The organism is Alloacidobacterium dinghuense (assembly GCF_014274465.1).
GTDB classification, from domain to species: Bacteria; Acidobacteriota; Terriglobia; order Terriglobales; family Acidobacteriaceae; genus Alloacidobacterium; species Alloacidobacterium dinghuense.
This window is the reverse complement of the sequence record NZ_CP060394.1, coordinates 3,053,920-3,169,262: the sequence shown is the minus strand read 5'-3', so window position 1 is coordinate 3,169,262 and position 115,343 is coordinate 3,053,920. Positions and strand designations below refer to the sequence as shown.

The window sequence follows — 115,343 nt, the reverse complement described above, 5'->3', positions numbered from 1 at the left end:
GCTCGGTCGCGCTGGCCAGCCCGATGATATCGCTAGAGTTGTCACTTTCCTCGCCTCCGAGGATGCGAAGTGGCTTACCGGCGAAGTTATCATTGCCAGCGGCGGCCTCCGCTAATCCCCTGGCACACGGTCCGCTGCTAAGTGCGATGCGGCAGCGGGCCTTCGCATCGACCCCAACAACATTCGAAGGAGAGAATCATGGGAAAGCTCGAAGGAAAAGTAGCCGTTATCACTGCGGCAACTTCTGGGATGGCGCTCGCAACGGCGAAACTCTTTGTTGAAGAGGGCGCGTACGTGTTTATCACGGGGCGTCGCAAGGATAAGCTGGATGAAGCCGTAAAGCTCATCGGAAGGAACGTGACCGGTGTGCAGGGCGATGCGGCGAATCTGGCCGATCTCGACCGGCTGTATGAGACTGTCAAACGCGAGAAGGGTAAAATCGATATTCTTTTCGCCAGTGCAGGTCAGGGCGAGCTCGCTAAGCTCGAAGAGGTCACGGAAGAGCACTTCGACAAGACCTTCGATTTGAACGTGCGCGGCACCCTTTTCACCGTACAGAAAGCGCTGCCGCTGTTCAACGACAACGGCTCGATTTTCATGAACGGATCGATCGCTAGCATCAAAGGGTTTCCGGCCTTCGGCGTCTACAGCGCCAGCAAGGCGGCTGTGCGCTCTTTCGCTCGTACCTGGCTGCTGGAACTAAAAGAACGTAGAATTCGGGTGAACATTCTCAGTCCTGGCACAATCGACACGCCGATCCTCGATCCTCTCGGCACCGAAGCCAAGGAGTTCTTCAAGTCACAGATACCACGCGGCGAGATGGGACGACCAGAAGAGATTGCGACTGTGGCCCTCTTTTTGGCCTCCAGCGATTCCAGTTTCGTCAACGGAGTCGAGCTCTTTGTAGATGGCGGCACCGCTCAGATCTAACCACGAAACTCCGTAGTCGCGGAGCGAATCGGAGGGACCCGTTCCCGGTAGGCTGTATAGGCTCTCGGGAATGAGTCCTTTGTGGCGGCTCTCACCTCGAGGCATCCCTTCGCCGCCGCTGCTCGCTCTCCTTCATCATTTCGTTCAAATCCGCAACCGGCCGTATCTCAATCGGTCCAAGTCCATACTTAAAGCCCGGGAGCTCTGAGACAAGCTGAATGGCGTGATTGAGGTCTCGCGCCTCAAGGATTTGAGTGCCGCCGAGTTGTTCTTTGGTTTCCGCATAGGGGCCGTCGGTCACCGCGACTTTGCCGTTCTTCCAGTACAGGGTGGACGCGGTCTCCGGAGGCTGAAGAGCTAGTTCGGCAACAAGATGTCCTTTGGCGCGCAGATGGTCATTGTGCTCAAAGCATTCGTCGAGCACTGCGTGTCGCTCGTCCTCGGTCGTCCCTTCGAATTTTCCTGGCTCGATGTATCCCAAACAGATGTATTTCGTTGTCCTTCTCCTTCGTCAGTCTCAGCGTGCGGTGTTCTGTCGCCGTCGCTGCTCACTTGCTTTCATGATTTCGCTCATGTCTCCCACTGGTCGTATCTCCCACAACGTTCCGTACTTCAGGGCCGGATGCTGCGACATGAGTTGTACAGCATGATTCATGTCCCGCGCCTCAAGCACGCCAAGGCCGCCGAGCTGCTCCTTGGTTTCCGCGTAGGGACCGTCGGTCGTCGCGACTTTGCCGTCCTTCCAAGACAGGGTCAAGGCGGTTTCCGCAGGCTGAAGAGCCGTTCCTCCGGTCGAATGCCCGTTGGCGCGAAGATGGTCGTCGTATTCAAAGCATGCATCGAACATGGCGTTTCGCTCGCTCTCAGGCATGCCATCGAATTTTTCTTTGTCGTAGTAGCCGAGACAGATGTATTTCATGGTTCTTCTCCTTCTTCATCTCTTCCGGGGTGGAAGCCAGCGTCACAGCGGTCGCAGATTTTTCTGTCACTGTTTCAAGTAACGAAGCGCAACAGATCCTGATTTTAAAAAAGTCGTTGACTCGACAAGTTTTAAGTGCAGTTTCTCCGGCAGGCTAACACCTTCCAACAACCGTCTTCCTTCTCCTACGATGTTTGGCCTAACGACAAACCGATATTCATCCACTAGACCAAGCTCGATCAGTTGTGAAGGAATATCCACGCCACCGACTAAAATATTTTTGCCTTGTTCCTGTTTCAATTTAAGTATTTCGTCGCGAAGGTTTCCGCGAACAATTCGCGTATTTCCATCTTCGGCGCTATTCAATGATCGCGAAAAAACAACTTTGCGGGTGGAGTCGAATGCCCGGGCAAATTCGATATCTGCTTTTGTCTCAGACGACTGGTTTTTGAGGACGTCAGGCCAATAGGGAACCATCAATTGATAGGTTTTACGCCCAAAGACCTGCAGGTCAACCTCTCGCAAGAGGTTAATAAAATATTCAAGCATCGCTTCATCAGCAACCTGCTTGGTGTGGTCAACGCAGCCATCCAGAGTGATATTGATCGCGAAAATTACATTTCTCATTTGATTGCCCTGACCTTCCCTTGAGCTTCCTCATTTTTTCGTCTCCTTTCGTCGAATGTTCCGAAAATCGCGGCGGTTCGGACTGTTACTTGCTTTCGCCGGGTCCTTGTTCCGGAGCCGGGAAGAAAAGAAGTTCGCGCACCTCGCCGGGTATATCGCAAGCGATGGCAGCCTTCTTCGCCCATGCAAGTGCCTCATCCAGATTGGCGGCTTCCAGTATCCAGAAACCGCCCATGTGCTCCTTGGTCTCGGTGTACGGTCCGTCGGTGACGAGCACCCTGCCGTCGGGCTGCTTCCGCACCGTCTTCGCGTTGGCGGCCGGGGAAATGCCGCAGGCGAACTTCCTGGCGCCGGCAGCAATCAATTCGCGGTTGAGCGCGTGGATCTCTTCCATCATCGCTTCGGTTACGGTGGACGGGTCGAAGTTGTCGGGGATGTAATTACAAACCAGATATTGTGGCATGACTTTTTCTCCTGTAACGTTCATTTCCGCTGGGTAGGGGACAGCAGCACCGCCTCGCGCTGGCGACGGTTCATCCTATAGTCGTCGCTCATAGAGAAAATCGACAGCAGCAACGAATTATTTTTTATCTAAAATTGCAACCCATCTCATAAATGCACTCAAGCCGGTTTTTTGGCACGTGATTCGCAGATAACTTCCGTATTGCCGGTGATACGCCAACTGGGTGAAATCAAGTGGCTCTTTGGCGAATGCATCAACAGGATCTCAGTCGATGACGATGTGATTACTCTCGTAAACAGTCGTCTGGCAAAGATCACTTGCCCAACAGGGCGGTGAGACACCGAGAAGGTTCCAGAGACAATCCGCATTCCTCCTGCCCCTGATGCCAGCGCCATAGCCCTTGCCGGCTCGCCCCTCCTGCGCAGAGTATCAATCAGCACAGGTGTCAGGGTTCAGAGATCAGGGAACAGAAATCAAGAATCGCAAAATTCACACTTGACATTGACCAGACAATACACAACCATAGGGTTGTGGATAATCTGGGTACAACATTTGCGGCTTTGTCTGATCCAACCCGCCGGGCAATGATCGAACGACTCTCCCATGGGCCAGCCTCTGTGCATGGATTGACGGAACCGTTTGCACTCTCGCAGCAGATGATTTCAAAACATATTGCCTACCTGGTGCGGGCGCGGATTGTGATCAAGACGAAGCGTGGACGAGAGAGTGTGTGCACGCTTAGGCCAGAGGCGATCAAGACAGTCAGCGACTGGGCGATTAGCTATCGACGATTCTGGGAAGAGAGTTTCGACAAACTGGAAGTAGTTGTAAATCAAATGAAGAAAGAGGAGGCCAGAGATGGCAGAAAACACGGTTAGCGAAATTGAGCGGATGGTCGTTACAAGAGTTTTTGATGCCCCACGCGAGTTGGTTTGGAAGGCGTGGACAGACCCGAAGTACATCATGCAGTGGTGGGGACCGAAGGGCTTTACTGTGCCGGTTTGTGAGATGGATTTTCGCGTTGGAGGAAAACTTCTCTGCCGCACGAAGACGCCGGATGGGCAGGAGTTCTGGAATGCGGTTGAATACCACGAGATTGTTCCGTACGAGAAGATCGTTTCCTTGATGTACTTTTCCGACTCGAAGGGGAACAAGGTTGACCCTGCACAATTAGGAATCGAGCATGAGGCTATCGACGGTGCGTACGACGTGACCACCTTTGAGGATCTCGGAAACGGCCAGACGAAACTCACCTTCATTGGAAATGAACCCATGGAGAGCGCGAAAAATAGCGGTCAAATGGACGGCTGGATCGAGATACTCGATAAGGTTGCCGCAGTCGTTGCGGGGCTGGTGCAGGCGAAATAAGAAGTTGATGCTTTGACGATCGTCATGCGCGAGATACAGCTGAGGCTAGCGGCGAAGGCTTGGTTAGAACAGGCTTCTCGCCGCTCGGCCGAATAGTCGCCTTTCCCGATAAGTGACCCTTGGCTCAACTGTTGACTTCAGGCCTTAGCGCTCATTGACAGAGTTGTAGTTGGTTTGTTTGTCGGCTATCCGGAAGTAACTCTGCCACGGCTTCGCCTACCAGAGGCATTTATGAGATGGGTTGAAGTTTTTATTTCAAATCCTCGAGCCGGCGGGCGAGAAAACGGCGCTCCGGTTCCTGCCGCGCCAGGGCGAGTGCCTTCTCATACGAAGCACGGGCCTCCGGAATCCGCCCTAATCTTCGGCACAGGTCCGCACGGGCAGAGTGCGCGAGGTGATAGTGAGAGAGGTGCTCGCGCGCCAGCAAGTCATCGATCAGACAAAGACCCTGCTCCGGACCTTCGCACATGGCAATGGCCACTGCTCGGTTCAGTTCAACAACCGGGGATGGCTGGATCCGAAGCAACCGGTCGTAGAGCAGCGTGATCTGACGCCAGTCCGTGGATGCCGGGGAGGAACTCTCGGCGTGAACGGCTGCTATGGCCGCCTGCAGAGTGTAGGCGCCGAAGCGCCGCGATTGAAGAGCGCTTTCGGTGAGCGAAATGCCTTGCGCGATCTGCTCCCTGTTCCACAATGACCGATTCTGATCGTCCAGCAGGATCAAGTCTCCGTCAGGCGAGGTGCGGGCGGCGCGGCGCGACTCCTGCAGCAGCATGAGCCCCACGAGGCCCATCACCTCAGGTTCCGGAAGCAGGTCGAGCAGGAGCCTGCCCAGACGGATCGCTTCGCGGCTGAGTGCGGCGCCTGTCGTTTCAGCCGAGTATCCCTCGTTGAAGATCAGATATACGACCAGGAGGACGGCTCCCAACCGGGCCGGCAATTCCGCGGAGACTGGCACTTGGTAAGGAATTGCCTTATCGCGGATAACAGCCTTCGCGCGCACAATGCGTTGGGCGAGCGTTGCCGGTGTAACGAGAAATGCCCGGGCAATCTCCTCCGTCGTCAGGCCACAGATTTCGCGCAGGGTGAGTGCAACCTGCCCTTCCGAAGGCAGAGCGGGATGGCAGCAGGTGAAGATCAGGCGGAGGCGATCGTCCTCAATCTCCTCTTCATCGCGGGGCGCTTCGTTGACGCGCTCGATGTAGGCAGCCAGATCTCTCTGTGCTCCGTCGAATCGCACGCGCCGGCGGATCCCATCGATGGCCTTGAAACGTGCCGTAGAAATGAGCCAGGGGCGCGGGTTGTCCGGTACGCCGGTGTGAGGCCACGTGTCCAAGGCAGCGGCGAAGGCCTCATGCATGGCCTCTTCGGCGAGATCCAGATCTCCGAGCAGCCGCACCAGCGTAGCAAGAATCCTGCCCGATTCGGATCGGTAAAGCGTCTCTATGGCTCTGCTGAGATCTTCGGGAACATTCGGCGGCATGCAGGTCAAACTAACAAACGAACGTACTCCATACAACTGCGCCCGGATCGCTGTTTATCCACAATTTCTATAAGAGGCCAATGCGTTGATTGAGGGCGGCCTTGAGCTGGAGCACCAGCATAGGTCCTGGAAAACGCACTTCGCCGATCGCGATACGGATTACGGTCGCTATGCCGAGATTTCGTTACTAATCTAGGTTCACATCCGTCGTCGACCGCTTACGGCGTTTCTCTGGGCTAACCGTTTTCAACCCGCGCCTTTATGTCCGAGTACGCCGTCTCGATGAGCCTGTCGAGCGCTGCCGTGTCTGTGGCCGTTCCCGGTTTCAACTTCACATGGCGCATGAACTTGCCGTTGCCTTGCAACAAGCGGGCTGGATCCGGCAGCGCTGCGCCGTGAAAGAACCCCACGTTTACGTGCGAAGTGAATACATTGACGTAGCCGAAGGGCGCATCGCCCAGACATGCAACCGGACAGCCGTCATGCAAGGTCTCCCGGACTTCGTCCCCGCATTTTCGCATCACCTCAAACCACTCGTGCGCGATGGCTCCCAGTTCGCCTCTATGCTCTTTCATCCATGCATCGATAGCGGGATCGCGTTCGACAGTACCGTTCAGTCGAAACAAGTCCGTTCTCATCATCACTCTATTATCGCTTCCGGATCCATGTTACGTGGCATCACTCGTCGCAAATGGCAATCCGATCACAATTCTCAGGAAGCTCAGCACGGCTCTCGTGTAGTACCCTCGATTTTCATTTAACTGTATGTTTCATATGCTTTCAGCGGCTGTTGCTTCCCGTGCTGCAATGAGCTGGGAATAGTTTGCGCTACTGGGATTTGAAGCGTTGTGTGGATGAAGTGCAGCAAGTCGTTGCGAAGGCGCTTGCCAGAGGCCCGTCGACTCTCCTTAAATCTCAGCCCGGGTGAGGGCCAGGTCCATCAGGGTTTGGTGCGTGCCCATGGCCTCCGGGCCATCGGCTCCTTTCGCCGGACGCTGTTGCGTGTATGTCGCGTCAGATCCCAAAACCCAAGCCTGCCGCTGATCTCGCAGCAAGATATCGAGGATATCCCAGAGGCGCTGTTTTGGTTCTGCGGCAAATACGGGCGTGACCACTTCAATCCGCTTCGAGAGATTGCGGAACATCCAGTCAGCCGATCCGATGAAATATTCGCCTTCCGCAGGATCCTCACTTCCATTGGCGAAATAGAAGATACGCGAATGTTCGAGGAAACGCCCGATAATAGAGCGGACGCGGATGTTCTCAGTGCGGCCGTGCACTCCGGGGCGAAGGCAGCAAAATCCTCGAATGATGAGGTCAATCGCGACTCCTGCCTGTGACGCATCACATAGCGCTTCAATCATCTCCGGGTCTTCCAATTGATTCATTTTGGCGATGATGCGCGCGTGACGACCCTCGCGCTTGTTTTGAATCTCGCGATGGATGAGTTCAAGCAATCGAGGCCGCATGGTCAGCGGAGCCACCAGCAATGCTGTGCAGTTCGGCTGGTCGGCATGGCCGGTGAGATAGTGAAATAGATGAACGGCATCATTTGTAATTCGTGGGTCGCAGGTAAACACGCCAACATCGGCGTAGAGTCGAGCGGTTTTCACGTGATAATTGCCGGTACCGATGTGGACATAGCACCGCAGACCGCTCGCTTCCTGACGGACAACCAGCGCGGTCTTGGCATGTGTCTTAAGACCGCTTACCCCGAATGTAACGTGCGCCCCGGCACGTTCAAGTTCGGTGGCCCAGTGCAAATTGCGCTCTTCGTCGAAACGCGCTTTGATTTCCATGACGCATGCAACCTGCTTGCCTTGCTCCGCCGCGCGAATCAGAGATTTGACAAAGGGCGTGTCATCGCCGATGCGATACGCCATCATCTTGATTGAAACGGTCTGCGGATCGTCAGCCGCAGCGCTGATGAAGTGTTCGACACTCGCATCGAAGCTGTCGTAGGGGTGATGGACAAGGATGTCTCCCGCATGAATGACCGCAAAGATCGACTCTGCTCCGTCTAAAAGCGATGTAGGTGATAGAGGCGTCCACTCGCGGTCGCGCAGTGCAGGCTTCGGCAGCCCCAGAAGTGCAAAGAGCGTAGTGTAATCCACTTCCTCCGGGAGATCGTAGAGGTCTTCTTGTTCAAGACCGAGCCGTTCGCGTAATCGATCCTTAATTTCTGGATCGGCTCCCGGGCCAAATTCAAGCCGGACAACGGGCTCGTAGCGTCGCTGGCGAATCTCTTCTTTCACATGAGCGCGGAAGTCGGCGGAGGAGCTGTCGTCAATGTCGACTTCGGCATCGCGCGTGAGGCGCATGACCGTAACGTCGCTGATTTCCATGCCGCTATAGAGCTTATGCAGATTGGCGCGAACCACTTCAGACAGAGGAACCATCAGCTTTTGACCGGAATCGAGGTCCGCTTCCAGTGACACCCACTGTTTGAGCACCGAAGGAATCTTTACCCGGGCAAACATCGATTCGCCTTTGACTACGTCGCGAAGGCGGAACACCAGCGAGGTAGACAGGTTGGAGATGAAGGGAAAAGGATGGACTGGATCGATGACAAGTGGTGTTAGTGCAGGGCAGAGCTGAGATTCAAAATACTCAGATGCTTCTTCCTGTTGCCGCGGTGTCAACTCGGACCAGTAATGCAGAAAGACTCCTTGCTCAGCCAGGCCAGGGATGATGATTTTCCGATAGCACTCTGCCTGACGCTCAAGCATGGGCAACAACTTCTCGCGAAGCTGGCGCAAAAGCGTGTGTGGCGCATCGCTGGCGCCTTGGCGAAGGACGGATTGGCGCTTCATAAAGAATTCATCGAGGTTCGAGGTGAAGATGGCCAAAAATTTGGCGCGCTCGAGCAGTGGAGTACGCTCGTCGAGAGCCTCGGCGAGGACCCGCTCATTGAAATCGAGCCAGCTCAGATCCCTGTCGATCCATATTTCCGATAGCGACGGAGAAAGACTGGCGTTGAGAGCGCCCCGGTCGCCAATCGAGGCCATGACAGTTGTTGCCATAATGTTCTCCTGAATGTCTTCGTTTCGCGCGAGCCCAGAGACGCTACAAATTCTATGGTTTGCATGGGAAAGAAGTGTGAACGTGAGGTTTCAATGAAGAATTCATTTTCAGGGCTCATCAGGGAGGATTTTTTCGGACGAGGTGACTGTCCAGGTCAGAAGTCGACGTGAGTCAGGGGAAACGGTCAGGATAATGCGAGAAGGCCTTTTCGGAGATCTTCCGGATCAGTGTCCTTGAGGAGCGATTCCAGCTCGCGATGCGTCTCCTCCCAGATTGGCATAGCCGCCGCGAGGACTGTCTTGCCCTCGGCGGTCAGGCTCAGCCGTCGGCTGCGCCGATCAACATGATCTGTCGTTACCTTGACGCGGCCACGCCGCTCGAGTGGCTTGAGCGCCGCGGTAAGGGTGGTGCGATCCAGGTTCGAAATAATAGACGGCAGAAAATGATGATTGCGAAGACTTTAGTAGTTCACGTTCTTACAAGGACCGGAACAGCGGGTGATGCCGGATTGGTGGCCGAGTTGAGCAGAAATTATTCCGAGAAAAAAAGTTTCACAGCGTGTCGATTCTGCGGCGCGACGTTCGACGTGTCAGTAGAGCATGGGATAAAACGGTAGGTCATCCTGAATGCTTACTTTGAACGAGAAGAAATTTCAAGGATCCACTCATGTCCTTCCTTCGTGATCTGAAAATCGCCGTCCGCTCTCTCTGGCGCGTTCGCACTCTGTGGTTCACCGTCGCTCTCACGCTGGCCCTGGGCATTGGCGCCAACGCCGCCATCTTCAGCGTGGTGCGCGCCGTGCTATTGCGCCCGCTCGCCAATCGCGACGAAGATCGCCTACTCTATCTCCGCCAGAGCGCGCCCGGTCTCGGCGTCCAGAACGCAACCTTCTCCATCCCCGAGATCGATGACCTCAGCAAGGACCTCAAGACAATCACCGAGCTCGGCACCTTCTCCACTGTCGATTTCACGATGATCGGCCTCGGCACGCCGCGCGAAATACCCGCAGGCGTCGTTGACGGTCACTATTTTGAAGTCATGGGCCTGCGCCCGGTGCTCGGCCGCCTGCTCACAACATCCGACGATGGCCCAAACGCCGCGGGTGCGATTGTCCTGACCTATCGTTTCTGGAAAGAATCCCTCCACGGCGATCCAAGCGTCCTCGGCAAGTCAGTGCATCTTGAAAGCTTCGGCGGACCGCGCAACGCGACCATCATCGGTGTACTCGAGCCCTCTGTCCCTTATCCCGTCGCTACTGAGATCATCGCCAACGTCGTCACCAGCCCGCACCATCTTTCCGCCACCATGGTCACAGGCCGCGAGCATCGCATGACCGAAGTCTTCGGCCGCCTCAAGCCTGGAGCGACATTAGAAGACGCTCGTGCTGAACTGCGCACGCGCTACGCCGCCATCCTGGCCGCGCACCCTGACGTATACAAGCCCGACAATCATTATCAGATCGACGTAAAGCGCATGCACGAACAGATCAACGCGCGTGCCAACACTATCCTCTGGGTGCTCTTCGCAGCCGCGGGATTGCTCTTCATTATTGCGTGCTCGAACGTCGCCAACCTCGTCCTTGCCCGCACTGTTCGCCGCGAATCCGAACTGGCCGTGCGCTCGGCTCTTGGAGCCAACACCGCATCGCTGCGTCGTTCGCTACTGGCAGAAAGTCTCGTCCTCTGCGGCAGCGGTGTGCTGGCGGCATTGCTTCTCGCCTGGCCGATGGTTGCCGTGTTGGGGCGCTATGCCGCGCGCTTCTCCGTGCGCGCCGACGGGCTCACACTCGACTTCAATCTAGTATGGTTCGGCATCGTGCTCGCGTTTGTTGCTGCTGTCTTCCTTGCGTATATTCCTCGTCTGCCCTCGACCGGCGCACAACTCGGTCCAAGCCTCACCAGCGGCGGATCACGCAGCAGCACCGGAAGCAGCAACCGTCGCCTCCGGATCTTCGCTGTCATGCAGATCACCGCCTCGTTCCTGCTGCTCACCGGAGCAGCCATGCTCATGCGTACGCTCTACACCCTCGAAAACACGCGTCCGCCATTTGACACCTCGCGCGTCCTCGCCGTGAACCTGCCTGTGCTCACCTATGGGAGATCGCCCGAGCAGATCCAGAACTTCTATCACGATGTCGTGCGTCAGGTCGGCGCGCTTCCCCGCGTTGCCCACGTTTCCACCGGCTTCAGTGTGCCTTGGCGCGATGATCAGGGGCTCGACATCAGCTTCGCATTCACGGCGCAAGGAGCCACGCGCAGAAACGGCGTTGACGACTGGCGCGCGAAATTCCGGTCGATCTCGCCAGGATATTTCGAGACGCTCGGCGTGCCTTTCCTCGCAGGTCGTGATTTCCGTGACACAGACAAGGCCGGCTCCGAGCGTGTAGTCATTGTGAGCCAGAGTCTTGCTAAAACGCTCTTCCCCAATGGAGACGCAATGAACCGCGAACTCCACTGGACTGACGGGGTGATGAAGTTCGTCGGCATCAGCTATGAGCAGCGCCGGATCGTCGGCGTCGTCCCCGACATCGACGACGAGAACATCATCCCGGCGCCCGCCATGACCGTCTACCAACCGACCGATCAGGAAGGCTGGCAGGGACGCCTCTTCGTGCGCAGCAAGAGCGATGATCCATACGCGCTCGCCCCATCCATCACACGCACCATTCACGCAATTTCAGCCGACCAGCCGATCGAGAAGGCCAGCACACTGAACGACATTCGCGCAGAGGTGATGACGCCTGACAAACTGAATGCGGTTGTCTTTGGCGGATTCGCAGCTGTGGCGCTTCTGATCTCCGTTGTAGGCGTTGCGGGTGTGCTGGCATTTTCAGTAAGCGGCCGTACACGCGAGTTTGGCATTCGCATGGCTCTCGGCGCTCAACCACGCAACATCCTGGCCGATGTTCTGCTGCAGGGCCTGACGATTGCCGGCATTGGTGTTGGAGCCGGCATTGTTTTTGGCATTATCTTCGCAAGTGGCGTCGCAAGATACGTGTCAGAGGTTCGCCAGCCAGGCATGCTTGCTTTCATTGTTTCGGCCTTCGCCATTTTGGTCTCTGCGGTCATTGCGTCGGCTGTGCCAGCGGCTCGCGCAGCCAAGGTGAATCCAGTGGAAGCGCTGCGTTCAGAGTAGTGTTCTCTTTGCAACGGGAACTCCTGTTAACTGCGGAAAGCTTGTTTGCAACTGGAACTGTCAGAACTTACAGGTTAGCGGTTTGCGGAGATACGCCCAAAATAATGCAAATCCCATTGTGCACCTGGAAGTGCTACTATCGGAGCGCGATGGATTGCAACTAACAGTCTTAACAATAGCGAGTTAGTTAGCTCTGTCGGATCAATAGTTAGATTTGCACCCGTAGGTTTTCGCGCTGGGAAAAACCAGTGCGCATCGGTATAGGCAGCTTGGGGAATCCGGTCCCCGAGAAACGAAGTCGATATGCCTGCTATCTCGATCGACAAAGCCTTTCGGGTAGCACCCCTGCTGCGCGTTGCAGTTTTGTCTTGTGTTCCGTTGGCTGTGGAGAGAAATCGCAGACCAGTACAGAGGCTCCGTCCGATGCGATCGCCCAATCGGCAGAAGCACGGGCTGCGCCTATTGCATATGAGCAGCAGATAAATACTTTCAACCGGCCTTCTCACCCCGTCTGGATGCGCAGCTATTCGGTGAAATAGCGCCACTGGATTCTCAGTGTCGTCGGAATCACCGAGCAGGTGATCAAGAACTACCTTCAGGCCATTCACAACCAAAACCCGGAACCAGCAACGGCGCGGTGCCTGTTGTTTATGTGTTTCAACCGCGGCTTTGCAGAGTTCCTTCGGAGGGAAAATGAAAACGGCCATTTCAGCAATCTTGACTGCATTTCTGAGCGTTTTGTTCGGCGCTCCGGCGCAGTCGCATAGCGTAACGCTTAACTGGAACCCGCAGTCTGGGGATGTAGGATTCAAAGCTTACCGCGCGACCGAAACTTGCCCAAACTATATTAGTGCAACCGACCCGAAATTCTCGTTACTCGCGTTACTTACGTCTCCGACCTACGTAGACACGAAGGTCGATGCGAGCGCAACCTATTGCTATTTCGTGACAGCAACGGCGCCGAATGAGCCGGATTCGCCACCATCGGGCGCGATCACTGTGCAGATTCCCGATAATAGCGGGAATCAAACTCCGCCGCCTTCGCCGCCCATCTTGAAAGTAGTCATGGCTTCCAGCGCCGGCCATATCGTGGCCCTGGCCTGGGTGCCGAATCCGGACGGATCGGATACGGGGACCTACGGAATTTACTTTTCGAGAACGACTTGCGCTCTAACAAAGTCATGGATTATGGCGACGAAAGAGCAGGTCCAGCTTTTTTACACGTTCGACAATGTCATAGACGGAAACCGCTGCTACAGGGTGACCGCAGTTGCGCATGGCAAAGAGTCTGCGCCCTCGAATGCGGTCGACGCGATCATCGGGTCAACAATGCCGGGGGTGGTAGTTTGGACAGGAGCACGATGAAACGCTGACGGCAGAGGGTCTTTGTCTTCCTTGGCAACACTGATTTTTGTTCCATCGGCAAGGGAACGAAATCGCGCCAGCATAGGGGCCGCCAAAGATTCTCAATCCCCGCAGACTTATGGGCCGGACGACCATGATGTGGTCTTCCCGAAGGTGATTTATGCTCCCGATCCCGAATCTTCGGACAAGGCCCGTCGGAAAAAATGAGCGGTATATGTGTCTTCTCGGTGTTGGTGGACGTGCAAGGGAATCCACACGACGTTCAACTGGTGAAGGCGGCTGCCGAGGAAGTGAGCGCTAAACAGCGCTCAGCAGTGCAGAGTCTGGATCAAAAAGGCCTGGAAGCCGTGCGCCAATACCGTTTCCAGCCAGCGACACTGCACGGGAAGGCCGTGCTCTATCGAGTGAAGACTGAGGTGCTTATCGAATCTACTAGTGGTGACGGGTCAGGAGCAGGGCGGTAAGCGTGATGAGGACTGCCAGCAGAATGGCAAGTCCGGCGCCCATGACACGGAGGAGGTTGCGGAGAGATTTCACGTTATCCACAAGCTCGGTGTGCTCGGTTGCGTTGCGCTCGACCGTTTGCCGCAGGAGCGTGACCTGATCTTTGATGCGCTGCATCTCAACCGTCTGATCCTGGATCTGGAGATGGAGTTCCCGGTGGCCGGTCTCGATTTCGACCAGTTCCTGGTGCAACTCTTCTTGAGCGGCGGATTGTGCTGGGGTGGTTCCACTGGCAAGATTCACCAATTGCGCAAGGATCTGCACTGCGCCGTGGTCCACCATGCGCAGACCGCCGTAGAGGATGGGCAGAAGCGGTTTCAGCTTCCCGAGATTTTTGAGTAATCCGGCTCGTGGTTTCTTCACTTCAGCCAGAGAGGTTTCCTGCGAGGCAGGAGCGGATTCGGCTGTAAGTGTCTTTTTCTGCGCGGCTTCGATGACGCGGTCTTGCGCGCCTTCAATGGGCTGCTTGGCTGTGGATGTTCCGTCGGGCATTGTCACCATGTTCTATCACATGGGATGCTGGCGCGGGGCGCGGCTGCTTATCGTCGGCTATTTCTTCAGGTTTTTCTGATAGTTATCGAGCGTGGAAAAGGTCTCGCTCTGCATTCTGTCGATGTAGACGCGGCCGTTCAGGTGATCGATCTCGTGCTGCAGGATGCGGGCGTACCAGCCGGTTGCTTCAATGGTCCGTGACTGGCCGTGCTCGTCGAGGCAGATAACGCGGATCCTCGATGCTCGCGGGACGACCGCCATGAATCCGGGAAGGCTGAGGCAGCCTTCATGGAAGGCGATGTTGGATGGAGTGAGCAGTTCGATCTGAGGGTTGATGATGACGTGGAAGGGAACCGGTTTGCGGTCGCGATCTTTCAGGTCGGACTGGCTTAAGTTCTTGTGATAGTCAGACTTGTCTTCGATTACGGCAAGTTGCAGGAGCTGGCCGATCTGCGGCGCTGCCAGGCCGACGCCGGGAGCGTCGTGCATCGTGTCGCGCATGTAGGCGATCAGGTCTTGAATCTGACTGCTACGGATTTCATCGGATTTGAGTGGGCGTGCCTGCTTGCGCAGAACAGGATCGCCCACACTGACGATTTTCAGGATCATCGAGGTTTATATCAGCTCCGTTTCCCAGAGATCGTGGAGGTGGACAACTCCCAGGATTTGGGATGCGCTGTTTACGACCACCAGGGAGGTGATTTTTTTCTCTTCCATGATGCTCAGGGCTCGCACCGCCAGCTCTTCCGAGCCGATGGTTTTCGGAGTTCGGTTCATGGCTTCGCCTGCGGTTTTTTCGAGGACGTGTGAGCCGTCGCGTTCGAGCAGACGGCGGAGATCACCGTCGCTGATAATGCCGGCGAGCTTGCCTGCGTCTTCGACCGTGGTCATGCCGAGGCCTTTGCGCGACATTTCATAGATAACCTCGCTCATGGGTGTGCTGAGGCTGACACGCGGAATTGCGTCTCCCGAATGCATTAAGTGATGAACGCGAGAGAGCTTTTTGCCCAGCTTGCCGCCGGGATGAAGATCGGCAAAGTCTTCGGCGCGGAAGCCCTTGCGCAGCGAAACGGCGATGGCTAGCGCATCACCCAGGGCGAGCATGGCGGTTGTGGATGCGGTGGGCGCGAGTCCCATGCCGCAAGCCTCTTGTGGGACGCTGCAATCGAGCGCTACATCGCTGGCGAGAGCGAGGGTCGATTTCAGATTGCAGCAGAAGGTGATGAGGGCGTCGCCGATGCGCTTGATGGTGGCAAGAAGGCGCAGGATTTCTTCGGTTTCGCCACTGGCGGAGAGGGCGACGACAACATCGCCGCGCGCCAGCATGCCGAGGTCGCCGTGCACGGCTTCCGCGGGGTGCAGGAAAAGCGCCGGGCTTCCGGTGGAGCTGAGCGTGGCGGCGATTTTCTGTGCGATGATGCCGCTCTTGCCCATGCCGGTGACAACGACGCGGCCGCGGGATTGTCCGCATTGGACGATGAGGTCTACAGCCCGCTCAAAATCCGCTGCCATGGTGCCTTCGAGGCGGGCGGCAAGCTGCTGCAAGGCTTCGGCTTCAATGCGGACGAGTTGTGCCGGGGTGTGTTGCGCCATGATGACCAAACATTTTGGATGGTATCAAAGGCGCCGGATGCTCGACAGGCGGGAAGTACGGGAGATAATGTCCGGTGCCACTGTCATCCCTTAAAATGGAAGAAGCAGAAGAAAGGCTTGAACTTTGAAACGCAATCATCTGGTTCTGATTCTGGTTGTTGCAGCGCTCGTGCTGATGGTCTGGTCGGGAGTGGCGAACTATCGTCGCCGCAAAGCCGAGGCGCAGAAGCTGCAGCAGATGCAGGCAATGCTGGTGCCGGTGGCATCGCCTTCATCCAGCGACGCGGCATCCATACCGGCGGAGGAAGAGAAATCGCCACTCGAAGGAAAGCCGGCTCCGGCATTTACGCTGGAAAATCTGCAGGGACAGAAGGTCTCGCTCGCCAGCTACAAAGGAAAGGCCGTCCTCGTGAATTTTATGGCTACGTGGTGCGCTCCATGCAAAGTGGAGACGCCGTGGCTGATCAAGCTGCGCGATCAGTATGCGTCGCAGGGCTTTGAGATTCTCGGCATTTCGACCGACGATCTGGACAAGGACGATAAGAAGCAGAATGCGCAGGACAAGGCAGACATTGCCAAGTTTGTAAGCAACATGCACATCGACTATCCGGTGTTGATCGACGGCGATTCCATTTCGCACCCCTACGGTGGAGTGGATGCGCTGCCGACTTCCTTCTTTGTGGACCGCAGCGGAAAGGTGGTTGCATCAACCATTGGCCTGCATGACCGCGACGAGCTTGAGGCGAATATCAAGAAGGCTCTGGCGGGTGGAGCGTAATTCAATGCGTCGGGTGCTCTCGATTTTATTAGCCGGAACCTTTTGCCTGGGGTTGCAGTTTGCCGTTTCGCAACAGCTTGCGTGGCAGAGCGATGGGCAGTCGAAAGGGAACCAGAAGCAATTTGTGCAGTTTCTATATCCTGAGCAGGTCACGGTGGAGGCAGGTAAGGCCAGCGTGGTGGAATTGCATTTTCGGGTGAACGATGGACTCCACATCAATTCGCATACGCCCCGTGAAAAAAGCCTGATTCCTACACAGCTCATGGTCGGAGAGCCTACTGGCGTAAACGTCGCGAGTGTGGATTTCCCGACAGGCACGGAGTATTCGCCGGCGTTCAGTCCGAATGACAAGCTGAGTGTGTATAGCGGGGAGTTCGTTCTGCGCGCGCATGTCACGGCGGAGCGCGGCGAGCATCTGGTGCAGGCTGGGCTGCGGTATCAGGCTTGCGATGCGAATTCCTGCTATCCGCCGAAGACAGTTCCGGTGGCTGTCAGTCTGATTGCGAAGTAGCTAACTGGAAACGGCGACTGCTTCTGCAGCAGCAAGCCGCTTCGTGACGCGCTCCTTGCCTAAATTCACCATCACCGCGAAGAGACTGGGGGCGACAGCCTGTCCAGTAAGGGCGACGCGGGCGCCATTGATCAATGCTCCGGCCTTCACGCTCTTTTCTTCTGCGAATGTGCGCAGGATCTGTTCTGTGGATGCTTCAGTGAATTCGGCGGCGGCCTCATAGCGTGAGGCCAGTTCGACAAGCAGCGCGCGAACGGCATCGTCTTTGAGGAACTTGGTCACGGCGGCCGGATCATAGGCGAAGTCATCGCTGAAATAGGCGCGGAAGGCTGTGGCGAAGTCCTTGAGATTGCGTGCGCGAGGCTTGACCAGATCGATGGTGGCGAGCACTTGTTCGCCTCGGCGATCGGGCGCGAATACTGCCTTTGCCCATTCTTCTTCAATCAATGGGAGCAGCTTTGTTGCATCATAGGCGCGGATGTATTCAGTGTTGAACCAGGCGAGTTTGTCGTTGTCGAAAACAGCGTTCGATTTGGAAATGCCGCCAAGTGAAAAGAGACGAATCAACTCATCCGAGCCAAAGAGCTCGCGGTCTTTTCCTTCTTCATCTTTGCCGGCGGCTCCGGGTGTCCATCCGAGTAGTGCGAGGAAATTGCGAAACGCTTCGGGTACGATGCCCATTTCTTTGTAGGCGATGACGCTGGTGGCGCCGTGGCGCTTGGAGAGCCGTGTCTTGTCAGGGCCGAGAATGAGCGGCACATGCGCGAAGACGGGCATAGTCACGCCGAGAGCCTGATATTGAAGCACCTGCTTGGGAGTGTTCGAGATGTGGTCCGCGCCGCGGATGATGTGGGTGAGACGCATGTCGATGTCGTCGGTGACGACGCTGAGATGATAGGTCGGGATTCCGTCGGAACGCAGGAGTACGAAGTCTTCGATTTCCGCGTTGGCGAATTCCACTTTGCCGAAGACGGCGTCATCGAAGCTTGTCGCTCCGCCTTCGGGAACGGCGAAACGCATGGCGCCGGCTTCTCCCGCAGCTTTGCGACCGGCTGCGACGGTAGGCTCAATCTTTCGGCAGCGGCGGTCATACATCGGCGGACGTCCAGCCGCGACTGCCGTAGCGCGCCGCTGCTCCAGCTCTTCTTTTGTGCAGAAGCAGTAATAGGCGTGGCCGCTGGCCAATAGCTTCTGGGCTGTCTCGCGGTAGAGATCGAGCCGCTTCGATTGATAAAACGGGCCTTCATCCCAGTCGAGGCCGATCCAGCGCATGCCTTCGAGAATGCCTTCGACCATCTCTTCAGAGGAGCGTTCGAAGTCGGTGTCTTCAATGCGCAGGATAAAGGTTCCACCGAAGTGGCGCGCGAAAAGCCAGTTGAAGAGGGCAGTGCGAGCGCCGCCTACGTGGAGATAGCCGGTAGGGGAGGGCGCGAAACGGACGCGGGGGGTGCTTCCAGTGTCTGACATCTTTGAATGAAGGTTCACTCTTGATGCTACGAGACTCCGCGCCGCTTCGCAAAATGGCCGGGGGGTTCGTTAGATCTGTGGAGGATAGTTGGGTACTGGGTATGCGTTTGGATTTGGCGGCATAACCTTCCACGGGGAAAAAGCGAGAACGTACAGCAGCACAAGGTTGACGATCGGTACCACCATAAGAATGCCAAGAAACGGCGGAAAGCCTGCTTTCTTGAAGATCATCCAGTAAGGAATAACAACGATGAGCGAACCGATGATGATGAAAAGGGGCAGAAAAACCATCATGGCTTGCAGGGCGTGTAACTGATGCTGATCCATTGGAGTGCCTCACAATGTGAATTTCGCATCAGCTTAGCTGATTGCCTTGCAGGGCGGCAACGCAAAACGTGTGCCTACTTTTCGAGTGGCAGGCCGTCGAGTTTGGTAAGACGCCCGACAGGGTAATCGCCCACATGGTTCGCGGCGTACCAGGGTGAGTGCTCGTAGAAGAATTCGAGGCGCTCCGATGGATTGGCGGCGAACGGCGGATCATTCTCAATCTTGCGCTCGAATTCGGCCTTAAGCTTCGGGTCCTTCTCCATCATTTCGCGGGAGAGCTTTTCGAGCACATAGGCTTCACCATATTCCTTCTGCTCGAAGCTCGGATCGAAGAATCCCCAGGCAACGGCAGAGTCAGGGCCTTGCGGTTCGAGCCACTCGATGACGACTTTCGATAGCCGTTGATTCAGCGGGACGACAACGGAGCCCGCCGGATATGTCATTGTTTTGGTTACGAATTCACAGCTGCCGAACTTGCCCGGCTGACCGCCGCCTTCTCCGGGGAAGAGAGGATGGCGGCCCTCAAAGGGAGGGCCTTGCCACTGCATGCCATTGCAGTGGTAAGTTTCTACCTGACCGCTCCACTCCGCGGTTGTGCGCTGCATTTGCACCTGGTGTGCGCTCAGAACATCGATCACATGAGTCCACTGGCGCGGGATGATGTACGCCGCTGGAGGAACCGTCGACGCGGCAACCTTGAATCCGGAAGCCAGCGGCAGTGAGACATCCCAGGGCTCATGAGAGTAGCTGATCCACATGGCTCCAGAGACTTCGCTGAGCTGGCGCGTGTATTTGTATCCGCGAAAAAGAAATGGCGTTGTCTGGCCGTTCCATGCGACGGAGAGCGGGAACTGCACATTGCTGAGCGGGTGCGCGCCGAGGCGAGAGGCATCCGCGTCGGCATCTGCGTTCAGTTGGATGAGCTTGGCGGCGTCGCGATTAACGACTTCCATCAGAGCGCGCAGGATCTCGTAGTTTCCGGTGACGCGCGTTTTATAGTCCTTGAGCATGTGCAGTTCGACGAGCATGCCGGGACGGTTTTCGAGGATCATGTATCCGGTTGAGAAGCGCGGCGGGTTGTCGTTGAAGGCCAGGCCTTTTGCCGGATCCGTGTCGTCAATCAGAGTGATGTAGGTGGGCGAAGCGAGGTGGCCGCTGTCATCGACGGATTTCGTGAGGTATGGCGTAACGGTGTCGTCGATCCAGCGCGCAGTGGGGCCATAAATATTGGGGCCGTCGTCGATAGTGAAGGTGACGTCGTACTGATAGTCGGCGCCGTCGGTTACGTGATCGTCGACGAAGAAGTCAGGCAGCCACTCGTGGAACATCTTGAGGAAGGCGCGGGTCTCGGGTGCGTCGGCTTTGAGGTAGTCGCGGTTGAGATTGAGGTTCGTGCCGTTGGCGCGCCAGCCCATTTCTTCGGGGCCGTTCTGGTTGATGCGATTGTATTTCGAGCGCTGCTCATGGCCGTCGGCATTGTAGATCGGGATGAAGACGAACACGGCATCGTCGAGCAGATGCTGCTGCGTTTTGGTGATCACCATATCGCGCAACAGTGCGAGGCAGGAGTCTTTGCCGTCCATCTCACCGGCATGGATGGAGTTCTGCACGAGCACGACAGGGCGATGCGCAGCGTGAATGGCAGATGGATCGAAGACGCTGTCTTTCGACGCGATCACGATGTCAAGGTCGCGGCCTTCACCGGTTTCTCCGAACTTTTCGATTTGCACGGTGTTTGGCGCTGCTGACGCGACGCGCTGAAGGTACGCCATCGTTTCGGCGTAGTCAGGAGTGGTCCGGTAATCGGATTTTTCAGCGGGTGTGAGCCAGTCGGACTTGCTCTGCTGCGCCTGTAAAAGCGGCGCAGCGGCAAAGATGAGAGAGGCAAGAGCAAGCATCCGGTTCATGCGTTCTCCGTGGCTGGTTGGCTCTAGGTTATGTCTTCGGTGTCGAAGGTCTTCTTGCGTTCCGGAGTCCCGTGCACCTGGCTTACGAGGTCCTTGACGACATCTTCCAGCTGTTTCTGGCTTTCGATGACTGCCGTCATGCTCTTGAGCTGTGTCGGATCTTCGACCTGTTCGAGCAATACAGCCGCGTGGGCCTGAGCTACGTGGTCCGCGTTGAGGCCTTCCGGCGTCTTCGCCTTGATGCCGACCGCATTCGGCTTGATGTCGAGCAGTTCCGCCACGCGCTCGCGCATGTCACCGGCGATGGGCCCGATCTTGGGAGCGGCGAGGACGAGCGTTGTATCGACGTTGACGATGCGGTAGCCGGCGTTCTGAATTTCTTCAAGCGCCACGTTCAGAAAAATTGCCGAGTCTGCATTTTTCCAGCGCGGATCGCCGGGCGGGAAGAAGCTGCCGATGTCTCCAGCAGAAACTGCGCCGAGCAGGGCGTCCGTGATGGCGTGAAGCAACACGTCTCCGTCGGAGTGGCCAGCCAGCCCTTCGGGGTGGTCAATGGCAAGGCCGCCGATTTTCAGCGGCACTCCTGGTTTGAAGGCATGTGAATCCCAGCCAAATCCAATTCGCATGTTCATGAGTTGTCTCTTTCTAATGTACTAATGACGCGAGCCCGCCAACTGCTTGAGATGAAACTCCGCGAGATCAAGGTCCCCCGGCTGTGTAATTTTGAGATTCGCGGATGAGCCTAGTACGACTGCCACAGACGCACCAGCCCGTTCGACGATGCTGGCTTCATCGGTTCCCAGGAAGCCGTCGGCCGTGGCTTCGGCGAAGGCGCGTTTGAGCAGGCCATAGTGGAAGCCTTGCGGCGTTTGTGCCTGCACAATGTATTCGCGTGGAATTGTAGCGGTGATGATCGCTCCGTCTGCCGTGCGTTCCACTTGCTTGATCGTATCCACGGCAGGCAGGCCGACGATGGCGGCGTTATGCTTCTCGACTGCTTCGATCGTGCGGATAATGGTGGCCGCGTCTATCAGGGGACGCACTGCGTCGTGCACCAGCACGATATCGTTGTCATCGCAGTGAAGGGTATCCAGCGCATTGGCCACGCTTTCCTGCCGAGTATCGCCGCCAGTCACGATGTGAACCTTATCGGCGAAGCCGTATTCGGCTACCTGGGCCTCCACTCGGTCTCGCTCATTGCTGCGAACGGCCACGTACATGGCGCTCACCTGCGGAACTTGCGCAAAGGCCCGCAGGCTGTGAATAAGGATAGGCACGCCCGCCAATTCAAGGAACTGCTTGGGCGCCGACGGGGCGTGATGGCCTACAGCCATGCGCGTGCCCAGGCCCGCTGCTGGAAGAATGACGAAAACCCGCATAAACATTGGAGTATACAGGAAAGTGTTCAAGTGTTGATCAGCGTCGGAGTGCTGCGGACCAAATGAGCGCGCGGAGGCTTGCAGTACACTGGGACGGCTTGAAGGAAAACGTTCTCCGAGGTTGCCAATGAAGCGTTTTATTCACGGCTGCGCATTCACGCTCACGATGCTTGCGGGAACTTCTCTTCTAGCGCAGAGTCGGGCAGTACTTGCGCCAGTGCCGCCGATGGGCTGGAACAGCTGGGATTCGTACGGTCTGACAATTACTGAAGATCAGTTCAAGGCAAACATTGAGTGGTTCAACAAGCATTTGAAGCGGTATGGATGGCAGTATGTCGTCATCGATGAGGGCTGGTATCTTCAGCACGCCGAGAACGCCGGGACAAAAGGGGCCGACCAGGGCTATACGCTCGATAAAAATGGCAGATATCTGCCCGCTCCCAATCGTTTTCCCTCAAGTGGAGGGGATGCAGGGCTAAAACCTCTTGGTGACTACGTTCATTCGCTGGGGCTGAAATTTGGAATCCATATCATTCGGGGTATTCCGAAAGAAGCAGTGGAGAAGAATCTGCCGATTGCGGGGACGTCGCTTCATGCTGCGGAAGCCGCGAATACTTCCGATCTGTGCCGGTGGAATCCGGACAATTATGGCCTGAAGGCGAATGCAGCGGGGCAGGCCTACTACGATTCGCTGGCGAAGCTCTACGCGAGCTGGGGGCTAGACTTCATCAATGTCGATTGCATCTCGCAGCCGTACGACGCGGATGAAATTCATATGATGAGCGCCGCGCTCAAGAAGAGCGGACGGCTAATTGTGTTGAGTCTTTCTCCGGGACCGACTCCGATTGAGCAGGCAGACGATGTACGGAAAATATGCGCAGCTGTGGCGGATTTCCGATGACTTCTGGGATGTGTGGAAGAAGCCGGATGCGGATGCGAGCGCATTTCCGCAGTCTTTAACTGGGCAATTCGCAAAGTTGGCGCAGTGGTCTGCGCACGTCGAGCCGGGACACTGGCCGGATGCCGATATGCTTCCGCTGGGATACATTGGGCCGAAGCCGGGCTGGGGCGATCCGCGACATACACGCCTGACCGCAGACGAACAGCAGACGCTGATTACATTGTGGTCGATTGCGCGCTCGCCGCTGATCCTCGGTGCGAATCTCACGCAGATGGATACATTCACGGAATTATTGCTGACGAATCCGGAAGTGATTGCGGTCGATCAGCATTCGAGCGGGAACAAGCCGGTGATTCAGACGGATTCCACGGTCGTGTGGACGGCGAAAGGCGCTGACGGAAAGCAGTATGTGGCCGCTTTCAACATCGGCGAGACAGAGCAGGCTCTTTCTTATGACTGGAATGAGCTTGGCCTGTCTGTTGCTAATCATACGCTGCGGGATTTGTGGCAGAAGAAGGACCTGGGCGCGAGCACTGCTTTGAAAGTCACACTCGCTCCGCATGCCTCGGCGCTCTATGTAGTGCAATGAGTGGAGTGCGGTGTCCTCTGCAGTCAGGTTCTTTCGCTCGACGCGCAGTGCCTACTCCCACTCGATGGTGCCGGGTGGTTTTGAGGTGATGTCGTAGACGACGCGGTTGATGCCGCGAATCTCGTTGACGATGCGGCTGGAGATGCGCTTGAGTACGTCATAGGGCAAGGGCACCCAATCGGCGGTCATGCCATCTTCAGAATGCACTGCGCGGATGGCGCAGGTGTAGGCGTAGGTGCGTTGGTCGCCCATAACGCCGACACTCTTGACCGGAAGCAGAACCGCAAACGACTGCCAGATCTGCTGGTAGAGTCCGGCGGCTTTGATTTCGGTGACGACGATGTCGTCGGCTTCCTGCAGTAACGCTACGCGCTCCGGAGTGATCTCGCCGAGGATGCGGACGGCAAGGCCCGGACCGGGGAACGGCTGGCGCTGCAGGATGTCTTCCGGCATCTTCATATCGCGGCCAATGCGGCGGACTTCATCCTTGAAGAGGTCGCGCAGCGGTTCGATGAGTTTGAGCTTCATCGTCTCGGGCAGGCCGCCGACATTGTGATGGCTCTTGATGGTTTGCGATGGGCCTTTGACGGATGAGGACTCGATGACGTCGGGGTAGAGCGTACCCTGCACGAGCCAGTCGACTCCGCCGGTCTGCTGCGCGATGCGATGCGCTTCATCGTCGAAGACGCTGATGAATTCGTTGCCGATGATCTTGCGTTTGGTTTCCGGATCGGTGACGCCGGCGAGGCGCGAGAGAAAGCGTCCGCTGGCATCGACGGCGACGAGGTTCAGGCCGAGCTTCTCGCAAAGATTTTCCTGGACTTTGAAGAATTCGTTCTTGCGCAGCACGCCATTGTCAACGAAGACGCAGGTGAGTCGGTCGCCGATAGCGCGATGTACGAGCACTGCCGCGACCGAGGAGTCGACGCCACCGGAGAGCGCGCAGATAGCGTGCCCATCGCCCACTTTTTCTCGAATGGCGGCGACGGTGGACTTGATAAAGTGTTCAGGCGTCCAGTCCGGCTTTGCTTTGCACACGTTGAAGAGGAAGTTGCGCAGGAGTTCCGTTCCGTGGCGCGTGTGGTGTACTTCGGGATGGAACTGAACGGCCCAGATATTACGGTCGGGGTTTGCGATGCCTGCGACGGCGTTGGATGTTCTTGCGGTGAGATGAAAGCCGGGTGGAAGATCGAGCGCCTCGTCGCCGTGGGACATCCAGACATGGAGATTGACGGGCAGGCCGGCAAAGAGCGGTATAGCCGGATCGACGATAGAGACTTCGGCGTGGCCGTACTCCCGCTTCTCGGCAGAGCGGACTTTGCCACCGAGATGATGCGTGATGAATTGCAGGCCGTAGCAGATGCCGAGGATTGGTTTACCCAGATTTAAGACCGCGGGATCGGCGTTGGGTGCATCAGCATCGTAGACCGAGCAGGGTCCGCCGGAGAGAACGATGCCGATTGGCTTGCAGCTTTGAATCTCCTCAAGCTTTGCCGTGCAGGGCAGGACCACAGAAAAGACATTCTGCTCGCGAATGCGGCGCGCTATGAGTTGTGTGTACTGGGAGCCAAAATCAAGGATGACGATCGACGAGGTATCCACTTATCAGTTTACTTTGACGCTGCGAAAGTTGGGGATGAATTTGACTGCGATCCTTTGAACAAACGCCAGAACTGTATGAAGGCCACCAATCGGGCGACCTGGAAAAAGTCTGAGGCGGCAAGGTACATCAGCGATACCAAGGCCCACCAAATGTAAAGCGGCGCTCCCTGCATAACGGATTCAAAGGGAAGCGGCGTGGCTGAGAAGACCATGGCCAACACGATGAGCGCCAGTTTGATGATGCCCATGACGAGATTCACTTCAACCAGCTTGCCCTTGAGAGGGCCGAGATGCAGGCTGCGATGGAGACTCGTCGCGACTCCGCAGTTTTCGAGAACTACGAGCAGCGGCGCGATCGAGAAAATCCAGCTCAGGAGCGCCCAAAGCGTGAAGATTCCCAACGAAAGGCAGATGACGAGAGCGCAGTAGAGAACGAGGTTCGGCTCCGCGTCCGGAAGCGCGTAATTCGCAGCCCAGTGAATTGCAAGGAACCATCCGACAAAAGTGCCGCCAAGTGCGGCAACACGCAGCAATTGCAGGAAGATGAGTGGCAGTGGCCTCATCTGAAATGTTGAGTCATAGCGTCGCAGAACGAGATTGCGGCCAATGCCGGAGACGATGGCCCATCCCACTGCAAGCAGCGGAAAGAGCCAACTCGCCGTGTGCAGAACGGGCGGCTTGAGCACGGCAATAGCGTCGGCGATCATGACGGCGCCGTGCATCGGGTCCTGGAGCGAGAACTGTTCGATTCCTGTGGTTTCAATCTGGCTGGCTGTTGCAGCCAGGATGCGCGCGCCTTCATAGTAGAGAAGGAGAAGCGCAGGGGCGCCAAAGAGCCAGCGCCATGCGATTTCCAGAACAAGGAGTGAGGGACGCGACCAACAGCCCGCCAGAGTATGAACCAGAGATTGCGTCCCGCGAACCGTTTCCCGAGGCGACATCAGCCCTTCACTACGATGTTAGTGAGCTTGCCGGGAACGACGATCACCTTGACGATCTGCTTGCCCGCAGTGGCCGCCTGCACTCTTGCATCGGCCATTACCGCTGCCTGCGTCGCGTCCTGGTCGGCGTCTGCGGGTACGCTAACTACGGCTCGCAGTTTTCCGTTCACCTGCACAGGAATTTCGATTGTCGATTCGGCCATTTTGCCCGGGTCTGCTTTCGGCCAGGGCTCTTTATTGACTGCGGTGGTCCCGCCAATCTCTCCCCACAATTCCGCAGCGAGGTAAGGGGCAAACGGCGCGAGCAAGAGCACGAGATTCGTGATGATCTCACGTGCTCGGCCGTCGGATTCGACAGCGGCAACGATTGCATCTTCGTGTTCGTTGAGTAGATTCAACAACTCCATGATTGCGGCGATGGAGGTATTGAAGTGCCAACGTCCTGCAAAATCCTGCGTAATTTTGTGAATTGTCTGATGCAGCTTGCGTTCGAGATTCGGTGCGATTGCTGCGTCCAGTTGGGTTCCACTCGCCGTGGTCGGCTGGCGCATTCCCGGAGCTGCCTTCATCACAAAGCGGTAGACACGGCCCAGGAATCGGCTCACGCCTGCAACACCGTCCTCCTGCCAGTCGAGGTCACGGTCTGGTGGCGCGGCAAAGAGCGAGTACATGCGAGTGGCGTCTGCCCCGTAGCGGGCGATCATGTCATCGGGCGAAACCACATTGCCCTTCGACTTCGACATCTTTGCGCCGTTCTTGATCACCATGCCCTGGGTGAAGAGGCGGTCGGCTGGTTCGTCGTTTTTGACGAGCCTAAGATCGCGCATCACTTTGGTCCAGAAACGCGAATAGATCAGGTGCAGAATTGCATGCTCGACGCCGCCGATGTACTGGTCGATGGGGAACCAGTAGTCGATCGCGGCTGAGTCGAATGGTGCTTTGTCATCCTTCGCGCTTGTATAGCGGTAGAAGTACCAGGACGAATCGACGAAGGTGTCCATGGTGTCCGTTTCGCGGCGCGCGGGCCCTCCACACTTCGGGCAGGTAGTGTTCACGAATTCCGGCAGCTTGGCGAGCGGCGACCCACCTTCCTGCGTGATCTCGACGTTGTCGGGCAGGAGCACCGGCAACTGATCGTCAGGAACGGCGACAATCCCATCCTTCTCGCAGTAGAGCATGGGAATGGGCGTGCCCCAGTAGCGCTGTCGGCTTACGCCCCAGTCCCTCAGACGAAAACTGATGGTTGCCTTTCCGAATTTGTTTTCTTCGACGAAGGCGATCATCTTCTGCTGCGCTTCTTTGTTGCCCATCGAGCTGAAATCGCAGGAATTGATCAGCAGGCTGTCTTCATCGGTGTAGGGCAGCGTCGATTCCGTTTCGCCCTTGCCGTCGGCATCCTCCGTGCGCCGCGGCAGAATGACGATGCGCATCTCGATGCCGTACTTTTGGGCGAATTCGTAGTCGCGCTCGTCGTGTGCAGGGACCGACATGATCGCGCCCGTGCCGTATTCGCCGAGGATGTAATTGGCGACCCAAATCGGCAGTCGCTCATTGTTGAACGGATTGACGGCATAGTGACCGGTAAAGACGCCGTGCTTTTCAATCTCGCCGATATCACCGGCCTCGCGTGCCCTCTTTTGCTGCTCCAAGAGCGCGTTTACCTGCTCAGCAAGCTCGGCGTTTGCGGTGGCAAACTCCTTTACCAGCGCATGCTCCGGAGCAAGGATGATGCTGGTCGCCCCATAGATCGTGTCGATGCGCGTAGTGAAGACGGTGATCCTGGCGCCGGTTGTTTTGAGATTTTCAACTGCGGACAAAACGGCTGTGCCCTTGTGGCGCACCTGCTGAAGCTCGTCAACCGGCGTGTGGGTCGCGTCTTCTACTTCGAAGTCGACTTCCGCGCCCTCGCTGCGGCCGATCCAGTTGCGCTGCATGGTGCGCACTTTTTCCGGCCAGCCTTCGAGCTTGTCCAGGTCCTCGAGCAATTCCTGGGCGTAGTCGGTAATGCGCAGGAACCACTGCTCCAGATCGCGCTGTTCGACGATGGTGTCTTCGTGCCGCCAGCAGCGTCCGTTGATGACCTGCTCGTTGGCGAGGACCGTGCAGCACTTCGGACACCAGTTCACTTTGCTTTTCTTGCGATACGCCAGGCCCCGTTCGAACATGCGTATAAAGAACCACTGATTCCAGCGGTAATAGTCGGGCAGGCAGGTGGTGACTTCGTTAGCCCAATCGTAGCTGAGGCCAATACGGTTCATCTGCCGCTTCATGGCGGCGATGTTGGATGTAGTCCAGGCGCGTGGCGGTGTGTTGTTTTTGATGGCCGCGTTTTCCGCAGGCAGACCGAAGGCATCCCAGCCCATCGGGTGGAGCACGTTGTAGCCTTGCATCCACATGTATCGGGCCAAAGCATCACCAATGGCATAGTTGCGAACGTGGCCCATGTGGAGCTGGCCCGAAGGATAGGGCAGCATCTCAAGCACATAGTATTTGGGCTTGCCGCTGGATGCCGGTTCGGCGGCGTAGAGATCAGGTTGCTCGGCCCAGCGCTCTTGCCAGCGCGGTTCAATTTCAGCAGGGGTGTAGCGGACTTCGGGAGAAGCTCCGCCTGTCGCTGCCATTGCAGCGGTTTCTGTGGGCTTGACTGAAGACATACTCCTCTTATTTTACCGATTGTTTACGATTCGCCCTATTTGCTGTTGGTTTGCCCGCTTTCTCTGTTGGATGAACGAGAGACTTGAGCAGGGCAACGTTTTTCTGGTCGTCGTTGGGCTGCTCGACGGGAACCTCTGCGATGAAGGCGCAATGCGCGAATCGCTTATCGTTGAGCAGGCGGCGGAAGGCTTCGACGCCGATCGTTCCTCGGCCGATTTGTTCGTGTCGGTCCAGCTTTGAGCCGCGTGCTGCTTTGGCGTCGTTGGTGTGCCACACGCGGACAGCTTTCGCACCGATAGTCGCTTCGATCTGGCGCGCAGTTTCTTCGTAGCCCTTTTCGGTGACGATGTCGTATCCGGAAACGTGGGTATGGCAGGTGTCAAGGCAGGCGCCGACGGGAGCGACGTTGCGGAGGCGGTGAATGAGTTCGGCTACCTGCTCGAAGCTGCTTCCGAGAGAAAATTCCGCGCCGGCGGTGTTTTCGATCAGGATTTGGAAATCGTTGATCTGCGGGTTGAGTCCGTCGAGCGATTTTGCAATGGATTCCGCTGCCAGCCGCAGGCCCTCTTCGCGAGTGAGGCCGCGCCACGAGCCCGGATGGAGGACCAGATACTCGGCTCCGAGAGCCAGGGCACGCTCGATCTCGCCGTGGAAAGCGGAGATGGACTTGGCTCGGACGACTTCTGACTGACTGCAAAGATTTACCAGATAGCTGGTATGGATAACGAGCGGCCAGCAGTCGTAGTTCTTCCGGAGCTCGCGCATCCGCTCGCAATGGACCTGTTCAAGGCGGGCGGGTCGCCACATACGCGGGCTGGATGAGAAGATTTGAAAGGTGTTGGCTCCAATCTGGTTGGCGCGCTCAGCCGCGTTGAAAACCCCTCCAGCAGTAGAAAGATGAAAGCCGATTCGTGGTTTGCTCATGCTGTTTACAGTGTAGAAATGATCGTGGACTATACAGCTATACAGGTGTATTGTCGTTCGAGAATGAGAAGTGTATGCGCAGAGTGATTACAGCAGAGAAGCTGCTGACCCCAGACAAAACGTTTTCCCGTCCGGTTGTGGTGATCGAGGATGGAGCGATCTCCAGCATCACTTCTCGCGCGGACGGGGCTGTGGCCGCCGGCGAAGTCCGGGATTATCCAGGCACCACGCTTGTTCCCGCCTATCTTGACGTTCATTTTCACGGCAGCGGTGGCGCGGATGTGATGGACGGCTCACGCGAATCGCTCACGACGATTGGACGCTTTTTGGCGCGTTATGGCGTCGGGTCGTATCTGGCGACAACGATTTCCGCACCTGTCGACACGACACTGCGTTCGTTACGTGGGCTGGCTAAATTGATCGGCTCAGAGATCGAGGGTGCAAGACCTCTCGGAATTCATATTGAAGGCCCATTTATCTCGCATGCAAAACGCGGCGCGCACGCGGAGCGTGATCTCCAGTTGCCCACGCTGTCGTTGTTCAACCGCATGTGGGAAGCTGCGGAAGGGCATATCCGGCTGATGACGATCGCACCGGAACTACCCGGTGCGGACGAAGTGATGGCGCGTGGAAAAGAACTCGGAGTGCGCATCAGCCTCGGACATAGCAACGCGGGAACGGAAGATACCTTGCGAGGCATACGCGCCGGTGCGACTTCTGCGACGCACACCTTTAACGCTATGCGCCGCTTCGATCACCGCGAGCCGGGTATGCTGGGCGTCGTTCTGGACAGGCCCGAGCTTTTCGCCGAGATTATCAGCGACGGCTTGCATGTGCACCCTACGGTCGTCCGCATGTTCTGGAAAGAGAAAGGCAGTGAACGAGCGATTCTGGTGACGGATGCAATGAGCGCAACCGGCATGCCAGATGGCAACTACCGGCTGGGTGAACTCGAGGTTCGCGTGAAGGATGGAAAATGCATCATCGGCGAAGACACACTGGCGGGCAGCACGCTTACGATGGATCGCGCTGTGCGGAATTTTGCCGAGTTTACCGGCGCGGACATTGGTACAGCAGCAACACTGGCCACTCGGAACCCGGCGCGGATGATCGGGCTTGATTCACAGGTGGGAGCGCTCGAAGTTGGACGCGCTGCCGATCTGATTGTACTTTCGCCGAAGGGCGAGGTGATCGAGACGATTCTGCGCGGGCAGCCGGTGGCTGCGGCATAACAATGCACAGGCTATGCGGTTTGCTTCCTGCAATTGGTTCCCGTTTGACTGAGTTCATGACAAAATTCAAATCGTTCATTCTGCTGGCTGTGGTCTTCCTGTTGACGCAGGCTGCTCATGCTGCGTCGACGTCTGCTTGCAGCGACATTCCGCATGCAGATCATCCGAAAGCAATACTCTCGAACGGAGATGTAGAGGCGGTTGTCTTTCTGCCTGATCCCGAGCGCGGCTACTACCGCTCCACACGATTCGACTGGTCGGGAGTGATCGGGTGTGCTTCATACAAAGGGCATGCGTTTTGGGGCGAGTGGTTTTCGAAATACGATCCACTTATCAACGATTCCATCACCGGGCCGGTGGAAGAGTTTCGCTCGCAGGACGGAGCTTTGGGCTACAGCGATGCCAAGCCGGGCGATCCTTTCGTGAAGGTAGGAGTTGGCGTTCTCCGCAAAATCGACGACTCGCCTTACAAGTTCGGTACCTTCTATCCGATCGTCGATACTGGAAAGTGGACGGTACATACCAGCAAGCGGTCGATTACGTTTGAGCAAAAGCTTCAGTCGCCCATCGGTTTTGCCTACATCTATAAGAAGACGCTGGAACTGGATAAGGCCGGTGCAGTGATTGCGCTCAAACATCAGGTGAAAAACATTGGATCCAAACCAATTGTGACCGATGTTTACGATCATGATTTCTTCATGTTCGATGGACGGGCAACCGGTCCGGGAATGACAGTGCGTTTTCCCTTCACTCCCAAAATTCAGGATTCACCCGATACCCACTTCGATCTATCAATGGCAAAGATCGAGGGCAATACCATTTCGTATTTGCAGGAACTGCAGCCTCACCAGACGGTCGCGGGCTACATTACGGGATATTCGGACAAGGCGGCCGATTACGACATCACCGTCGAAGATCAGACCGCTGGCGTTGGAATTCAGCAAACGTCAGATTCGCCGATCGCGAAGTTCTATCTCTGGTCGATTCGCACGACTATTTCGCCGGAAGCATATATCCATCTGGATGTCGCGCCGAAGCAAACGCAAAGCTGGACGATCCGATATCGTTTGTTCGTCAAGTAACTAGTGGACGCGATTGCGGGCTCTCCATAAAGCGCCGATGACAGGATCCACTGCCTCTGGCAAGACTTCGACGGTAGGCAGCGCGCGATGGATGGTTTCCACCATGCTTTCGCGGACGAACGCAACGCTCTTCAGGATGCCTCCGACAAAGGCGATTCCCGGAAATGGCGCATCGGGTTCCAGCGCGCGAAGTCTGCGGACGGCATGCACTGCATTTTCGCCGAGCATCTGGCCGCCGAGTCGCAGAACGTCGAGTGCGACGCCGTCGCCAGCCTCCGCACATTCCACTACCAGCGGCGCGAGCTGGGAGAAGTCAGGAAACGGTGTCTGGTTGCCGATGTTTGCCAAATCTCCGAGAGTAGCCGCCGACCAGAATCGCATCACCTTTTCGATAATCATCGTCGGCTGCTGGAAGTCATGCGCCCGCAGCGCTCGCTTGAGACCCTCATGTCCGATCCAGTAGCCGGAGCCTTCGTCGCCCAGCGCTGAGCCCCATCCGCCTACGTTGAAGGTTTCGCCTGTGCTGGTACGGCCAAGGATGTTCGAACCTGTACCGCCGATCACCAGCACGCCTGCTTGTCCGGGAAAGGCAGCGTCAAGAGCTGTGGTTTCGTCTCCGACGACGAAAATTTGACCGCCCGCGTGACGCGAGATGATTTGCTCCATCCACTCTTTCGTCTGCGGAAAGCGCACGCCTGCCGTTCCGACGCAGGAAACGGCGACCTGTTTCAGGTCAATGCCGCTCTGCTTAGAGATTTCGTCGAGCAGGCCACGCATATTCGCCTCAGCCTGTGCAGCCGTAACGCGCAGCGGCTTGATGCTGCCATTCTGTGTGCGGGCAATGACATTGTTTTCGTCGGCGAGGGCGCAGTCGGTTTTGGTGCCGCCTGCGTCAAATCCAAGATAAAGGGCCATTCGTTCTGCTTTCTATTTTTGACGATTATCGAGCCGCATCTGTAAGGGCGGTGGAGAGAATGTTGAGGCTGCCATCGGTGGGCGGCGCTTGCAGTTCGAGGATCTTCGCGATGAATGGATACACATTCACGTTTTCAAAAGGCTTAAGCGTGACGCCCTGGCGTATATCGGGGCCGGCGGCAAAAAAGGTGGCCTTCATCTCGGGCACATCTCTTGGGTCGTAGCCATGCATCCCCATCGTCGGAGTGTGATCCTGCTCTCCGGCCTCTGGGCCGCGCGCGCGAATGGCGTGCGCGCCTTTAGGTACGATGATGGGATCTCCAGCGCGTGGGTTGCTGTTGTAGTGCAGCCACGAGGGCATCTGAGCGCGGCGATAGACGACGAAGTTGCTGTCAGCTGCTTTGAGTTTCTCGTAAGCCCTCTCGACGTCGGTTTCTGAATTGCCATAAAGGAGTGATCCGACAGTTGTGAAATTGGACAGGTCGGTGTACTGATCGAGGTTGATCCACGGACCTTCTTCGCGGGCCATACCGTGATCGCTGAGGACGATCAGGTCAACAGGCAGGTGTAACGCGTCGAGGCGGTCGTGCAGTTTTCCGATCAGCGAGTCGACTTCTTTCACGGCTTCAGCGACCTGGGGGCTGTTTGGGCCGTGCTCATGCCCGGCATGGTCGACATTCGAGTAATACAGCGTAATCAGGTGAGGGCGCTTGTCTTCCGGCAGTTTGAGCCATGCCACCACCTGGTCGATGCGCTCCTCGTCGGGAAATTTATTGTCGAAATGCAGATAGTAGCTTGGACGCACACTCCGAATGGCAGCTTCTGACCCCGGCCAGAAGAAACAGGCGGAGCGCATGCCCTGCTGCTCGGCCAACACCCATAGCGGCGTGCCGCCATACCAGGTGCCATCGCCGTTCGTCTTGGAGTCGGTATAGGAATACCGTTCTTTCCGTTGCTCATCGTAAAAGCTGTTGGCGACGATGCCGTGGTGTTCGGGATAGAGGCCTGTCACCAAGGTGTAGTGATTTGGGAATGTGAGCGAGGGGTACGACGGGATCATGCCGTCGGGCGCGCTCGCGCCCTGCTTCGCAAGCGCCAGCAGGTGAGTTGCGCCGTACTTTTTCGCGTAGTCGTAACGGAAGCCATCGAGCGAGACGAGCACAACGTAGTGCTTCCGTTCCTGAACGAGTGCGTTGGGCCCATTGTCGACGGTAATGACTGGCGCGGTCTGCGCCAGTGTGAAGACGCTGCAAAGCAGGAGGGCCGTAAAGAAGAGGCGGAGCCGGGTAAGCATGTTTGTTTCCACGAACAGATTACTTTATCGTTCGTCTGAAATGGGGCGCAGGCCAATATTCTCCGCCCGTCAAAGGCTTCGTTTCGTTAGAGATGCAGAAGCAGAACGGTGACGCAGACGGCCATCCCCGCAATTCCGAACCCCATGCCGAGATACCAGTAGGCGCGTTGCCGCGTGAGCAAAGTTATTGAGGTGACAACGAGACCGATTTCGAGAAGAGCCTCACCTAGATCAAAGCGGTTGGCTTTACGCTCAGATCGTCTTACCTCGGCTTCAAACTCATGAGCCTTATCTTCTTCCTGTTGCAGGTCGGCGCCCCATTTGTCCGAATGAGCTTTGTAGCCGTCCATCAGTTTCTTTGCCTTGTCGTCATGGACGGCAAGAATGGACAAGATGTCAGAGGTCAATTGCGTTTCATTCAGACGGATTTTCTTTGCCTGGTATTCATTCCATTGATCACTGGCCCTGGCTTGGGCAAGGACTGCCTCCGTGTGCGTGCGGTGTCCAAGCACTGTGGAAATGGCCACGAGCACGGCGAGTACGCTCATGGTGAAGCTTACGGGGCGAAGGCTGGGATTTCTGGCAGCCTGTTCATGTTCTTCCTGCAATTCCTGCGCTTCATTCGGTTCCATGTCTGGGTGATGTTCCGTCCAATGAGTTGATCTTATTTGTGGGATGTTACAGAGGTGTCGCTGACGACTCCCCTCGTCTACTTATTTAGCGTAAAGCCTGGCGGCATTGTCATGCAGGTATCCGTGGGCGAAGGCGAGAGCCTGGTCATTGGTGACCTCGTGGTTCAAAAGCATTTCCGTGAGCGCTGCAGCAAGCGCTACCCGCGCAGAGCGGACGGCGATCCAATAACTCTCCTCGGCGCCTACGGCTTCACTGAACGGAAAAGCATCGGAGCCAAATACGACTTTATCTGGAAATAGCAGCAGCCAATGGCGCAGCACATTCTTTAAATCGGCGGGATAAAGATATAGGCCCATCAGCGATGAGTCGAGGTAGACATTCTTGCGTGTGGTCAGCCAGATGGCCTGCTCCTGAAACGGATATCCACCATGCAACAGCACAAATGTGGTGCTGCTGTAGCGTGGATCCCTCAATACGTTTTCGAGCTGGAGAGCCGTGCCGTTCGAGACGCTGTAATAATCGCCGATGCCGACAGCAGAGTGGATTTGGACCGGGAGATGCAGGCGTCCTGCTTCGCTGATCAGGTAGCGGAATAGATAATCCTGAAAGTCCTTGTATTCCGCTTCCGAAGGGGTGCCACCGTTCCGATACTTTGCATAGGTGGTTTCTGCAGTCTGCTTTGGAGGGTCATCGAAATGGAGCGGGCGAAAATAGGCTATTTCAAACTTGATGCCGACGCCACAGTGCTGCTTGTTGTCTTCAAGCAGGCGGGTTGCGAATCTCAGGTAGTCATCAAGTGTTGCAGGAGGTTGTTGCAGCTTCTCCTGCGATAGCTCGTTCTTGAGTTTCTTTTCCTGGAGCGGAATGAAAACTGCAAGGTCGCCATTCCGGGCGATGAGCGCATGATTATTGAACGGGAAAAGAAGGGAATCGACGAAGAAGACCCAGAGAAAACGCTTTGGAGAAAGATAGGTGCCAAGTTCGACGCGGTTGGCGACTGCCTGCTCTATGTTTAGCTCGTCAAGAAGCGTATCAAAATATTGATAGCCCTTCTCTTCCTGCTTCAGTTGGGCCTTCTTTTTTGCCAGCCACTGCAGGTGTTCCGGCGAATTGTCGTCAAAGGGATAGCCGAAGAGTGCTTTTGAGGCAGCGATGAGCTCGGGGTTCTCTGCTCTAAGACGGAAGGCCGCGCTTGCGTCGGGCGGCGAAACCATCGCATCGACATTCGAGTCGTCAGCGAAGCCGGGGTGGCCGTGATTGTCGAAGATCGGAATGGCCTCGATCGCCTTAAGCAGGCGGTCGTAGGTCTGCTGATACTCAGCCGGGGTAGCCGGAACTGCTTCCGGTAATTGCTGCGCGGAGACTCTGCTTGTCGGCAAGAGGAGAAATACGCAGACTAGCGATGCCGTCCTTCGACCGAGCGCGGCTGTTAGTGAAAAACATTCTGAAAATGGAGTCATCGGCGTGGAAGGCTCACTGCGTATAGATACCATGCTGCATGCGGAAGCCATTGCTCCGTCCAGCGCCAGTCGTCATCTTTTCCAGTGACAGCATAGCCTTCGTTGAAGGCGATTCCGTCTTCGTTGTCAGATGCTGCAGTAATGCCATTGAGGATCGAGCCGGGCGCATTCGTGTACTTGTATGACTTAAAGAACATGTACGGTGCATTCCGATGTCCGCTGCCAATCAGCATGCTGGCGTCGAAAGGGTTGCGTCCCAGAATCCAGTGCAATTGGTTCCACGCATAGGTTTCCAGCTGCGACTGAAAGCCGGGATCTGCTGCGAAGAGCGGAGCAGCCATGCGTGCGGCAGCTGCCATTGAGGCGAGCCGTGCGTCTTCTCCCTGCCACCATGGGGCTGCTTCCGTGTCGTAGGGAAAGAAGAAGGCAGTGCGTACCTGGCCATTGCCCATTCGGACGATTTGTCGCGCGTATCCAAACGGGTTGTTGACTTCGCCAGTCACCGCAAGTTCGAAACGCAGTGATTTTTCCACTGCAGCAGTAATTCGTTCCTGCTGCGTTGCATCGGCAATCTGCCTGTATTCAAGAAGGCTTATGATCGGCAGTCCCGCGTCGGAAGGGTGAAAGAACGGGCGCTTGCCATCATCTGCGCGCCAATAATCGTGAAATGCATCATTAGTCGTGAGCCGCGACATCAGTCGATTGGCGCGTTTGTTGGCAGCATCGCGGTAGAGCTGATTCTTTGTCGCTCGATACAATTCGGTGGCAGCCATGAGTGCGCAGTAATCGTCGAGTATGTTTTCTTTCCCGTCATTGAGCAGTTCGACGTTATGCGCATTCAGGAATTGAAACGCTTGTTCGGCCGTACGGATGTACGTGGCGCGTGAGAAATCTCCCTGTTCAGGCATGGTGCCAGCGAGGGCCAGAGCTGCGATCGCCATGCCGCCACCTGCGCGAAAGCTGGCTTCATAGGCATGCGGGCCGTTGGCGGCCCCAATGCGCTCAGTGGAATCCGAGGTACTTGTCTTGATTTGCGTGTGCCAGTTTGGGTTGCCGATGGCGCGATCCTGCGGGAGCTTGTCCTTCCCAGGGCCAGTAATGGATTCGAAAAACGAACCGTTGGGCCGTTTGATGCGAACCAGGTAATCTGCTCCATACAGGCCCTCGTCAAGGAGGCGCCGTTCGTACTCGCTGAAGTTGTCATCGTGACGCGCCTGAAGCGCCAAATAGCTTTTCAGAAGGGACCAGGCTACAAGTGGCACTTGCTGCGGATTGAAATATGAGGTTGGATTTTGATGCGAGAGATGAATTCCATAGTCGCCCGTCGCGTCGTACCAGCCGCCGTGAACGTCAACAAAGCCGTTACCATGCGGGAGACGCAGGTGACTGTCCGCACGATCGATTAAACCGCTGGAGCGTTGGCCCTTAAAGTAATAGATCACGTTAGAGAGCGTGCTGCGTTCGAGAAGATTGCTTTCGATTTCGAAGGGACACGATCGCACAGGGCCTGCGTCGGTTCTCGTCTCGATTTCATAGTGGCCGGCCTTTTGCCACGTTGAAAAGTCTGCTGTCCAGAATGTCCATTGATCCCATGCATGGACCGTTCCGGAAGGCTGCACGGCGCCCTGGAAAACCGCCTTGCCAGTATCCGAGTCGATAAGCGTGAACTGCTGTGGATGGCCGGCTTTTGTGCCTTCGATGATGGCCTGTTTTGGGGCCGACGATTCGTATCCGACCTGGTCGACCAGAACACGCACTTGCGCCAGAGATGTCGAAGCAAAAAACACAGAGAGGCCAAAAGCGAGAAGGTGCTTGCTAGTGTGTATGATTTTTCCAGTCCTTTCTGGTCAGTTTTTGCAATATAAATCATTTGTGCTGCGCACGGCGCGTTCCGATGAAAGGCGCACAGGAGACAGGATTGAGGGAGCATATTTTTGCGGGTTTGATGCTCGATTTGCCGGGTCCACAGTTCTTACTTCGTTCCTTGAAGCGCAGCATCTGCCTTTGTTGCGTGATGCTGCCGTTTCTAGCGTTACCTCGTCTGTTTGCCAGTACGCCTGACAAGGTGTCGCAGCCCGCAATCGTCGCTTATGTTTTTCCGGGGAACTCGCTCATTCAGCCAGGCGATATCGCGGCCCGCAAGTTAACTCGAATCAATTTTGCTTTTGCCTTGATTCAGAACGGAAAAATCAGCACGGAAGACCCGCAGGACGCCGCCAATTTGGCGACGCTTGTTTCGCTCAAGAAAGAGAATCCCGGGCTTACGGTTTTGATTTCGGTGGGTGGGTGGCTTGGGTCAGGAAAGTTTTCCGACATGGCGCTGACGAGGGAAAGCCGCGGCATTTTCACTCAGAGTGTCCTCGCGTTCATCGAGCAGTACCAGTTCGACGGGCTGGATGTTGATTGGGAGTATCCCGGTTCGGTCGGCGCGGGGAACAAATTCCGGCCCGAGGATAAACAAAACTACACGCTGATTCTAGCTGAGCTGCGTCAACAGTTTGATCGCGAAGAGAAGAAACTGCATCGTCGATTATTTCTTACGATTGCCGCTGGTGCTTCCAGTGAATTTCTTGAGCATACGGAGATGGGCAAGGTTCAGAAGTATGTCGATACGGTCAACCTGATGGCGTATGACTACTATGAGCCCGGTTCTGATACGACGACTGGAAATCACGCGCCGCTATTCGCCGATCCGCTTGATCCTAAGAAAATATCCGCAGACAGATCTGTTGAGGAGTACGAGCAGGCCGGTGTGCCTGCGGCGAAGATTGTGCTGGGTGTGCCGTTCTACGGGCATGTTTGGGGACAGGTGCCAGACCGCAATCACGGACTTTTCCAGCAGGGTAAGCCAGTCCCCAACGCTTTTGCCGATTACAAAAACATCTCGACGAACATGCTAAGTAATGGTTTCTCGCGTTATTGGGATGCCGCTGCTTCCGTGCCCTATCTCTACAACGCAGCACAGCAGATCTTTGTTTCCTACGAGGATCCGGAGTCGCTCGCACTGAAGTGCAAGTATGTCAATGACCACCAGCTAGGCGGCATCATGTTCTGGGAGTACGAAAGCGATCCCTCGGGAAAACTTCTCGATGCGATTGACATAAGCCTGCATCACGAGCAATCGGCGAGTATGGGACAACCATAGCCTTCAGGAAGAATGTCTTCCTAGAAAAACGGGGGCGATGTGTCGATCGAAGAGGTTTTCCGTCACGTTTCGAGCGATGATAGCTTCGTTGGCATCGAGCAATTCAAGGTACCGGCTGCCCATCTTTGCAGCGACCTTGAAACCGACATGAAGAAGTTGCCGCAAGCTGTTGTTGTAACCCGGCGATTCAGGATTGTGGCGTAGTGCAGCGGTGTACTGGTCTGAAGACCAGCGGGCCACGTCGTTGGGGGTTGGGAGCTTTGCGGGGTCGATGTTGATGACTGTCGCATAAGGCGCGCACAATTCCTCGCGGTGATCATAGGCCTGCTTGTAGATCTCTTTTGCCAGATCGAGGCTTTCGTCGCCTGCTTCGGCCAGTCCGATCAGTTCCTCAAGCCAGGTAGTACCAGCTGTTTTGAGGTGCACTCCCGTGTCGAATCTTTGGATGGTTCGATGAATGGGAGCGTAGATGGAAAACTTGTCGCTGCCGGAATGGACGCTGAGTTTCAGGTTTTGCGGCAAATCATAATGCTTCACGGCGTGTGCGATGGTGGCTACGTCGAGTGCGAACTCCTTCTCAAATTGAGTGACATTACCGACGTAGTCCACGCCTTTGTTGAATCTGCCACTGAACTTTGGCGCGATCGTCTGAAGCGGGATTCCTGCGTCAGCAGCGGCGGCGAGAATGATGAGGAGTTCGGCAGGTGTTTGCGGCGAGTCGGTTTCGTCCATCGAAACCTCGGTCACAAAGTTCCCCGCACCTTGATTCGCCTCGATTTTCTTGTAGATCGAGGCTGCTTGTTGGATTGCTGCAAGGAATTTGCTAGAGACCTTTTGCAGGAATTCGGTGCTGATCGTCAGAGGTTGATCGATACCATCAATCTTGATTTCGCCGAGCAGTTCAAGGTGCGATTTTAGAAATGAATCGATGATGGACGGTTCAGCCGGGTTACCGATGAAATCGGCAACGTCGATGGTGAAGAAGTCGCATGCGTTGAAGAATCGGTCCACGGTGCCGATACCGATGTGGTCGGCATCGCAGAAGTACGGTTTAGTCCAGGCGAGAGCCTTCACAGCTGCATCCGCTGCAACACGTGTAGATACGGGCTCGGAACCGATGATCGCGTGCTCGCGGTTCGACTTATTCCAGACAGGAATTACTTCAACACCCGACTCAGAGGCTTGCATGCAGGCTCTGAGCTGCGCCTTTGCCTGATGAGCAAAGCGGTCTCCAACGCCTAGCGAATACTTCGGCAATTTGATCGCGCTGCTCACCCTCGCCTCCAGTGGTATGACCACTGTATCATGCAGAGTGTTGAACTTCTTGTGAGCCGCTTTACGCCCCCTCAGGCAGATTCCATTGCTCTGAGCGAGTCTTGAATCGATGGAGCCAGACCTGCGTTCACATCGCGGCGCCGGATCTGATGGAATCTGGACAGCACTGCATTGGCGCTGGCGAGCGCTTCAATGCGCTCTGTGTAGGCGTTCAGCTTTGCGCCGGGAATTGCAAAGATGGCAACATCATCGGTCAGGGTATCAAGGTAAGCTCGAGCACCACAGCAGCCAAGGCTCAATGCCGCGCGCCCGGTATTCATGACTTGAGGCACGATGGCGCATGCTGGACGTCCCATTGCGGGAGCGTTCTGATGTTCCACTTGCTGCGCTGCTTCTGAGAGGATAAGCGTCTGGTTTGCATTGACGAAGAGCAGGACGACATCTGGAGACAGCGCTGTTTCAGACAAGGGCGCGTAGATGACATGGGAAGGCTGCGTCTCCAGGGCCGGAATCATTGGCAGGTCTTCTTCACGAACGTAGCCAAGCTGGGCAAAGACCTTGAGAGCATCCATCAAATCAGTTTGCTGTGCCGGAGATGGTTGCAGGTGATGGGTGTAGACGCCAATCGCACAAAGCTCATGGTCCCCAGACGACGTTGCGAAAGCTTCGGTCGCAGCGTCCTGCCAGAAGCGGCATCCGGCGGGAACGCGACCCTGATGCTTATCGATTCCGTCTGGCACAGAATCTGCGAAACAAATGGCAATCGGAGGTTGCTGCAAATCGAGGCAGTTGGCTAGATTCTTTGCAGTCTCCACGTAGTTTGTATTCTGCGACATGTTCTACCTGACTTATTCGACTGAAGTTGTATTGCGCTATGTTCTCGAAACAAGTTCTGAAGCCGAATCTCAGCTTCGATGCTCTGGCTCTGCAGTGAAGCCGATCTCTGCTATGAATGCCTTCAGTCGATCTTCCGTGACCGTGGCTGGCTGGTACTTGATCGTTGCGGAAGCGTCGGGATAGCTGGCCTTGACCCACAGGACACCCTTTTGTTGGCGCAGCAATGTTTCAAGCCCAACAGCGCATGTGACGCAGGTGAACCCCTTCACCTTATAAGTGATGGTGTTGGTATCGGCTGCCTCCAATGGTGTGATCGTCGTCAGGCTGGTGGCCCCTGCAACAGTCATAAGCTGAATGAATCGTCTGCGTAACATTCTGTTTCTCCTGGATATCTACTTGGCTGTTGCGATGCCGGGTTGATACTTCCATGCGGTCTGGATACTCGCATTGTCAGAGAAGCGAGTATCGGTGTACTCGGAGAAATCGATCTTTTTATTCAGAACGCCGGTTTCGATCATCAGATCGCGAACCATATCGAAATCGGCTTTGCGTGGCGAAAGCTGACTGTACACAACCCTGTCCAGCGGATGCGTAAGCGCCCAGCGCAGCAGCGCCGGTTTTTGATTGTAGTAATAGCGGCCTACGAAATCGGCAGCGTCTTCGCGGTAAGGCTTGCCTTTGTCGAGCCACAGACCGGATCGGGCAATCCCGTCTACCAATACCTGCACTGCTTCGGGCCGCTTATCGATCAGGTCCTGACGCACAACCAGAATGCACGACATGTAGTCCGGCCAGTAATCACGCGCCTGGAAAAGAACTCGGCCGAAGCCTCCCAGTTCAGCCTGCGATGGGAAAGGCTCGCCCATGACGAAGCCATCGATCGCGCCAGCAGCAAGCGCGCCGGACACATCTGGCGGGGCCATTTCCACCATCTTGATATCTCCCGGCTTCATGCCCCAAACCTTCATCGCGCGAAACAAGATCAGGCGCTCGTCAGAAAATCGGCTGGGAATGGCGACAGTGCGGCCGCGCAAGTCAGTGAAATTCTTTACAGGTCCGTTTTTGCGAACGACCAGAGCACTGCCATAACGATGGCCCAAATAGACAACCTTGATGGGAACCCCTTGCGATACCAGCGCGATCGCCAGCGGCGCGACAACAAACGCCGCCTGCACCTTGTTCGAGATCAGTGCTTCTTTAATCTCAGGAAAGCCCTGAAACATGCGCGGGAAAAAAATCTCGCCGTTCTCTGAAAATTTCGAGATGTAGTCCGTCACCGGGCACGTGAGCTGGCAGGTGACAGGAATGTAGGCCACGACAACTTTGCGTTTACCCGGCGGACGGAAATCGTTGAGAACCGCGCCCCAGTTGACATTCAGGTAGCAATGGAGCGCAGTGATTAACACCAGCCATCCGGCTGTGCAGACTAAAATTTTGCCTTTAAGACTCACTGCGGAACCCCCAACGAACAGGCTTCAGCCTCTCCAGCCGGCGAATACCAAAGTCAAGCACAAGACCAATCAGTCCGATCAGTAGAATCGCCGCGACGACAAGGTCATATCGTTTCCCGGAATTGCGCGAATCGATGACCAGGTATCCGAGGCCTGAATCGACAGCGATCATCTCCGCCGCGACGACGACCAACCACGCTATGCCAAGCGCAATACGCAAACCGACAAGAATCTGCGGAAGCGCGGCTGGAAAGACAACCCGTGCGAGAAGCTGTGGTGGAGTCAATCCAAAATTGCGGCCGGTGCGCCGGAATACCGAAGGTACATTGGAAACGCCATTGATGCAGGCCACGACGATCGGAAAAAATGCGCCTAGAAAGATCAGAAAAATAGCAGCCGAGTCGCCTATGCCAAAAAAGATGATGGCTACTGGAATCCACGCGATTGGGCTGATAGGCCGCAGAATCTGCATCGCGGGATTCACGACCTGATTTGCCGCCGGATACCAGCCGAGCATGAGCCCAACCGGGATGCCAAGCAGCACAGCTGCCCCGAAACCGATGGCAACGCGGCGCAGGGAATCGCGAATGTCGGCCCATAGTACATGGTGCTGAAACAGCCCGACCAGTCCCTTCTCGACGCTACTGGGCGAGGGAAAGACTTTGGTCGCCGTCCAGATGACAGAGTAGTGCCAAAGCGCGAGCAGCAGCCCTGTCGCGAGAAGCGGCCAGAAGAATTTCTCCCATTTCCGTGGTTCTGCAAGTGAGTTCATACGTGGTGGGCTAGTCCAATCTGCTTGAAAATGCCGTCACGCAGTTCCAGGTAGCGCGCCGCGCTGATATCGCGCGGATGGGATATGTCGATGTCTACGATCTGCTGAATCGTGGCGGGACGCGCGCTCATCACCACTACACGGTCGGCGAGCTGTACTGCTTCGTCAATGTCGTGCGTCACAAAGATGATGGTCTTGCGCTCCGCCTCCCATATGCGCAGCAACTCGCCGCGCATTACCAGGCGCGTAATGGAGTCAAGCGCGCCAAAGGGTTCATCTAGGAAGAGCATGTCCGGATTGACGGCCAGCGCGCGCGCGACCTCGAGGCGCTGCTTCATTCCGCCTGAAAGTTCCGGCGGATAGGCCTTCTCAAACCCCTCGAGACCGACCATCTTCATGTAGTACGCAGTGCGCTTTTCGCGTTCGGCACGTGGCAGATTAAATAAGCCGAAGCCAATATTGCCCTCGACCGTCAACCAAGGGAAGACTCCACGCTCTTGGAATACGAAAATCCGGCGAGGGTCAGGGCCGCGGACAACTTCGCCGTCGACCTGTATTTCTCCACTCGATGGAGAAAGAAAGCCAGCCATGGCATTCAGAAGCGTAGTCTTGCCGCACCCGGACGGCCCGAGCAGACATACGAACTCTCCATCCCGCACGTCAAGGTTGATATTTTCGAGTACGGCAGTACTCTTGCCGTCGCGCTTGAACGTCATGCTGACGTTCTCGACGGATAGCTTGGTCTTAAGGGCGGGAGCCACGGCGCTTTCCTTGAGTAGCAACGTCTAATCCTCCGAATAGCTCCAGCGAAAAGATTTCACTCTTTCGAGTGAGCGCATTCCCGTGTCGAGCAACAAACCGATGATGCCGATGATGACCATCCCGGCGACCACAAGGTCATATCGGTTGCCGGCGTTACGCGCATCGATGATCAGGAAACCCAGGCCAGAATTGACTGCAATCATCTCAGCGGCAACCACTACGAGCCAGGCGATTCCGAGAGTGATCCGCAAGCCGATGATCAGTTGCGGAACTACCGCCGGATACAGCACCTGATAGACAAGCCGCGCGGGTCCGAGGCCAAAATTTCGACCGGCATTTACGTAAACTGCCGGAACGCTCCTTGCGGCATTGATGGCAGTCAGCAGCAAAGGAAGAAACGATCCGAGAAAAATAAGAAAAATTGCCGCCAGATCGCCTACTCCAAACCAGAGGATCGCAATCGGAATCCAGGCGAGAGGAGAGATCGGCCGAAGAATCTGTATGATCGGATTAAACGCCATCTCCGCGCGCCGATACCAGCCGATGGTGAGGCCCAGAGGTATGGCCAGGACTGCCGCCAACAGAAATCCCCACGTCACCCGGAAGAGGGAGGCAACCACGTATTTCAAAAGCAAGCCGTGTTGGACCAGATCAGCGATGCCGCCAGCCGTTTCCCAAGGTCCCGGCAACAGATGTGCCGGCTGTCTGCGTGCTCCGATCTCCCAAAGGATGAGCAAAACTGCAATGAACAGAAGCGGACGAATCCATGCACGCAGATTCATGCTTGGTCTTCTCCCGTTCTGATGTACTGGATCGTCATCCTGGTGCGTTTGTCCTATTCACTCACAACGGCCTGGGCTACTTCGCGCATAACCGCAAAGGCGACGACTGATCTTAACTGCATGAGATGGCCTCGCGCCTCGATCAAAAGTTGGAGGCGGAGACAACTTATGTCTAGCTGAGACATTAGTGACGAGCCAGCGGTGTGTTCCAGTGATAAACCAACTCCAGGTAGCCCATTTGCGCGTTCCGGTTCGCGGGATAAATCGCTCCCACAACCGACTTGCCCCAACTGTATGCGTAGTACAGATTGACATCCAGATAGTGCGTCGCATGCCAATCGGAGCTGATGTCGAATATGGAAGTCATAGATGAATGCCCATTGCTGGGGCGTCCCGTAAATCCAAAGACCTTGTTATCGAACGCACCGCCTCCCGAATACCAGAGATCTTTACCGGAAGTCAGCTGGATCCAGTGCAGATCGCTCCGCAATTCCCACGGCTTTCTTGGGCGGTCAATCACCTGCACGAACCCATCTTCCAGGTTCATCAGGTTGTAGATCGGAAATCGAGCGTAGCCGCGCGGTGTTGGGAGCAGTTCGACAAATGTGCCGTGCTTGTTATCGCTGGGATTGTTGTCACCGCTGCTTCGAAACCATCCACTGCGGAACCATGGTGTGCTGGCAACGTGTAGGAACTGGTAGCCACCCTCGGCGGTCCAGGCACCTGCACGCTGATCCTGCGGTCCCCATTGGCCATTCTGCAAAACTCCCCAGCCGATGAAGTCGAATTGTCCAGGTCCAGCAGGGATGGCGGTGAGGAAATCAGCGCCGTACGTTCCAATGCGAATGTTCTGGTGATCAGCCTGTCGGACGGGTAGCGGCCGGTTGTCCGTTTTCGCGATGCCCGTGCGGCCATCGTGATATCCAATCGCGAACACGCGCCACAGGAAGCGATCCTTCCAGTCGGACTTGGTATAGGCAAGGTATTGAACGTCAACGTTTAGCTCCGGATTGCCGTTCATGTTGAAGACACCCTGGTTCGCGCGTGCTGCCATGGCGGTTATGTCCCATGAACCCTGACCGTAGTGAGCATCAACTCCGTCGAAGCTGCGCTGTGCAACCGTGAAGCTGAAGTTGCCTACTAACCTCTGAGCGACGCGGTTGGGCTGAAGATAGGCGAGAGTTGGATTTTTCGGTTTGGTCTCCAGCCCATCGAAGAATTCAAAGCGTCCGAGTCGTAGATTCTTATCACCTTCTCCAAAGTTGTAGCGTGCAAATGCTTGCTTCAAGAATGCCGCAGCAGGATAGGAATTGTTGCCGTTGGCGGCATAATAGGTGCCGCCAAAGCCAAGCTGACCTTGCGCGGTCACGGGGCTTACAGCATAGTCAGGAGCGTCGATGATCGTGGGCTGGGTTATCTCCAGTCGCCAGTCCCAGTTCCTGATACTTTGTGTAAGACCAAAGCGCAGCAGCGATTCACCGTATCCATAACTGTTCTGATACGGCGGCGCTTCATACCAATCCCACCCCTGAGCCCGGGCCCGATCGTAAATAAAGAAGTTTACGGAGTGAGGCGAAGAAGCAAGTTGTTGCTGCTGAGCCTGTCCGGAGAAGGTGGCTGCCGCTGACAGCAGGACTAAGAAATAAATAAAACTACGCAAATCTGCCTCCAAAAAGAACTGCTTAGTTTCCCGGGACTCTTCTTCCCGATTTGCGTGGCAGAGATTTCTACTGGTGCTTCAGCGAATCGTTCCCACTTGTCGAAGTGGAGAGCCACACAATCTTTGATCTGATCTCAGCAAACATGAATGAAGTAGGAGGACCGGGTCAACCACCTAAAGTTTGAAATTGATCTAGAACTTATAGGCAGGGATAGAGAGCAGCAACCCATAGATTGAAGCGAGAGGTGCGCTTCAATCAAAAGTTTGAAATGGTCATCAACCTTTCGGTTGATGACATTGCTGTCCTCGATGTCATTAGATTGAGTGTGCGCTGCTGTCGTCCTTATCTGTCGTGGAGACGTGTAGGCAGAAAGAGGAGAAACTGTTAGACCTCAGGAAATTACCAGGCGCCCAGTCAGGAGGTTCCCAGTTTCACAAGCCTGATTCGAATGCGATATGTTCAGTAGAACCTTCAAAATAAACGATTGCATGAGAATCAGCACACGCATTAGAGAGCTCGGGAAGACCACTCGTGAGCTTTCGGGTCGTACTGCAGTCTGCACCGTGGCTGCTTTTACTTTACTTTTCGCAGGATGTCGCTCCGCCGAGCGATTGCCTGATCCATCTTCGAAAGCCTATGCCGATTTTGTTTCCACTTTTTACGTTGGACTTGCTGCCTTGCAGGTGGGCGATGACGTTCGGGCCGAGAGCTACTTGGGAAAAGCGACGCAGCTAGTTCCTGGGGAGCCGGCCGGATGGGCTAATTGGGGCATCCTGGCGCTGCGGCAGCGTAACTTCGATTCAGCGTCGCAAAGACTGGACAGGGCACGCGAGCTTGCTCCGAAGAACGACCGCATCTCTTACTTACTGGGGCTGCTCGAAGGCGATCGCGGCAATTCGGCCAAGGCGATTGGAGACCTGCATCAGGCGATTCAGTTGAACCCCGCGAATCTTCGCGCCATCTATCAGCTCGCGTCAGAGGTGGAACGACAGGGTGACGCGAATAGCGACGCAGATTTTCAACGTCTGATGGAACAGATTCTTGCCGCGCAGCCGAATAACCTTGCGGCGTTGCTTGAATTGAGCCGCATTGCCGCAAAACGCGGTGATGCGGCGACGCTCCATTCCGCTGTGGATAAGATTGCAGCCCAATCCGGAGCGTGGCCAGCGGATGTGAAACAACAGCTGACGGCTCTGCAAGGAGCGGCGGGAGGTTCTGAGACGAGGGCAGCAGCGACGCGTTCGATTTTTCTGCGGAACGTTCTGATGCAGTTGCCAGAATTTCGGTCCAGCCTGGCAGAGATCAAGCCACAGCCCGGAGAAGAGGCGATACCCTTTGCCCATTTCCTTCGGCTGACCACCCCAGTTTTCAAGCCCGCTCCTTCTGATGAGGCAATGTCGTTCGTGGCTCAGCCGCTGCCTAATATTCCTCAGGGAAAGTGGAACTGGATCGGTGCAATTTCGTTGAACGGTTCGAGCGTTCCCGCCGTCGCGGTAGCGAACGCGCGCGAAGTGCGGCTGTCAACGGGAGCAGCCTTCGCATTTCCAGGCGGTTCCACGAACGTCGCGCCATTACCGGAGAGCATTTTGCCGGTCGACTTCAACTATGACTTCAAGATGGATTTGGTGCTTGCCGGTGCAGGTGGGCTGCGTTTCCTGCGACAGGATAACCCTGCGACATTCGTCGATGTAACCAATCAAACCAAGTTGCCAAGGGCCATCACGGACGGCTCTTATACAGGCGCCTGGGCTGTCGATATCGAGGCGGATGGTGATCTTGATATCGTCGTCGGTGCAAAAGATGGGCCGCTGACCGTCTTAAGGAACAATGGCGACGGCACTTTTTCGCCGATTCATCCTTTCAGCGGCATTTCTGGTCTGCGGCAATTTGTTTGGGCCGACTTGAATGGCGATGGAAATCCGGATGCAGGGTTGATGGACGGTTCAGGCCAACTGCATGTTTTCATCAATGACCGCTCTGGGAGATTCCACGAGCAAACGCTTCCTCCGGGTTTCTCTGGCATCAAGGCGATTGCCGTGGGAGACGTAGACCGCAATGGTATGCTTGCGCTCCTTGCCGTTGGCGGTGATGGTGCTGTTGTTGCCTTGTCCGTGGGTGAAGATAACAAGAACTGGACGACGGCCGTGATTGCGAATGTGCCAGATGCCGCGAACTATCTGGCGCACGAAGTTCGTCTGCACGTAGGCGATTTAGATAATAACGGCGCCTTTGATCTACTCCTTGCATCGGTTGATTCTGCACAACCTGCTCTCATATGGCTTCAAGGTGCAGACGGCAAGTTTGTGCAGATGAGCAAGCCTGCCGCTACGGCTATGGTTTTCGATGTAGCCGATCTGCAGGGCAATGGACGACTGGATCTTCTGGAGATTGCCGCTGATGGTCAACCTTTCCAGGGCGTGAATCGAGGAACTAAGAATTATCACTGGCAAACGATCCGGCCCCGAGCACGTCAGACAACGGGCGATCAGCGCATCAACTCTTTCGGCATGGGCGGTGATATTGAGATCCGTTCCGGACTGCTGGTACAGAAGCAGCCAATTACGAGCCCTGAGTTGCATTTTGGTCTCGGCGAACAGACGGAAGTGGATGTAGCACGCCTTGTCTGGCCGAATGGCTCCGTACGCGCTGAATTTGCGCTCAAGGCCGATCAGGAGATTGTCACAGAGCAGCGCTTGAAAGGTTCGTGCCCATTTCTCTTTGCGTACAACGGCAAGCAAATGGAGTTTGTAAAAGACACGGTGCCCTGGGGCTCAGCCATCGGTCTGCGTATCAACTCGCTTGGCCCTGCCCGCATTGAGGCAACGCAGGAGTGGTACAAAATCGGTCGCGACCAGCTTGTTCCACGGAACGGATTTTACGATCTGCGCATCACGGGCGAGCTATGGGAGACGTATTACTACGACTATCTTGCGCTTATGGCAGTCGATCATCCGGCAGGAACAGAGATATTTACCGACGAGCGCTATGCGGTGCCCCCTGTAAAGCTTGCTGTGACCGCCGTGGCGGCGCCGCAACCAATTGCGCGCGCTGTCGATGACAACGGACAAGATGTTACAGATACTCTGCGCTCCCTTGATGGCAAATACCTGGACACATTCGGGCGTGGGCAATATCAGGGCGTGACCCGCGACCATTATGTCGAGATTGATCTTGGGGATCAGGCTCCTGCGACCGGACCCCTGTGGCTGATCGCGCGTGGCTGGCTGCACCCCTCGGACTCGTCGATCAACATCGCCATGAGTCAGGGGCACCATGAGCCTCCGCACGCGCTCAGCCTTGAGGTTACCGATGGCCGCGGCGGTTGGAAATTAGCGCGGGCGAATCTAGGCTTCCCCGCAGGCCGCAACAAGACATGCCTTATTGATCTGACAGATATTTTTGTTTCCGGAGCTCCCCGCAAATTGCGGTTGAGAACGAATCTGGAAATCTACTGGGACTCGATTGAATGGGCCAGGGGACTTCCCGATTCGCCCATGAAGATTACGCGGCTCACGCCGGAGACGGCCGATCTGCATTATCGCGGCTACTCTGTGATTCATCAAGCCAACGACTCGTCTCCGGAGATTCCCGACTACAACCATTTGCTGGCGACAACGCAGATCTGGCGTGATCTCGCCGGATACTATACCCGTTACGGCGATGTTCGCCCGTTGCTGGCGGGCATTGATGATCGCTACGTCATCATGAATGCAGGAGACGAGTTGGCGCTCCGCTTTGCTGCTCCGGCGCCTCCGCCAGCGGGCTGGGTGCGTGATTACGTCATCGTCGGCGATGGCTGGATCAAAGATGGTGATTACAACTCCACCTATTCCCGGAGTGTTCAGCCGTATCCTTACCACGCTAAGACGGAATACGACACGCCGCCCGGCAAACTGGAATACGACTGGGTATACAGACATCACATGGATGATTGGCAAACGTATCAAACGCGCTACGTTACGCCGGATATTTTCGACAACGCATTGAGAGGTAACACCAGAAAATGAAGCGCGTACCAATTGCACGGATTGTATTGATTCTCTTTTTTGTGGGGCTTCTGCTGACGCCCATTGTGGTGCGGCGCATATCGTCTGAGCGCAAGGCCTCTGCTGCGACGCTCGATATCAGCTCTGCCATTGCTCGCCATGGCTTCTATCTGCAAGAGGTCTCCCACGCCTCCGGCATCGACTTTGTTCATCAGGCACCGACGCTTGATCCGAAGCTTGCGCACATCATGCCGGAAGTGGCCTCGATGGGAGCGTCAGTGTCGATTGTGGACTTCGATCGCGATGGCTGGCCGGATATCTACGTAACAGATAGCAAAGAGGGCAGCAAGAACCATCTTTACCGCAACATGCACGACGGCACATTCAAAGACGTAGCAGAAGAGATGGGCATTGCTGATGTGAACCAGGCAGGCACAGGCGTCTCTATGGGCGCCGTGTGGGGTGACTACGACAACGACGGTTATGAAGATTTGTACCTGATCAAATGGGGTCGTCCCGAGCTTTTTCACAATGACAAGGGGCACGGCTTCACCAGGGTGAGCGAAGAGGTCGGGCTGCCGCCGTGGATCAACGCAAACACGGCGCTCTGGTTCGACTATGACGGCGATGGCCTGCTCGACTTGTTCGTCGGCGGCTATTACTCGGAGGATGTCGATCTGTGGCATTTGAAGTCAACGAAAATGATGCCGGACAGCTTCGAGTACGCCAAGAATGGCGGCAGGAAATATCTCTTCCATAACCTGGGTAACGGAAAGTTTGAAGAAGTGAGTGCAAAGCTGGGGATCGTCAGCAGACGATGGGCCTTGGCTTCGGGTGCGGCAGACCTGCGTGGCACGGGACATCCTGATCTCTTTATCGCGAATGACTATGGAGTCTCGGAACTGTATCTCAATGACGGGAAGAGCTTCCATGAGGCCGGCCAGCAGAGTGGAGTAGGTTTCGCTCCCAAGAGTGGGATGAATGTTGCGTTCGGTGACATTTTTAATCAGGGCCGGTATGCGGTTTATGTCTCGAATATCTCAGAAGATGGTGTGCTGATTCAGGGGAATAATCTTTGGGTCCCCAAAGAAAATGCGTCAGGCAAAGACATCAAATTTGAGAACCTTGCCCGTGATATGGGCGTGGAACTAGGCGGGTGGAGCTTCGGGGCGCAGTTTGGCGATCTGAACAATGACGGGACGCTGGACCTTTTCCTGACGAATGGCTATGTCTCACTCAATCACAACAAGAATTACTGGTACGACTTCTCCAAGGTTGCCGGTGGTAATTCGTCCATTATTGGAGATGCTAAGGACTGGCCGGCAATGGATGGCCGAAGCCTCTCAGGTTATCAGCAAAAGCACGTGTGGTTGAATGACGGCGCTGGTAAATTCGTGGACGTGGCACAAGCGGTTGGAGTGACCGACACGCACGACGGACGCGCTGTTGCCCTTGCAGACTTGTGGAATCGGGGAGTCCTCGATGTCGTGGTAGCGAATCAGCGCGGACCGTTGCTGCTCTACAAAAACACAGTAACTCCGGGTAACGAGTGGATCGAGTTTGCGCTCGAAGGAACGAAGAGCAACCGCAGCGCTATCGGCGCGCAGATCGCATTGTTCTGGAACGGCCAGGAACAGGTTCAGGAGGTTTCCGGCGGATGCGGCTTTTCCGCGCAAAACGACCGCCGCGTCCATTTTGGATTAGGAAAGAATCCGCAGATCGAGAAAGCAGTGATTCGCTGGCCTTCGGGCAAAGTGCAAACCTTGAATGGTCTAGCGGCAGGCAAACTCTATAAGATTGAGGAGCCCGCATGAGCCAACCAGCCATTACGACTCCCGCATCGCCTTCTGGTCAGGCATCCCGGTGGAAGCAGGTATTTAGTCTCGATAACAGGTTTATTCCGCCTCTCTTTATTACGCTCATTCTGCTGGTCGGTCATCTCACATTCGGCATTCTGGAGAGCTATCAGAAGACGCTGCTTGCCATTGGTACGAGCATCGCGGCGGAGCTGGTGTTAGGCCGTATCTTCTTTCACAAATGGCCACACCTGGCCAGCGCATACATTACTGGAATCAGTGTAGGCATTCTGCTGCGTTCTCCCGGCTTCTGGCCGTACGCTCTGTGCAGTCTTCTGGCGATAACCTCCAAATATGTACTGCGCGTAAAGGGCCGCCACATCTGGAACCCATCGAATTTCGGCATTTGCGTAATGCTCTTTCTGGCAGCGGAAGCCGTCGCCAGCCTCAGCATTCAGTGGGGCAACAATCTCTGGGCAATGCTGGTCATCTGGGCGCTCGGAGCGGCGATTATCTGGCGTCTCCGCCGTTTTCACATCTGTGCTGTCTATGTCGTTTCTTTCATATTGCTCGCTCTTCTGCGCGCGAAGATTACGGGAGACCCGTGGCAGTCCGAGATTTCCCCGATAACGGGACCGGAGTATCAGCTTTTCATTTTCTTCATGATCACAGATCCGAAGACAACAGTACGTTCAAAGTTGGGGCAGTGTATTGTCGTCTTCTTCGTGGCAGTGGTTGAATTCCTTCTACGGCTGGATCAAAGCATTTATGCTCCGCTTTATGCACTGTTTATCGTCGGGCCAATTGCCATGCTGATTGAGATGTGGATGAACTCGCGCCGTTCAGCGAGCATTCCCGCACGAGCCTAACAACAATATGGATGAGGGACGGAAAGGAAAGTTCTATTGATGTTGTTGCGCGTGCGGGTGGTCCGCCTTTTCCCACTGGTTGCAATTCTTCTTATCTCCGGCTGCACACGAACACCCTCAACCCCGGCCCCGAAAAACGAGGAACCAACTGCAAGTCATCCTGCGGCAGCCGTTGCGCCTGAGTCGAACACGAGTGTAGAGGCCGCCCCCGTACGTCCCTCCGGCCCTATTCGGTTCACTGACGTTACAACGCAGGCGGGCATCCATTTCAAACACAACAGCGGCGCCTTTGGGAAGAAATACCTGCCCGAAACCATGGGCAGCGGCGTGTGTGTTTTGGATTATGACAACGATGGCTGGCAGGACATTCTGTTCGTCAATTCCATGGATTGGCCCGAGCATAAGACGAGCAAGTCCTATCCCGCCCTCTATCACAACAACAAGGACGGCACATTTACGGATGTGACTCGGCAGGCTGGTTTAGAGGTAGAAATGTATGGCCTTGGCTGCGCCGCCGCCGATTACGACAACGATGGATTTGACGATATCTACATCACAGCGCTCGACGGCAACCATCTTTTTCGCAACCTCGGCAACGGGAAGTTCGCCGATGTAACCGGCAAAGCAGGAGTACGCGATCCAGGGTTTTCAACGGGCGCGGTATGGTTTGACTACGACAACGACGGCAAGCTCGATCTTTTTGTTTCACACTATGTCGAGTGGTCTCCTGCCACGGACCAATACTGCACGCTCGATGGCAAACACAAATCCTATTGCACGCCCGAACTATACAAAGGCCAGAGTGCAACGCTGTATCACAACAAAGGCAATGGCACGTTTGAAGACGTAACCAAAAAGGCCGGCCTTTACGATCCAGGCAGTAAGTCGCTCGGTGTTGTTTTGCTTGACTACGACGATGACGGCTGGATGGACCTCTTTGTCGCCAATGACACGCAGGCGAACAAGCTCTACCACAACAATCACAACGGCACGTTTACCGACGAGGCGTTCGCTACAGGGGTTGCCTTCAGTGATGCGGGCAAGGCGCGCGCAGGCATGGGGGCCGACGCCGCTGACTACGATCTTTCCGGCCATCAAAGTCTCGTCATCGGAAATTTTGCCAATGAAAGCATGGCGCTCTATCAGAATGATGGTTCTGGCTTGTTCACGGACAAAGCGATGACTGATGGAATTGGTCCAGCGTCTGCGAGTTCGCTTACTTTCAGCACCTTTTTCTTCGACTACGATCTCGACGGCTTGCCGGATATTTTTGCCGCCAACGGTCACGTCGCCGATGACGTGAGCGTAGTGACGCCTACCCTTCATTACGCAGAACCGCCGCTGCTCTTCCACAACAAAGGCAATGGAAAGTTTGAAGATGTGACAGACAAAGTTGGCTCAGCACTGCGCCAGCCAATGGTTGGGCGAGGCGCTGCCTACTTGGATTTCGACAACGATGGGGATCTCGATCTGGTGATGACAACCAGTAACGGTCCGGCGAAGCTGCTGCGCAATGACAACGGAAATCAAAATGACATGCTCAAAGTGAAAGCGATCGGAACACGATCAAATCGCGATGGCATCGGCGCGAAGATTACAGTTAAGACCAGCAAAGGCCTCCGTCTATTCGGCATGGTGAGAGATGGATCAAGTTATCTTTCGCAAAGCGAATTGCCACTCACCTTCGGGCTAGGCAAACCGGATGCAGACAAGACAGTAGTGCTTGAGATCGTATGGCCGAGTGGAAAGAAGGAGTCAATTCCCAATATCAAGGTAAACCAATTCATTACGCTCGAAGAGGGCAAAGGCATGATTTCAGCAGTGCCGATCGTATTTTCAAAGCCAAAGACCGAACAATAAGCTACGAATAGAAACCGCAGGTGTGCAGCAGCTGGGCAATCTCATCCGGGGTTGCTTCTACCTTGGTTGCCGAGCGAAACAGGTCTTCTGCGACGACCGGATACCAGTTGTGCCGGTCTTGCCTGCAAAGCCCTGCAACATCAATCGGCTCAATCACGCGCAGAACCTCTGCAATCAGGTTCGCCGCATCCTGCTCGCTTTGAATATGCAAAGCGCGATCCAGCAACGTTCGACATGCCGGCCCAAAGGTCAGATGATCATGCAACAAAAATGACGGCGCTAGATGCGGCTTCTTCAATCTTCGAGCAGTCTCTGAGAAACTGGCCGCCGCAAAGTAAAGCAAAGAAAGCGCAGCAAAGACTGGAAAGTTGTTCATGTTCGCGTACAGGCTCCCGATCAACTGCCCCGTTGCGTGTACTTCAGCCAAAGTCTTTGTCGCGTATCTTTGCAGACCTATGTCGAAATGGCGCGAATTCCATTCACGCTCAAGAATGTCGGCCAGCCTGCTAATTCCCAGGAGCGTAAGCGGGAAACCTGTCGAAAGCAGCGGATCGACGAAACCCGCCGCTGACGGGAGCAAGGCCCAGCGATCGCCACAAACCGTGTTGCTCAGGAAGGATAGTTGCCGAACACAGGTAAATGGGCGTAATGCCCTCGCTTCGACGAACTGCCTCTTAAGCATTGGCATAAAGTTAAGCAGCCGATCCCATGCAAGCGCTCCATCCTCAAAGTGCAACGCAGCGGCGGTATTCTCGGTCGCTGCAATGCCGGCACTGGTGATTCCATTGTTGAAGCGAAGTACCCAAATCCAGCCACCATCAAAAACATGATGAACCGCCGCATCGTCGACGGGATAGGGTGGGACATCTTGGAATTGATTGATCTCATCGAGACGCTTTACGCCCGAAAAGTGGCTGTAGAGAGCTTGTGTGGAAGGGTAATTCGGTAATTTTGCCTGTTGAAGTTGCAAGGCGCGATGCAGAAAGCCTCGAGGACCCGTAGCATCGACAATAAACTCGGCGCGCAACGAAATAAGGCGGCCATCTTTCCGTCCCTCTAGCTCAACTTCATCGTCCAGAAACGTCGGTTGTCCAAGTTCAATTTCATCGAAATAGTCAACGCCCAAGCTCTGAGCCTGACTTACCAAAAATGCATCGAAGTCTGCGCGATACCAGTGCGTATCGGCTATTTGGTCGCGGGGACTTGCTGCGACCAGGAGCTGGTTTGTGCGCTCTTGATCTGGTGTGCAAGGCTGACCGAGTACGTGATGATAAAAGGTAAAGCCTCGCTTCAGACCGCACCCTATCTCCGGATAATGTTGCTGCCAACTGCCCCACTTTGCTAAAGGCTTGATTGCGGGCAAGTCGTAACGATCGGCCAACTCTTCGAGAAGCAGGTTCGAGAGTGGCGTCGACGATTCGCCGATCATGAATCGGGGGTGTTTGCCTCGCTCAAGCAGGATGACGGAAAGGCCCAGGCGTCGGGCAATCATGGACATCAAGGAACCCGCGAAGCCCGAGCCCACAATGGCAATGTCGTACTTGAATTTCAATCGCGCCCTTCACAGTGGGTGCAACCCGTGCGAGGCTGAATGCGCTGCGTGAGATTCATTTCACGCAGTCGAGCGACACGCTGGCTGAGGCACTCCGCGCACTCTTCTGTACTCGCAGGGAGATCCCATAGGTCAACCAAGACGCGTCCTCTGCGCAATTCGATTCCGTACTCGGCGGCTGCTTCTACGGTCTTAAGGGGAGGCGGTGCAAAGTCTCCGTGCCCTGCCAATATTTCCATAGCGCCATTTCCACCGCGCGTTGGAATCAGCGTTGCGGCAGTTGCCCCACAGTCGAACGCAAAGTCCAGAGAGCGCTGCGCCCAATGGAGTGACTCAGCTGGCGGCATAAAAGGAGGCTGCACAAGGATGAATACTCTGAGATCAATCGCGCTGCTCCGCAGAAATTCCGCCGCTGCCGAGAAGTCATCGAGCGTCATTCGTTTATTCAAGCGATCCAGAATTTCCGGATGAACGGTTTCCAGCCCCATTGCCACTTCCAGCTGATTGGAAAGCATGTCGCGAAAAGTGAGGCACGCGTTGCCGATCAAGGCAGGATGGCTTTCAACAATGGTTCTCTCGAACGAAAGCACACGGTTTGCGATCGCGGAGTAGTCCTCTGCTGGGATCGCCCTCCGGTCAAAAAAGCTGCCGCTATTGTAGAGCTTGATCTGTCTTGCCGGAGCTAGTCGTACCAACGCGTAGTCGATTTGTTCTGGTATCGCTCCTGCAGGGACAGATTCGGTCAGTGTATTCCGCCAGAGATCGCACATCACGCAGCGCCAAGGGCATTCGCAATTTGTTAAAAATACCGTGGCCACCGGCGCAATCTCTCCTGTAGGCGAGCACTCCTCTTCGACAAAAAAGGAGTATGGTTGCCGAGGATCCAGAGCATTGCGCTGCGGCCGCTGTGACAGAATCCAACTGTCACGTTCCGATAGCCGAACTGGATAAGTGAGAGTCGGGGACATTTCACTGATAGAGAGACAGAAACTGCTTTCGATACTCCGCTTCGCGAAAAGGCAGTTTCCGGCGCAGCGCATCTTCGGGCAAAGCACCGTGCTGGAAGCGGCGCTTCGGGAATACGGGCATCTTCAACCCCGTGAGCTTCTCTATTCCTCGCGAGACAATCTCACCCTTCAATTCATAGAGCCGACCGACGCTGTAATCGGTCAACTGAATGAAAGGAATCGCCTCTGCCACAGCGACAACGTTCGGCCGCGTATAAGGGCTGAAACCTAGAAAACCGAAGTGGTGAGCCGGCGCATAAGTGCGTGTATACGAGCGGCTAAGGCCGCCGCTGTAAGTCAGAGAATGCTTGATTTTTCCAACGCCCCAGCCTTCCTGGTACAGCATCCGATTGTGGACGACGCTGCGGATTGTAAGTTCGGGATTCTCTTCGATGGGATAGTCCTTAAGATTTTCATCTCCGCCATCACCATCCATTAAGTAGCGCCAATCGGGATATCGTTCGCGAATCCCGCGGCAGAGAGCCAGCGCCATCGTCGCAGATTCAATATCAAGCGGTTTGTAATCCTCAACAATCCGGATCGTCTCTTGTGCATTGAGCGTCGAAGCGTGTGTCTCAATTGGCTCAAGAAAGATCCCGAGATCAAGAGCGTTGAGAAAAGCCCGGGCTTGTTGTACATCTGGACCGTTGCCGAGATCGAGAACAAAAGCTTTGAGTCGGCTCAAATGCATGCCGCGTTTCTGCATCACATGGTAAGCCGTGAGGAAAACGCTGCCGCTGTCGATGCCGCCGGAAAAGCACACGCCAATCGGCTCACCTGAAGGCACACGGGTGAGCCACTGCGATACTTCCTCATCAAGCGCTGCGATGTATGCCTCGCCAATCCGCTCAACATCTGGGGGCAGCGTGCCAAGTTCGGGAGTAAAGAAGCGCGTGTAGACGGGATCGGGGTCGGGGCATCCAACGAGTTGAATTTCGACCACGTGATGAGCCGGTACCATCCGCGTGTAGCTGGGATGGAACTGGCCATCGAGTCCTTCACTTTTTAGCCAGTCATAAATCGTGTCGATGCGTGCTGCCACAAGCAGAACGGGGCCCTCTTGTCGCTTCGCAAGAAAATAGCGCATCGGCCGGTCGAGTGACCTCGCCATCTTCACTGTTTTCCCCGAGCGTGCGATGAGAGCAAATGATCCCTCAATGCCGCGAATAGCAACGGCTGGCTGTTCGAGCAAAAGGCGTTGCGCCTCTTCCAGGGTAAGATTATAGATCTGATTTGATTCCGGCTCTGTGAGGTCGACAACTCTTTCGATGTATTGCTGCACTGCAATCCTCTAGGTAAGCTTCGTTTGCAAACAGTTTACGCTTTTTATCTTGTCCGGCGTACGGCTCCCATCACCCGATGGACATGGATGCGATGATCGATGATCGTCTTCGCCGTCCTCTATAATCATTTGCGTCAATGCGAGTCAACTTCTCTCGATTTATCCCTTTCGAAAATTCGCAAGAGCCCCATTCCGTATCTTGCAGGCCTCGTCGCAAAACTTCGATTCGTTTAAGCACGGTCGCAATTCTCTTCTTAACTGTGGCTTTTACGAACGTTCTCCGTGCCTCAACGGCGGATACCTCTCGCGATACCGTCGCTGCAGCGAGGATCAACAACACCGGCGTGGCGCTGATGAACCAACAACTGACGGAGAAGGCATTGGCGAAATTCGAAGAGGCGCGCGAACTTGATTCGACAGCCGCCGTGCCCATGCTGAACCAAGGCATTGCCCTGCTCTATTTGCGTAAGTTGCCCGAGGCAGAAGAGGCTCTGAAGCAGGCAGCCGCTATTGATCCGAACAATGTTCACATCTGGTACAGCCTGGGGCTGACGCACTTCACCGGCGACAACCCCACGCTCGCGATCGATGACTTCAACCATGCCCTCAAAATCGATCCGGATGACGCGGACACCTACTATTACCTCGGTTCGCTCTATCTCAATCTCAAGAAATATGACGATGCCATCAAAGAGTTTGAGAGTGCACTACAGTTAAACCCCCTCCATGCTTCGGCGGAATTTGGACTGGCGAGCGCGCTGCAGCGTTCTGGGAAAGTGGCCGAGGCGCATGAACACCTCAAGCGCTTTCAGCAGATCACGCAGACTAAGGTTGGTACGCCTCTCACTGTGACCTACGGTGAACAGGGGCATAATGCCACGGTTCAGGACATGCTCGCCCCGTTGCAGGCTGCCGGGCCAATGATACCCGTGCATTTTGTAGCCCAGACTGGATCAACCGCTCCTGCGGATGCTTTGCCAGCGGCAAAGAATGCAGCCGGTGGCGGCGCCTGCATTCTCGACGTAGAAGGGAAGGGCGATAAAAATATCGTCGTCATGAGCCAGGGCGATGCGGCAATCCGCGTTTATAAAGCTCTGCCGAGTGGCGCATTGGAAGAGATACCCGCACAGCAGACAGGACTGGAAATAAGCGGTCAGGGGATCGCTTGCGCAGTGGGCGATTATGGCAACGATGGCCAGCCTGACCTGGCTGTTGCCTTGAGTGATCGCGTCGTGCTTTTTCACAACCTGGGGCACGGAAAATTTGCTGACGTAACGAAGACCGTCGGGATCGAGCAGTTGAATCACCCCGCCGGGCTGACATTTGTCGACTTTGATCACGATGGCGACCTGGATCTCTTTGTGACTGGCTCTCCGCTTGCGTCTGGAAAAGGCCCAAGCGTTCTCTGGCGCAACAATGGTGACTCGACCTTCACTGAATGGACCGGTCCGACAGGACTCGCGGGAAGCGCAAACACGACAGGAGCCACGCTCTCGGACATCAACAATGATCGCGCTGTCGATCTGGTCGTGACGGGTGCCGGCAGCGCGCCGACGATTTACGAGAACCAGCGAGAAGGCGCCTTTAAGGCAGTATCGTTGTACAGCGATGCCGCACTCGCGCCCACTCTAGGCGTCTATGTTTTCGACTTCAATAAAGATGGATGGATGGACGTTGCGGTCACCCATGCCGGATCTCCTGGGATTAGCCTCTGGCGAAATGTGGAGGGCAAGCATTTCGAGCGCGTCTCGTTACCCATCGCTGGCGCGACGGCAGCATGGGGAGTTACCGCGATCGACTTCGACAATGATGGCTGGATTGATCTTGCAGCTGTCATCGAAACCGCTAAAGGGCCAGAGCTGCATGTCTGGCGTAACCGAGGCCCCGAGGGATTTGAAGATGTCAGCGACACCCTGGGTCTGAGTGGGCTCAAGCTCGTAAATCCACGTTCCGTAGTAGCCGCTGATATCGACGGCGACGGAGCAGCTGATCTCATCGTCACGCAGTTGAACGTTGCGCCGCTTGTTTTGCGCAATGTAGGCGGCAATCGAAATCATTCTCTGCGCATTTCCCTTACTGGTCTGGCAGACAACAAATCCGCGATCGGTACGAAGGTGGAAGTGTTCTCCAATGGCCGCATGCAGAAGTTTGAAGTGGCCGGTGGCAGCGGATATCTGAGCCAGGGCTCAACAGAAATCCTTGCAGGGCTCGGGCAAGCGGAAAGCGCCGATGTGGTTCGCTTGCTATGGCCGACCGGTGTTCCACAGGACGAGTTGGATGTCGCCGCCAACAAACCTGTCGCGTTGCAAGAGCTCGACCGCAGAGGCAGCTCCTGTCCGGTGCTGTTTGGATGGGATGGCAACAAATATCAGTTCGTATCGGACGTGATTGGCGCCGCTGTTGTCGGCCACTGGGTGTCTCCTGCTGCGACGAACAAGGCCGACCCAGACGAATGGGTTAAGGTCGATGGTTCGCAGCTGAAGGCGCGGAATGGTTACTTGAGTCTTCGCTTTGGCGAGCCCATGGAAGAAATCAATTACATTGATCAGTTAAGACTCGTGGCTGTCGATCATCCTGAAGGTACCGAAGTCTATCCCGACGATCGTTTTCTCAATGAGCCCCCATTCGCTTCCGGCGCTACAGTAGTTGCTTCTGCGGAAACGCGACCACTCGCGGGAGCGTGGGACGACCAGGGGCACGATGTTCTGGCTCTCTTAGCGAAGCGCGATCACAAATACGTGCGCGACTTTACCAACCTCAAATATGCGGGCTATGCGAACATGCACACCCTTACGCTCGATTTAGGCAAGTGGTCCTCACAGAATCCGCTGCGTCTTTTCATGAGCGGCTTTATTGAATACTTCAGCGCCAGCTCGATGTATGCGGCATGGCAGGCAGGCCTGCAGCCGATCTCGCCTTTCGTCGAGGCGGAACTGCCGGACGGCACCTGGAAGCGTGTTGTCGATGACATGGGTTTCCCGGCAGGGCTGCCACGAACCATCGTCGTCGATCTTACAGGTAAACTGCCGCAGGGTACGCGCCGCATCCGCATCAAGACAAATCTGCAGATTTATTGGGACCAGGTTTTGGTCGACAACGGGCCGGAGCAGGCAAGCAATACCAGGCGCATAGAGTTGCCCTTAGCGACTGCGCATCTTGCGTTCCGCGGTTACCCTCAACAGGTCGATGGCGAAACCCCCGGAGACCTGACGTATCACTACGACCGCATCAGCGCCACAGGTCCGTTCCAATGGCAGAGAGGAAGCTACACGAGATACGGAGATGTAACTCCGCTCTTGCAAGGGGTCGATAATCGCTACGTCATATTCGGCAGCGGTGAAGAAATTGATGCCGAGTTCAGCAATGCATCACTGCCACCGTTACCAGCGGGATGGAAACGTGACTATTTCTTCTATGCAAATGGCTTCGTTAAAGACATGGACTTTTATGAAGCGATGCCTTTTACGGTCGCGCAAATGCCATTCCATGAAATGAGCACGTATCCTTATCCGGCGAATGAACATTATCCGGAGGACACTCAGTCCTGGCAATATCGACTGGATTGGAATGATCGTTTCGAGTCTGGAGAGCGCAAGCAGCGTTTCCAGTTCAATTACGTTCCCACGGAATCACAACCAATCATTCACTGAGACAACACATTCACTGCAGCGGAGGAGGACGATACCCAAACTCGCTTTCCACCGCTGCCGCCACCTTCAGCACAAGCTCATCGTCATACGGCCGCCCCGCAATCTGAACCCCGATCGGAAGCCCATCCTCCGACTGGCCCACTGGAACCACAGCAGCGGGCGCGGCCAGCAGATTGAACCACTGCGTAAATCGCATCGCATCGAAATAGTGCAGTGTGCGTCCTTCTACCGTCCACTGGCGCTCACCGTGCCGAAACGCCGGAATCGCGCTCACCGGCATCAACAAAAGAGGGAACTCCTGCATCTCCGCAAGAAGCTGGCTGCGCACCATGTCGCACTCCGCCCATGCATGCAGCAGCGATTTCGCCGTCAATGGCGGCTCAGATTCCGCAATCTCAAGAAAATTCTGAAACGTCGGGCTCAGATCATTCCTGTGCCCCGCAGTAGAAGACTCGTAAAACATCGCTCCGCATTGCACAAAGAAAACATGCCACAGCCTGCGTGCCTCTTCCAGAAACGTCGGCCGGAATTCCTTCACCTTGAAGCCTTGCCGCTCAAGCGCATCCGCGGCATCGCGCACCGCCTGTCGCGTCTCCTTCGTCACCGGAATCAGCCCATCATCCTCAAACCAACCAATCGGAACGTGCTTTGCTTCCTCAACAGATACCTCACGTAGATGCACAGGCGCAGCTGAAGGATCAGACGGATATCGGCCAGCCGCCACGCGAAACAGCAGATCCACATCGGCAACTGTGCGCGCCATCGGTCCAATCGCGCCCAGAATCGAAAACGGCCCCACGCATGGCGGCAAATGTCCAACCGCCGGAATGCGCGCCGAAGTCGGCTTCAGTGAGCAGATGCCCGAAAAATGCGCAGGCTCGCGTACCGATCCGCCGCTGTCGCTGCCCAACCCGCCAGCCGAAAGCCCTGCTGCAATTGCTGCTGCTTCGCCGCCACTCGATCCGCCCGCCGTTCGCTCCGTTGCCCAGGGATTATTTGTCTTCCCATACAGCAAGTTGTCCGTTTCATACGCCATCAAAAATTCAGGGCAATTCGTCGTCCCCAGAATCACCGCGCCAGCGCGGCGCAGTCGCGCTACAGACTCAGCATCCTCTTGCGGAATCTGCCCGCGATGCAACACACTTCCAATCTCGCATCGGTATCCCTTCGTGGCGATCGACGCCTTCACCGTAACCGGCAGACCACTCAACGGCCCCTCGACTGCGTGACGCGCTTGCCGGCGTGCCTCTTCTGGATCGAAATGGACGAGCGCGTTGAGAGTCGGATTCCAGCGCTCAATGCGGGCAATATGCTCTTCCACCAGTTCGAGCGGCGAGATTTTTCTTTCTCGCAGAAGGGCAAGCTGTTCGACAGCAGGCAGAAGGGCGAGGCTCATGGAATGTGGCTTTCAAATCCTCTCAACGCAAACGATCATGAAACCAATAGAATCAATTAGAGAAAGCTTATTACAGAGTCTCCGCGTATGCGATCGGGCTCACTCAGGGAAAATGCTGGTCGTGCTGAACGAGTTTTTTGATTGGAAAACCCGGCGCATGGCTGCTGTCGAAGCCAGTATGTACGGCCGGGAGCCTCAATGAAGCAGACCATTGCAGTTGTAACCACGTCGCGGGCGGATTATAGCCATCTCTACTGGCCGCTGAAGGAACTGCAAGCACATCCCGACGTGGACCTGAAGGTGATCGCGCTGGCAGCACATCTCTCTCCGGAGTTTGGCAGCACCGTGCGCGAAATTGAAGCTGATGGGTTTCCCATTGCCGCGAAGCTTGAATGTCTTCTGAGTTCTGATACAGACGTCGGAATGGCAAAGAGCATCGGGCTTGGGGTTCTTTCACTTGCCGACGCGCTCGGCCAGATGAGGCCCGATCTTCTCCTGCTCATCGCCGACAGATATGAGATGCTTGCTCCGGCATCGGTCGCGCTGGCACTTCGCATTCCAATCGCGCACATTGAAGGCGGAGAAATCAGCGAGGGCGCCATCGATGACGCCGTTCGCAATGCTCTTACAAAGCTAAGCCATATTCACTTCACGTCGACAGAACTAGCGCGGCAACGAGTCATTAACATGGGAGAAGAGCCATGGCGTGTGCATCGTGCAGGAGCTCCATCGCTGGATCACTTCCGGCGTAGTCGATTGTTAACGCGGCAGGAACTCCAACAGAATCTTGGTCTCGATCTCACACAGCCGACAATTCTCGTTGCGTATCATCCCGTCACGATTCTTCGCGATACGACGAGGGAGACCGTCGCTCTCTTCGAAGCGCTCAAAGAGCTTCCTGATCAACTCGTATTCTGTTACCCGAATGCCGATGCAGGCAGCCGTGAACTCATTGATCGCGCCGAAAGATTCTTGAAGAATCGTCGCAACGGGCGCTTGTTTATCAATCTGCCTGCTGTCACATATTGGAGCCTGTTGCAAAATGTCCGGCTCATGGTCGGTAATTCTTCGAGCGGCATTATGGAAACCGGCTCGTTCGCCTTGCCGACGGTGAACGTCGGCATGCGGCAGCAGGGAAGAGAGCGACCCGCGAATGTGCTCGATGCATCGCCAACGCGCGAATCCATCCTGAACAAAATCCGTGAGGCTCAAAGCCCCGAATTTCTGCAATCCATCGAAGGCATGTCCAATCCCTATGGGGATGGCCACGCTGCGGAACACATCGTCCGAGTACTGACTACTCTGCCATCTTCAGAGCAGCTACTCTTGAAGCGTGCCGCGTCAGCGGAGTGTCCATGAACATTCCATTGTCACAGCCCGACATCACTGAAGCAGAAATTGAAGCGGTAGTCGCTGTTCTTCGCAGTTCCAGACTGAGCATCGGCCCAAAGCAGGAGGAATTCGAACACCTCTTGGCCACTGATATTGGTGTGCCGCATGCAGTTGCCGTGAGTTCAGGCACGGCCGGGTTGCATCTGTGCATCCGGGCACTGGGCATTGGCAAGGAGGACGAGGTGATTGTTCCCTCATTTGCCTTTGTCTCTGCGGCGAATGCAATCCGTTATGAAGGCGCCACGCCAGTCTTTGTTGATATCGAGCCGGCAACGCTCAACATGGACCCGGCGCGCATCGAAGAGGCCCTCACGCCACGGACGCGCGCCATTCTGGCGGTGCATACTTTCGGTTGCCCTGCAGACATGGACGCAATCCTCGATATCGCACGCCGCCATCGTCTTCTCGTGATCGAGGACTGCTGCGAAGCGATCGGCGCGGAATACCGGGGACAAAGAGTCGGATCGTTTGGCGACGCGGCAGTATTCGCGTTCTATCCCAACAAGCAGATCACGATGGGCGAGGGCGGTGTCGTGGTAACCCGCAACGCAGATATGGCGCGCGATATTCGCGCGCTGCGCAACCAAGGGCGATACGAATCGGATGAGTGGTACCAGCACAAGGTACTCGGCTATAACTACCGTCTTTCAGAAATGAGCTGTGCACTCGGTTGCGTCCAGATGCAACGAATCGATGATATCCTCGCCCGCCGTGAGGCCGTAGCGCTGAAGTATCACGAGAATCTACGTGGTCAGAAAGGAGTGATCGTTCCTCCGACCCAACTCGATCAGAAGCGCATCAGCTGGTTTGTGTATGTCATTCGCCTGGCATCGGGGTTCCAGCAGGCGGATCGAGATGCAATCGTTCAGTCTCTCGGGGCTGATGGAATCAGCTGCGGCCGCTATTTTGCTCCGATCCACAAACAGCCGGCATACCAGCAATTTGCTGCTCTGCGTTCGCTTCCAGTCACTGAGTCGCTCAGCACACGGACGGTCGCGCTTCCTTTTTTCAATCGAATTACCGATTCTGAAATCGAATATGTCTGCAGTTCCCTGGTGCATCTGGCAACCACAGCTTCTCTGGAGCAATAGCTATACATGTCGCAATCGAAGTGCGCAGACCTCGTGCATTTCGTTGCTCTCTGAGCGTGCGCTAGACTTAACGGTTGAGTTGCGGCCGGTTGCGTAGCGCGGCGGCAAATATTCTGCGAAAATTATCAGTTGGACAATCAAAGATTATCGCCTGAGTCTAAAGAGAGCCTGGATTACGGTTGCGCTCGCCTCAGATCGATGGATCTTTGCATGTTCCCGGGAAATGGATCCTATGTCTATGAAACTGGCAGTGCCTGTTAGCGCGGACTTTACGGATGAAGTCGCAGAGTGGATTGAGGCTTTCGATCAGGTTGTTGTCGATGAGGGCCCGGAACAAGCAGCAGAGCTGATGGGCGCGCTGCGGCAGCGAGCACGCGAGGCCGGCATCAATACACCTGGCGAAATCCGCACCCCCTACCTCAATACCATCCCCAAACATGACGAAGTGCCGTACCCCGGTGACCGAAACATAGAGCGTCGCGTAGAGAGCCTGATTCGCTGGAACGCCATGGCGATGGTGCATCACCAGAACAAAAAAGATGCCGGTATCGGCGGCCATATTTCGACCTACTCATCCTTGGCGACGCTCTTAGAGGTAGGTTTCAATCACTTCTTTCACGCAAAGTATCCAAGCCACGCGGCGAGCGGGGGGCAAGACCAGCCCGGCGACTTCATCTATTTCCAAGGACACGCTTCACCCGGCGTCTACGCGCGTGCCTATCTGGAAGGCCGCCTGAATGACGATCATCTCAAAAATTTCCGCCACGAATTGCGCGACAAGCCAGGCCTGTCGTCCTACCCCCACCCCTGGCTGATGCCGAATTTCTGGCGTTTCCCGACAGTTTCGATGGGTATCGGTCCGCTGAACGCGATCTATCAGGCGCGTTTTATGCGCTATCTCGAAAACCGCAATCTCATCGAGAAGACCCCGCGCAAAATCTGGGCCTTCGTCGGCGACGGCGAAACAGACGAAGTCGACACTCTTGGTGCAATCTCAGTCGCCTCACGCGAAAAGCTCGACAATCTGGTCTTCGTCGTCAACTGCAACCTGCAGCGCCTCGACGGCCCAGTACGCGGCAATAAGCGGATCATCGACGAGCTCGAAGGCGTCTTCCGCGGCGCTGGCTGGAATGTCATCAAGGTCATCTGGGGCTCGGATTGGGATGTCCTCTTTGAGCGCGATCACAAGGGCCTGCTGCTGAAGCGCATGGAGGAGTGCGTTGACGGCGAATATCAGGCATTCAAAGCCAAGGGCGGCGCATATCTGCGCAAGGAATTCTTCGGCAAGTACCCCGAACTCCTCGAACTCGTCAGCGATATGACCGACGAGCAACTCGCGCGCCTGCATCGCGGTGGCCACGACCCGGTAAAGATTTACAACGCCTACAAGCGCGCCGTCGAGCACCGCGGGGGGCCCACCGTCATCCTCGCCAAGACGGTTAAAGGCTACGGCATGGGTACCACCGAAGCCCGCAATGCAGCGCACCAGGAAAAGAAAATGACCGACGACGCGCTCACCACCTTCGTGAAGCGTTTCGACATCCCCGTTCCAGAAGAGTCCGCCAAGCAGGGTAAGCCCTACAAGCCCGCAGACGACGCGCCGGAGATCCAATACCTGCAAGAGCGCCGCAAGGCGCTCGGCGGATACATGCCGCAGCGCGAAACCCCTGAGCTGAAATTCAAAGCCCCTGAGATCGACTACTACGCCGAGTGGACCGCCGGATCGAAAGGCCGCGCCGTATCCACTACGATGGGTTTTGTCAGCATTCTGCGCCACCTGCTGAAAGATCCTGAGATCGGCAAGCTGATTGTGCCAATCGTTCCCGACGAGGGCCGCACCTTTGGCTTGGAGTCCGCCATCCGCCAGGTTGGCATCTACGCGGCCGAAGGGCAGAAGTACAAGCCGCACGATCTCGACATGCTGCTCTACTACCGTGAAGAGCAGGACGGCCAGATTCTTGAAGAGGGCATTACTGAAGCTGGATCGATGGCCTCCTTCACCGCCGCAGGCACCGCTTACTCCAACTACCGCACGCCGACCATCCCGTTCTACATGTACTACTCGATGTTCGGCTTCCAGCGCGTTGGCGATATGGTGTGGGCGTTCGCTGATTCACGCGGCAAGGGCTTCCTCATGGGAGGCACCGCCGGACGCACCACCATGCTCGGTGAAGGCCTCCAGCATCAGGACGGCCACAGCCACGTCCTCGCCAGCACCGTGCCAACCTGCCTGAGCTACGACCCGGCATACGTCTACGAACTCGCCGCCATTCTGCAGGACGGCATCCGCCGCATGTATCAGGAAAATGAGCCGGTCTTCTACTACATCACCATGTACAACGAAGACTATGCCATGCCGGAAATGCCTGAAGGCGTCCGCGAGGGCATCGTGCGCGGCATCTACAAATTCAAGAGCGCCCCGGAGGGCAAGGCCGCAAAAGCATCTGTAGCCCAGCTCTTTGGCAGCGGCCCTATCCTGAATGAAGCCGTCCGCGCCCAGCAGATTCTCGCCGAAAAATACGGCGTACAGACCGACGTATGGAGCGTGACCAGCTACAACGAACTACGCCGTGAAGCCCTATCCATCGAGCGCTGGAACCGCCTGCACCCGGCAGAAGCGGAAAAGACCCCGTACATCCTGCAAGCCATCAAGGGCGCAAAAGGCCCCATCATCGCAGCGACCGACTACATAAAGTCTGTCCCCGACCAACTCTCACCCTGGCTCGCCGACCGTCTCGTGACACTCGGTACCGACGGCTTCGGACGCAGCGACAACCGTGAGCATCTCCGCGCGCACTTTGAAGTCAACACTGAATCCATCGTCGCCGCCACGCTTTCCAGGCTGGCACGCGACGGCAAATTCGACGCGAAAAAAGCGCAAGCGGCTTTTCAGGAACTAGGAGTGGACACCGAAAAGGTAGACGCAGCCAAAGCCTAGTCGGAAGCTGCTCGTGAAGAGATTGTCATCATGACCCTGAACGGAGTGAAGGGGAAGGATCTGCTTTTTCAGGGCAGCAGCACGAAAAAACCGGGGTCCCCAACGCGCATGATTTTCGCGTGTTGGGGTGGGAAAGCACGAATCTCAGCCAAGGATTGTTGAACACGCGTCCGTCTATTGCGGCGGCTTTTCGCCAGCCTGCTCACGCACCATGTATTCGGCATACCAGTCCGGCCAGTTCTCATCGCGTTTCCCAAGATGCTTCTCGTGTTCACCATGCGCAGCCTCGGCACGCCGTAGCGCCTGCGCCAGATCAGTCGCCGACCCATATGTCGTACTGCCGACGACACGCCCCGGAAGCCGCGTCGTAATCTCCTGGAAGAGCCAGCCGTTGCCGTCCGGATCCTTGAACGAGGCGAAGGAGCAGTAGGTGCGATGCTCTGGATCCGGGCCGCTGACCCGGACGCGACCGAACAAGTAGGGCTCGTCCGGGCCAGAGTACACGCCGTCGTTGTGGAAGACCTCGCTGACCTCAACGCCGTGACTGAGAAATTCGGCGCGAGCTGCAGCGATGTCAGCAACGATCAGGTAAAGGCCCTGGGCCGTGCCGGGAGTTGCCCCGGTAACATTCTTGCCAAAGATGACCGGACACCCGGAGCCCGGCGGCGTGAACTGGATCACGCGAAAGTCGTTGCCATTGTCAAAGTCGGCGTCGAGCCGCCACCCGAGTTTCCCGCCGTAGAACTCCTTTGCGCGGTCAACATCCGAAACAGGGATGACAACGATTTCAAGCTTCGTGTCGACTCTCGCGCTATTGCTGCGAATTTCGTCTTGTCCCATGATTTCCTTCCCGGTTGCAGAGAGATGAAACCGTATCACGACATTTACTAGTGGATCAATCGGACCGTCAAACCCCTGGGAGGTACTTACGGAGAGAGTCGAACGCGAAGCCTATTAACTTCTCTTTCGCAAAAAAAAGAAGTAGAGTAGGCCTCACCTGTCCAGAGGTGGGATCGTATGGCTGGGGTTTTTATCAGCTACCGCCGGGATGACAGCGCTGGGTTCGCGGGCGCACTGGAGCGCGAACTCGTTACCCGTCTTGGCCGCGATCGTGTCTTCATGGACATTAAGGACATCGAAGGTGGCACGGAGTTTCCCACCGCGATTGACCAGGCATTGAAATCGAGTGACGTGGTGATCGTTCTCATCGGCTCGCGCTGGCTTGACGCAACGGATGCTCAAGGGATTCGCCGCCTGGAGAAACCGGGTGACTTCGTCCGCCGGGAAGTCGAATTTGCCCTTGCCGGCCGTGCACGTGTCATTCCATTGCTGTTGGATGGAACGCTGCTTCCAGCAGTGGAGAAACTGCCAATCGACCTGCAGCCGCTGAGAAAACGGCAGACACTGGAACTACGTAACAGCCACTGGGACGAGGATATCGCGAGACTGCTAAACCATATTCGCGAAGCGATGTTCGCCCTGAACATCCAAGAGACAGCAGAAAAGATTATAGGAGAGGGCTTTAATCCCAACCCACCCAGCAGTGTGCAAGTCAACAGCCTGTTTTACTTGGGGCTGGCGCTAGGTGTGATATTTGTCGTCACAGGCGTTGTTACGGGCATTGAGTCTTTCAGGCACCAGCTTCCTTGGTACTTCGCGCTGATCTTTGGTGGCGCCGGCCTCCTAATGTGTGCTGGCGGTGCGCTTCCTTTCGCGCTGCGGGATAGGCGACGCCGCATGACGAAACGCCTGCTGAAGGATGGAAGGCCCATCCTTACCACCTTTCATCGCGTGGAAGAAAACACCACCATCGAGGTAAATGGGCGCCACCCGTTCTACGTCACCACACTATGGCGGAACCCTGTCTCGCATGATCTCGTGCAATTCCGCAGCCCTGCGCTGTGGGCGGATCCCACTGCTAAGGCCAGCGACCGCATGATTACCGTTATGATCGACCCGGACAACCTCCATCACTACGTGATGGACCTTTCATTTCTCTATCATGCGGATCCGGCTATCCGTCGGTTGTAACGCGAGACCTTCGCGCTGTCGTGCTGGCCTTGCCTCGCTTCGACGAGGGCTGAAATTGCGACTTTACCGGGTCTTCAGAACGGGATCGGCGTATATGCGCATCGTGGTAATCAGCAACCGAGCAAACCCCGCGTCCGTCTGCTGCGTGCGGGGAGTTGGTTTTGCCTGTACTTGAGCTTTACGAACCATAGCAGCGACCTTCTTCGTTGTTTTCCCAGGGGTAAGTTTGGAGCGGAGCGAAGGTGCGTTGGAAAAAGGCGTCATCCACCACGTAGCATTCGCCGTTTTCCCCGCGCACAATCCAGTCGCCGCGTTGCACATTGCAGAAGCCCAGATCGGTAGTGATCGTCTTTGTTTCCGTGCATTGTTGAGCATCTACCAATAGGGGCCTGCGAGTACGAAATGCGCTCATGATTCCTCCGCCGGAATGCCGGCAATCTCAATTCAAACGATGCAAGCGTAAAAGAGGAATAGGCGCTTTCTAAAGGTTTCGTTAAGGCTGTGGAAAAGTTTGTCAAGCCCCTCAACGCCATGAAATTCTGCAATTCGCACATTCTAAAAGAGAAGAATCGCGCCGGAGTTGGCGTGTTAATTCGCGCAACTTGCTAGAATAGAGATAAGAGCAGAAATGAACAGAAACGCCCGCCATCCAAGCGGGCGTTTTTCATTGTGCCGGAGCTAATCCCCTGCTAAGCGATTGAAAACACTAGAAAGCACTTAAAGCTAATTGAATCAGATGGATAGCGGGGATGATTCCCCGCTATGTCATTGAAAATACGTGAACCCGGTTTCTTCGGATGGGGGGAGGGGGGACCCACCCCCGCCTGCGCGGAAACAGGCGAACAAGAAACGAAAATCAGGATAAAATGAGCGAATGCTGTTTCCGCCTGCCTTGCCGGAGGAAAGCGCGCAATCTGCGGCGATTCCCGAGAGCCTCGCCTGGGCGCATCCCGTCGTGCAGGAATGGTTCGTTCGCAAGTTCGGCACGCCAACCGAGCCGCAGGAAGAGGGCTGGCCCCACATCCTGGCAGGCAAGCCAACGCTCATTTCAGCGCCGACAGGTTCCGGCAAAACGCTGGCTGCGTTTCTCATTTGCATCGACCAACTCATCCGCAAGGCTCTTGAAGGCCGCCTCGGATCGGAGACGGAGGTCGTCTACGTATCGCCACTCAAAGCGCTCTCAAACGACGTACAGAAGAACCTTGAAGCGCCGCTGAAAGAAATCCAACAACTGGCCCTCGATCGCGGCTATTTGTCACCGCAGATTCGGACTGCGGTTCGCACAGGCGATACTCTCCCCGCCGAGCGGCAGCGAATGCTGAAGCATCCGCCACATATTCTGGTTACCACGCCGGAATCGCTCTACATTCTGCTGACAGCCGAGAAGAGCCGCAACAACCTGCGCCGCGTGAATACAGTGATTGTGGATGAAATTCACGCCGTCGCCGATGACAAGCGTGGCGCGCACCTGGCCCTAACGCTGGAAAGGCTGGACGCGCTGGTCAGTGGCGAAAACCGCCTTTCTGTAGGCGATTGGGTTACAGGTGGCCGCGAAGTACCACAGCGTATTGGCCTATCGGCTACGCAGAATCCAATAGAGCTGGTAGCAGAGTTCCTGGGCGGAAATCGCGGCAAGAGCGTCGAAGTTGTACAGGTCGGACAGCGACGCACACTCGACCTTGCCATCGAAGTTCCGGACGAAGAGCTGGGCGCAGTCGCAAGCAACGCCATCTGGGACGGCATCTACAAGCGACTCGCCGAGCTAGCGCTGGAACACCGCTCAACACTGGTCTTCGTCAACACGCGACGGCTCGTCGAACGACTCGCATTCTGTATGGGCGAGCTTCTCGGCGAAGAGAACGTAGCAGCGCATCACGGAAGCCTCTCCCGCAAGCTACGCCTCGAAGCGGAGCGCAGATTGAAGCAGGGTGAAATTCGCCTGCTTGTAGCGACCGCGTCGCTCGAACTAGGGATCGACATCGGCAACGTCGATCTGGTCTGCCAGATAAACTCGCCGCGTGCGATTGCCGCAGCCATGCAGCGCGTAGGCCGCGCCGGACACTGGCGAGGCGCGATTCCGAAGGGCCGCTTCTTCGCCACGACTCGCGACGACCTGCTCGAACACGCAGCCCTCATCCGTGCCATGCGTTCCGGAGTTCTCGACAGGCTGGAGATTCCGCCGCAACCGATGGACGTGCTGATGCAGCAGATTGTCGCAGCCTGTGCCGCCGAGCCGTGGGAAGAGGACGCGCTCTTCGAAGTGCTGCGGCGTGCGCTGCCTTATCGCGACCTGACTCGCCACGAGTTTGACGAGGCGCTGTGTCTCCTGACCGACGGCATCGAAGCCAGCCGAGGACGCTACGGTTCTTACCTGCTGCGAGATCGCGTCCACGGTCGCATCCAGGCGAGACGAGGCGCGCGGACAATCGCAGTCTCAAACGGCGGAACGATCCCTGACACTGCGCTGTACGCAGTCATCGCGGAACCCGAAGGCGTGCAAATCGCGACTCTGGACGAAGACTTCGCCATCGAGTCGATGGCCGGCGATATCATCCTGCTCGGGAACACAAGCTGGCGCGTGCAGCGAGTCGAGAGCCGCGTCGGGCGTGTGTTGGTGGAAGACGCTCATGGGCAGCCTCCTAACGTGCCCTTCTGGCGCGGGGAAGCGCCGCAGCGGACGATTGAGTTGTCGCAGTTTGTCTCCGAATTGCGACAGGAGATCGACCGGCGGACGACAACCGTTCTTCCCGGTTACATCAGCCAGTCGAATGCAGAAGTTGCGGAGACAGTCGCATGGCTCAAACAGGAGTGTGGTGTCTGCGAGTCTGGCGCAGAGCAGATGGTTGGGTACATCACGGCCGGACGTGCCATTCTGGGCGCAGTTCCAACGCTTACGACGGTCATCGCCGAGCGCTTCTTCGATGAGGGCGGAGGCATGCAGCTCATTCTGCACGCCCCCTTCGGCGGACGCATCAACAAGGCTTGGGGATTGGCCTTACGCAAGCGCTTCTGCCGAGGCTTCAACTTCGAGCTGCAAGCCGCCGCGACAGACAACGGCCTGAACATCTCGCTTGCCGAGCAGCACAGCTTCCCACTGAGCGATGTCTTCCAGTTTCTGACGGAACACACGGTTACCGATCTGCTGGAACAGGCCTCGCTGGCATCGCCAATCTTCAAGGCGCGCTGGAAATGGGATGCCGGACGCAGCCTGCAACTGCTGCGCTTCAAAAACGGGAAGAAGATTCCGCCGCAGATTCAGCGGACGCGCGCGGATGATCTGCTGGCAAGCGTCTTCCCACAAGTAGCGGCGTGCCAGGAGAACATCGAAGGGGATATCGAGATTCCCAACCATCCCCTCGTTCGTGAAGTGATGAAAGATGTGCTTGGTGAGGCTATGGATCTCGAAGGACTGAAACGAGTTCTTCAGGACATGCATTCCGGCAGGATCCGTTGCCTCGCCGTCGACACCGCAACGCCGTCGCACTTTGCGCACGAGATGCTGAATGCGAATCCGTATGCTTATCTCGATGACGCTCCGCTGGAAGAGCGGCGCGCGCGGGCGGTCAGCATGCGCGGCGTTCTACCGGACAATCTGCTGGGCGACGCGGGCAGGCTTTCTCCGGAGGCAATCGCTTCAGTTCGTGAGGAAATCTGGCCCGATATTCGCGACGAGCACGAACTCCATGACTTGTTGTGCTCGCTGGTCATTGTTCCTGCGGATGTCTTGTCGCATCCAGCGGCCCGTGATTGGGACATCTTCTCTTCGCGTCTGGAAGAACAGAGACGTGCTGCCTTTGCCATTGTGGATCAGCGCAGTTACCTGTGCGCCGCTGAACGTGCTGATTGGTTGAGGTTGCTTTGGCCTGAAGTCAAGTTCGCCGATTCCGGCCGTTTCGTATCTGTACTCGTGACAGATGCAGATGAGGCTTTGCGCAAGGTTGTACAAGGTTGGATGGCGATTCTCGGACCAGTGTCGTCGCGGTCATTGGCGGGAAGGCTTGGCGTTGCCTCGAGCGAGATCTGGAAGCAGATGCTTCGACTTGAGATGTCAGGGACGATTCTACGCGGCGTCTTCGAGGGCCGTGGATCCTTAGAATCTCTGCCCGATGAGGATGTGGAATGGTGTGAGCGGCGGCTGTTACAGCGGATTCACAAGCGGACGCTGGTGGCTCTGCGAAAGCAGGTTGAACCCGTCACACCCTCTGTCTTTATGCAGTGGCTATTGAGGTGGCAACATGTGGCTCCCAATACTCAGCTTACTGGTGAAGCAGGGGTTCTCGAGGCGCTGCGCAGGCTTGAAGGCTTTGAGGCTCCGGCAATTGAGTGGGAGCGGTCGATTCTGCCTCAGCGCGTTGCCGGCTACGATCCGCGCTGGCTGGATGGCCTGTGTTTGTCGGGCGTTGTGGGGTGGGGGCGGATTTCGCCACATCCAGCATTCGCTTCCGTGAAGTCAGGCGGCCCGCGGCGCGTTGTGCCGACGAGCATGGCTCCGGTGACGTTCTTTGTGCGGGAAGAGGCACTCTGGATGGATTTGTGCCTCTCCGAGCGCAAGATTCCGGAGACTTGCCTGACAGCCTGCCTCAGTGAGCTTACCGGTCGCGTTCGTGATCTTCTCTCATCGAGCGGGGCGATGTTTGCCGGCGATCTGGTTCGTCGGCTCGGCGTTCAGGGGGCGGAACTTGACCTCGCGCTTTGGGAACTGGTGGCTGCCGGACTTGTGACGGCGGATGGCTTCGACAGTCTGCGAGTGCTGATTGATCCCCGGCGGAAGCAGGTTGCGGCTACTCGGGTGCGGGCGAAGCAGGCGGCTGGGCGTTGGAGCTTGTTCCGGGCGTTGGAAGATCCCGACGGCGGCCAAACGGGGACTCATGCCGTTCTCCGGCGCGAATCTGAGATCGAGTCGGCTTGCCGGATGTTGCTGGCGCGCTATGGCGTCGTGTTTCGCGACCTTCTGGAGCGGGAGACTACGGTTCCGCCCTGGCGCGAATTGCTGCAGTTCCTACGCCGGATGGAGGCTCGCGGCGAGGTTCGGGGCGGGCGCTTTGTGTCCGGCTTCGGCGGCGAGCAGTTTGCGCTGCCTGCGGCGTTGGAATCGTTGCGCGAGGCTCGGCGTAGCGGGATCAAGCTAGAGCCGGTCACGGTGGCGGCTGCCGATCCGTTGAATCTAATCGGGATTGTGGTGCCGGGCGAACGCGTGGCAGCCGTGGCCGGCAACCGGGTTACGTTTAATGAAGCTGTTCTTATGCCCCTAGAAGGGAATGCTCTCTCAAGTGCCGATCGGGTTTCCTCTAAAGCGCCATCCCTGTCTTCATCGGGATGGGGCACCACGGATTCCACGCTGCGGTTGCCTTTGGCAGAATCGAGTTATGAGCAACCTCCCACCGTCTGACACCGCGCCCTTGATTGAGGGGGTGGATTACTACATGGATGGGCCTTACCTGGTTTTCACCGAGGTGTACCACCTGAAGCGCGGGTACTGCTGCGAGTCGGGGTGTAGGCATTGTCCATGGCGGCAGGCCGAAGCTCTTGAGGATGAGATGTGACTCCGATTTTCATTGTCGTGACAGGCGCTTTTTATCTGAGTGGCCTTTCTTTTGGGATTTCGTGTTTTTCTCCACGCGCAAGTTCCAGGCGGTGGTTAGGGCACCGCGCAATGAGTCCTCGTCGGCCTTTTCGAGGACGATGTGTGTCATTCCCATGCGTCCCCAGCCTCCTTTGATGGGGACGAAGAGGTCAGGGCGGTCTTCGATGAAGGCATGTTGCTGTTCTACCGTGAGCATGAGGTTGCCGTAACCCTGGCTTTGGGCTGCAAGTGTGGCAAAGATTCTGCCTTCGACGCGAAAGTCGGGTGCGCCCATGTGCGAGCTTTCTTCCGCCCCTTCGAGGCTTAATGCGATGCGGCGAAAGTCTGCTGCGTACATGTCTATCTAAGCCGTGTAGAGGTTCGTGTCCAGAAACGCGTTGCGGAATTTGCCGCCTGGGTCGTGCTGCTTGACCAGCGACTTGAAGTCGGGCAGCTTTGCGTATTTTGCTTCCAGCTCCTTCGGCGGGATAGTGAAGAGCTTGGCCCAGTGCGGGCGCGGGTCGAAGGGCGCGAGCTGTTTTTCGATGAGCGGGAGGATTTCTTTCACTGCCGGCCATTCGGGTTTCCAGGTGAAGTGGATGGCGAGTGAATCGCGCTTGTAGGCCATGCTCATCCAGAGATTATCCGCGGCGATGGTGCGCAGCTCGGTGATGAAGAGGTGCGGGGTGATGCGGTCACGCAGCTTTTCGACGGCGAGGATGGCTTCGTAGCCGTGCTCGCGTGGGACGAAGTATTCGGTTTGCAGCTCGGCTCCGCTTGAAGGTGTGAAGTTCATGCGGAAGTGCGGCATGCGTTCATACCATGGTCCGGGAATGCCTTGCTGTTCGGTGCAGGGGGTGGCGTCGTGTCCCGTGATGGGGTGTAGTTTCTGTGTGGCGAGCGTTGCCCCGTAGAACTCCGGCGGCAACGTGGATGACATTCCCGGTTCCATGCGTTTCTTGATCCAGACCTGCGTGGCTTGATGCTTTTGCCAGTCGGTGAAAAGGCTGATGCTGTATCCGCTGCCGAAGATGGCGTCGAGATTGTGCTGGAGTTGGTCGAAGGAGAGATCTTCGTAGACCGCCTGCCGCATTTGGAAAGTGGGCAGCAGATCGAGTGTGATGCGGGTGGAGACGCCGAGGGCTCCTAGAGCGACGACTGTGCCGTTGAATGTATCACCATCTTTGGCGCGGGAGAGCGTGGCGAGGGTGCCGTCGGCCTGGACGAATTCGAGGGCGGAGACGGCGGTACTGAGGTTGCCGTTGTGGATGCCGGAGCCGTGGGTTGCCGTCGAGCACGCTCCGATGACCGTGATGTGAGGCAGAGAGGCGAGATTATGCAGGGCGTAGCCTTGAGAGTCGAGATAGGGGGCAAGCCTGCCGTAGCGGACGCCTGCTCCGACGGTGACAGTGTGCGCCTTGCTATCGATGGTCATCTCATCGAGGTGTTCGAGCGAGATCTGGTTGGCGGTGCTGTCGGCGATGGCGTTGAAGGAGTGGCGTGCGCCCAAGGCGCGGAGCTTGTCGCAACGCTTGACGACCTGCTGGACTTCTTCTACTGAAGTCGGGGTGTAGAGATTGTTTGTCGAATAAGTGAGATTGCCAGCCCAGTTGGTGCGCGGTCCGGTGGTCCCGCTGCTTTGGGCTTCAACTGCTTCTGGGGGAACGAATCGGGACAAGGTGGCTCCACTCAGTAGTATGCCGGATGTTTTGAGGAAATCGCGCTTGTTCATGTTGGGGAACGTTGTATCACGCCGGTGGAGGTTGTGGCGAGGCACAGGACGGGTGATGCAACGGCGGGGAGATCTAGCTTCGCTTCCACAAATAGGCGAACGAAAGAACAAAAATCGCCACGAAGGAAATAGCCATGACTATGAACGGAGTATGGTCCACACCACCGGCAACGGCTCCAAGTCCCATTCCACGGGTTCGCTGAAGGAAGCGAAGATACAAGCAAACCCACCAGATCAGAATTCCCAGAATGGTAAGCGAGATGAAGCTGAATGCGGCGAACAGCCGGATTTCAGAATGCGGAGACGCATGGGAGAGATGACTCTAGCTTGCAGCGTTGCGAAGAACCCTGGGATAAAATCCCGTTCGTCTCGCAGCAAGGAACATAGTTTACTCTCCGGTGGGTCTTGATAGCCCATTTGACGCGTCCAACGTATCGGATGTAACAAATGGGTTGTTTCAAGAACACATGGGGGCTCAATGGGCAGGTTCTGGGTTAGGTTTGCACTGGTCTGTTTTCTGGTTTTATTCACGCAACGTTTCGCGATGCTACAGGCCACAGGACAGGCACCCTCCGGTTCAGATGAGAAAAAGTTGATACCGCCCGCTCCGGAAGTGGCAGAGAACGCAATCACGAGCCAACGGCGTATCAGCCTTGATGTGGTTGCAACTGATTCTTCAGGCAAAGCTCTGTCCGGATTGGAGCAGCAGGACTTTACGATTCTGGACAACAATCAGCCCCAAAAGATGACTTCATTTGAAGCTTTGCAGGGGACCACGGCTGATCCGCCGGTTGAAGTGATCCTGCTGATCGACCTGGTAAACACGGGCTTTTCGCGGGTTGCGTATGAGCGGCAGGAGATTGATAAGTTTCTTCGGCAGAATAACGGGAAGCTTGCCTATCCGACGACCATCGTCGTGTTTACGGATACGGGCACGCAGATTCAACCACAACCATCGCGGGACGGAAATGCGATGGCGGATCTGCTGGACTCGACCAATTCGGCGCTTCGAGTCATCGGCAGGTCTGCAGGCTTCTACGGTGCGCAGGAGCGGCTACAGACGTCTTTCACTGCTATGGATCGGTTGATCAGCTATGAAGGCACAAAGCAAGGTCGGAAGATGGTTCTTTGGCTCAGCCCAGGGTGGCCGCTGTTGTCCGGGCCAAATGTCGAGTTCAGTTCGAAGGACCAGCAGTCGTTCTTTTCTTGGATTGCGAATTTCAGCAACGCTCTCCGGACGTCACGCATGACGTTGTACGCCATCGACCCAGTCGGTGCGGGAGACGGCAGCATGTTGCGCACGTTTTATTACGAGAGCTTTTTGAAAGGCGTGAAGAGCTCAAAGCAAGCGGGCCCCGGCAACCTCGCGCTGCAGGTTCTGGCAACGCAGAGCGGCGGGCGCGTATTGAATTCAAGCAACGATTTGCTGGGCGAGATTAACTCGTGCGTTGCGGATGCGAGCGCTTACTATTCGATGTCGTTTGATTCCGCTCCGTCGGACCATGTGAATGAATACCATCCGCTAACGGTAAAGGTTGATAAGCCTGGGGTGAAAACGCGGACGAATGCCGCTTATTATGGGCAGCCTTAACGCTGGTTAGGGGTGCCCGCGTTCTCAGGTTTGCAGGACGCCGGGGTTGAATCTTGGGATCTCGGCATTGAATGAAGCGGCTTCTAGAGCAGTCATCAGGGTTTCGCGTGTTTTGGCCGGGTCTATGATGGCATCGACCCAGAGGCGCGCGGCGGCGTAGCGGCAGTCGGTTTGTTCTTCGTAGGTAGCCTTGATCGAAGCGAGTAGTTCTTCTTTTTCCTTGTCGCTTAGTTTTTTACCGCCGCGTTCGAGCTGGCGGATTTTGATTTCGACCAATGTATTCGCAGCCGACGCCCCGCTCATGACGGCGTAGCGCGCCGTGGGCCAGGCGAAGATGAAGCGCGGGTCGTAGGCTTTACCGCACATGGCGTAGTTGCCTGCGCCAAATGATCCGCCGACGATGACGCTGATCTTGGGCACCGTGGAGTTGGAGACGGCGGTGACCATCTTTGCGCCGGCGCGAATGATGCCGCTCCATTCGGCGTCGCGGCCCACCATGAAGCCATTGACGTCGTGCAGGAAAATGAGCGGGACGAGATTCTGGTTGCAGTCCATGATGAAGCGGGCGGCTTTTTCGGCGCTCTCGGAGTAGATGACGCCGCCGAATTCGACGCGCTTCTCTCCGGTGTGGCTGGTCTGAGGCTGCGAGGTTTTCTGGTTGGCCACGATGCCGATGGCGGTGCCTCCGATGCGCGCGTAGCCGCAGAGGAGGGTACGGCCGTAGTCGGGGCGGTACTCGTCGAACTCACTGCGGTCTACGATGCGGGCGATGAGTTCGTGCGTGTCATAGGCGTTGACGGCGGCTTTTGCCGGGTTGGGATCAAGCAGGGAGTATAGATCGGCGGCTGCATATTTCGGGGCGTCTTTTTCCGGGTCGAATTTAATGCGGCTGAAGGGGGCTTGCGGTCCCTGGCCGATTTTTGCGACGAGGGAGCGCAGACGGGCGATGCAGAGGTGGTCGTTCGGTTCCTTGAAGTCGACGGTGCCGGAGATTTCGGCGTGCATGGTTGCGCCGCCCAGTTCTTCTGCCGAATATTTCTGTCCGATAGCAGCCTGAACCAATGCCGGTCCGGCGAGGAAGAGGCCGCTGCCTTCTGTCATAAGGACGTGGTCGGTCATGACGGGAAGATAGGCGCCGCCAGCGACGCACATGCCCATGATGGCGGTGATCTGCGGAATGCCCATGGCGGACATGACAGCGTTGTTGCGGAAGATGCGGCCGAAGTCGTCCTGGTCGGGAAAGACGTCTTCCTGCAGGGGGAGAAAAATGCCCGCAGAGTCGACCAGGTAGAGCGTCGGGATGCGGTTCTCCAGCGCGATGGTCTGCGCGCGGATGACCTTCTTGGCGGTCATGGGGAAGAAGGCTCCGGCTTTGACCGTGGCGTCATTGGCGATGATCAGGCAGAGCTTTCCCGCGACGCGGCCGAGGCCGGAGACGACGCCTGCGGAGGGTGCGCCGCCCCATTCTTCATACATATTAAAAGCGGCGAAGAGGGCCAGCTCGAATAGTTCTGTATTGGGGTCTAGGAGCAGTGAGATGCGTTCGCGTGCGGTGAGGCGTTTCTTGGCATGTTGCGCATCGATGGCTTTTGCGCCGCCACCTTCACGGATTTCCCGTTCCTGCTCGTGAATGCTGGCGACGAGCGCCATCATGCCCATGGCGTTGTTGCGAGCGCGGTGATTGCTGGGATCAAGTTTGGAAGCGAGGGTGTTATTGAATCTGGATTCTGGACCGTTCATAGCAAACTCGTCAGCATAGCATTTTCAAGATGGTTCGGTTTGATGCACCACAAAAAGTTACCTGGCACTTACATTGCTATGATTATCTTTCCGCATCTCGAGGACGCTTTGCATGACGATTGGCCTACCCTCGAATCCGCAGCCAAGGAAGGCGCTTCTTGTAGGCACTGACGCGCTCGTGACGAATACCGTTTCGACGGTTCTCTCCGCATGGACTCTCATACGTGTGAACGATAGCGAGGCGGCACTTTCTCTGCTGAAAAAAGATTGTGTCGATCTCGTGGTGACTGGAGAGCAGAGCCACGCTAACGAGGACATCGGGCTGCTCAGGAAGATTCGGCGCGCTTGGCCCCATACGCGGATGATCATCCTGACGGACGAGAGTACTCCGGCGGACGCGATTGCTGCGATTCGCTTTCACGCATTCAGCTATTTCTCGAAGCCGTACACACAGCAGGCCCTTAGCGATATGCTGCGACTTGCATCCGAGGCTCCGGCGTGGGACGACGGTATTGATTTGATTTCGGCAACGCCGGAATGGATCGTTTTGACTGCGCGTTGCGACCTGGGCACGGCTGAGCGGCTATTTCAATTTGCTCACGAAGTGGCGGATTTGCCCGAATCGGAACAAGAGAGGGTGGGCCTGGCGTTTCGGGAGATGCTGCTCAATGCCATGGAGCATGGTGGCCATTTCGATCCGAGCAAACATGTCGAGATTTCGTACACGCGTGCGCGTCACGTGGTCATGTGCAGGATCAAAGATCCGGGAGAAGGATTCTCCAAGGGGGAGAATCCTTATGCCGCCAGCAGTAATCCTCCGGACGATCCGTTTCGCCATTTGAAATTCCGCCAGGCTGACGGCGTGCGACCCGGAGGATATGGCATGGTGATGGCCAAGCAGATGGTCGATGAGGTGATCTACGGCGAAAAGGGAAATGACGTGCTGCTTATCAAGTACCTCGATATGACGGCCACCGAAAACAGCAGTGGTACAAATTGATGCTCGGTACTACTTGCCGGTGAAGATTGCCTTCGGGCACATCGCGTGCACGCCGACTTTTCCATCGACAAGCTGAGTGATGTCGACGTCTATCGCGACGCTGGTGAGTGCGTAAGCCTCGTCGCGGCTGAGATGTTTTTCTGTTACGAGGAAGTCGATCATGTTGCGGACGGCCATCTCGGTTGCTGCTTTCAGATCCTCGTTGAAGCCCATGGCGATATAGGAGGTGGGCGTTTCGGCACGCGGCCAGAGGAGATGCTGCTCTTTGTGCACGATGAACTGGAAGGTTCCAGTGAGAAAGGTTTCCATGGCAGTGATGTCGACTTCGCCGTTGCCTTGCCCGGCATGGCCGTCCCCCACTTCAAAGAGAGCGCCTTTCGCGTGGACGGGAATGTAGAGCGTGGTTCCGGCGACGAGTTCCTTATTGTCCATGTTGCCGGCGTGCATCCATGGTGGAGCGCTGTTGTAGCGGCCCGCACCCTCGGGCGGAGCTACGCCCATACTGCCGAAGAAGGGATGAAGAGGGATTTCGATTCCGGCCGCGAAGTGCGCAATCATCTTTTCACGGTCGAGCGGGATGACGCGGTTTTTGCTGTAGGGGAAGTCATCAGGCAGGAAGCCGCGGCCTACGCCAAAGGAGTTCACAGCATAAGGGGTGTTGAGCTCGGTTTTGAGGATACGGACCTCGAGGACGTCTCCAGGCTCGGCTTCTTCAATCGCAATGGGCCCGGTAAGAATATGGCCACCGGGGCCTTTGTCGGTAACCTTCTCATGCACGTCGCGGTAGAACTGTGGGATCTCTGTCGCCTTGATCCCGGCTTGGTCTAAGAGTTGTTCAAGACGTTCCGGAGGCGGACAGGCGCAAGAAGTTTCGACACGCACTGTGTCACCGGAGTGGATGCTCAGAACCGGTTTGGCTTTAGCTGAGTAATATCCCCAGGCAACAGTCGTGGGACTTGCACTGAGGGTGTACTCGGCTCCGTAGCAGGATGGAGCCAACGCGAGACCAAGACAAGCTGAGAGCAGCAGGCACTTTTCCATGCGCCATCCTAGCATGCATGTGATCACGGTTCGTCTGATCGCTTGAGGCTGTCAGCGCCGGGATTCAACGACTCGGCGATTCTTTCGCGGAATTTTGCATCGCGCAATAGATGTATATACATCGAAACTGCATGAAAGAGTCTGAATTGCCTCAGCTTCCCTGCCTGTGTGCGAGTTTTCGCCGCGCAGCGCGAGCCTTGACACAGCATTATGACGAGGCAATCCGACCGCTGGGCTTGCGAGTTACTCAGCTTACGGTACTGCAGGCACTTTCTCTGACAGGAGGCATCTCGCAAGGAAAGCTAGGCGAGATTCTGGCTATGGATAGCACGACCCTGACGCGGACGCTGGAACTCATGCGGCGGTCTGGTTGGGTCTCAAGAAAACGCGGCGCAGACCGCAGGGAATGGTGGTTGCAGTTGTCGGCTTCGGGCCACGATCAACTCAGGCGGGCGCTTCCCGCCTGGAAGAAAGCTCAATCGCAGATGGCTGACCAACTTGGAGACAAGCTCTGGCACGATCTTTTCAAGTTGGCCGACCGCGTAACAACTGTTGCAACAAACCCGGGAGACTTGTCATGAATGATGAGAAATATCGCAAGCTTACATCGTGGCTGATTGCAGCCTGGTTCGTTTTCACCCTATTGGCATCGGCACTTCACCTGTTTCAGGCTCCGCCTACTGCCCCTCCGATTGCTTTTGGATTGGCGGTACTGACCCCGATCCTGATTTTCGTAGCGTGGTTCAGGGTTTCTCCGGCATTTCGGACGTTCGCGATGAACCTCAGTCCGGGTATTTTGACCCTGGTTCAGTCGTGGAGGGTTGCCGGGTATGCTTTCCTCGTGTTGTACACATTCGGCATCCTTCCAGGCGCCTTCGCATTGCCGGCCGGTTTGGGTGACATTGCGATTGGCCTGACTGCGCCTTTTGTTGCGATGAGGCTTGCAAGCCGTTCGCACCGGACTGCGTTCATCGCTTGGCAGGTTCTGGGGATGGTTGATCTGGTAACGGCGATCGTTACCGGCACGGCGTCACGATTTATCAGTCCGGGAGAGGTGACAACGGCGCCGATGACCGCATTGCCACTGAGCCTGATTCCCACATTTGCTGTGCCTTTGCTTTTCATCCTTCACATTGTCTGCATGGCGCAGGCCAGAGAGTGGCAACCGGTGCCACAGATGAGCGGCAGAGAGCCTCTGCCAGGATCCGTAGCCTGAAGGGGCGAATCGATCCCCTGGAGGGGGTAGGTGAAGAGAAAAGTCGATGAGCTAGTATGTAGTAATCTATATACTAGCTCATCGATTCTTCGTCTCTTCTAGATGGGATGCGAGGTGGCTCATGAGGCTTGCCGGATGCAGGGAATTCCATCCTTCCTTGCTTGTTGCTGTTCTAGCTCTTGGGCTGACAGCAGAAGCGCAGATGACCACGTCGCAATATGACAATGCGCGTACTGGCGCTTACCTCAACGAGTCAACGCTCACTCCGCAGAATGTCAATCCGCAACAGTTTGGAAAGATTTTCACCCTGAAGGTGGATGGAGATGTGTATGCGCAACCGCTCTTTTTGGGAGGTGTGGAGATTCCAGGCAAGGGCAGGCACGACGTGGTTTTTATTGCGACAGAGCATGACAGTATGTACGCCTTCGATGCTTATGGGAGTCCTTCTGAGCCGCTGTGGCAGGTCAGTTTTCTAAAAAATGGTGCTTCGACGGTTAAATCGTGGGCTGTGCAGTGTCCTTTCATCGAGCCAGAAGTTGGGATCACCTCAACTCCGGTGATCGATGCGAAGTCAGGAACACTATATGTCCTGGCCCGCACAGCAATGACACACACGATCTCTGCTACCGAGTTTCACCAGCAACTGCACGCGCTGGCGGTAACGACTGGTGTGGAGAAATTCGGTGGCCCGGTAGAGATAAGGGCTACGGTGCCCGGACGCGGCGATGGCAGCAGAAACGGCAATGTGGAGTTTGGGCCGCTGCGGGAGAATCCGCGCGCAGCGCTGCTACTAGCAGATGGCACGGTGTATCTAACGTGGGCGTCTTCCTGCGATGTTGGGCCGTATCATGGCTGGGTGATGGCTTATGATGCGCAAAGCCTGAAGCAGAAGGCGGTGTTCAACGCTTCTCCGGATGCAGATGACAGCGGAATATGGGCGAGTGATACAGGGCCTGCGGCAGACCAGGCTGGCAATGTTTATGTGGCTACGGGAAACGGGCAATTTGACGCGGCGGCGAACGGTGGGCGTGATTTTGGTGATTCATTACTCAAGCTTCAAGGCCAGGATCTCAAACCGATCGATTACTTTACGCCCTTCAACGCAAATGAATTGGACCGGAACGACGACGATCTGGGCTCGGGCGGTCCCATGCTTCTACCGGATCAGCCGGTGGCTCATCCGCATCTGGTCGTTGTTGGTGGGAAGGCTCCACTTATCTATGTTCTGGATCGCGATCATCTGGGGCATTTTCGGCCGGGAAGCAATCTGCAGGCAGTGCAGACGATAGCAACGAAGGGTGGCATCTATGGGTCGATGGCGTACTGGAACCACCATGTCTATGTGCTGAGTGACAGTGATGCGCTGCGTGACTATGAAGTGATCAACAGCAAACTTACGCCGAAGGCAGCCAGCAGCTTTACGTTTGTGGACCACGCGGCTACGCCGACGGTTTCCGCCAATGGGGACAAGAACGGCATTGTCTGGGTGGTGAGTTCCAAGGCTTGGAATTCTGGGGATCGCAAGGCGGTCCTTCATGCCTGCGATGCCACGAATATTGCGCATGAACTCTACAACAGCAATCAGAATGCGGCGCGCGATCAGGCCGGCACGGCTCTTCGATTCAACATCCCGACGGTTGTGAACGGTCACGTATATGTGGGAGCCAAAAGCGAAGTCGATGTCTATGGGTTGCTTCCTGTGAAGCGATGAACGTGAACCATTGGCTTTGAGGCTCGACGTAGAATATAGGTTCTGCGACCTCTTGAACGGGCTGACCGATGCGATGATATGATGCTCGGCGTTAGAGGGGTCCCGATGGCTCATCTCTTTTCGTATCGATTTACTTCTTGCATCGTTGCTTTGATCGCGATTGCGGTGTGCGGTTCGACCGTGGCGCAAACGGCTTCGACGGCAGTCGAATCGCGGGTTGCTCTTACGACTGTCTCCGGATCGAGCCCGCTGCAGGATGGTTTGCAGGTGCAGGCGGGTTCTGCGCAGATTCGCATCACCGCGCTGCGAGACGGCATACTGCGCGTTCGCGTTACACCTGGCGCAAGTCTTCCCGAGGATGCTTCGTGGGCTGTATTGCCAAGGCATCGCGGCAACTCGGTGCAGGTGCAGGCAACGCAGGACTCTTCCTCCGTTGGGTTTCGCACCTCGGTGTTGGATGTTCGGGTGGAGCGCAATCCTTTGCGGCTGGTGGTGCGCGATCTTGCCGGGAATGTGATTTGCGCTGATGCTGTCGGTCGCCCTACCGAATTCAGCCGCGGTGGATTTACTGTCTCGAAGGACATGCCGTCAGGCGAGCACTTCTTCGGGCTGGGCGATAAGACCGGGACGTTTGACCGCCGCGAGCAGGCCTACACGCTCTGGAATACGGATGTCGGACCACAGGAAGCAGTTGATCCGCTCTACAAGAGCATTCCATTCTTTCTGAGCATCACTGGCGGGCGCAGCTACGGGCTATTTCTCGATAACACATGGCGAACCTGGTTTGACTTTGGCAAGCAGGCGCGTGATGCATATTCGTTTGGCGCCGAGGGTGGGCCGCTGGATTACTACATCATTTACGGTCCGACCCCCAAGCAGGTACTCGAGGGATACATCTATCTCACGGGTACGCCACCGCTGCCTCCGTTGTGGTCGCTGGGGTTTCAGCAATCACGCTACAGCTACTCGCCGGAGTCGCAGGTGCGCGAGATTGCCAATCGGCTGCGCGCCGATAAGATTCCGTCGGATGTACTCTACATGGACATTGACTATCAGGACAGGAATCGCCCGTTCACAGTGGATCCGGCGAAGTTTCCCGGCTTTCCGGATTTCGTCGCTGACCTGCACAAGCAGAAGTTTCACCTCGTGCTGATTACCGATCTGCACATTGCTCACGTGGCTGGTCAGGGATATATGCCGTATGACACGGGGCATGCGGGCGATCATTTTGTGAAAAAGGCTGATGGCAGTGAGTTTGTCGGTATTGTGTGGCCGGGCGATGCGGTTTTTCCCGACTTTACGCGGGCACAGACACGTGACTGGTGGGGCGGACTATATGCGCAGTTTGTGAAGGACGGCGTAGACGGTTTCTGGAACGATATGAACGAGCCGTCGGTCTTCGACGGACCAGGAAAAACGATGCCGTTGGACAACATCCATCGCATCGATGAGCCGGGATTTGCGAAGCGCACGGCGACGCATGCCGAGATCCATAACATTGTGGGCATGGAGAATGAGCGTGCCACCTATGAGGGGCTGCTGAAGCTGCGTCCCAATGAACGGCCGTTTGTGCTTACCCGTGCAACCTATGCGGGTGGTCAACGCTATGGATTTACCTGGACGGGGGACAACTCGTCGACGTGGAATCATCTGCGGCTGGCAACCCAGATGTTGTTGAACCTTGGGCTCAGCGGGATTTCGTTTGTTGGCGATGATATTGGCGGGTTCAACGGTTCGCCTCCGGCGGATCTGCTTACGCGCTGGATTGAGATGGGAGCATTCAATCCGATGTACCGCGATCACACGACGCTCGGATCATTGCCGCAGGAAGTGTGGGTGCACGGACCGGAACAGGAGGCGATTCGCCGGCGCTATATCGAAACGCGTTACCGCATGCTGCCGTACATTTACACGTTGGCCGAAGAGGCTTCCCGCACGGGGCTGCCGCTGGTGCGACCGATCTTCCTGGAGTTTCCAGAGGTGATGGTTTCGGGCTTTGATGGCCTCGACACGGAATTCCTTCTCGGGCCCGATCTGCTGGTTGCGCCTGCATCTTTTGGGGAGATGATGGACGATTATGCAGTGTCGTATCCGCCGGGAGACTGGTTCGACTTCTGGACTGGGCAGAGAATGCCGCAGCAACCGGTGGGGCCGAACATTGTGCAAATTGCGAACTCAATCTCAAGCGGCGCCAACACAAAATTTCCAGAGCCAGCCAAGATTCATCCTCTGCTCGATACATTGCCGGTCTATGTGCGGGGAGGCAGCATATTGCCGCTGCAGCCGGTTATCCAGAGTACGGATGACACTCCGCAAGGGTCTCTCGAGTTGCGGGTGTATCCGGGCAAGAATTGCAACGGGTCGCTTTATCTCGACGATGGTCACACGTTCGACTATCAGCACGGCGCCTATCTGCGGCAAGCATTCACATGTAGCGCACAGGGCAACGCGGTGTCAGTCGATCTGGGCAAGCGCGAAGGAAGCTATGCGCCGTGGTGGAAGACGATTGAGGTTGTGATTTACGACTGGCCGTCTGCAGGGGCCGCGGCGAGCCTTTCGAATTCTGCCAGCGCTCTGAATACAACCTATGACGCCTCGCAGCATGCATTGCATATCGTGATTCCAGACACTCCGGGCGAGGAGCGGCTTCAGGTTGGCGGAAGGACGCCCTGAAAGCCCGTCGTACTGTTTTATGAAGAAGTCGGCGTCACTCTCTCCAGCCCAAGCGCATCGGCATCTTTCTGCATCGCAGCGATGCAGAAAGCGATGTGATCGTCGAGCGGGACGCCAAGTTCCTCAGCGCCTTTGATGATGTCGTTGCGATTGACGCCTTTTGCAAAAGCCTTATCCTTCATCTTCTTTCTCACGCCGGCCACTTCTACGTCGTGGATCGATTTGGTGGGCTTGACCAATGAGCAGGCGGTGAGGAATCCGGCGAGTTCGTCGCAGGCGAAAAGTGTTTTGTCGAGGTGCGTGACACGTGGCACGCCGGAATATTCAGCGTGGCCGAGGATGGCGGTGCGGACTTCTTCTGGCCAGCCACGTTCCGTGAGGATTTTGCTGCCGACAAATGGATGCTCTTCCTGCGATGGGTATTTCTCGTAGTCGAAGTCGTGCAGCAGCCCAGTCACGGAGTACAGATTAATGAACACATCGCGTTCTTCGCTGGTCAGACCCTGCGTATCGGCTTCGCGCTCACCATAGGCGCGCACACATGTCTCAACTGCGAGCGCATGCTTTAGCAGGCTGGGGGATTGCGTGTATTCATTCAGCAGAGACCAAGCGCATTCGCGCGAGTAACTGTTCTGGTTCGACATAGATTCGTCCTTTTTAGGTTTTCTTCCTATTATCTTCGGGTTTTTTAGGTCAGAATCACAGTTTTCACTTGACAACAAAGGTACCTTCCCTGCATCGTATACGAGGGTTGGCAAGATTCCGGCATACAATGCCGGCGCTTGACGACCGGGAAGCCTTGCTCTGGCCTCCGTAAAACAGATTATGGCAACAACCCTAGCTACCGTTGAGGCACGCGAGGTTCTACGTTGCGAACATTGCAGTCTGGTGCAATTCCGCACATCGAACTCACTCTGCAGGCGCTGCCACAAACCTCTAGAAATTGAAGAGCCCGAACCACTCGTTCCGCAGCTGGTCACGGAGTCGAATCCGGCCACTTCCGGAGGATCTGGTCTTGATGTCGCTCGGGCGGTGCGCGATATCCGTCGCTCACGCAAGCTGAGCCAACGGCAACTCGCAGGACGCATGCAGGTGCCACGCACTTATATTTCGAAGATTGAGAATGGCAAGGCCGTGCCGACGCTTTCTTCGCTCCAACGCCTCGCTACAGCGCTTGAGATCGATATCTGCGATCTGCTTCGCGATGCGCGCAGCCGTCAGCATGAAGAGGCAACGGCAATTCTGGCCGATCCATTTTTGAAGGAAATTGCGCCGTATGTGAGCCGGATGGATGCGTATCAGAGGTCAATTTTCCTGAACCAGGTGCGCGACATGGCAATGGGACGGCGGCGGTTGGCCTAAGTTCTTCATCCATTACGCATTGCAGTCTGCATTTTGAGGAAAACTCCAGCCGAAGAATCGTGTTCTTACCTTGTAGGTAAAACGACATGGCCCGTGCGGGATGTCGTAAGGTGAGACAAGATGATTCCCAGATCGGCGTTGTACAAAATTTGGGCGCAGACAAAGACGCCCGTACGTTTCTTCGAGGGTGCTGCTTGGCGGTCTTTGATGGCCGTTACTCTGATGACTGGACTGCTTTTCGCCGGCAGCGGGAAGCTGTCTGCACAGGATGTCCCCCCGCCTCCGCCAGACGCGCAGGACCAGCAGCAGGCTCCGCAATATGGTGCTCCATTGCCGCAGGATCAGCAGGCGGCTCCGAATTCCTATCCCCAACAGCCACAGGGCGAATACCCTCCACAGCAGGCACCTGCTCCTCAGGGGCAACCGCTTGCGGCTGATCAGCTGAATCAGTTGGTAGCGCCGATTGCACTTTATCCTGACGCTCTGGTCGCTCAGATTCTTGCGGCATCGACCTATCCGATGCAGGTTGTGGAGGCGGACCGCTGGGTACAGGCGCAGGGAAATGCACCGGCAGATCAGATCGCGGCGGCCGCAAATGCGCAGCAGTGGGACCCGAGCGTGAAGGCGCTGACGGCATTTCCTTCGGTGCTATCGCAGATGGATCGCAACCTGCAGTGGACCACTGATTTAGGCAATGCCTACTACAACCAGCCGCAGGATGTGATGACCGCGGTACAGCAGATGCGCCAGCGCGCGCAGCAAGCGGGTACGCTGGAATCGACCCCGCAGCAGCAAGTAACGACCTATGACGATCAGGTTGCCATTGCTCCTGCAAATCCTGAGGTCGTTTATGTGCCGGTGTACAACCCATGGGTGGTCTATGGAGGCCCAATTGTTGCATTTCCGGGTTATTACTACGCACCGCCGCCGGGAATTTTTGTCGGAATCGGATTTGGGCTTCACATTGGCTTCGGTTGGGGCATTCCGGTCCGCCCGTGGGCTCCGTGGGGCTGGGGATGGCACAGCTGGGGTATGGGCTGGAGCAACCGCACCATTGTCTACAATCGGACTACCTACATTACCCGCAGCACGACCGTGATCAATCGTGGCTGGAGCCGCCCGGGAGGACCTCCGGTGCAGCTTGCGGGGCAGCGCGGCTCATTCGTGAACCGCCCAGCGTATGCGGGATATGCAAATCGCGTGGCGACGGGTGCGCGGCCTACGCCGAATGGATTTGAGAATCGGCCGGGGAACGTCAACCGTCCGGGTGCTCAGCCCACGTATAACCACGCTCAATCTGGCTTCAATCGGCCTGCGCCGACTAACGGACTTGTAAATGGCAGCCGGCCAGCCGTACCGGGCAACCTTCAGCGGCCAACCTCCACGCCGGGACAGACGTATCGCCCGAATCCCGGCGCTCCGCAGTACCATCCCTCGGCTCCGCAGAACTACAGCAGGCCGAGTGCGCCAAGCAGACCCGAGCCAACACCGCGCCAGATGTCTGCTCCTCATTCAGCTCCTGCTCCGCATGGAGAGTCACATGCAGAGCATGGAGGCGGAGGAGGGGACCATCGACACTGAGCGGTCTTCAGACAAAATTCACACGGACACACTACAATCTGGCGCGTGACCATTGCTGATTGCGATGGTCACGCCCGTGTGCTAGGGTCGAATTAGAGGGTTGATTTGAGCCGGATTCAAGAACTACCGCCGGAAGAGCTGGCAATCTACCGCCGACTCGATCCGGAGCGCCTGCCAAAACATGTCGCCATCATCATGGACGGTAATGGACGCTGGGCTGGAAAGCGCCGTCTGAAGCGGTTCCTCGGGCACCAGCAGGGCGCGGAAGCGGTACATTTCGTGGTGGAGACAGCATCGCGCATCGATCTACCCTGGCTGACCCTTTACGCCTTTTCACTGGAAAACAATTTGCGACGGCCTAAGACGGAAGTCAGCTTCCTGATGCGGCTGTTGAGTGCGTACCTGACCAGCAACGTGCAGCGGATGAACGACAACAACGTGCGCATTCACTACGTCGGACGTACGCATGAGTTGCCGAATGAAGTGCAGGAGCGTATGCAGTGGGCGGCGGAGGCTACCCAACAAAATACGGGGACCACACTGACGCTGGCGCTCAATTATGGAGCTCGCTCAGAACTGGTGGATGCTTTCAAGCGGTTGTACGCAGAGATTGAGCAAAAGCATATTCGTCTGGATGACATTACGGAACAGGATATTCAGCGGCATTTGTATACGGCACACATGCCCGATCCTGATCTGCTCATTCGCACTTCGGGGGAAATGCGGATATCAAATTACCTGTTGTGGCAGATTGCCTATACGGAGATCTTCGTTACGAATCGGCTGTGGCCTGATTTTCGTGGTCTGCACATGCTCGAAGCGATCGAAGACTTCCAGCGTCGGGAGCGCCGCTACGGTGGACTTTCTGACGGCAGCGAATCCGATGATGTGACTTCCTTGCCGGCGAATCAGCTGGTCAATAGCTAGCAGTCGATGGCGGGAAAGTCATTCCTTTTCTGAGTACCTTCAGGCGTAACTAAAGGCATGGTGTCCATCCGGATTCGCGCTCCTATGATGGAGCAGTGAGCAGTGTTGCGACACTTCCGGCAGAGCGGTCGATTGAGGGGCAGCAAGCCACAGCGAGCCTCCGGTCGCGCATTCCTGAGTTGGATGGAATCCGCGCGATTGCGATTGCGCTCGTGATCAGCTGCCACTATCAAGCGTTTGCGGGCAGCTTTCATGGTCTGCCGGAATTCGGATGGGTGGGTGTCGAGATATTTTTCGTTCTGTCAGGCTATCTGATTACGACCAACCTGCTTGCGCTGCGAGGGACCTCAGGGGCTTACAAGAAGTTCTATCTTCGTCGCGTACGACGTATCTTTCCGCCCTATTTCCTGACGGTTGCCGCGTGCGCCTTGTTCTTTTTTGCCTTCAGGCGCCTGGATGTGCGCACGATTCTGCTGCACGCAGCTTTTCTGCCGTCTTTCGTGCACACCGGGGAAATATTGCGTCAGGCTGCCATCAGCCTGCGCCATTTCAACTTTCCATCTTTGTTTCAGTCCGCGCCGCTTGAGACGGTGACTCCGGGAGTAGAGCCGCACAGTATGACGAATGCCTTGTGCGCGATGTGGTCGCTTTCGGTCGAAGAGTGGTTTTACATTCTGTGGGCGCCGATCGTGCTTCTCTTCGGACGGGCCGGCATTATTTTCGCGACCATTCCTGCCTTTCTCATCGGGTTCGTTCTCCGCTGGCTGAATCATGCCCAGGGACGCTTCTGGTACACGGAATTCTTCTGCCGCTTTGATCTGCTGGCGATGGGCGCGCTGCTGGCTCTCTGGCTCTACTTCAGAAAAGACTCGTCGCAGCTTGATGCGAAACGGGGCGATCGGATTCTGTGGGGTCTGGGACTGGCTTCTTTTCTCGCTCTGGTTTTTCTAGTCAATAGCATTCGCCCGGTTATGGGGCGGGAAATTCGCGATTCGGCTCTCTTCGCAGCATTCGGAACGGTGCTGATCGGGATCACAGTGGCCAGCGGGATCGCCTTCCTGGTGCTGTCCGGAAGCGAGCCTCGATTGCTGTCGCGTGTTCTAGGCTCGAGGGTTGCGGTGTGGGTGGGCAGGAGAAGCTACATGATCTATCTGGCGCACATTCCCTGGTATTGGGTCGTCTGCGCGATTCTCGGAAGCGCAAGCTACTCCGGCTGGACGGCCGCGATCACGGCGCTTGTTTTGACGCTGGTGACAGCGGCGCTTTCCTGGAAATATGTGGAAGCGCCGCTGCTGAGCCGCTAAAGACCACTCACTCTACTGCGCTGGTCCCACTGGCACTCTTTGTGGGGCATCGATGCTCATGTGCGATACGTCGGTCTTCACCTTGAGTTCGACCAGGTCCTGCTTCGGTTTCGCTCGAGCGGTGAAGCCGAGCTCGTACTGGTTCTGAAGACGCTTGCTGAGGTCGGCCAGGAATGGCTGGAAACTGACCGGATTCGACAGTCCCTCATAGTAAAGATTTCCTCCCGTTGCCTGCGCGACCTGCGAGAGCAGATTCTGCCCCGCATTGGTCTCGTAATAGGAATTATCGAAGCGTCCAGTATCGCGGAAGAAGATCGAGTAGACGATCAGTCCTGCCTTCTGCGAGTCGGTGATGGAGGCCTGCATGTATGGGTCATCCGGGTCGTAGCGTGGATTGTAGCGGTCGACGCCGTCGGTCACCATCAGCACTTCGCGGCGGTTTTTGGGATCCTGCACAGGCCAGTGCTTGGCGAGATCGGAGAGGCAGAAGTAAGGACTGGCGTTGGATCCTGGAACTCCGCTGGTCAGGTGAATGGCCTTAGCGGCGAGGGCGTGGTCGGCAGTCAGGTTCTGTGCGAAGGCTGCGCGCCCGTTCTCCATGTATGCAACACCGACCAGAGCCGTAGGCGGCAAGGACTGGATGAATTTTTCGAGGTCGTTCAGTTGTAGTCCGAGGATTGAGCGAGCCGATCCATCAATGAGGACGACAAATTCCAAACCGGCGCGGTCTCCGCGAAACGGCTGCCATTGGGTGATCGAGCTTTCCTTGCCATCGGCCCAGACCTTCAGGCTTTGCTGTTGCAGGGGCGGCTCTTCGCCACTTTTAGGAAGCGCAGTCACTACTGTCTGGGCGGTGACTGTGTCGCCCCGCTGCGCGACTGCAGACAGCACCGAGGTCAGCATGCTCAATACCACGCTTGCAGCCACAGCTTTTAGCTTCATCATTTCTCGTTCTCCTGACTGATTAGACGCCTTGGACGATCGATACGACGCCCTTTGTGGTGATGACCGTGTATCCTGCCCAACAGGGTCTCTACGAACGATGAAACGTGTTCTGACTGCAGTTGTTTTGATTCCTCTTGTTTTGCTGCTTGTTTTCAAGGGTTCGCCGTGGCTGGTTGCGCTCGCAACTGCTGTGATTGCGGCCTTGGCGGTATGGGAGTTTTTGGCGCTCGCTGACGCATTAGGCGCGAAAACTCCGCGCATAGCGGTTTTGTTCGGCATTGCCGCGCTCTTCACCTGCGTCCTCGTGCGGCCCGAATATCTGGCGCCACTGGTTGGGTGCGTCATGTTCGCGCTCTTCATTTTGTGCGCCTTTCACTCCCCTTTACCGCGCGTGCTGCCTGACACCGCCTACTCAGTCTTTGGATTGCTTTATATCGGCCTTTCATTGACCTCGATTCCATTGATCTGGTCCGAGGAAAACGGTTCATCGCTGCTGCTCTTTCTTTTCTTTGTGGTGTGGGCGGGAGATGTCGTCGCACTTTACGTGGGGCGTGCCTTTGGGCGCAGGAAGCTCGCTCCCTCGATCAGCCCGAACAAGACATGGGAGGGGAGTGCCGGCTCGGTTCTAGGGAGTCTGCTGATTACTTTGCTGCTCGTTTTTCTTGCCAATGTTCTGGCGAGGCACGGTTTCGACTGGCTCTCGTATCCGGGATCTGTCTTCCGTTGGCTGGGGCTGGCTGTGCTGTTGAATGTGGCGGCTCAGGTCGGCGATCTGATTGAGTCGGCGATTAAGCGTGGTGCTGGCGTGAAGGATTCAGGCACATTGCTGCCCGGTCACGGAGGCGTTTTGGATCGCATTGACGCTCTGCTGCTGGCAGCGCCGGTGCTATGGTACGCGCAACTTGCGCAGCAGTGGTTTTAGGCATTGCAGACAGCAGATGCGCCTATGGCGCCATATTCAGTGCGGTGGTTTTAGAATCATGCAGGGCAGGTGGTCTGCAAATGGGTCTGGGAGAAAAACGATGAAGCGGTTTCTGCTGCTCGCGGTTCTGGTTTTGACTGCAGTCACTACACTTGCTGAGACGAAAGATCAATTTGAGGGCCTATGGGAAGGTTATGACGGTGAGTGGGTGCACGTTTCCCGTCAATTGACCGAGTTGGCTGAAGCGATTCCCGCCGACAAGTACTCATGGCGTCCTGCGCCGGGAGTGCGGTCGGTGAGCGAAGTCTTTATGCATATTGCACTGGCAAATTTCTATCTGCTGAGCGTGACCGGTCCGAAGATGCCGCCAGATCTTACGGAGGGCATGGAAAAGACGGTTACTGCCAAACCCGAAGTGATCAACTGGCTGAAACGCTCGTTGGATGCTGTGAAGACAGGCCGCGCGCAGTTGAAGCCAGGTGATCTCCAGCGCAAAGTCACGATCGCCGGTAAGCAAGTCACGGTGGACGGCATGTACCTGCGCATCATCATCCACGATAATGAACATATGGGACAGCTGATCGCATATACGCGCATGATTGGCGTTGTGCCGCCGTGGTCGCAAGCCGCGTCATCAACGAAGGATTAGGAGCGGGGCTCAGATTTTGAAACAGATCGCTATCCTCGGTTCGACCGGCTCGATTGGACAGAGCACGTTAAGCATCATTGAGAGCTTTCCTGATCGCTTTGCTGTCGCGTCTCTCGCTGCCGGACGAAATATCGACCTGGCTTTTGAACAGTGCGCGCGCTGGCGCCCTCGTGCCGTCTCGGTAGCAACGGAAGAACTGGCCGCGACCCTCTCGGACAGACTGAAGGGTGCCGGTGTTAGCGGTGTCGAGGTTGTCTACGGAACCGAAGGTACGGTACGGGTCGCTACTCTGCCAGAAGTGAATTTCGTTGTTTCAGCCATTGTAGGGGTTGCTGGGCTGGAGGCCACCTATGCGGCAGTAGAAGCAGGGAAGGCAATTGGGCTCGCGAATAAGGAGGCGATGGTTGCTGCGGGAGAGATTCTGACGGCTGCGGCGCGAGCGAAAAATGTTCCCTTGCTGCCGATCGATTCCGAGCACAATGCGGTGCATCAGTGCATGCGGGCCGGAACGAAGAATGAGGTACGGCGCATCTGGCTGACTGCTTCCGGGGGGCCGTTTCGCACATTCCCGCTCAATGCATTCGAGGACATCACTGTTGAGCAGGCGCTCAAGCACCCAACATGGGTGATGGGAAGGCGCATTACAGTTGATTCGGCGACCATGCTGAACAAGGGCTTGGAAATCATCGAAGCATGTCGTCTCTTTAACTTGCCACCGTCCGCGGTCAGAGTCACGGTGCATCCGCAATCGACCGTGCACTCATTGGTCGAATACATCGATGGCAGCATCCTGGCGCAAATCTCTGTAACCGACATGCGGTTGCCGATTCTTTACGCCATGAGTTATCCGGAGCGAGTCGAGTCGGACTTGACCTTTGACATGGCGGCGCTCGGCCAACTGAACTTTGAGCCGCCAGATGTTACCCGTTTTCCTTGTCTTCGCTTGGCCTATGAGGCGGCGGAAAAAGGCGGCGCTCATTGCATTGCACTTAACTCGGCAGACGAAATCGCCGTCGACGCCTTTCTAGAAAGACGCATCCCATTTCCGGGGATCGCGCGTACAATAGAAGGAGTACTGCAGGCAATCCCCGAGAACCATCCAGGGACCATCAGCGAAGTACTGGCTTGCGACAGGCTGGCGCGTGAAATGGCTCGGGAGGTTCTAATTAGGGCCGGACATGAAGTTACTGCCCCACGGTCTTAACGCCCGCTTATAGGTTCTAGACAAAGACATGCCTTTCGCTCTAACCGCTATTCTCTCCATGCTCGTTGTGCTCGGCATCATGGTGCTCGTGCATGAGTTAGGCCACTTTGCGGTGGCAAAGTTTTTCCGTGTTCGCGTTGAAGTATTTTCGGTCGGCTTCGGCACGCGGCTTTTTGGCTTCCGCCGCGGCGACACGGATTACCGTCTGAGCCTGTTGCCCCTGGGCGGCTACGTCAAGATGGCGGGCGAGAATCCGGGTGAAGAGCGCACTGGGGATCCAGGGGAATTCGCTTCGCATCCTCGCTGGCAGCGTGTGCTCATCGGGCTAGCTGGTCCGGTTGCAAACTTTCTCCTCGCTTTTGTGCTGATGACCGGCTACTACATGATGCACAACGAAGTAGAGCAGTATCTTTACGGTCCGGCGGTTGTTGACTTTGTTCCGCCGAATTCGGCGGCGGCTCATGCCGGATTGCAGTCCGGCGATCGCATCATCAAGTTCGACAAAGATCAGAACCCGACATGGGAAAAAATGCGCATCCGGTCGGTGCTCGATGCCAATTCCACGGTTCCATTTACCGTCGAGCGAAACGAAGACGGCCAGACTAAGCAATTTTCGAGCGATCTTTACCTTCTCGATACGACCAAAGGGCAGGATTTCGAAATTGAGTCCCTTGGTCTCATTCCGCGCTATCAGACTGATCCGCTAAAAGTGCATGATGTTGAGCCCGGTTTCCCGGCGGACAAGGCTGGGTTGAAGGCGGGAGACATTATCCAATCCATTAACGGACAGCCACTGCACTCAGTGCCTGCGGTGATGGCGTTTCTGCAGCAGCAGAATGGCCAGCCGGTAACGCTCAATGTCGATCGCGATGGAAAGCCTCAGTCGCTGCATGTACAGCCAACCTGGGCTGACAACGGCGCCGGACAGATGGGTTATCGTCTGGGTTTCAAGGCCAACCTGCCACCTTTCCGCGTCGAACAGCTCCCTCTTTCCGCGGCTGTCAGCCGTTCAATCAGCTTCAATCTGCATAACTCTGGATATATTCTTGACGTGCTGCATCGTCTCGTGACGCGGCGCTCGAATGTGCAGCAACTGAGCGGGCCGATCGGGATTGCGCGTGATACGGGCGAGGCGATCACCATGCCCGGATGGCAGCCGATCATCACGCTGATGGCCCTTATTAGCCTGAACCTGGGCATCTTTAACCTGCTGCCGATACCGATTCTCGATGGCGGCATGATTTTGCTGCTGCTGATCGAGGGAACCATCCGCCGCGATCTCAACCAGCAATTTAAAGAGCGCATCTACCAGGTTGCGTTTGTGATGCTGGTGCTCTTCGCTGTCTTCGTCATGTTCAATGACGTGTCGAAGTTCAACATCTTTTCAAAACTGAAGCCGTAAATTTGACGGCAAAGTGAGTGGAAACCTGCTCCGCGCGGGCTTTTTTCTTGTTTACACTCAAATCTGCATGCAGCAAACCTCAACGATCACAGTGCGTGTACGATACGCAGAAACCGACCAGATGGGCGTCGTCTACCACGCCAACTATTTTGTCTGGTTTGAAATGGGACGCGTCGAATGTCTGCGTGAACTCGGGTTTGAGTACAAACAAATGGAAGTGATGGACGATTGCCATCTTCCCGTCGTCGAGGCCACCTGCCGTTACAAGGCGCCGGCTCGCTATGACGAGTTGCTGATACTTGAAACCCGCATCGTTGCGTTGCGATCAGGAGTGGTCAAGTTCGCCTATCGTCTTTTGCGCAGCGAAGGATTTCAGCTTCTGGCTGAAGCCCAGACAACGCATGTCGTTGTCGATGGTCGGATGCAAAAGCGCACGTTACCGGACAAGTATGCGACGGCCTTGCGTACACAGCTGCGGTGATAAGCGTGAATTTTTTTTCACGCTCAGCGGTAAACGAACTATGTGTATCCGATCTCTGCATTAGAATCGACAGCGGAGGGATTGCATGACGTTCGCTCGCACGATTCTTCTCACCTCAGCTGCTCTGTTACTGGTGACCGGCTGTGAAACAGGACGTTCCAACAAGGCGCATGCGTCGTGGCAATATCTCTCAGATGAAACGACGACTGGCAAGCCTGACCTCACCGCTTCTGCCCCCGCTTCAGGACAGCCGCCAGTACCGGGATCACCCACCGCAGCGGGGCCGGATGGCCTACAGCCTCTGAATGACAATGAAGCGCGGCAGAGCGTCGGAGCCGAAGAGGGCCGTCCAACGCCTCCACGCGAGCAGAAGAAAGATCCCTTCCAACGGCAGTAGCTCCAGCAACTGCGATAGCATTCATTTCGTTCTAATCTCAGTCCCATGGGATGGTACGTCCGCAGGCTGTCACGGTGTTTGGTGGGCTACGTGGTCCTGATTGCCCTCATCGCAGGTGTTACGACTTCACCTTTTCGCGGATAAAGCTGATGGTGGTTTCGAGGGGTGTCCCTGGTCCGAAGATGGCAGCTACACCCTTTGATCTTAGGAATTCGGCGTCCTGCTCGGGGATGGTTCCACCGAGCACGACGAGAACGTCGTCTGCGCCGCGTTCTTTCAACAATGCTGTCACGCGAGGCACGATGGCGTTGTGAGCACCAGATAAAATGCTGAGGCCGACACAATCGACGTCTTCTTGGATGGCCGCGTTGACGATCATTTCTGGGGTTTGGCGCAGGCCCGTATAGATGACTTCCATTCCGGCGTCACGTAAGGCGCGGGCGATGATCTTCGCACCTCGATCATGGCCGTCGAGGCCGGGTTTTGCTACGAGCACCCGAATGGGAGTTGTGCGTTCTTGAGACATGAACTCGAAAGAATAGCACAGTAGCGCGGAAGTGACTGATTGCTACTTATCGCGGGCGACGACAAAATCCGGTACCCAGAGGAGCGCACGCTTGAAGTCTGAATCCGGCAGGGAAGCAAGCGCGGCGCGCGCTCTTTCCGCGTGCCGGAAGGCGATGTTCATTGCGTAATCGACGGACTGGTTACGAGAGAGGATCGCAAGAATCTCTTTGTGTGTTACACGTTCGAAGTTCTGGTCCGTAAGCACGGTAAGGATCGCTTCACGATCGGTAGGAGTGCCGTTCTCAAGTGAGTGGATGACGGCAAGAGTTGCCTTCCCCTCACGCAGATCGCTGGCGACGGGCTTGCCTAGGACCTCTTCGCTTGCAGTGAGATCCAGTATGTCATCGACGATCTGGAAAGCTAGGCCGAGCGCATGGCCGTACTCGCCCATGGATGCTTCTGTCTTACCGTTCACCTTGGCGAGCACTGAGCCCAGCCTCATTGAGACTTCGAAGAGACAGGCGGTCTTGCGGTAGATCAGGTCGTTATATTCCCGCTCGGTGACCGGACGGCCCAGAGTCTCCATTTGTAGAAGTTCGCCCTCGACCATCTGTTGCGTCAGGCCGATGAGTAGATCGAGCACGCGGAAATTGCGTTCTTCCAGAGCGACACGGAAGGCCTGCATATAGAGCCAGTCACCGGCCAGCACGCATTTCGAATTACCCCACGTGGTGTTGGCTGAGGGGCGGCCACGGCGCGTATCTGCTGCATCGATGATGTCGTCGTGGACGAGGGTGGCCGTGTGCACCATTTCGACGACCGCGCCGAGGCGGACCATACCGCCTCCGGAATAACCCTGGGATTTTGCTGAGAGGAGCAGGAGTGAGGGCCGGATGCGTTTGCCGCCGCCTTCGCGCAGGTAGTCGGAAATTTCCGTGATGGCCTTGACGGAGGAGACGGCGTCATCGCCGAACTCGCGTTCGATGGCGCGCAGGTCATCGTGGAGAAGATCGAAGACTTCTTTCGCCGTCGCTATGGTCGTTGTACTCACTGGCTCTTCGCTCGTGCTCAAAAAACTGGGTCCTGCTCTTCCTTTAGTTCGACCGGTAGTTCGTAAACTGCATGTCGATGCCGAGGTCCTTCGCCTTCAGCATCGCGATCACTTCCTGTAGAGTATCGCGATCTTTGCTGCTGACACGAACGGTATCACCTTGAATGGATGCTTGCGCCTTCTTTTTGGAATCTTTAATGATGCGGACGATCTCCTTCGCCTTTTCGCCGGGGATGCCCTGCTGCAACGTGATCTTCTGGCGAACGCTCGATCCGGTGGCGGGTTCGAGCTTGCCATAGGTAAGCGCCTTGAGCGATATGCCGCGCTTGACCAGCTTTTGCGCAAGGATCTCCTTGACCGCCTCCAGCTTGTACTCGTCGGCGGAGGCAAGTTGGATAGCGTCGTCGCCTTCGAGCTTGATTTCCGAGTGCGAGTCCTTCAGATCGAAACGCGCGCGCACCTCTTTGATAGCCTGCTCGATTGCGTTACGCACTTCCTGTATGTCAACTTTGCTTACGATGTCGAATGAATTGTCCTGAGCCATACCCGATCTCGCTCTCTACGGCAGATTATCCGCGCAAACCACTGATCTCAGTGTGCCATGCTCGCTGTGATACTGAAAAATCGGTGAAAGTTTTCCGTGGTATGGGAAGCTACTTCGTCAGCAGACAGATTGCGGATTTCGGCCAGTTTTTCGGCGACTCCAGCGACCCAGGCGGGTTCGTTGCGCTTACCGCGATTGGGCACCGGAGCAAGAAATGGCGCGTCGGTTTCGACCAGCATGCGATCGAGTGGGACCTGCACGGCCACGTCGCGGATCGGCTGCGCCTTCGGGAAAGTAATGTTGCCCGCGAAGGAGATGAGAAAGCCGCAATCCATCGCGCGGCGGGCATGGTCCCATTCGCCGGTGAAGCAGTGCAGGATGCCGCCCAGTCCTTTCGGCGCCCATTCGGTTTCGATCGTGTCCAGCGTGTCGTCCCAGGCGTTGGTGCTGTTGTCCGAGGGACGGCAGTGGATGATGATGGGCTTTTTGTAGGCGGCAGCGATTTCCATTTGCTGGCGAAAGACTGTCTTCTGCGTGTCGCGCGGCGAGTGGTCATAGAAGTAGTCGAGCCCGATTTCGCCGCAGGCGATGACTTCCGGTTCCTGTAATAAGTTGTTGAGTTTGGTGAGCGCAGCTTCGTCGCAGAGCTGTGCTTCGTGGGGATGGACTCCTGCGGTGGCGAGGATGCGCGGCGTTTCCGGCCGGCCGGCATATTCGCGGCTCAGCTCAAGGGCGCGGTACATTGTATCCGGACCGTCGCCGATGCCGATGGAGAGCACGCTGCGCACGTCAGCCTGCCACGCGCGCTCGAGCAGGGCGTCGCGGTCCTCGTCGTAGCGCGGACTGTCGAGATGCGCGTGGGAATCGATGAGCAATTAGACCTCGCTTATTTCAGCCGCGCGCCGATTTCCACGTCTTCGAGGAAGCCGGCGAGCACCGGCTTGTCCTTTTCGCCTAAAGAAGCGGCGACGATCATGCCGTTTGACTCGAGTCCGCGCAGCTTGCGCGGCGCAAGGTTGGCGACGATGATGACCTTGCGGCCGATCAGCGATTCCGGCTCATAGGCTCCCGCAATTCCTGCAAGGATCTGGCGCGTTTCATAGCCGAGGTCGACTTCGAGACGCAGCAGCTTGTCAGCTTTCGGAACGCGCTCGGCGACTTTGATCTGCGCGACACGCAGCTCGACTTTGGCGAAGTCGTCGATCGTGATCTTATCCGGAACTGCGGGCGCCTCCGAAGCTGCCGTGGCTTGCGCCGCAGCTGGAGTTTCCCGCGGTCCGCCGGTGATATCGGCCCGGATCGCACCCGCGAATGCCGCCACTGTGCTGCTTTCGCTGGTGGATTCCGACATAGCGACGGCCAATCCGTCCACGATGGATTCAAGCTTCGAGGTGTGGTGCTCCGGGGCGGCGTGTGCTCTGCTCTGGCCTGCGGCTGCTGCCGCGCCTGCGACTTCGGCTGGAGCGGGCACGGCGGCTGGAGCCTCATCCGGTTTCGGGGTGTTGTTCTGCTGTTCGATTTCCTGCATACGTGTGATCGCGTCCTTTTCTGCGCGGGGAAAGACGGGGCCGAGTTCGCCGAGTTTTGTGCCGGGCTTGAGGTCTCCCCATTTGAGATTTTTCAGATCGGCTTTCTTGATGTCGCCGAGGCCCAATTGAGCCCATACTCTGGCGGCTGCGTCGGGAATGATGGGATAGACGAGCGCGGTGATGATGCGGATGGCTTCGGCTGCGGTATAGAGAATTTCTGCGCGGTATTTTTCCTGCTCTTCTTTTGAAAAGCCAACAAGATCTTTCCAAGGCGCTTTGCTGGTCAATTCGCCGTCTACCATTGCAACGACGAACCATATTCTCTCAAGAGCAGCGGCAAATCGAAGATTGTCGTAGTCCTCTGCTACAGGCTCAATCGCACCTTGGGCTATATCCTGTAGTAGAACTAGGCCGCCTGTTTCACTATGCGGGGGCCGCAAGGGATCCCCTGATAAATTCGGAGTAGTTCTTATGTCCGCTTCCGGAATTGCTTCGTCAAAATATTTCTGAATCATAGTCAGCGTGCGGCTAACGAGATTTCCGTAGCCATTAGCCATGTCAGCGTTATAGCGCTGAACTAACGCATCGAATGAAAAACTGCCATCCTGCCCAAATCTAATTTCGCGCAACAGGAAGTAGCGCAGCGCATCGGCTCCGAGGACATCGAGAATCGTTTCGGCGCGCACGATGTTGCCGCGCGACTTTGACATTTTGCTTTCTTCAAAGAGCAGCCAGCCGTGGGCGACGATGCTCTTTGGCAGCGGCAGTCCGGCGGCCATCAGGAACGCGGGCCAATAGACGCAGTGGAAGCGACTGATCTCCTTGCCCACGATTTGCAGATCGGCGGCCCAGTAGCGATCGAACTTCGATGCGTCGCTGCTCCCGTAGCCGAGAGCAGTGATGTAGTTGGCGAGCGCGTCGAGCCAGACGTAGATGACGTGCTGCTCGTCGCCGGGAACGGGGATGCCCCACTTGATGCTGGTGCGGCTTACGGACAGATCCTTGAGGCCGCTGCGCACGAACGAGATCACCTCGTTGCGGCGCGTCTCGGGGCGGATGAAGTCGGGGTTTGCATCGTAGAACTCAAGTAGCTTGCGCTCAAAGGCCGAGAGCTTGAAGAAGTAGTTCTCTTCACTGAGGGTTTCTGTGGGACGGCCGCAGTCCGGACACGGAGCACCCGGAGGAACATCGACGAAAGCCTCATCGAAGACGCAATACTGGCCGGTATACGAGCCCTTGTAAATGTATCCGCGTTCCTTAAGCAGAGTGAAGAATTTCTGCACGGCCTGCTTGTGGCGCGGCTCGGTGGTGCGGATGAAGTCGTCGTAGGTGAGACCCAAGCGGTCCCACAGGCCGCGAAATTCTGCTGCGACTTTGTCGGTGAAGTGCTGCGGGTCGATTCCGGCCTGCTTTGCAGAACGCTCGATCTTCTGGCCGTGCTCGTCGGTTCCGGTGAGGAACCAGGTGTCGATGCCGAGGGCGCGCTTGCGACGTGCGATCGCATCGGCCACGATGGTGGTGTATGCATGGCCAATGTGCGGGCGAGCGTTGACGTAGTAGATCGGGGTGGTGAGGTAAAACTTTTCGGGGTTCGACATGCGCAGATATTTCTTGAAGTTACTCTCTTTATCTTAGCTCAGGCAATGGCGCGCCCAATATCTCGAGAGATGTGGGAACAGGAATCCTGGGTGAAACGATCTGTCAAACCCACATCTTTTCGCGATGTGGGGAACCAGCAGTTCTCCCTGTTAGAATCAAGTAATAAAATCAAGTATTTGACCCGGCGCGCCGCGCACACATTTCCCGGTGAACCCACGTGTATTTAAGAGAACAGAAGAAGCTGCTTGAACGTCTGCGCGCTGTGCTGCGCGACAAGTTCCAGGTTGAGTTGGACACAATTGCCATTGAGCAGCCGCCCGAGATCAAGTTCGGCGAGTATGCGCTGCCGATTGCGTTTGAACTGGCCCGCAAGTTGAAGAATGCTCCGCGCAAGATCGCCGACGAGATAGTGACGGAGTTGTCTCCGCTGGAAGGCTTTGCCGGATTCGAGGTTGCCGGCGCGGGGTACATCAATGCGCGGCTGGATCGCGGGGTCGCGGTTTGCGATGTTGCAGCAGGCGCAGATGTTGAGATTGCCGGTGGTGGTCTGCATTCTCTGGTGGAGCACACGAGCATCAATCCCAATAAGGCTGCGCACGTGGGCCACCTGCGGAATGCGATCCTTGGCGATACGTTCGTGCGCCTGCTGCGTGCTATCGGGCAAAAGGTCGATGTGCAGAACTACATCGACAACACCGGGGTGCAGGTGGCCGATGTGGTTGTGGGGCTGATGCATCTTGAGGGAATGTCGCTCGGCGATGTGCAGGCGTTGATGGCGAAGCTTGCGGCGAGCGGCGAGCGCATCGATTACTACTGCTGGGATTTGTATGCGCGCGTTTCGCAGTGGTATGAGGAGAATGAGGCGCAAAAGCAGGCGCGCAAGCAGGTCAGGCTCGATACATTGCACGCGATCGAGCATGGCGGCAATGAAGAGTCACAGGTTGGCGAGCTGATTTCGACAGCGGTGCTGCGGCGGCATCTCGAAACCATGTTGCGGCTTGATATCGAGTACGATCTGCTGCCACGCGAGAGCGAGATTCTGCACCTGCACTTCTGGAATCTGGCTTTCGAGCAGTTGAAGGCCAAGGGCGTGCTCTATTTCGAGACAGAAGGCAAGAACAAGGGCTGTTGGGTAATGACCAGAGCTGGTGCCGCCCAGACCGAAGATGCCGCTGACGGCCCCGACGAGGACGCGAAGGTCATCGTGCGCTCGAATGGGACGGTGACGTATGTCGGCAAGGACATTGCGTATCACCTGTGGAAGTTCGGCCTGCTTGGGCGCGACTTTGGCTACCAGAAATTTTTCGAGTATCCAAATCACACGTGTTGGATTTCAGCAGACCAAGGCGAGCCGGATCATCCGCACTTTGGCGGTGCACAGGCAATTTATAATGTGATCGACTCGCGGCAGTCTGATCCGCAGGCAAACGTGATTGAGGCTCTGCGCGGGCTCGGCTATACGGATCAGGCGGCGCATTACACGCACTTCTCGTACGAAATGGTTGCGCTCACTCCGCGCTGCGCTGAGGAGCTTGGGTATGAGGTTGCGGAAGAAGATCGTGGGCGGCCTTACATCGAGGTCTCAGGACGCAAGGGCTTTGGCGTGAAGGCTGACGATCTGATCGACAAGCTGATCGCCGCATCGCGATCGGAAGTGGACAAGCGCCACCCCGAATTGAGCGCCGAAGAGCGCGTACAGATTGCGAACGAAATCGCGATCGGCGCGCTGCGCTACTTCATGCTGAAGTACACACGCAACAGCGTCATTGCTTTCGACTTCAAGGACGCGCTGAGCTTTGAAGGCGAGACGGGGCCTTACATCCAGTACGCCGTTGTCCGCACGCGCAGCATCTTTCGCAAGGGCGATATCACTGCGGAGCAGGCGATGGCTGAATTCGCGGGCGTGGATGCTTCTCCGTACCTTACCGGAGAAGACGGCGACAGCATCTGGCAGGTGTGGTTGCGGGCTGCGAAGACGACTCTGCTACTCGACCAGTGCATCGCGACGGCGGAACCTGCGTATCTGGCGAAGCATGCCTTCCAGCTGGCGCAGGAGTTCAGCAATTTCTACCGCAAGCACCACATCCTGACCGAGGCCTATCCTGAGCGAAAGAAGTTTCTGCTGGCCACGGCTGCGATTGCGCAGCGCGAGTTGATTCGATCGCTGGCGTGGCTGGGGATTAGTGCTCCGGAAGTGATGTGAGTCGAAGCTTCTTCATTCGATGGTCGCCATTCTGACCCCGGGCGAGGTGAAGGGGAAGAATTTTAGCGATCTGCCTACATCGCTGAGATTCTTCCTCCTTTCGGTCGTCAGAATGAAGGCTCTAACACAACTATCGCCCTGACCTACTGCAGTGGCTGTCCGTCGGCGGTGAGCGTTTGCAATTGCTGCTGATCGTATTGCTTCACTCCGTCGGGCAGAGGCGCGTAATTCAGTGTGCCTGCGGTTGCTTGTCCATCTGTGATGATGTACTGCGCAAAATTTTTCAGTGCGGTGCGTTTTGCCTTGCCTGCGCCGTCTTTCGGGATGATGAGAAAGGTCAGGCCGGAGATTGGATAGGCATCGGCGGCTGAGGCTGGGGGATTTACGATCGGAAGGCGAGGATCCTGCGAAAGCTGCCCACTGAAGGCATTGATGGCGGCGGTTGTTGCGGCGGCAGTAGCGGCGACATACTGTCCAGCTTGATTCTTGATCTTTGCTACAGGCAGATGATTCTGTTCGGCATAGGTCAATTCGACGTAGCCAATTGCGCCCGGAGATTGGCGAATGTTTCCAGTAACGCCTTCACTGCCTTTGCCTCCGATGCCGACAGGCCAACTCACGGAATTGCCTTTGCCAACCTTTGCCTGCCATTCAGGGCTGACAGCTGAGAGGTAGGTCGTAAAGATGTTCGTAGTGCCGCTGCCTTCTGCGCGGTGTGAAACGACGACGGGCTGTTTGGGCAGCGTGACACCCGGATTGTCCTTTGCGATTGCCGAATCTTGCCAAGTCTTGATTGTGCCGAGAAAGATGCCCGCAAGGGAGTCGGCTGAAAGTTGTAGCGGCTGTTTCAGGTCAGGGAGGTTGTAGGTAATGCAGACCGGTCCAGCCGATTCCGGAATCTGGATCACGGGCTTCATTTCGCCGAGCTGCTGGTCATCCAGTGCTGCGTCGGATGCTCCGAAGTCTACAGTGCCCGATTTAACCTGTTGGATTCCGCCACCGGAGCCGATGGACTGATAGTTGATTTGAACGTTCTTGTGAACCCCAGAGAAGTCCTGAATCCAGCGTTGCATTACCGGATATACAAATGTGCTGCCTGCTCCGGAAAGCGCTACATTTTCCGAGCCGCTGTTTGAGTTGCATCCCGCGAAGCCGAACAGGGTAAGCGTGAGAGTTGCTGCCGCGAACTTTTGGATCGTCGTGAAGTTCCGCACTTGAATCCCTCCTCTTTGAATGTCTGTTGTTTGCATCCGTTCAGACGGATGCTTCCTGCCTAGGCTTATTCAATGAAAATTTATATTCAGTCTCAGGGTTTTGCACGGCGTTCTCTGGCAACCGCATCCGTGAGAGCGTCTTCCTACAAAGTAAAGCACGCAAAATCCAGATGGTATGCCGCAGAAGTGGAGGTAGATGGCATGCAGCAAAACCTGACAGGTAAGAGAGTCGCAATTCTAGCCACGGATGGCTTTGAACAGGTTGAACTTACCGAACCGAAGAAGGCACTCGAACAAGCCGGCGCCGTGACCGAGGTGATCTCGCCGAAGTCCGGCGAAATCCGAGGGTGGAAGTCTAAAGACTGGGGCGACTCTATAAGGGTCGATAAAGCACTGGGCAGCGCCAGCCCGAGCGACTACGACGCGCTGGTGTTGCCCGGTGGCGTCGCGAATCCCGACCACCTTCGCATGGATGAGACGGCTGTGCGCTTTGTGAAGGAGTTTGCGCAATCGGGCAAGCCGGTTGCCGCGATTTGTCACGGGCCGTGGACATTGATCGAAGCTGGAGTGGTGAAGGGTCATACACTGACCTCATGGCCGTCGTTGAAGACCGACTTGAAGAACGCCGGCGCGAACTGGGTCGATAAAGAAGTGGTGCTCGATGGGAATTTCATTACCAGTCGAAAGCCAGAGGATCTTCCGGCTTTCAATAAGAAGGTGATCGAAGAAATTGCGGATGGGAAACATCTGAAGGCTGCCTCTTAAAGTCGTGCTCTGTTCGACAAGAAAGCGCGCCATTTCGGCGCGCTTTCTTATTTCTAACTTACGTTTAAGCCCTACTTTGCGTAGCTGCGGACCCATTCGACGATGCTGCGTACCGCTACCCCGGTCGGTCCTTTGGCGGTCCAGGGCTTGGCGTCGTCCTGCCAGGCCATGCTGGCAATGTCGAGGTGTATCCAGGGTGTGTCTTCGGCGAACTCCTTGAGGAACATGGCGGCGGTGATGGCCCCGCCGTAGCGGCCTCCGGTGTTCTTGATGTCGGCAATGTCGGAACGGATCTGCTCGCGGTAGTCATCGTCGAGCGGCAGACGCCAGAAGCGTTCGCCGGACTTTGTCAGACCGTCGGTGAAGTGCTGGAAGGCGTCTTCGTCGTTGGAGAAGACTCCGGCGTTGATCTGGCCAAGGGCTACGGCTACGGCTCCGGTGAGCGTGGCGGCGTTGATGAGATGCGTTGCTCCTAGCTGTCTTGCATAGGCGAGACCGTCGGCGAGAACGAGGCGGCCTTCAGCGTCCGTATTGATCACGTCGATGGTCTTGCCGGACATGGCCGTGAGCACATCCCCAGGCTTGTAGGCGCTGCCGGAAGGCATGTTCTCGGTGGCGCAGACGATGGCAATGACGCTGACCGCCGGCTTGAGCTGGGCGATGGCGCGCATGGCTCCGATCATGGCCGCGCCTCCGGCCATGTCGTACTTCATCTTCTCCATGTTGTCGGAGGGCTTGATGGAGATGCCTCCGGTGTCGAAAGTGATGCCTTTGCCGACGAGGCCGATGACGGGGCCGTCAGCAGGGGCATTGGCAGGCTCGTAGCGGATCACGATCAGCGCTGGCGGTTCTTCGGAGCCTTGGGCGACGCCGATGAAAGCGCCCATCTTGAGTTCGTGGAGCTTTTCCATGCCGAAAACGTCGCATTTGAGGCCGACTTCCTGTGCCATTTCGGCTGCCCTCTGGCCGAGGATGGTCGGGGTCATGCGGTTTCCCGGCTCGTTGACCAGGGTGCGGGTGAAGTTCTGCGATTCGGCGATGATGACGCCTTCGTTGAAGCCGGCTTCGGCGGCCTTCGGGTCGAGGCTGGCCGGAGTGAGTACGGTGAGTGACTGGATGCTCTGGTCTTTGCGGTCGCTACGGTAGGTGTCCGGGTCGAAGTCGGCGAGGATTGCTCCCTCGGCGGCGGCGCGGGCGGTTGCGGCTGCGTTGAAGGTGGTGGGGAGCAGGACGGTCAGCTCGCGCAGCTTGCGGGGCTTGGCGAAGCGAACGGCCGTTCCTGCGGCCTTACGGACGTCATGGACGGTACATTTTGCGGACTTGCCGAGTCCGACGAGGAGCAGTCGCCTGGCTTTGAGGCCTGCGGGCGCATGCAGCAGGATGGCTTCGTTGCCGCCGCTGGCGAATTCGCCTGTTGTCAAGACATTGGCGGCGGCTTTCTGGATGGCTTCTTCATCTGCCAGGAGCGAGATTTCGGGCTTGGCGTCCTTGCCGGTGGCTGCGTCAGTCGTAAAGACGACGAGGAGTTCGGTTTCGATGGCGGCTGCGGAGCCAGTCTGGAGGGTGGTCTTCATGTTTCCAGTGTAACCATTGCCATCGCGTGAAGCGGCGCTCGCTATTCGCTCGCTCTGACACTCAGGTGACATTGCCCTGGTAGATTAACCCTGAGTCCCCCCTACTAATTCGTAAATTAGCTGTTTTCATATACTTAGATATGTTTTTGCGCTAAATTCCCTTGTTTCAGCTAGTTACGAGGTGTTCTTTGGCGTGGTTTCTTTGGAATCAGCGAGTTAGCTGGTCTCTTGAGGCAAGCGTCCTATTTCTATTTTATCTGACTGAGTCGAAATAGTACGCCAGTAGTTGTTGGAACGAATAAATTATCTCTGAGCTGGGATTCCAATTTGGGAAAAGGAATCCACCTGAATTTCTGTGCGTACCGCGACGGTTGTGTCTTTCAGGACTGCGAGTGGCGACTCATCTCCAGCGTTTGAGCTCTGGCCAGAATGTTTGCAGGTTCCACTTGAAACCGCGGCAGTGATAGATCGGCAGCCATTCGTCCGGGCGTGAGAGCGGGTCTTTCGTGTCGCCGATGACCGAGTAGCTGGCGCAGTCGTTCTGCATATTGCTCTCGTCGCCCTCGCCCAGGACGATGAGGCTCTCGCCGGTGTACTGACGCGGACCCCAGATCCAGTAGTTCTGATGTCCACCGATGGCTTTGGGAAGGCCGTACTTCGGCCCGAAGAAATCGATGGCTCCGGCTTCGCCGTAGTTGTTCGCGAAGATCGCTGTTTTCTGCTGGTCTTCAGGAGAGAGCGTGTGGTAGTAGGCAGCCACCCGTTGCGTCATCCCTTCCCAGCCAAACATGTCCGCGTAGAGCTGCGGCAAGACTCCCTCGCGGGAGTGCTCGAACTTCTGCTGCTCGATGCCCATTCTCTGCTCGTAGGCAAGAAAATGGGAAACGCTGAGGATGGGCAGAATCGTGGGCGCATAGATGCCGCTGATGGCGGTGATGGCCAAAGCGAGAGCAGGCTTGGCCCAGATCCAACGCTTGTGGCTGGTTACCGATTCGAGCCACACCGCCCCGCCGGCGAACATGATGGGATAGACGGGCGCGACGTAGTACATCTTGCCGTGGAGAAGCATCATTTCCGCGAGAAAGATGAGATAGGCCCATCCGAGAACGCGGAAACGCTGTCCTTGGCGCGAAAAGAAGAAGATGAGGGCAAACGGCACAAGCAAAGCTGCGACAAAACCCAACATCTGCGCCTGCGCCAGAAGGTAGGGTAGGGGAGAGAGCACGATGTCGCGGCCGCTCTCGCGAATGTTGTGCATCAACTGAAGAAACGGGAACTGATGCTGCCATTGCCACAGGAAGTTGGGTAGGGCGATGACAGCGGCGAGAGCGCAGCCCAGCCAGAACCAGCGACGACGCAGACTCTGACGAAGGGGCGTAAGGCAAAGGCCGATGATTACGCCTGAAAGCCAAAAAATAACGGCGTATTTGTTGAGAATCGTGATTCCCGACAGGACGCCAATCGCGAGCCAAAGACGCTCATTACCACTTTTCGCCACAAATACGATGAGCAAGGCAATCACGGTCCAGAGCAGCGGGTCGAAGGCATTCATGGTAAACAGGTGCGAGAGAGCCAATGAGACGGGGGCCATCAATGCCGCAAGCGACGCCAGGAACATTGCCCAGCGGCGACCTCCCAACTCGCGCGCAAGCCGACCGGCAAGAACGATAGTCGCGACGCCTGCAAGGGCGGACGGGAGCCTTAACGCCCAGAGCGATGTGCCGATGGTGTGCTGGAGAAGCCACGCGATTCCGGCGATCAAGGGGGGCTGGTCGACATATCCCCATGCAAGATGTTCGCCGCATGCGAGGTAGTAGAGTTCATCGCGAAAATATCCGTAGTTCGGCCCGGCGATGAAATAGAGAACAATGCGCACGAAGGCGACATAGCAGACGATGGCTGTTCCAGAAGTGAGAACAGAAGACTCGCGGTCTTCTTTAACAGCCGGATCGGTCGTGGTTGCGCTCATTGGATCAGGTACGGATCAAACGACCGAAATGTTCAGGCCGGCTGAGATCACGAGGTTGGTCAACAGTGTCGTGGGATTGCATATTGCTTTCTCGGATAGGTCTTGTATGCTTCTCTTGTAAGCTCCGATCCAGCCGACTATCGCAGACTGAATTCCTAAGACAACGCTGCAGGCGCTGCCTTGGCGCGCTTACATCTCGCGGACAAAGAGAAGAGTCTTCTGCCCGTTGTCGAGAGCGGCAATCACGCGCACCTGCTCTCCTTTTCCCGGATCAAATCTCTCGGCGCGCGCCGCGCCGGTTGCGGTCTCAGCAACGGCGGTATCGCCGATCTGGAAGGTCTCCTCGGAGCCTGAATCGGTTTTGATGGTCAGCGCATGTTTGTTGAATTTGACAACGGTCCCGGTGTCCTTCTCAATCGGTCCGGCCCCCAGGTTTTGCAGGGCAACGACGGTGCGGTCGCTGGATTGGCCAAAGCCGCCCCCGAAGTAATACACGATGACCTGCGCGCCCTTATCCTTAAAGGTGTCCGCAGGCATGGTGCGGGAGCGAATGTCATTCTCAAACAAGAGCGCAACATCGGACTTGGTTTGTTCGTTGAAGAGCCCGAAGGAGCCGTCGTTGGTGTTGACGACGATTGTTTTTGCGGCCGGATTAATTGCGGTCACAGTACCGGACAAGGCATGGACCACTTCCTGAGCGCTTGCAACGAAAGAGGCAGTGAGAGAGAACCCGGTAAGCAAACAGACCGTGAAGCACCGCCTTAGCATGATTTCTTTCCTTTCTTCTTGCGATTCGACTGTGATGCCATCAGGAGAGCGCCTACCAGACTAGTACAACTCGCATCCCTTCAGGAAGCGGGCTGGCCTGTGGTTGGTTGTACTTGTTTCGCGTTCAGCAGAGACGGATCGCAG

Annotated in this window: 97 protein-coding genes and 1 pseudogene (2 of these 98 only partly in view); 43 read left to right on the top strand and 55 right to left on the bottom strand. The window is 56.3% G+C overall.

Translation table 11 applies throughout. The annotated features are described in order from the left end of the window. On the top strand, nucleotides 1-115 hold the end of the coding sequence (locus tag H7849_RS13010; protein ID WP_186739739.1) for a glucose 1-dehydrogenase. It extends 632 nt beyond the left edge of the window; the window shows 115 of its 747 coding nt (coding positions 633-747); its start codon lies off the left edge, out of view; the stop codon is at nucleotides 113-115. A gap of 83 nt (nucleotides 116-198) precedes the next feature. Then, on the top strand, nucleotides 199-930 hold the full coding sequence (locus tag H7849_RS13005; protein WP_186739738.1) for an SDR family NAD(P)-dependent oxidoreductase: 732 nt from the start codon (nucleotides 199-201) through the stop codon (nucleotides 928-930). 91 nt (nucleotides 931-1,021) lie between these two features. On the opposite strand, the gene H7849_RS13000 is transcribed toward H7849_RS13005, so the two are convergent. From H7849_RS13000 to H7849_RS12985, 4 genes are all read right to left on the bottom strand, one after another. Beyond that, nucleotides 1,022-1,411: a YciI family protein gene (locus H7849_RS13000; RefSeq protein WP_251106250.1), complete on the bottom strand. Its 390-nt coding sequence runs from the start codon at nucleotides 1,409-1,411 to the stop codon at nucleotides 1,022-1,024. Nucleotides 1,412-1,447: 36 nt separating this feature from the next. Continuing rightward, on the bottom strand, nucleotides 1,448-1,849 hold the full coding sequence (locus tag H7849_RS12995) for a YciI family protein (RefSeq protein ID WP_186739737.1): 402 nt from the start codon (nucleotides 1,847-1,849) through the stop codon (nucleotides 1,448-1,450). Nucleotides 1,850-1,915: 66 nt separating this feature from the next. Beyond that, nucleotides 1,916-2,476 carry a dihydrofolate reductase family protein gene (locus H7849_RS12990; RefSeq protein WP_186739736.1) on the bottom strand — a complete coding sequence of 187 codons (561 nt, stop codon included), beginning with the start codon at nucleotides 2,474-2,476 and terminating at the stop codon, nucleotides 1,916-1,918. Nucleotides 2,477-2,561: 85 nt separating this feature from the next. Continuing rightward, entirely contained in the window at nucleotides 2,562-2,939 is a 378-nt protein-coding gene (locus tag H7849_RS12985; protein WP_186739735.1) for a YciI family protein, read from the bottom strand. Nucleotides 2,940-3,469: 530 nt separating this feature from the next. On the opposite strand from H7849_RS12985, the gene H7849_RS12980 reads away from it, so the two are divergent. Continuing rightward, nucleotides 3,470-3,817, top strand: a complete 348-nt coding sequence (locus H7849_RS12980) for an ArsR/SmtB family transcription factor (RefSeq protein WP_251106249.1) — start codon at nucleotides 3,470-3,472, stop codon at nucleotides 3,815-3,817. Beyond that, complete coding sequence (locus tag H7849_RS12975) at nucleotides 3,798-4,307, top strand: SRPBCC family protein (protein WP_186739734.1); 510 nt, start codon at nucleotides 3,798-3,800, stop codon at nucleotides 4,305-4,307. The genes H7849_RS12980 and H7849_RS12975 overlap by 20 nt, the downstream gene beginning before the upstream one ends. A 250-nt stretch (nucleotides 4,308-4,557) precedes the next feature. On the opposite strand, the gene H7849_RS12970 is transcribed toward H7849_RS12975, so the two are convergent. The 3 genes from H7849_RS12970 to ppk1 all read right to left on the bottom strand — a co-directional run bounded on the left by H7849_RS12970 (nucleotide 4,558) and on the right by ppk1 (nucleotide 8,813). After that, complete coding sequence (locus H7849_RS12970; RefSeq protein ID WP_186739733.1) at nucleotides 4,558-5,790, bottom strand: RNA polymerase sigma factor; 1,233 nt, start codon at nucleotides 5,788-5,790, stop codon at nucleotides 4,558-4,560. 236 nt (nucleotides 5,791-6,026) lie between these two features. Next, entirely contained in the window at nucleotides 6,027-6,416 is a 390-nt protein-coding gene (locus H7849_RS12965) for a DUF1801 domain-containing protein (RefSeq protein WP_251106248.1), read from the bottom strand. A 282-nt stretch (nucleotides 6,417-6,698) separates the two neighbouring features. Next, entirely contained in the window at nucleotides 6,699-8,813 is a 2,115-nt protein-coding gene (gene ppk1, locus H7849_RS12960) for a polyphosphate kinase 1 (protein ID WP_186739732.1), read from the bottom strand. A gap of 667 nt (nucleotides 8,814-9,480) precedes the next feature. Here ppk1 and H7849_RS12955 point away from each other — a divergent pair. The 3 genes from H7849_RS12955 to H7849_RS12945 all read left to right on the top strand — a co-directional run bounded on the left by H7849_RS12955 (nucleotide 9,481) and on the right by H7849_RS12945 (nucleotide 13,778). After that, nucleotides 9,481-11,949, top strand: coding sequence for an ADOP family duplicated permease (locus H7849_RS12955; protein WP_186739730.1), 2,469 nt, complete (start codon nucleotides 9,481-9,483; stop codon nucleotides 11,947-11,949). 693 nt (nucleotides 11,950-12,642) lie between these two features. Further along, a complete protein-coding gene (locus H7849_RS12950) occupies nucleotides 12,643-13,314 on the top strand; it encodes a fibronectin type III domain-containing protein (protein ID WP_186739728.1) in 672 nt (223 codons plus the stop codon). Between the two features lie 203 nt (nucleotides 13,315-13,517). Continuing rightward, a complete protein-coding gene (locus H7849_RS12945) occupies nucleotides 13,518-13,778 on the top strand; it encodes an energy transducer TonB (protein ID WP_186739726.1) in 261 nt (86 codons plus the stop codon). Here H7849_RS12945 and H7849_RS12940 read toward each other — a convergent pair. The 3 genes from H7849_RS12940 to H7849_RS12930 are packed head-to-tail and all read right to left on the bottom strand — an operon-like array spanning nucleotide 13,747 to nucleotide 15,903. Next, nucleotides 13,747-14,319, bottom strand: coding sequence for a hypothetical protein (locus H7849_RS12940; protein WP_186739724.1), 573 nt, complete (start codon nucleotides 14,317-14,319; stop codon nucleotides 13,747-13,749). The two genes, H7849_RS12945 and H7849_RS12940, sit on opposite strands and share 32 nt — an antisense overlap. A gap of 48 nt (nucleotides 14,320-14,367) precedes the next feature. Continuing rightward, nucleotides 14,368-14,919, bottom strand: a complete 552-nt coding sequence (def, locus tag H7849_RS12935) for a peptide deformylase (protein ID WP_186739723.1) — start codon at nucleotides 14,917-14,919, stop codon at nucleotides 14,368-14,370. Between the two features lie 6 nt (nucleotides 14,920-14,925). Next, entirely contained in the window at nucleotides 14,926-15,903 is a 978-nt protein-coding gene (locus tag H7849_RS12930) for a KpsF/GutQ family sugar-phosphate isomerase (RefSeq protein WP_186739721.1), read from the bottom strand. Nucleotides 15,904-16,027: 124 nt separating this feature from the next. Here H7849_RS12930 and H7849_RS12925 point away from each other — a divergent pair, with 124 nt between their 5' ends. Next, entirely contained in the window at nucleotides 16,028-16,681 is a 654-nt protein-coding gene (locus H7849_RS12925; protein WP_186739719.1) for a TlpA family protein disulfide reductase, read from the top strand. Between the two features lie 4 nt (nucleotides 16,682-16,685). Continuing rightward, on the top strand, nucleotides 16,686-17,192 hold the full coding sequence (locus H7849_RS12920) for a protein-disulfide reductase DsbD domain-containing protein (RefSeq protein ID WP_186739717.1): 507 nt from the start codon (nucleotides 16,686-16,688) through the stop codon (nucleotides 17,190-17,192). Here H7849_RS12920 and gltX read toward each other — a convergent pair whose 3' ends face one another. The 5 genes from gltX to ispD all read right to left on the bottom strand — a co-directional run bounded on the left by gltX (nucleotide 17,193) and on the right by ispD (nucleotide 22,272). Further along, complete coding sequence (gene gltX / locus H7849_RS12915; protein WP_251106247.1) at nucleotides 17,193-18,677, bottom strand: glutamate--tRNA ligase; 1,485 nt, start codon at nucleotides 18,675-18,677, stop codon at nucleotides 17,193-17,195. It lies immediately after the preceding gene. A 51-nt stretch (nucleotides 18,678-18,728) separates the two neighbouring features. Continuing rightward, nucleotides 18,729-18,986 (bottom strand): hypothetical protein, encoded by a 258-nt coding sequence (locus tag H7849_RS12910; RefSeq protein WP_222439638.1) that lies wholly within the window; start codon nucleotides 18,984-18,986, stop codon nucleotides 18,729-18,731. Nucleotides 18,987-19,060: 74 nt separating this feature from the next. Continuing rightward, nucleotides 19,061-20,893 (bottom strand): M14 family metallopeptidase, encoded by a 1,833-nt coding sequence (locus H7849_RS12905; RefSeq protein WP_251106246.1) that lies wholly within the window; start codon nucleotides 20,891-20,893, stop codon nucleotides 19,061-19,063. 23 nt (nucleotides 20,894-20,916) lie between these two features. Further along, nucleotides 20,917-21,525, bottom strand: a complete 609-nt coding sequence (ispF, locus tag H7849_RS12900; RefSeq protein ID WP_186739715.1) for a 2-C-methyl-D-erythritol 2,4-cyclodiphosphate synthase — start codon at nucleotides 21,523-21,525, stop codon at nucleotides 20,917-20,919. Nucleotides 21,526-21,546: 21 nt separating this feature from the next. After that, nucleotides 21,547-22,272: a 2-C-methyl-D-erythritol 4-phosphate cytidylyltransferase gene (gene ispD / locus H7849_RS12895; RefSeq protein WP_186747481.1), complete on the bottom strand. Its 726-nt coding sequence runs from the start codon at nucleotides 22,270-22,272 to the stop codon at nucleotides 21,547-21,549. A 127-nt stretch (nucleotides 22,273-22,399) separates the two neighbouring features. Between ispD and H7849_RS26840 the strand changes: the two genes are divergently transcribed. Continuing rightward, on the top strand, nucleotides 22,400-23,173 hold the full coding sequence (locus H7849_RS26840; RefSeq protein WP_251106245.1) for an alpha-galactosidase: 774 nt from the start codon (nucleotides 22,400-22,402) through the stop codon (nucleotides 23,171-23,173). After that, the gene (locus H7849_RS26835) at nucleotides 23,133-23,762 is read left to right on the top strand and encodes an alpha-galactosidase (RefSeq protein WP_251106244.1); all 630 of its coding nucleotides are present in this window, start codon (nucleotides 23,133-23,135) and stop codon (nucleotides 23,760-23,762) included. Before H7849_RS26840 ends, H7849_RS26835 begins: the two co-directional genes overlap by 41 nt. A 51-nt stretch (nucleotides 23,763-23,813) precedes the next feature. Here the strand turns inward: H7849_RS26835 and guaA are convergent, their stop codons facing one another. The 4 genes from guaA to H7849_RS12870 are packed head-to-tail and all read right to left on the bottom strand — an operon-like array spanning nucleotide 23,814 to nucleotide 29,884. Further along, complete coding sequence (gene guaA, locus H7849_RS12885) at nucleotides 23,814-25,364, bottom strand: glutamine-hydrolyzing GMP synthase (RefSeq protein WP_186739713.1); 1,551 nt, start codon at nucleotides 25,362-25,364, stop codon at nucleotides 23,814-23,816. Nucleotides 25,365-25,372: 8 nt separating this feature from the next. Then, nucleotides 25,373-26,305 carry a hypothetical protein gene (locus tag H7849_RS12880; protein WP_186739711.1) on the bottom strand — a complete coding sequence of 311 codons (933 nt, stop codon included), beginning with the start codon at nucleotides 26,303-26,305 and terminating at the stop codon, nucleotides 25,373-25,375. Beyond that, nucleotides 26,305-28,959 carry a leucine--tRNA ligase gene (leuS, locus tag H7849_RS12875; protein ID WP_251106243.1) on the bottom strand — a complete coding sequence of 885 codons (2,655 nt, stop codon included), beginning with the start codon at nucleotides 28,957-28,959 and terminating at the stop codon, nucleotides 26,305-26,307. The genes H7849_RS12880 and leuS overlap by 1 nt, the downstream gene beginning before the upstream one ends. A gap of 7 nt (nucleotides 28,960-28,966) precedes the next feature. Next, nucleotides 28,967-29,884 carry a deoxyribonuclease IV gene (locus H7849_RS12870; protein ID WP_186739709.1) on the bottom strand — a complete coding sequence of 306 codons (918 nt, stop codon included), beginning with the start codon at nucleotides 29,882-29,884 and terminating at the stop codon, nucleotides 28,967-28,969. 74 nt (nucleotides 29,885-29,958) lie between these two features. On the opposite strand from H7849_RS12870, the gene nagA reads away from it, so the two are divergent. Beyond that, nucleotides 29,959-31,116 carry an N-acetylglucosamine-6-phosphate deacetylase gene (gene nagA, locus H7849_RS12865; RefSeq protein ID WP_186739707.1) on the top strand — a complete coding sequence of 386 codons (1,158 nt, stop codon included), beginning with the start codon at nucleotides 29,959-29,961 and terminating at the stop codon, nucleotides 31,114-31,116. Nucleotides 31,117-31,172: 56 nt separating this feature from the next. Next, nucleotides 31,173-32,198, top strand: a complete 1,026-nt coding sequence (locus H7849_RS12860) for a hypothetical protein (protein ID WP_186739700.1) — start codon at nucleotides 31,173-31,175, stop codon at nucleotides 32,196-32,198. Here H7849_RS12860 and H7849_RS12855 read toward each other — a convergent pair whose 3' ends face one another. The 5 genes from H7849_RS12855 to H7849_RS12835 form a co-directional block, all read right to left on the bottom strand. Next, nucleotides 32,199-33,113, bottom strand: a complete 915-nt coding sequence (locus H7849_RS12855; RefSeq protein WP_186739698.1) for an N-acetylglucosamine kinase — start codon at nucleotides 33,111-33,113, stop codon at nucleotides 32,199-32,201. 25 nt (nucleotides 33,114-33,138) lie between these two features. Next, on the bottom strand, nucleotides 33,139-34,407 hold the full coding sequence (locus tag H7849_RS12850) for an alkaline phosphatase family protein (RefSeq protein WP_186747031.1): 1,269 nt from the start codon (nucleotides 34,405-34,407) through the stop codon (nucleotides 33,139-33,141). An 86-nt stretch (nucleotides 34,408-34,493) separates the two neighbouring features. Next, nucleotides 34,494-35,039 (bottom strand): DUF4337 domain-containing protein, encoded by a 546-nt coding sequence (locus tag H7849_RS12845; protein WP_186747030.1) that lies wholly within the window; start codon nucleotides 35,037-35,039, stop codon nucleotides 34,494-34,496. Between the two features lie 81 nt (nucleotides 35,040-35,120). Next, complete coding sequence (locus H7849_RS12840; RefSeq protein WP_186747029.1) at nucleotides 35,121-36,419, bottom strand: amidohydrolase family protein; 1,299 nt, start codon at nucleotides 36,417-36,419, stop codon at nucleotides 35,121-35,123. Between the two features lie 77 nt (nucleotides 36,420-36,496). Then, nucleotides 36,497-38,257 (bottom strand): glycoside hydrolase family 9 protein, encoded by a 1,761-nt coding sequence (locus H7849_RS12835; RefSeq protein ID WP_251106774.1) that lies wholly within the window; start codon nucleotides 38,255-38,257, stop codon nucleotides 36,497-36,499. Between the two features lie 161 nt (nucleotides 38,258-38,418). Here H7849_RS12835 and H7849_RS12830 point away from each other — a divergent pair, with 161 nt between their 5' ends. Then, nucleotides 38,419-39,645: a glycoside hydrolase family 18 protein gene (locus H7849_RS12830; RefSeq protein WP_251106773.1), complete on the top strand. Its 1,227-nt coding sequence runs from the start codon at nucleotides 38,419-38,421 to the stop codon at nucleotides 39,643-39,645. A gap of 3 nt (nucleotides 39,646-39,648) precedes the next feature. On the opposite strand, the gene H7849_RS12825 is transcribed toward H7849_RS12830, so the two are convergent. From H7849_RS12825 to H7849_RS12790, 8 genes are all read right to left on the bottom strand, one after another. After that, nucleotides 39,649-40,920 carry a tagaturonate epimerase family protein gene (locus H7849_RS12825; RefSeq protein ID WP_186747028.1) on the bottom strand — a complete coding sequence of 424 codons (1,272 nt, stop codon included), beginning with the start codon at nucleotides 40,918-40,920 and terminating at the stop codon, nucleotides 39,649-39,651. A 71-nt stretch (nucleotides 40,921-40,991) separates the two neighbouring features. Beyond that, nucleotides 40,992-41,756 carry a DUF169 domain-containing protein gene (locus tag H7849_RS12820; RefSeq protein WP_186747027.1) on the bottom strand — a complete coding sequence of 255 codons (765 nt, stop codon included), beginning with the start codon at nucleotides 41,754-41,756 and terminating at the stop codon, nucleotides 40,992-40,994. A gap of 69 nt (nucleotides 41,757-41,825) precedes the next feature. After that, complete coding sequence (locus tag H7849_RS12815; RefSeq protein WP_186747026.1) at nucleotides 41,826-42,131, bottom strand: heavy-metal-associated domain-containing protein; 306 nt, start codon at nucleotides 42,129-42,131, stop codon at nucleotides 41,826-41,828. An 18-nt stretch (nucleotides 42,132-42,149) separates the two neighbouring features. Continuing rightward, a complete protein-coding gene (locus tag H7849_RS12810; RefSeq protein WP_222439809.1) occupies nucleotides 42,150-43,163 on the bottom strand; it encodes an ABC transporter substrate-binding protein in 1,014 nt (337 codons plus the stop codon). Nucleotides 43,164-43,197: 34 nt separating this feature from the next. Beyond that, a complete protein-coding gene (locus tag H7849_RS12805; protein WP_186747023.1) occupies nucleotides 43,198-43,980 on the bottom strand; it encodes an ABC transporter permease in 783 nt (260 codons plus the stop codon). Then, the gene (locus H7849_RS12800; protein WP_222439808.1) at nucleotides 43,977-44,741 is read right to left on the bottom strand and encodes an ABC transporter ATP-binding protein; all 765 of its coding nucleotides are present in this window, start codon (nucleotides 44,739-44,741) and stop codon (nucleotides 43,977-43,979) included. Before H7849_RS12800 ends, H7849_RS12805 begins: the two co-directional genes overlap by 4 nt. A 24-nt stretch (nucleotides 44,742-44,765) precedes the next feature. Continuing rightward, nucleotides 44,766-45,524, bottom strand: a complete 759-nt coding sequence (locus tag H7849_RS12795) for an ABC transporter permease (RefSeq protein ID WP_186747022.1) — start codon at nucleotides 45,522-45,524, stop codon at nucleotides 44,766-44,768. A 184-nt stretch (nucleotides 45,525-45,708) separates the two neighbouring features. Beyond that, on the bottom strand, nucleotides 45,709-47,184 hold the full coding sequence (locus H7849_RS12790; RefSeq protein ID WP_251106772.1) for an alginate export family protein: 1,476 nt from the start codon (nucleotides 47,182-47,184) through the stop codon (nucleotides 45,709-45,711). 564 nt (nucleotides 47,185-47,748) lie between these two features. Between H7849_RS12790 and H7849_RS12785 the strand changes: the two genes are divergently transcribed. From H7849_RS12785 to H7849_RS12770, 4 genes are read left to right on the top strand one after another with little or no spacing between them, the layout of a single operon-like run. Next, nucleotides 47,749-51,192, top strand: a complete 3,444-nt coding sequence (locus tag H7849_RS12785; protein ID WP_186747021.1) for a CRTAC1 family protein — start codon at nucleotides 47,749-47,751, stop codon at nucleotides 51,190-51,192. Continuing rightward, nucleotides 51,189-52,985 carry a CRTAC1 family protein gene (locus H7849_RS12780; RefSeq protein WP_186747020.1) on the top strand — a complete coding sequence of 599 codons (1,797 nt, stop codon included), beginning with the start codon at nucleotides 51,189-51,191 and terminating at the stop codon, nucleotides 52,983-52,985. The genes H7849_RS12785 and H7849_RS12780 overlap by 4 nt, the downstream gene beginning before the upstream one ends. Then, the gene (locus tag H7849_RS12775) at nucleotides 52,982-53,836 is read left to right on the top strand and encodes an RnfABCDGE type electron transport complex subunit D (RefSeq protein ID WP_186747019.1); all 855 of its coding nucleotides are present in this window, start codon (nucleotides 52,982-52,984) and stop codon (nucleotides 53,834-53,836) included. Before H7849_RS12780 ends, H7849_RS12775 begins: the two co-directional genes overlap by 4 nt. A gap of 39 nt (nucleotides 53,837-53,875) precedes the next feature. After that, the gene (locus H7849_RS12770; protein ID WP_186747018.1) at nucleotides 53,876-55,696 is read left to right on the top strand and encodes a CRTAC1 family protein; all 1,821 of its coding nucleotides are present in this window, start codon (nucleotides 53,876-53,878) and stop codon (nucleotides 55,694-55,696) included. A 1-nt stretch (nucleotide 55,697) separates the two neighbouring features. On the opposite strand, the gene H7849_RS12765 is transcribed toward H7849_RS12770, so the two are convergent. The 3 genes from H7849_RS12765 to H7849_RS12755 all read right to left on the bottom strand — a co-directional run bounded on the left by H7849_RS12765 (nucleotide 55,698) and on the right by H7849_RS12755 (nucleotide 59,537). Further along, on the bottom strand, nucleotides 55,698-57,248 hold the full coding sequence (locus H7849_RS12765; RefSeq protein ID WP_186747017.1) for an NAD(P)/FAD-dependent oxidoreductase: 1,551 nt from the start codon (nucleotides 57,246-57,248) through the stop codon (nucleotides 55,698-55,700). Further along, complete coding sequence (locus H7849_RS12760; RefSeq protein ID WP_222439807.1) at nucleotides 57,245-58,066, bottom strand: hypothetical protein; 822 nt, start codon at nucleotides 58,064-58,066, stop codon at nucleotides 57,245-57,247. The genes H7849_RS12765 and H7849_RS12760 overlap by 4 nt, the downstream gene beginning before the upstream one ends. Before the next feature lie 151 nt (nucleotides 58,067-58,217). After that, a complete protein-coding gene (locus H7849_RS12755; protein WP_222439806.1) occupies nucleotides 58,218-59,537 on the bottom strand; it encodes an asparagine synthase-related protein in 1,320 nt (439 codons plus the stop codon). Between the two features lie 260 nt (nucleotides 59,538-59,797). On the opposite strand from H7849_RS12755, the gene H7849_RS12750 reads away from it, so the two are divergent. Further along, on the top strand, nucleotides 59,798-63,187 hold the full coding sequence (locus H7849_RS12750; protein ID WP_251106771.1) for a CRTAC1 family protein: 3,390 nt from the start codon (nucleotides 59,798-59,800) through the stop codon (nucleotides 63,185-63,187). A gap of 10 nt (nucleotides 63,188-63,197) precedes the next feature. Here H7849_RS12750 and H7849_RS12745 read toward each other — a convergent pair whose 3' ends face one another. Continuing rightward, nucleotides 63,198-64,583, bottom strand: coding sequence for an amidase (locus tag H7849_RS12745; RefSeq protein ID WP_186747016.1), 1,386 nt, complete (start codon nucleotides 64,581-64,583; stop codon nucleotides 63,198-63,200). Between the two features lie 198 nt (nucleotides 64,584-64,781). On the opposite strand from H7849_RS12745, the gene neuC reads away from it, so the two are divergent. The 3 genes from neuC (at nucleotide 64,782) to aceE (ending at nucleotide 70,004) form a co-directional block, all read left to right on the top strand. Further along, on the top strand, nucleotides 64,782-65,942 hold the full coding sequence (gene neuC, locus H7849_RS12740; protein ID WP_186747015.1) for a UDP-N-acetylglucosamine 2-epimerase: 1,161 nt from the start codon (nucleotides 64,782-64,784) through the stop codon (nucleotides 65,940-65,942). Further along, nucleotides 65,939-67,066 (top strand): DegT/DnrJ/EryC1/StrS family aminotransferase, encoded by a 1,128-nt coding sequence (locus tag H7849_RS12735; protein ID WP_186747014.1) that lies wholly within the window; start codon nucleotides 65,939-65,941, stop codon nucleotides 67,064-67,066. Before neuC ends, H7849_RS12735 begins: the two co-directional genes overlap by 4 nt. Nucleotides 67,067-67,298: 232 nt before the next feature. Then, nucleotides 67,299-70,004, top strand: a complete 2,706-nt coding sequence (aceE, locus tag H7849_RS12730) for a pyruvate dehydrogenase (acetyl-transferring), homodimeric type (RefSeq protein ID WP_186747013.1) — start codon at nucleotides 67,299-67,301, stop codon at nucleotides 70,002-70,004. 174 nt (nucleotides 70,005-70,178) lie between these two features. Here the strand turns inward: aceE and H7849_RS12725 are convergent, their stop codons facing one another. Next, nucleotides 70,179-70,844: a VOC family protein gene (locus H7849_RS12725; RefSeq protein ID WP_186747012.1), complete on the bottom strand. Its 666-nt coding sequence runs from the start codon at nucleotides 70,842-70,844 to the stop codon at nucleotides 70,179-70,181. A 177-nt stretch (nucleotides 70,845-71,021) separates the two neighbouring features. Here H7849_RS12725 and H7849_RS12720 point away from each other — a divergent pair, with 177 nt between their 5' ends. Continuing rightward, nucleotides 71,022-72,035 carry a toll/interleukin-1 receptor domain-containing protein gene (locus tag H7849_RS12720; RefSeq protein WP_186747011.1) on the top strand — a complete coding sequence of 338 codons (1,014 nt, stop codon included), beginning with the start codon at nucleotides 71,022-71,024 and terminating at the stop codon, nucleotides 72,033-72,035. 63 nt (nucleotides 72,036-72,098) lie between these two features. Here H7849_RS12720 and H7849_RS27095 read toward each other — a convergent pair whose 3' ends face one another. Together H7849_RS27095 and H7849_RS12715 are read right to left on the bottom strand one after the other, a co-directional pair. After that, on the bottom strand, nucleotides 72,099-72,224 hold the full coding sequence (locus H7849_RS27095; protein WP_285288950.1) for a hypothetical protein: 126 nt from the start codon (nucleotides 72,222-72,224) through the stop codon (nucleotides 72,099-72,101). Next, a complete protein-coding gene (locus tag H7849_RS12715) occupies nucleotides 72,214-72,447 on the bottom strand; it encodes a hypothetical protein (RefSeq protein WP_186747010.1) in 234 nt (77 codons plus the stop codon). Before H7849_RS12715 ends, H7849_RS27095 begins: the two co-directional genes overlap by 11 nt. A 462-nt stretch (nucleotides 72,448-72,909) precedes the next feature. On the opposite strand from H7849_RS12715, the gene H7849_RS12710 reads away from it, so the two are divergent. Together H7849_RS12710 and H7849_RS12705 are read left to right on the top strand one after the other, a co-directional pair. Further along, on the top strand, nucleotides 72,910-77,424 hold the full coding sequence (locus H7849_RS12710; protein ID WP_186747009.1) for a DEAD/DEAH box helicase: 4,515 nt from the start codon (nucleotides 72,910-72,912) through the stop codon (nucleotides 77,422-77,424). Beyond that, nucleotides 77,402-77,578 (top strand): C1orf53 family protein, encoded by a 177-nt coding sequence (locus tag H7849_RS12705; RefSeq protein WP_186747008.1) that lies wholly within the window; start codon nucleotides 77,402-77,404, stop codon nucleotides 77,576-77,578. The genes H7849_RS12710 and H7849_RS12705 overlap by 23 nt, the downstream gene beginning before the upstream one ends. A gap of 9 nt (nucleotides 77,579-77,587) precedes the next feature. Here the strand turns inward: H7849_RS12705 and H7849_RS12700 are convergent, their stop codons facing one another. Both H7849_RS12700 and H7849_RS12695 read right to left on the bottom strand, forming a co-directional pair. Then, a complete protein-coding gene (locus tag H7849_RS12700) occupies nucleotides 77,588-77,956 on the bottom strand; it encodes an MmcQ/YjbR family DNA-binding protein (protein WP_186747007.1) in 369 nt (122 codons plus the stop codon). 6 nt (nucleotides 77,957-77,962) lie between these two features. Next, nucleotides 77,963-79,330 (bottom strand): FAD-binding protein, encoded by a 1,368-nt coding sequence (locus H7849_RS12695; RefSeq protein WP_186747006.1) that lies wholly within the window; start codon nucleotides 79,328-79,330, stop codon nucleotides 77,963-77,965. A gap of 544 nt (nucleotides 79,331-79,874) precedes the next feature. Between H7849_RS12695 and H7849_RS12690 the strand changes: the two genes are divergently transcribed. Beyond that, on the top strand, nucleotides 79,875-80,921 hold the full coding sequence (locus H7849_RS12690; RefSeq protein ID WP_186747004.1) for a VWA domain-containing protein: 1,047 nt from the start codon (nucleotides 79,875-79,877) through the stop codon (nucleotides 80,919-80,921). Nucleotides 80,922-80,945: 24 nt separating this feature from the next. On the opposite strand, the gene H7849_RS12685 is transcribed toward H7849_RS12690, so the two are convergent. After that, nucleotides 80,946-82,661, bottom strand: a complete 1,716-nt coding sequence (locus tag H7849_RS12685) for an acyl-CoA carboxylase subunit beta (protein ID WP_186747003.1) — start codon at nucleotides 82,659-82,661, stop codon at nucleotides 80,946-80,948. A gap of 112 nt (nucleotides 82,662-82,773) precedes the next feature. Here H7849_RS12685 and H7849_RS12680 point away from each other — a divergent pair, with 112 nt between their 5' ends. Continuing rightward, the gene (locus H7849_RS12680) at nucleotides 82,774-83,661 is read left to right on the top strand and encodes an ATP-binding response regulator (protein ID WP_186747001.1); all 888 of its coding nucleotides are present in this window, start codon (nucleotides 82,774-82,776) and stop codon (nucleotides 83,659-83,661) included. A 9-nt stretch (nucleotides 83,662-83,670) separates the two neighbouring features. On the opposite strand, the gene H7849_RS12675 is transcribed toward H7849_RS12680, so the two are convergent. Then, a complete protein-coding gene (locus tag H7849_RS12675; protein WP_186746999.1) occupies nucleotides 83,671-84,702 on the bottom strand; it encodes an acetamidase/formamidase family protein in 1,032 nt (343 codons plus the stop codon). Nucleotides 84,703-84,833: 131 nt separating this feature from the next. Here H7849_RS12675 and H7849_RS12670 point away from each other — a divergent pair, with 131 nt between their 5' ends. From H7849_RS12670 to H7849_RS12655, 4 genes are all read left to right on the top strand, one after another. Continuing rightward, a complete protein-coding gene (locus H7849_RS12670; RefSeq protein WP_251106769.1) occupies nucleotides 84,834-85,283 on the top strand; it encodes a MarR family winged helix-turn-helix transcriptional regulator in 450 nt (149 codons plus the stop codon). After that, on the top strand, nucleotides 85,280-85,918 hold the full coding sequence (locus H7849_RS12665; RefSeq protein ID WP_186746997.1) for a DUF8737 domain-containing protein: 639 nt from the start codon (nucleotides 85,280-85,282) through the stop codon (nucleotides 85,916-85,918). Before H7849_RS12670 ends, H7849_RS12665 begins: the two co-directional genes overlap by 4 nt. Before the next feature lie 202 nt (nucleotides 85,919-86,120). Further along, a complete protein-coding gene (locus H7849_RS12660; protein ID WP_186746996.1) occupies nucleotides 86,121-87,629 on the top strand; it encodes a pyrrolo-quinoline quinone in 1,509 nt (502 codons plus the stop codon). A gap of 105 nt (nucleotides 87,630-87,734) precedes the next feature. Beyond that, a complete protein-coding gene (locus H7849_RS12655; RefSeq protein ID WP_251106768.1) occupies nucleotides 87,735-90,302 on the top strand; it encodes a glycoside hydrolase family 31 protein in 2,568 nt (855 codons plus the stop codon). A gap of 17 nt (nucleotides 90,303-90,319) precedes the next feature. On the opposite strand, the gene H7849_RS12650 is transcribed toward H7849_RS12655, so the two are convergent. Continuing rightward, the gene (locus H7849_RS12650) at nucleotides 90,320-90,946 is read right to left on the bottom strand and encodes an HD domain-containing protein (RefSeq protein WP_186746992.1); all 627 of its coding nucleotides are present in this window, start codon (nucleotides 90,944-90,946) and stop codon (nucleotides 90,320-90,322) included. A gap of 181 nt (nucleotides 90,947-91,127) precedes the next feature. On the opposite strand from H7849_RS12650, the gene H7849_RS12645 reads away from it, so the two are divergent. The 4 genes from H7849_RS12645 to H7849_RS12630 all read left to right on the top strand — a co-directional run bounded on the left by H7849_RS12645 (nucleotide 91,128) and on the right by H7849_RS12630 (nucleotide 95,476). Next, complete coding sequence (locus H7849_RS12645; RefSeq protein ID WP_186746990.1) at nucleotides 91,128-91,664, top strand: helix-turn-helix domain-containing protein; 537 nt, start codon at nucleotides 91,128-91,130, stop codon at nucleotides 91,662-91,664. A 207-nt stretch (nucleotides 91,665-91,871) separates the two neighbouring features. Beyond that, nucleotides 91,872-93,245 carry a DUF3300 domain-containing protein gene (locus H7849_RS12640; protein ID WP_186746989.1) on the top strand — a complete coding sequence of 458 codons (1,374 nt, stop codon included), beginning with the start codon at nucleotides 91,872-91,874 and terminating at the stop codon, nucleotides 93,243-93,245. Between the two features lie 105 nt (nucleotides 93,246-93,350). Continuing rightward, on the top strand, nucleotides 93,351-94,172 hold the full coding sequence (gene uppS, locus H7849_RS12635) for an undecaprenyl pyrophosphate synthase (RefSeq protein WP_251106767.1): 822 nt from the start codon (nucleotides 93,351-93,353) through the stop codon (nucleotides 94,170-94,172). A gap of 95 nt (nucleotides 94,173-94,267) precedes the next feature. Next, entirely contained in the window at nucleotides 94,268-95,476 is a 1,209-nt protein-coding gene (locus tag H7849_RS12630; RefSeq protein ID WP_186746988.1) for an acyltransferase family protein, read from the top strand. Nucleotides 95,477-95,488: 12 nt separating this feature from the next. Here H7849_RS12630 and H7849_RS12625 read toward each other — a convergent pair whose 3' ends face one another. Further along, entirely contained in the window at nucleotides 95,489-96,421 is a 933-nt protein-coding gene (locus H7849_RS12625) for a vWA domain-containing protein (RefSeq protein ID WP_186746987.1), read from the bottom strand. 97 nt (nucleotides 96,422-96,518) lie between these two features. Between H7849_RS12625 and H7849_RS12620 the strand changes: the two genes are divergently transcribed. The 6 genes from H7849_RS12620 to H7849_RS12595 all read left to right on the top strand — a co-directional run bounded on the left by H7849_RS12620 (nucleotide 96,519) and on the right by H7849_RS12595 (nucleotide 101,476). Continuing rightward, the gene (locus H7849_RS12620) at nucleotides 96,519-97,343 is read left to right on the top strand and encodes a phosphatidate cytidylyltransferase (RefSeq protein WP_186746986.1); all 825 of its coding nucleotides are present in this window, start codon (nucleotides 96,519-96,521) and stop codon (nucleotides 97,341-97,343) included. Nucleotides 97,344-97,443: 100 nt separating this feature from the next. Further along, nucleotides 97,444-97,992, top strand: coding sequence for a DinB family protein (locus tag H7849_RS12615; RefSeq protein ID WP_186746985.1), 549 nt, complete (start codon nucleotides 97,444-97,446; stop codon nucleotides 97,990-97,992). Between the two features lie 16 nt (nucleotides 97,993-98,008). Next, nucleotides 98,009-99,196: a 1-deoxy-D-xylulose-5-phosphate reductoisomerase gene (locus tag H7849_RS12610; protein WP_186746984.1), complete on the top strand. Its 1,188-nt coding sequence runs from the start codon at nucleotides 98,009-98,011 to the stop codon at nucleotides 99,194-99,196. A gap of 28 nt (nucleotides 99,197-99,224) precedes the next feature. Further along, on the top strand, nucleotides 99,225-100,598 hold the full coding sequence (gene rseP, locus H7849_RS12605) for an RIP metalloprotease RseP (protein ID WP_186746983.1): 1,374 nt from the start codon (nucleotides 99,225-99,227) through the stop codon (nucleotides 100,596-100,598). Between the two features lie 67 nt (nucleotides 100,599-100,665). After that, nucleotides 100,666-101,079, top strand: coding sequence for an acyl-CoA thioesterase (locus H7849_RS12600; RefSeq protein ID WP_186746981.1), 414 nt, complete (start codon nucleotides 100,666-100,668; stop codon nucleotides 101,077-101,079). A gap of 85 nt (nucleotides 101,080-101,164) precedes the next feature. Beyond that, on the top strand, nucleotides 101,165-101,476 hold the full coding sequence (locus tag H7849_RS12595) for a hypothetical protein (protein WP_186746979.1): 312 nt from the start codon (nucleotides 101,165-101,167) through the stop codon (nucleotides 101,474-101,476). Between the two features lie 118 nt (nucleotides 101,477-101,594). Here H7849_RS12595 and H7849_RS12590 read toward each other — a convergent pair whose 3' ends face one another. The 5 genes and pseudogenes from H7849_RS12590 to metG all read right to left on the bottom strand — a co-directional run. Then, entirely contained in the window at nucleotides 101,595-102,002 is a 408-nt protein-coding gene (locus H7849_RS12590) for a cobalamin B12-binding domain-containing protein (protein WP_186746978.1), read from the bottom strand. A 42-nt stretch (nucleotides 102,003-102,044) separates the two neighbouring features. After that, nucleotides 102,045-103,034, bottom strand: a complete 990-nt coding sequence (locus H7849_RS12585) for a polyprenyl synthetase family protein (RefSeq protein ID WP_186746976.1) — start codon at nucleotides 103,032-103,034, stop codon at nucleotides 102,045-102,047. A 43-nt stretch (nucleotides 103,035-103,077) separates the two neighbouring features. Further along, on the bottom strand, nucleotides 103,078-103,578 hold the full coding sequence (locus H7849_RS12580; protein ID WP_186746974.1) for a YajQ family cyclic di-GMP-binding protein: 501 nt from the start codon (nucleotides 103,576-103,578) through the stop codon (nucleotides 103,078-103,080). 47 nt (nucleotides 103,579-103,625) lie between these two features. Continuing rightward, nucleotides 103,626-104,453: a TatD family hydrolase gene (locus tag H7849_RS12575; RefSeq protein ID WP_186746972.1), complete on the bottom strand. Its 828-nt coding sequence runs from the start codon at nucleotides 104,451-104,453 to the stop codon at nucleotides 103,626-103,628. Nucleotides 104,454-104,464: 11 nt separating this feature from the next. Continuing rightward, nucleotides 104,465-106,720 (bottom strand): annotated as a pseudogene (gene metG / locus H7849_RS12570) (methionine--tRNA ligase); the annotation flags it as partial. 203 nt (nucleotides 106,721-106,923) lie between these two features. Between metG and H7849_RS12565 the strand changes: the two are divergent. Further along, nucleotides 106,924-108,909 (top strand): arginine--tRNA ligase, encoded by a 1,986-nt coding sequence (locus tag H7849_RS12565; protein WP_186746969.1) that lies wholly within the window; start codon nucleotides 106,924-106,926, stop codon nucleotides 108,907-108,909. Nucleotides 108,910-109,052: 143 nt separating this feature from the next. Here the strand turns inward: H7849_RS12565 and pstS are convergent, their stop codons facing one another. Beyond that, nucleotides 109,053-110,123, bottom strand: a complete 1,071-nt coding sequence (pstS, locus tag H7849_RS12560) for a phosphate ABC transporter substrate-binding protein PstS (RefSeq protein ID WP_186746967.1) — start codon at nucleotides 110,121-110,123, stop codon at nucleotides 109,053-109,055. Nucleotides 110,124-110,195: 72 nt separating this feature from the next. Here pstS and H7849_RS12555 point away from each other — a divergent pair, with 72 nt between their 5' ends. Further along, nucleotides 110,196-110,888: a type 1 glutamine amidotransferase domain-containing protein gene (locus H7849_RS12555; RefSeq protein ID WP_251106766.1), complete on the top strand. Its 693-nt coding sequence runs from the start codon at nucleotides 110,196-110,198 to the stop codon at nucleotides 110,886-110,888. Between the two features lie 71 nt (nucleotides 110,889-110,959). Here the strand turns inward: H7849_RS12555 and H7849_RS12550 are convergent, their stop codons facing one another. The 4 genes from H7849_RS12550 to H7849_RS12535 form a co-directional block, all read right to left on the bottom strand. Beyond that, entirely contained in the window at nucleotides 110,960-112,462 is a 1,503-nt protein-coding gene (locus H7849_RS12550) for a leucyl aminopeptidase (protein ID WP_186747463.1), read from the bottom strand. A 400-nt stretch (nucleotides 112,463-112,862) separates the two neighbouring features. Then, nucleotides 112,863-114,431, bottom strand: coding sequence for an ArnT family glycosyltransferase (locus tag H7849_RS12545; RefSeq protein ID WP_186746965.1), 1,569 nt, complete (start codon nucleotides 114,429-114,431; stop codon nucleotides 112,863-112,865). 189 nt (nucleotides 114,432-114,620) lie between these two features. Continuing rightward, nucleotides 114,621-115,109: a hypothetical protein gene (locus H7849_RS12540; RefSeq protein ID WP_186746963.1), complete on the bottom strand. Its 489-nt coding sequence runs from the start codon at nucleotides 115,107-115,109 to the stop codon at nucleotides 114,621-114,623. Between the two features lie 170 nt (nucleotides 115,110-115,279). Continuing rightward, nucleotides 115,280-115,343 carry the end of a hypothetical protein gene (locus H7849_RS12535; RefSeq protein ID WP_186746961.1) on the bottom strand. It continues 497 nt past the right edge of the window, so only the last 64 of its 561 coding nucleotides appear in the window; the start codon falls outside the window, past its right edge — the gene reads right to left on this strand; it ends in the stop codon at nucleotides 115,280-115,282.

Coding starts and splice junctions, on each gene's coding strand:
- H7849_RS13005 (WP_186739738.1), top strand. CDS start 199: ATGGGAAAGCTCGAAGGAAAAGTAGCCGTTATCACTGCGGCAACTTCT.
- H7849_RS12995 (WP_186739737.1), bottom strand. CDS start 1,849: ATGAAATACATCTGTCTCGGCTACTACGACAAAGAAAAATTCGATGGC.
- H7849_RS12990 (WP_186739736.1), bottom strand. CDS start 2,476: ATGAGAAATGTAATTTTCGCGATCAATATCACTCTGGATGGCTGCGTT.
- H7849_RS12985 (WP_186739735.1), bottom strand. CDS start 2,939: ATGCCACAATATCTGGTTTGTAATTACATCCCCGACAACTTCGACCCG.
- H7849_RS12975 (WP_186739734.1), top strand. CDS start 3,798: ATGGCAGAAAACACGGTTAGCGAAATTGAGCGGATGGTCGTTACAAGA.
- H7849_RS12970 (WP_186739733.1), bottom strand. CDS start 5,790: ATGCCGCCGAATGTTCCCGAAGATCTCAGCAGAGCCATAGAGACGCTT.
- ppk1 (WP_186739732.1), bottom strand. CDS start 8,813: ATGGCAACAACTGTCATGGCCTCGATTGGCGACCGGGGCGCTCTCAAC.
- H7849_RS12955 (WP_186739730.1), top strand. CDS start 9,481: ATGTCCTTCCTTCGTGATCTGAAAATCGCCGTCCGCTCTCTCTGGCGC.
- H7849_RS12950 (WP_186739728.1), top strand. CDS start 12,643: ATGAAAACGGCCATTTCAGCAATCTTGACTGCATTTCTGAGCGTTTTG.
- H7849_RS12945 (WP_186739726.1), top strand. CDS start 13,518: ATGAGCGGTATATGTGTCTTCTCGGTGTTGGTGGACGTGCAAGGGAAT.
- H7849_RS12940 (WP_186739724.1), bottom strand. CDS start 14,319: ATGGTGACAATGCCCGACGGAACATCCACAGCCAAGCAGCCCATTGAA.
- def (WP_186739723.1), bottom strand. CDS start 14,919: ATGATCCTGAAAATCGTCAGTGTGGGCGATCCTGTTCTGCGCAAGCAG.
- H7849_RS12930 (WP_186739721.1), bottom strand. CDS start 15,903: ATGGCGCAACACACCCCGGCACAACTCGTCCGCATTGAAGCCGAAGCC.
- H7849_RS12920 (WP_186739717.1), top strand. CDS start 16,686: ATGCGTCGGGTGCTCTCGATTTTATTAGCCGGAACCTTTTGCCTGGGG.
- H7849_RS12910 (WP_222439638.1), bottom strand. CDS start 18,986: ATGGATCAGCATCAGTTACACGCCCTGCAAGCCATGATGGTTTTTCTG.
- H7849_RS12905 (WP_251106246.1), bottom strand. CDS start 20,893: ATGAACCGGATGCTTGCTCTTGCCTCTCTCATCTTTGCCGCTGCGCCG.
- ispF (WP_186739715.1), bottom strand. CDS start 21,525: ATGAACATGCGAATTGGATTTGGCTGGGATTCACATGCCTTCAAACCA.
- ispD (WP_186747481.1), bottom strand. CDS start 22,272: ATGCGGGTTTTCGTCATTCTTCCAGCAGCGGGCCTGGGCACGCGCATG.
- H7849_RS26840 (WP_251106245.1), top strand. CDS start 22,400: ATGAAGCGTTTTATTCACGGCTGCGCATTCACGCTCACGATGCTTGCG.
- H7849_RS26835 (WP_251106244.1), top strand. CDS start 23,133: ATGTACGGAAAATATGCGCAGCTGTGGCGGATTTCCGATGACTTCTGG.
- H7849_RS12880 (WP_186739711.1), bottom strand. CDS start 26,305: ATGTCGCCTCGGGAAACGGTTCGCGGGACGCAATCTCTGGTTCATACT.
- leuS (WP_251106243.1), bottom strand. CDS start 28,959: ATGTCTTCAGTCAAGCCCACAGAAACCGCTGCAATGGCAGCGACAGGC.
- H7849_RS12870 (WP_186739709.1), bottom strand. CDS start 29,884: ATGAGCAAACCACGAATCGGCTTTCATCTTTCTACTGCTGGAGGGGTT.
- nagA (WP_186739707.1), top strand. CDS start 29,959: ATGCGCAGAGTGATTACAGCAGAGAAGCTGCTGACCCCAGACAAAACG.
- H7849_RS12860 (WP_186739700.1), top strand. CDS start 31,173: ATGACAAAATTCAAATCGTTCATTCTGCTGGCTGTGGTCTTCCTGTTG.
- H7849_RS12855 (WP_186739698.1), bottom strand. CDS start 33,113: ATGGCCCTTTATCTTGGATTTGACGCAGGCGGCACCAAAACCGACTGC.
- H7849_RS12850 (WP_186747031.1), bottom strand. CDS start 34,407: ATGCTTACCCGGCTCCGCCTCTTCTTTACGGCCCTCCTGCTTTGCAGC.
- H7849_RS12845 (WP_186747030.1), bottom strand. CDS start 35,039: ATGGAACCGAATGAAGCGCAGGAATTGCAGGAAGAACATGAACAGGCT.
- H7849_RS12820 (WP_186747027.1), bottom strand. CDS start 41,756: ATGTCGCAGAATACAAACTACGTGGAGACTGCAAAGAATCTAGCCAAC.
- H7849_RS12815 (WP_186747026.1), bottom strand. CDS start 42,131: ATGTTACGCAGACGATTCATTCAGCTTATGACTGTTGCAGGGGCCACC.
- H7849_RS12805 (WP_186747023.1), bottom strand. CDS start 43,980: ATGAACTCACTTGCAGAACCACGGAAATGGGAGAAATTCTTCTGGCCG.
- H7849_RS12795 (WP_186747022.1), bottom strand. CDS start 45,524: ATGAATCTGCGTGCATGGATTCGTCCGCTTCTGTTCATTGCAGTTTTG.
- H7849_RS12780 (WP_186747020.1), top strand. CDS start 51,189: ATGAAGCGCGTACCAATTGCACGGATTGTATTGATTCTCTTTTTTGTG.
- H7849_RS12775 (WP_186747019.1), top strand. CDS start 52,982: ATGAGCCAACCAGCCATTACGACTCCCGCATCGCCTTCTGGTCAGGCA.
- H7849_RS12770 (WP_186747018.1), top strand. CDS start 53,876: ATGTTGTTGCGCGTGCGGGTGGTCCGCCTTTTCCCACTGGTTGCAATT.
- H7849_RS12745 (WP_186747016.1), bottom strand. CDS start 64,583: ATGAGCCTCGCCCTTCTGCCTGCTGTCGAACAGCTTGCCCTTCTGCGA.
- neuC (WP_186747015.1), top strand. CDS start 64,782: ATGAAGCAGACCATTGCAGTTGTAACCACGTCGCGGGCGGATTATAGC.
- H7849_RS12735 (WP_186747014.1), top strand. CDS start 65,939: ATGAACATTCCATTGTCACAGCCCGACATCACTGAAGCAGAAATTGAA.
- aceE (WP_186747013.1), top strand. CDS start 67,299: ATGTCTATGAAACTGGCAGTGCCTGTTAGCGCGGACTTTACGGATGAA.
- H7849_RS12725 (WP_186747012.1), bottom strand. CDS start 70,844: ATGGGACAAGACGAAATTCGCAGCAATAGCGCGAGAGTCGACACGAAG.
- H7849_RS12720 (WP_186747011.1), top strand. CDS start 71,022: ATGGCTGGGGTTTTTATCAGCTACCGCCGGGATGACAGCGCTGGGTTC.
- H7849_RS27095 (WP_285288950.1), bottom strand. CDS start 72,224: ATGGTTCGTAAAGCTCAAGTACAGGCAAAACCAACTCCCCGCACGCAG.
- H7849_RS12715 (WP_186747010.1), bottom strand. CDS start 72,447: ATGAGCGCATTTCGTACTCGCAGGCCCCTATTGGTAGATGCTCAACAA.
- H7849_RS12710 (WP_186747009.1), top strand. CDS start 72,910: ATGCTGTTTCCGCCTGCCTTGCCGGAGGAAAGCGCGCAATCTGCGGCG.
- H7849_RS12705 (WP_186747008.1), top strand. CDS start 77,402: ATGAGCAACCTCCCACCGTCTGACACCGCGCCCTTGATTGAGGGGGTG.
- H7849_RS12700 (WP_186747007.1), bottom strand. CDS start 77,956: ATGTACGCAGCAGACTTTCGCCGCATCGCATTAAGCCTCGAAGGGGCG.
- H7849_RS12695 (WP_186747006.1), bottom strand. CDS start 79,330: ATGAACAAGCGCGATTTCCTCAAAACATCCGGCATACTACTGAGTGGA.
- H7849_RS12690 (WP_186747004.1), top strand. CDS start 79,875: ATGCTACAGGCCACAGGACAGGCACCCTCCGGTTCAGATGAGAAAAAG.
- H7849_RS12685 (WP_186747003.1), bottom strand. CDS start 82,661: ATGAACGGTCCAGAATCCAGATTCAATAACACCCTCGCTTCCAAACTT.
- H7849_RS12680 (WP_186747001.1), top strand. CDS start 82,774: ATGACGATTGGCCTACCCTCGAATCCGCAGCCAAGGAAGGCGCTTCTT.
- H7849_RS12675 (WP_186746999.1), bottom strand. CDS start 84,702: ATGGAAAAGTGCCTGCTGCTCTCAGCTTGTCTTGGTCTCGCGTTGGCT.
- H7849_RS12670 (WP_251106769.1), top strand. CDS start 84,834: ATGAAAGAGTCTGAATTGCCTCAGCTTCCCTGCCTGTGTGCGAGTTTT.
- H7849_RS12665 (WP_186746997.1), top strand. CDS start 85,280: ATGAATGATGAGAAATATCGCAAGCTTACATCGTGGCTGATTGCAGCC.
- H7849_RS12660 (WP_186746996.1), top strand. CDS start 86,121: ATGACCACGTCGCAATATGACAATGCGCGTACTGGCGCTTACCTCAAC.
- H7849_RS12655 (WP_251106768.1), top strand. CDS start 87,735: ATGGCTCATCTCTTTTCGTATCGATTTACTTCTTGCATCGTTGCTTTG.
- H7849_RS12650 (WP_186746992.1), bottom strand. CDS start 90,946: ATGTCGAACCAGAACAGTTACTCGCGCGAATGCGCTTGGTCTCTGCTG.
- H7849_RS12645 (WP_186746990.1), top strand. CDS start 91,128: ATGGCAACAACCCTAGCTACCGTTGAGGCACGCGAGGTTCTACGTTGC.
- H7849_RS12640 (WP_186746989.1), top strand. CDS start 91,872: ATGGCCGTTACTCTGATGACTGGACTGCTTTTCGCCGGCAGCGGGAAG.
- H7849_RS12625 (WP_186746987.1), bottom strand. CDS start 96,421: ATGATGAAGCTAAAAGCTGTGGCTGCAAGCGTGGTATTGAGCATGCTG.
- H7849_RS12620 (WP_186746986.1), top strand. CDS start 96,519: ATGAAACGTGTTCTGACTGCAGTTGTTTTGATTCCTCTTGTTTTGCTG.
- H7849_RS12615 (WP_186746985.1), top strand. CDS start 97,444: ATGAAGCGGTTTCTGCTGCTCGCGGTTCTGGTTTTGACTGCAGTCACT.
- rseP (WP_186746983.1), top strand. CDS start 99,225: ATGCCTTTCGCTCTAACCGCTATTCTCTCCATGCTCGTTGTGCTCGGC.
- H7849_RS12600 (WP_186746981.1), top strand. CDS start 100,666: ATGCAGCAAACCTCAACGATCACAGTGCGTGTACGATACGCAGAAACC.
- H7849_RS12595 (WP_186746979.1), top strand. CDS start 101,165: ATGACGTTCGCTCGCACGATTCTTCTCACCTCAGCTGCTCTGTTACTG.
- H7849_RS12590 (WP_186746978.1), bottom strand. CDS start 102,002: ATGTCTCAAGAACGCACAACTCCCATTCGGGTGCTCGTAGCAAAACCC.
- H7849_RS12580 (WP_186746974.1), bottom strand. CDS start 103,578: ATGGCTCAGGACAATTCATTCGACATCGTAAGCAAAGTTGACATACAG.
- H7849_RS12555 (WP_251106766.1), top strand. CDS start 110,196: ATGAAAATTTATATTCAGTCTCAGGGTTTTGCACGGCGTTCTCTGGCA.
- H7849_RS12550 (WP_186747463.1), bottom strand. CDS start 112,462: ATGAAGACCACCCTCCAGACTGGCTCCGCAGCCGCCATCGAAACCGAA.
- H7849_RS12545 (WP_186746965.1), bottom strand. CDS start 114,431: ATGAGCGCAACCACGACCGATCCGGCTGTTAAAGAAGACCGCGAGTCT.